Source organism: Neglectibacter sp. CSJ-5 (genome assembly GCF_032490475.1).
Lineage (GTDB): Bacteria > Bacillota > Clostridia > Oscillospirales > Acutalibacteraceae > Hominenteromicrobium > Hominenteromicrobium mulieris.
The window spans coordinates 1-115,343 of sequence record NZ_JAVYJC010000007.1; the positions used below are offsets into that span (position 1 = coordinate 1).

The following is a 115,343-nucleotide window of genomic DNA, read 5'->3' on the forward strand; positions in this document are numbered from 1 at the left end:
TATTGTCCGTGTCCACTTTTGAAAAAACAACTTCTGCAAAAATATTCCTCATGTCTACTTTTGAAAAAGCAAATCAAAAATAAATATTTTTCGTGTCTACTTTTCTTGACTACTACAACTTTTGCCTTTCCGAATTAAAAAATAGCAGTATCAGTATACAACTTTCGGTAAATTTTGTAAATGGAAAGCCTTAAAAAATCACAGACAAAACGACCCCTTCGGTGGGCAAATTGCCGCGAAAGGGTCGTTTGCATTTACTTTATTACAGCTTGAGTTCTACCGCAACCGGGCGGGTACCAAGCAGCTCCGCGCTGCGGTCATCCGGCTGCGAGGTACCGACGAAGAACGTGAAGCTGCGGCTGTCTACGCGGCGCGTGCCGGTGTCGTCCACAATTTCAAGCGCGGCCTTCGGCACGGTGATCTCGACGTCACACGTCTCATTTGCACCGAGTGAAACCGCCTTAAACGCGCAAAGGCTGTGGTTGCGCACCGCGAATTTCGATTCATTGTCACGCACATAGACCTGCAAAATTTCATGCACGGCACAGCCCTCATTTTTGACCGTCGCCGTAATCGTATAGTGCTCGCCGTCGTCGCGCATTTCGGCTTTCGTCACTTCCGTCTTACCGTAAGTGAGGCCATAGCCGAACGGATACAGCACGCCGCCCGTAAAGTAGCGGTACGTGCGGTTTTCCATCGCGTAATCCGTAAACGCGGGCAGCTCGTCGGAGTCGTTATAAAACGTCACGGGCAGCTTGCCGCTGAAGGAATACTTGCCGAACAAAAGCTCCGCAATTGCCTTGCCGCCGCGTGCACCCGGGTACCAGCCCTGCACTACGGCGGAGAAGCTTTCCTCCGCAAAGCGCAAATCCATGGCGCTGCCGGTCATATTGATGAGAATGACGGGCTTGCCGGTCTTCGCGACAATCTCCATCAGCTTTCTCTGCGGCGCGGGCAGCAGCAAATTCGCCTTGTCGCCGGAGCCGACAGAATTGCTCTGGTCCATCTCCTCGCCCTCAAGATTTTCATTGAGGCCCGTCACCAGCACCACAACGTCGCTGTGCTCCGCCACGGTCTCGGCTTCGGAAAGGCGGTCGCCGGGCAGGCCCAGCCCCTCCACGCGGTCTTTGTAAAGGTGGCAACCCTCGGCGTACAGCACACGCACGTCGTCGCCTACATAGTCCTGAATGCCCTCCAGCACCGTGATATATCTTGACGCCGTGCCGTGGTAGTTGCCGATGAGCGCCATGCGGTCGTTCGCATTCGGGCCGATGACGCCGATCGTCTTGATTTTCGCTTTATCAAGCGGCAAAATGCCGTCGTTTTTCAGCAGCACAACGCTTCTGCGCGCGGCTTCCTCGCTGAGCGCCAAATGCTCCGGGCACTCCACGACCTCATAGGGAATGGAGTTGTATTCGCAGTTCTCGTCAAACTCGCCGAGCATAAAACGCGTGGTAAAGAGCCGCTCCGCCGCCGTCGTGATGTCGTCCTCGGTGATGAGCCCGTCTTCGAGCGCGCGCAGCAAATGCAGATATGTGTTGCCGCAGTTTACGTCACAGCCCATCTTAATGGCGAGCGCAGCGGATTCCGGCGCGGTGGTCGTGATGTGGTGATGCAGGTGGAAGTCGGAAATCGCCCAGCAGTCGGAGACAAAGTGTCCCTGAAAGCCCCACTTGCCGCGCAGAATTTTGCGGATGAGCAGGTCACTGCCGCAGCACGGCTCGCCGAGCGTGCGGTTGTATGCGCCCATCACGGCCTCCACTTCGCCCTCTTTCACAGCGGCTTCAAACGCGGGCAGATACGTCTCCCACAAATCCTTCCGGCTCACCTCGGCGTCAAATTCGTGGCGAACGGCCTCCGGGCCGCTGTGCACAGCATAGTGCTTCGCGCACGCCGCGACCTTCAAATATTTCCCGTCACCCTGCAATCCCTTGATGTACGCCACGCCGAGCCGCGCCGTGAGGTACGGGTCTTCGCTGTACGTCTCCTGCCCTCTGCCCCAGCGCGGGTCGCGGAACAGGTTGATATTCGGCGACCAGAACGTGAGGCCCTTATAAATATCGCGGTCGCCGTGCTTAGAAGCTTCGTTATACTTCGCGCGGGCCTCCGTCGCAACGACATCGCCGATTTTTCGGATCATCTCCGGGTCAAACATGCTCGCCATGGCAACGGGCTGCGGGAACATTGTCGCCGTACCGGCGCGCGCCACGCCGTGCAGCGCTTCGTTCCACCAGTTGTACGCCGGAACGCCCAGCCGTTCAATGGGCGGCGCATCAAATTTCAGCTGTGAAGCGCGTTCCTCTATCGTCATTTTGGAAACAAGCTCGTGCGCCAAAGCCTGTGCCTTTTTTCTGTCTCTCATAGTAACTCCCCCAAAAAGTTGTTGAAAAAAGTATAGCACGGTTTTGTTCTAAAAAAAAGATGAAGATTTAATCTTCCGGATAAATTGACAACAAAAAAGCGGCAAGCCGAAGCCTGCCGCCAAAAATTTATAATTTAGAGATTCAAAAAGCCCGCGTTCAACATGGACTGTGCCGCCAAAATCGCACCGAGGCGGCCGCTGTTGAAGTTCACACCGCCCTGCATCCATGCCGCAAACGGCTCGCGCAGCGGCGCATCCGCAGAAAGCTCAATGGACGAGCCAAACGTGAACGAGCCGGACGCCATGATGACGTCGCAGTCGTAGCCCGGCATGGGACTCGGCTCCGGCACAACGAAGGAATCGACCGGCGCGCCCTGCTGAATGCCGCGGATAAACGCGCACAGCGCCTCGCGCTCGCGCAGCTGCACCGCCTGAATAATATCCGCGCGCGGCTCATCGTAGCGCGGGGTTACGTCAAAGCCGAAGCCCTCAAACAGCGCTGCCGTGAACACAGCGGTCTTTAAGGCTTCACCCGTGACGTTCGGCGCGTGGAACGTGCCCATGAAAAGCTCGCGGTTGTTGCCGAGCGTGCAGCCGATCTCACGACCCGTACCCGGGGTCGTCAGGCGATACGCGCAGCTTTCAATAAGGTCGCGGCGGCCCGCAATGTAGCCGCCCGTCGGCGCAATGCCGCCGCCCGGATTTTTGATGAGCGAACCCGCCATAAGGTCTGCGCCCACAGCCGTCGGCTCTGTTTTCTGCACATACTCGCCGTAGCAGTTATCCACCATGACAATGCAGTCCGGCGCACGGCGCTTTGCGATCTTTACAATGCGCTCGATCTCCTCCACCGTCAGGGACGGGCGCAGGCTGTACCCGCGGGAGCGCTGAATGTACACCATGCGGTGCTTCGGCGTGATGGCCGTCTCCATGCCGTCATAGTCGGGCGTGCCGTCCGGCAGCAGGTCAAGCTGCTCGTAGTTTATGCCAAACTCCTTTAATGAGCCGTTGCCGTCGCCCGTAATGCCAATCACGCCGCGCAGCGTATCATACGGCATGCCGGTAACGCTCAGCATCGTGTCGCCCGGGCGCAAAACGCCAAAAAGCGCTACGGTAAGCGTATGCGTGCCGCTGACAAAATTATAGCGGCACAGCGCGTCCTCCGCACCGAGGGCACGCGCGTACACTTCGTCCAGCACGTCGCGGCCGCGGTCGCCATAGCCGTAGCCTGTCGTTGCCACAAAGTGGCTCTCGCTGACGCCTGCCTGCATGAACGCAGCCTGCATCTTCTCCTGATTATACCGCTGTGTTTCGGAAATTTTCGCAAGGTACGGCGCAGCCTTCTGCTCCGCTTCCTCCGCCGCCTTCAGCACGCGGTCATCAATTTTAAAAAACTCGTACATAGTAAACCCGCTTTCGCAAACGCAAAAGCCTTCCTTTATCTGAATTATTTTAATTGCATAATTTTCCCTGCGCCCATGCGCCGCACGGTTTATAGCCCAAAGCGTCATAAAACGCCTCGTTTTTGCTTTCTTCGCGCAGGATATACACCGTGCCGCTCGGCAGCATTCGCTCCATTTTTCGGACAACCGCCGTGCCAAGCCCCCTGCGGTGAAATTTCGGCAGCACCGCCACAGCAGAAATGAGGCTCGCGTTTTCGCCGAGCACTGCTGCAGCCACGGCGACGGTCTTTCCATCTGCCGAAACACCCGCGCAGCGCACCGTGCCGTGCCGCATGCGGTGGGATAAATCGAGGTAAAACGGCTCGAACTCCCCCACCATGCCGTTTGCTTTCAGCACAGCATAAATCTCTCTCGGAGAAATTTCCTCCGCAGGATGCACAGTCTCATTTCGCAGCACCTTTTGCAAAATCGCGCCGCTTTCGGTGATGTTTAGCCCCAGCTTTTCGGCATTCTCCGCGCTGCACACGACTTCATTTGTACCCACCGCACTCAAAAACGCATGCGCCTCGTCCGCGTCGGTAATCTCCCCCGCAATGCAGACGGAGCCGTCCGTTTTTCCGTAGGCGGCTTCCCCGTCCGTCCAAAACTGCGCGAACGACTGATGGAAGCCATACGCCTGCGCTTTAGACCAGATTTGGCAGCCAAACGGAGAACTCACGCACGGCATAGAGAGCACTTCTAAATTTTCCGCAAGACGGATCATTACAGCTTTCCGCCGGAAATTTCCGCCATCATCAGCACCATCAGGTCAATGACCGCCTCTATGTCCTTTTCGGTCGTCATCGCGATCGCGCTGTGGATATAGCGGCACGGGTGCGAGATCGTCAACGTCTTCACGCCGCCGCGGGAAACGTGAATGGTGCCCGCGTCTGTGCCGCCGGCGCGCACGGTCTTCGGCTGCACCGGAATATTGTTTTCTTTACCGAGCGCCATCGCGCGGCGGAAATAATCCTTCGGGTAAACGGTGCGCATATCCGTAAGGGAAATGACTGCGCCGCCGCCCATTTTGCACGCTGCGTCCGTCGGGCTCACGCCGGGAATATCGCCCGCCGTCGTGCCCTCCAGCACAAGCGCCGCATCGGGCTCCAGAATATACGCCGCCGTGCCCGCGCCGCGCAGGCCAATCTCCTCCTGCGTGGAGAAGACGAAATACGTGTCGTATTCGAGCGGGCGCTGCATCAGCGTGATGAGCGCAAAGCAGCCCACGCGGTCATCGAGCGCCTTCGCCTTCACCGTACCGTGCACGTGCTCAAAGAACGGCACAAAGCACGCGTTGTCGCCAATCTGCACCAATGTCTCGGCTTGCTCACGTGTATCTGCGCCGATGTCGATGGCGAGTTCGTTCACGGGTACGGGCTTTTCAAATTCGTCGCCCTTGAGCAAATGCACCGGCTTTGCGCAGATGACACCCGGCGTTTTGCCGCCCACCAGCACATCGCGGCCGGAGAGCACCTCCGGGCGGATATTGCCGACCGTCGTGAACTTCAAAAGGCCGTTTTCCGTAATGTTTGTGATGACAAAGCCCACTTCGTCCATGTGAGCGCAGAGCATCAGCTTCTTCTCGGGACGCTTTTCTCCCCTTTTAAACGCCAGAATGTTGCCGAGCGGCGAAATGTGAATCTCGTCCGCATACGGCTCAATTTCACTTAAGATCACGCTGCGCACATCGTCTTCCTCGCCGGAAACACCGATGGTGCGGGTAAGCTTTTCCAGAATTTCATAGTTAAGCATTCGGCTGCGCCTCCTTATCCGTGATATACGCCGCGATGAGCTTTGCAATATTCTCCATATCCTCAAAATCGCAGACCTCCGCCGGGGTGTGCATATTGCGCTGCGGCACGGAGATGAGCCCCGTGCGCACGCCGCCGCGGGTGGTGCCGATCTCATCGCAGTTCGTACCCGTTCTGCCGCCCATGGCTTCCAGCTGATACGGGATATTTTCGCGCTTTGCGAGCTCGACAAGCTTTTTGCTGATTTTTCTGTCCAGCGCCGCGGAGAAGCCGATCATCGGCCCTTTGCCGAGCTCCGCGGTAAGCATGCTCTCCGCGTCCGGCTGCTTTGCGAACGAAACGTCCACGGCAATGGCCTCGGTGGGCTCAAGTGCATACGCAGAGACCTGCGCGCCCTGCCCGCCGACCTCCTCCTTTGTGGAGCACAGCACCATAACGCAGCAATCGGGGTTCTGTTCATTTGCAAGCTGTGCGGCACGGATGACGCACGCGCAGCCCGCACGGTCGTCGAGCGCCGTGCCCGTGATGCGGTTGCCCATGAGCTTTTTCAGCGGGCGCGTCAGTGCGGCGCGGTCGCCGACAGCGACAAGCTTCTCCACTTCCTCTTTCGGAAGCCCTAAGTCAATGCACTGCTCCGCAACGGGCTTTATCTTATCATCGCCCTTTGCAAGGTGCGGCGGCAGCGTGCAGCCGATGCCTGTGACGGTCTCCGTGCCGAACACGGTAACAGGGCTGCCCGGCAGCGTGCGGCGGTCCACACCGCCCACATTCGTCACATGCAGAAAGCCGTTTTCGTCAATGTCCGTCACGATCATCCCGATCTGGTCAATGTGCGCGTCCAGCAAAATGCGGCGCTTAGAACTCAAATCGCCGAAAATGCCCACAACGCCGCCAAGCTCGTTCTCATACACCTCTTTGCAGAAGCCGAGCTCCTTTTTCGCAACTTTGAACACGTCGCCCTCACAGCCGGATGTGCCGTGCTCTGCGCACAGCGCGCGGGTGAGGCGTTCAATCTCTTCAAACATGATATTCCCTCCTAAAGCCTGATTTATAAAAACAAAAGCCCCGCATTCCGAATGGAGACCCATCGAAAAGCGAGGCGCATTTCCGCAAGTATTTACTTACTTTGTGAAATACATAATGATGTTGATCACGAGGACCAGCACAAAGAAGCCGATCGCAATGAACTTTGTCCAACGAGCAAGGAACGCATCCATGGAACGCGCCTTATTCTTGGAAAGGAACGTATCCGCGCCGCCGGTAATCGCGCCGAGGCTCTGCTGATGGCCTTCCTGCAACAGTACGACAATGATGATCGCCAGTGCGAAAAGAAGCAGAACGATACCGAAAATAATTTCAACAGCACCCATATATTTTACCTCCTCTTCAAGAGACTTAACGCTAATTTTATTCGTAGCTTAATTATGATACCATACAAAGCGGGATTTTGCAACAGGATTTTTTGCTTTTTTCCTGCATATTCCGCCGCCCTGCGTCCATACTGATACCAAGGCAGTCACAGTCAGGCGTTTGTGCGCGCCAAAACGGACCGTGCGGCAAAACCGCACTTTCGCGTCACACGAGCGGGGTCTTTCCCGGGCGGGCGGCGCAGTCCATGGCGCGGACTGTATGCTGCCCGCCCTTCAGTAGGACTGAACGCTCCGCCGCGCAGGCCACACGCCTGCACAAACGGAATGCCAAACGGTCTTGCCGGAGGGCTGATTTTTTTACAGCGAAATCTGCTCGCCGCCCTCCTCTCCGTTCGGCAGTGCGCCGAGCGCCGGAATCTTCTTTCTGTACCGCGACGGGTTCTGCAGCTCGTCTTCTTGGTAGATATGCGCGTCCGTAATGCGTTGACCTTTTTTCAGGTTCATCACCGCCACGCCCTGCGTGCTCTTTGTCGTCTTCGGGGCGATGAGCGCCGTGTTCATGAGCAGTCGTCTGCCGCTTGAGGACGTCAGCAGCACATCGCAGTCTTCCAAAATTTGCAGCGCCGCCGCAAGCGGGGCCTTGTCGGAATACGCGTTAATGAGCTTTCTGCGGTTCGTCTTCGTGTAATAGGCGGAAAGCTCCACCTTGGCGACCTTGCCGTTATCGAAAACAAACAGCATGTAGCCCTTAAAGTCGGTCGTTACAGCCATGTACGCAGCGCTTTCGCCCTCGTCCATCTGCACGCGCGCAGGCACATATTCGCCCATCACGCTCGCTTTGGTGTCGGCAAAATCCGCCGCTTTCAGCTTATAGACCTGCGCTTTGTCGGAGAAGAACAAAAGCTCCGCCGCGTTTGTCGATTCCATCTGTTGGGCGATCTCGTCGCCCTCTTTCAGCTTTTGGTCGCCGCCCATGCGCAGGGAAAGCGGGGTGATCTTCTTAAAGTAGCCTTCTTTCGTGAAAAACAGGTTCACCGGGTAATCCGGCACAGTCTCCACGGGCTCCTCTTCGGCAATTTCCTCCGCGTACAAAATATGGCTGCGGCGCGGCTGGCCGTACTTCTGCGCGATTTCATTCAGCTCGCGCACAATAATCGTCTTAATGCGCGTTTTTGAGGCCAAAATTGCCTCAAGGTCACGAATTTCTTCCTCTAAGCTGTTCACCTCTTCGGTGCGCTTTAAGATGAACTCGCGGTTTAAATGGCGCAAACGGATTTCCGCTACATATTCGGCCTGAATTTCGTCAATGCCAAAGCCGATCATGAGGTTCGGCACAACTTCGCTTTCTTCCTCGGTTTCACGCACAATGCGCACGGCTTTATCGATGTCGAGTAAGATTGCCTTGAGGCCGTAGAGCAGATGCAACTTCTCTTTCTTCTTCGTGAGGTCGTAGTGCGTTCTGCGGCGGACGCATTCAATTCTGAACGCCGTCCACTCCTCAAAGAGCTCACGCACACCCAGCACACGCGGAATGCCCGCGATGAGCACGTTAAAATTGCAGGAGAAGCTGTCCTCCAGCGTCGTCATGCGGAACAACCGCTGCATCAGCTTATCGGGGTCTGCGCCGCGCTTCAAGTCGATCGTGATCTTGAGTCCGTCCAGACCCGTCTCGTCTCGAATGTCGGTGATTTCCTTCACCTTGCCCTGTTTCACAAGGTCGATGACCTTTTCCACAATAGCTTCAATGGTCGTCGTCGGCGGGATCTGGGTAATATCGATGCAGTTTGCGGATTTATCATACGTGTAGCGCGAACGCACCTTGATGCTGCCGCGGCCTGTTTTGTAGATTTGCTCCATCGCCGCGCGGTCGAAAATGATCTGCCCGCCGCCCGGGAAGTCCGGCGCCTGCATCGTCGTAAAAATGTCGTGCTTCGGGTCACGGATGAGCTCTGCCGCCGTGGTGCACACTTCGGCGAGATTAAATGGGCAAATGGACGACGCCATGCCGACCGCAATGCCTGTGTTTGCGTTGACGAGCACCGAGGGGAACGCCGCCGGCAGCAGCGTTGGCTCTTTCATCGTACTGTCATAATTGTCGACAAAATCCACGGTGTCCTTGTCGATATCGCGGAACAGCTCGCGGCAGATGGGGTCAAGGCGCGCTTCCGTGTAACGGGAAGCCGCCCACGCCATGTCACGGGAATAAAACTTACCGAAGTTGCCCTTAGAGTCTACATAGGGGTGCAAAAGTGCCTCGTAGCCGCGGGAAAGGCGCACCATCGTGTCGTAAATCGCACTGTCGCCATGCGGGTTCAGCTTCATCGTCTGACCGACGATGTTCGCGCTTTTCGTGCGCGCCGAGCCGAGCAGGTTCATTTTGTACATCGTATAGAGAAGCTTTCTGTGCGAGGGCTTAAAGCCGTCAATCTCCGGGATGGCACGGGACATAATAACGCTCATCGCATACGGCATGTAGTTCTGCCGCAGCGTGTCGTTGATGTCCTGCGCCTGAATTTCACCCGCGCCCGCAATAAAGCCCTGCATCTTCGGCGTATTTTCTCTTTTCGGCTGTTTTTTTCTTGCCATGCTTTACGCTTCCTTTCGTCAGAGCTTTAAGAAATATCGAGGTCATCGAGGTACTCGCTGCCGTGGGTCGCAATGTAGTCCTTACGGCCCGTAAGATTATCGCCCAGCAGGATATCAAACATCTGCGCCGTCATTTCGGCATCGCCGGGCTTCACCTGAATCAGCCTGCGCGTTTTCGGGTTCATCGTCGTCAGGTTCATCATGTCCGGGTCGTTTTCACCCAGACCTTTCGAGCGCTGAATCGTAAACTTCTGGCCCTCAAGCTGCGTCAAAAACTCGTCCTTTTCGCGCTCGTTGTACGCAAAATACGTCTTGTCCTTCGCCGTAATTTCATAAAGCGGCGATTCCGCAATGAACACCTTGTGCTCTTCGATAAGCTGCGGTGTCAAACGGTACAGCATTGTCAAAAGCAGCGTGCGGATCTGGAAACCGTCCACGTCGGCATCGGTGCACAGGATGATCTTACTCCAGCGCAGCGCGTTGATGTCGAACGACGCAATGGACTTGTTCGCCTTCGACTTTACCTGCACGCCGCAGCCGAGCACCTTAATGAGATCGGTGATGATCTCACTTTTGAAAATCTTGTCGTAATCCGCTTTCAGGCAGTTCAGAATTTTGCCGCGGATCGGCATCACGGCCTGATAGTTCGGGTCGCGCGCCTGCTTGACCGCACCGAGAGCGGAATCGCCCTCCACGATAAAAATCTCGCGCTCGGAAACATCCTTGCTGCGGCAGTCCACAAACTTCGCCACGCGCCCCGTGATATCCATTTTGGCCGTCAGCTTGCCCTTTAAATTGAGGCGCGTTTTTTCGGCGTCCTCGCGGGAGCGCTTGTTGATAAGCACCTGTGCGCCGATTTTCTCCGCCTCAATGGGGTTTTCGATGAAATAAATTTCGAGATTATGGCGGAGCATCTCCACCATCGCTTCCTGAATACCCTTGTTGTTGATGGCCTTCTTTGTCTGGTTCTCATAGGAGGTCATCGTGGAGAACGAGGATATGACGATAACAAGGCAATCCTCCACGTCCTGAAATTTAATTTTGCTTTCGGATTTATTATACTTGCCGTTCTGCTTTAAATACGCGTCGATCTGGTACACGAACGCGTTCTGCACGGCCTTGTCCGGCGCGCCGCCGTATTCCAGCCAGCTCGAGTTGTGGTAGTATTCCGTCAAATGCACGCGGTTGGAAAATGCTACCGCGGCGTTGATCTTCACATTGTAAAGCGGCAGGTCTTCGCGGTCGCGCACGCGCTTTTCGGACTGCCAGAACTGCACGGAGGTCAGCGCATCTTCGCCCACCAGCTCGCGCACATGATCTAAAATTCCGTTTTCGTAGCAGAATTCCGTCGTCTCGAATTTGCGCGGCGAAACTTCATTTTTGAAAATAAACTTCACGCCCGCATTGACGATGGCCTGGCGCTTGATGATGTCCGTGTAATAGTCCGCCGGCACGTCAATGTCCGTAAACACCTTGATATCCGGCTTCCAGCGGATGCGCGAGCCCGTGGCCTTCTTGCCGTAAGGCTCTTTATTGAGTCCGCCTACGTTCTCGCCGTGCTCAAAGTGCAGCGTATAGCGGAAGCCGTCGTAGCGAATATCCGCGTCCATGTATTCGGAGGCATACTGCGTGGCGCACAGACCGAGACCATTCAGGCCCAGCGCGTAATCGTAGTTGCCGCCGTCATTGTTGTTATACTTGCCGCCCGCATACATCTCGCAGAACACAAGCTCCCAATTGTAGCGCTCTTCGCGCTTGTTGTAATCCACCGGGATGCCGCGGCCGTGGTCTTCCACCTCAACGGAATGGTCGGCATAGCGCGTGACGGTGATCTCCTTGCCGTAGCCCTGGCGCGCCTCGTCAATAGAGTTCGAGAGGATCTCGAAAATCGCGTGCTCGCAGCCGTCGAGACCGTCTGAGCCGAATATGACCGCCGGACGCAGACGCACACGGTCCGCGCCCTTCAGACTTTTGATGCTGTCGTTGCCGTAGGTTTGCTTTTTAGCCATTCACCATGTTCCTTTCCTCAAGCGGGCAAAATAATACCCGCACGGGATTGCCCATAAACAAACGTAAAGGGAATGCAAATGAGCACATTCCCTTTCGTCAAAAATTTATTCGTTCGTGTTCGCTTCCGGTTCCGTCTGCGCTTCGGTCGGCAGCTCTGTCGTTTCCGGCGCTGCCGCTTCTGCCGGGATGATGCCCGCAGCGGCAGTCTGTGTGCTCGGCAGCAGCTTGCCGTTCATCACGTCAAGGAACTCGTCGGCGTCCAGCTTTTCGCGCTCAAACAGCACACCCGCCAAACGGTGCAGCAGGTCGATGTGGTCGGAGAGCACCTTCTTCGTCTTATCATACGCGTCGCAGATGATGGACTTAATCTCCTCGTCAATCTCCGCGGCGGTCTCCTCGGAATAGTTCGAGACATGGCCCATTTCCTTGCCGAGGAACGGATTGCTGCTGTCCGCACCGTACGTGATCGGACCAAGACGGTCGCTCATGCCGTACTTTGTGACCATCGCGCGGACGATCTTCGTGGCGCGCTCAATGTCGTTCGATGCGCCCGTGGAAATATCGTCAAGCACCAAGGCTTCCGCCACACGGCCGCCCAGCAGCACGATGAGCTCCTCGCGCATCTCGTTGCGGCTCTGGTAGGACTTATCCTCCGTCGGCAGGTGCATCGTGTAGCCGCCTGCCATGCCGCGCGGGATGATGGAAATCTGGTGCACCGGGTCCTGCGAATCGCAGAAGTACGTCGCAACGGCGTGTCCTGCCTCGTGGTACGCGGTCAGCTTCTTCTCTTTGTTCGTCATCACGCGGCTCTTCTTTTCGGTGCCGACAACGACCTTGATCGTCGCTTCCTCGATTTCCTCCATCGTGATGGACTTGTGGTCCTTGCGGGCTGCAAGCAGCGCCGCTTCGTTTAAGAGGTTCTCAAGGTCTGCACCGGTAAAGCCGGCGGTGGATTTTGCAATGGTGGAAAGGTCAACATCCGGTGCAAGCGGCTTGCCCTTTGCATGTACGCGCAGAATATCCTCTCTGCCGCGCACATCCGGGTAGCCCACCATCACCTGGCGGTCGAAACGGCCGGGACGCATCAAAGCCGGGTCCAGAATATCCGGGCGGTTCGTTGCCGCGATCATGATGACACCCTCGTTCGCGCCGAAGCCGTCCATCTCAACGAGCAGCTGGTTCAGCGTCTGCTCACGTTCATCGTGGCCGCCGCCGAGACCCGCGCCGCGCTGGCGGCCCACGGCATCGATTTCATCGATGAAGATGATGCACGGGTGGTTTTTCTTGGCTTTGTCGAACAGGTCACGCACACGCGATGCACCGACGCCGACGAACATCTCCACGAAGTCGGAACCCGAAATGGAGAAGAACGGAACGCCGGCCTCGCCTGCAACGGCGCGCGCCAAAAGCGTTTTACCGGTGCCCGGAGGGCCAACGAGCAGCACGCCCTTCGGAATGCGCGCACCGAGCTCGTTATACTTATTCGGACGTTTTAAGAACTCCACAATTTCGCGCAGCTCTTCCTTTTCTTCGTCTGCGCCCGCCACGTCCGCAAACGTCGTGCGGCGCTTTTCGTCGTTTATTTGCTTGACTTTCGCTTTGCCGAAATTCATCTGGTTTCCGGCTCCGCCGCCGCCCATGCGCTTCATCATGAATACCCAGAACGCCACAAGCAGCGCGATCATCAGCAGCGTCGGAATGAGGCTGACAAGCCAGCTCGTCTCCGCCGGGCGGATGACATCCTGCGTCATGCGGTTATTCGGATGTTCCTCGTTATACGACTTGATGTAGTCCGAAACGTCGTTGTAGAACAGGTTCACGTTCGGCACCGTGTAGCGCACAACGGATTCCTTTTTGCTGCTGTCCTCTGTCACGGTCAGCTTCATCTCGCCCGTGCCCAGGTTCAGCGAGTATGCGCTCACCTTGCCGTCTTCAAAGTAAGACAGCACATCGGAGTATTTCAGCCCCGTCTGGTCTGCCCCGCGGTCAAACAGAAGCAAAAGCAGCACGACGAGCAAAATCGGAATGCCGAGGTAGATCAAAAGATTGCGAATGATTTTTTTGTTGTTGCTGTTCAAGTTCCGACCTCCCGGAAATCAAATTGGATACAAAGTGTATCCTTAAATAGAAACAGAAACTTTTTTATCAAAACGGAAGCTTAGACTTCACCGTAGACTTCAGGTTTCAAAACGCCGACAAACGGCAGGTTTCTGTACTTCTCATCAAAATCGAGACCGTAGCCCACGATGAACGCATCGGGAATATCGCAGCCCTTGTATTTTGCGTAGACCTCCACCTCGCGGCGCTCCGGCTTATCGAACAGCGTGCAGATCTCAATGCTGTTCGGCTCGCGGCTTTTCAAAAGGTTTACAAGGTAGTGCAGCGTCTTGCCGCTGTCGAGAATATCCTCAACAATCACGATATCATAGCCCTTCAGGTTGATGTCGAGGTCCTTGATGATCTTGACAACGCCGGAGGTCTTCGTGCCGGAGCCGTAGCTCGAAACGCACATGAAATCGATGCGGGCCGGAATCGTAATGGCGCGCATAAGGTCTGCCATAAAGACGACAGAACCCTTCAAAACGCTGACAAGCAGCAGGTTTTTATCGGCGTAATCGCGGGAAATTTCCGCGCCCACGCGCTTGACCATGCTGTCGATGTACGCTTCGCTGTACAAAACTTCCTTGATATCGTTTAACATTGTGTTTTCCATTCGGATGACCCTTTCCTCAAAATTCTTTCCGCTTTATATGCGGGTTATGCCTGCCGTGTCCGTCACCGTAAGCTCCAGTGCCGGGAAATTCGGCTTTGCCGCATAGCCCTCCGCCGCGCCGACCGCTTCGATCCAGATGATCTCACCGTCTTTTTCAAGCAGCAGCAAACGGTTGCGCGCCGCCGCCGGAATGCGCAGTTCATTCAGGATTTTTTTGACCGATTTCGTCACGCCGCGCCCTGCGGGTCTGAAAACATCGCCCGCGCGCCGCGTCCGTACTCTCGGAACATTCGTAATTTTATCACAATCCGAAAAGTTTTGGAATAACAAATTATGAACTTTCCGGTCGATTTCTTCTTTTTCGGGAATTTTTTTCTTCACAAACAGCGTTTTTCCGTTCGGAAGCACGTTTTCGCCCGCTCTCAGCGGAACAGAAAACACATTCCGGTCTTTTATCTCCCGGTTTTTTCGTACCGTGAGCGTGTCCTGCTTCGCCTCCAGCACGATGTCCCCCGGCAAAGAGAGGCTGCCGCCCATGAAAACGCAGCTCGCCGCCCTGCAAATGTGCTCATAAGAGAGCCGCCCGTAAGACGATAACAGCAGTTCCAGTGCCGCGCGCAGCACCGCCTCGTGCGCACTCCGCAAAATTTTCAAGTCATACCCGTAAGGCGTTTTCGCTTTACAGAGCAATTCATTCGCGCACGAAAACACAAATTCATTCTGCAACCGCATGCTCTCTGCAAAGCGGGACGTCGCCTGCGTCATCTGCGGGTTTACGTCCTTCAGCACCGGCAGCACGCTGTGGCGCAGCTTATTGCGCGTGTAGTCCACCGTCAAATTCGTGGAGTCCGTCACATAGTCAAGTTGATATACTTTACAGAGATGTTCCACCTCTGCGCGGGAAATGTTCAAAATCGGGCGATAAATTCTGCCGCGCCGCGGCGGAATGCCCCCCGCGCCGTGCGGCCCCATGCCGCGCGTCAGGTTCAAAAGCAGCGTTTCGGCATTATCGTCGGCGTTGTGCGCCGTGGCGATGCACCCGTTTCCCCCTGCTTCCTCCGCAAAGCACGCGTAGCGCACGCGCCGCGCGCATTCCTCCACGCCCTCGCCGCTTACGGCCGCAAGCGCGGGAATATCCTTATAGATCACCTGGCAGTGAAGTTTAAGTGCTTTACAGTAGTCCTGCACAAATTCCGCGTCGCGGTCGGCTTCCGCCCCCCGAATCCCATGGTGCACATGCACCGCAAGCAAACGCTCCGCGCCGTACTTCTGTACAAGCAAATACGTCAGCAGCACGGAATCCGCCCCGCCGGAAAGCCCCACGACAATTTTTCCCGTCTCCGGCAGATCATACCGCACGCGGGCGAGGATGTCCTCAGTTTTCATGACGCACAACTTCCTGCGATGTAAAGCGCATGAACTCACCCTGCCAGTGCAGCGGCACGCTACGCAGATCGCCGTGACGGTTTTTCGCCACGATGACCTCGGCGCTGTTTTTGTCCACGTCTTCGGGCGAAGCCGATTCGTTCGCATAGTACGCGTCTCGGTACAGGAACAGCACGATGTCGGCATCCTGCTCGATGGAGCCGGAATCTCGAAGGTCAGAAAGCACAGGGCGGTGCTCCTGCCGCTTTTCGCCTGCACGGGCAAGCTGCGCCAATGTCACAACCGGAATATTCAGCTCTTTCGCCATGATCTTGAGGCTTCGCGTGATCTCGGAAATTTCCTGCACGCGGTTATCAATGCGCTTTGCACTGTTCATCAGCTGTAAGTAGTCGATGATGACAAGATCAACATTTTTTAAACGACGCACTTTTGCTTTCATCTCCGGCACCGTAATGCCCGGGGAATCATCGAGGTACAAATCAGCCTTAGAGAGAATATCGCCCGCCTCCACAAGGCGCGTCCATTCGCCCTCCGTCAAATCGCCCGTGCGCAGCTTTGTGCCGCCGACGAGTGCCTCCGTGGAAATGATACGGGAAGCGAGCTGCTCCTTGCTCATTTCCAGCGAGAAAAACGCCACGCGCTTGCCCGCCGTGATGGCGGCATGGCGCGCAATGTTCAGCGCAAAGCTCGTTTTGCCCATGCCGGGTCGCGCGCCGATGATGACAAGGTCGGAGCGGTTCAGGCCCGTGATCGTGTTATCCAGTTCGCGGATACCCGTAGGGATGCCGCGGTACAGGTCTTTGTCCGGCGAATTCAAGCGGTCAAGGCGTTCAAACGTCTCAAACAGCACTTCGTTCAGGCGCTCAAGCCCCTTTAACGCCTTGCCCTGGCGGATGTCAAAAATGCGCTGCTCGGCGGAATCCAAGAGGAGCGAGGTTTCGCCGGTGTCCTCCATGGCGTCATCCAAAATGCCGCGCGCCGCCTGAATGAGCATACGCAAATCGTAACGGTCACGCACAATGGTGCAGTAACGCTCCACATTCGAGACGCTCGGCACAAGCTGCGCAAGCTGCATCAGATACACCTTTCCGCTGCCCTCATCGAAGTTTTCCTCTTCGCGCAGGTGCTCCAGCAGCGTAACGAGGTCCACCGGCTGGCCTGCCGTGAACATATCGAGCATCGCGCTGTAAATCGTGCGGTTATTGACCTGATAAAAATAGTCCGCGCGCGGCAGCATTTCCGCCACGGTCGAGAGACAGTCGGGCTCCAGCAACACCGCGCCCAGCACCGCCTGCTCGGCCTCTGCGCTGAACGGCATCACCGTTCCGGGCAGTGCCGGCGTATTCAGTTGAAAATTATCTTCCGGCATTTTTACCACCCTTTTTTGAGTGAAATTACTTCAAAGTGAAAACGATTTCCCAATCGTAAACGACTTTTAGTCATTGCAAAATTTAATGCTGCGCATCAAGTGCATCGGGCTTTTACTGTGCTTCGGTCACCGATACCGCCAGCTTCGCGGTGATGCCGTTATAGAGCTTCACCTCAATGTGATAGCCGCCGAACGCCTTGATGTCGGTGTCGAGGTGGATCTTGCGCTTGTCGATGTCGAAGCCGTACTGCTTTTTAATCTCCTGCGCAATCTCCTTTGCGGTGACGGAGCCGAACAGTCTGCCGCCCTGGCCCGCCTTTGCGGTGATGCGGACGGTCTTGTCCTTCAAAGCTTCCGCAATACGCTGTGCTTCTTCGGTCTCGGTTTTCACTTTATATGCCTTGGAGGCCTCGGCGTTTTTCAGCTCGTTCATCACCTGTGCGTTCGCTTCCTTTGCAAGCTTGCGCGGCAGCAGGAAATTGCGTGCGTAGCCTTCTGCTGCATTGATGAGCTCGCCTTTTTTGCCTACACCTTTTACATCTGCTAAAAGTACAACTTTCATGGTCGTATCTCCTATCGTTTAAATCTATCGCTAAAGCAGTCAAACGGCTTCGCGCCGCTTTGCCGCATTAGTTATTCTTTTTCGTCGCTTCGGAAAGCTTTTCGTCCAGCACGCGGATGAGCGCCTTGCGCACATCGTTCGTGGTGCTGTTTTTAATCTGCGCGCCTGCCATGTTGAGGTGACCGCCGCCGCCGAATTCCTCCAGCAAAATCTGCACGTTCACGTCGCCGAGGCTTCGTGCCGAAATGGCAATCTCATTGCCCACGCGGAAAATGACGAACGACGCGCGCACGCCCTGAATGGACAGCAGCTCGTCCGCCGCCTGCGCCGCCGCAATGCGCACATTCGGGAATTCCCAGTTGGAGCACGCAATGGCGCAGCCCTTGTAGACCTCCGCACCCGCCACAAGCTGAGAGCGCTCTTTATAGGTATCGAGCGAATTTGCAAACATCTTCTTCACTTCCACCGTGTCGGCGCCGCGGCGCTTTAAGTAGGCGGAAGCTTCAAATGTGCGCACGCCCGTCTTCAAAACGAAGTTTTTTGTGTCCAGCATAATGCCGGAAAGCAGTGCCGTCGCTTCTTTTTTATTGAGCGCGGAGCTGTTGATATACTGCACGAGCTCCGCCACCATTTCGGAAGCCGAGCTGGCGTACGGCTCATGGTAAAAGATGATCGCGTTTTCAATGTGCGTCACCATCATGCGGTGGTGGTCGATGACGACCACGCGCGGAATGGCCTTTAAAACTTCTTGGCTCTCCACAAACGAGGTGGAATGTGTGTCCACCACAATGAGAAGCGAGCGCTGCGTGCAGCGGTCGAGCGCCTCCTGCGGGGTGATGAACATGTTTTCATACTCCGGCTGATGCTCAAACGCGTTGATAAGCGTCGTCGCCATAGAGCGGCCCTTGTCGATCACAATGCTTGCACGGCGGTCAAGGCCTTTCGTCACGGCCGCCCACATGCCGACCGCCGCGCCCACGGCGTCAAGGTCTGAGTTCGTGTGCCCCATGATGAAAATATGGTCGCTCGATTTAATGTGGTCGGAAAGCGTCGCGGCAATAACGCGCGTGCGCACCTTGTCGCGCTTTTCAACACCCTTGGAGAGGCCGCCGAAGAACTCGTATGTACCGTCCTGCTGGTAGATGGCCACCTGGTCGCCGCCGCGGCCGAGCGCCATTTCCAGTGCCTGACGGGCATGCAGTTCGCTTTCCGTCGCCGTTACGCCCGCGCGGCCGATGCCGATGGAGATCGTGGCAGACATGTTATTCTCACCCTTCACGGCGCGCACGCTGTCCAAAACGGCAAAGCGCTTCGTTTTGGCTTCTTCAATGTGCTGGTCGTCCGTGATGAGCATATAACGCCCGTTCGTCATGCGGCGCAGAAAGCCCTCCATGGTGTCGATCGCCCAGCTGCGCAGGACGGATTCCACCTCGGACGTGATGCGGGAATCCTCACTGCCGGAGGCATCGCGCGTCAGCTCCTCGCGGTTATCAAACGAGATAACCGCAATGACCGTGCGCTTTTCGCGGTAGTCGCGCTGAATCTGCTTATAATACGTGTCGTCCACAAAGTAAAGCACACTGCCGCTTTCGGTGCGCAGGCCGTAGGCCGTAAACTCGCGGTCGCCGTAGGAAACGGAGGTTCCGTTTTCGGATAAAATCTGACGCAAAGTCTTCGGGTAAATGTACGCCGCAATGTTATCGCCGCAGCCTTCGCCGTTTTCGGTGAATAAATCCTGAAAGCGCTCGTTCGTCCAGACGATGTCGCCCGCCGAGCCCAGCACCGCAAGGGGCAGCGCAAACTGCCCGAGGTTGCGCTGTTCATCGGCGGAAAGCACCTTTCTCGCAGCTCTGAGCGCCGTGTACACATGCACGCGGTAATGCAGGTCGGTCATGATAACCGCTGCCAAACACAGGCCGGAAACCGTGATCTCCACCGCAAACAGAATCTTATTCTGCGCATAGCTAAAGCACGCCATAATGAACATGACCGCTGCCATAACATAATAAACCGGCGAGGTCGCCCAGATGCGCCGCTTGTTCATTTCCCGTCTCTCCTTCTGAGGGGAACCCCCAAGAAACTAATCTAACTTAAACTGAATTTAAACTTCCATGATGATCGGCAGGATCATCGGGCTGCGCTTTGTGCGGTTATATAACAGTCTGGAAAGGTTGTCGCGCACGCGCAGCTTAATGGCGCTCCACTCGCGCACGTTTTCGTCCGCGCACTGCTCAATCGTGCTGTTGACAAGCCGTCTCGCCTCGTCCATCAGCGCCTCGCTCTCGCGCACATACACAAATCCACGGGATACAATATCCGGACCGGAAACAACTCTGCCGGAGCCTGCCTCAATCGTGCACACCGCAATGATGAGACCGTCCTCCGCAAGGTGCTTTCTGTCGCGCAGCACAATGCTGCCGACGTCGCCCACGCCGAGGCCGTCCACCATAACCGCGCCCGCCTGTACATCGGGCAGCTGTTTCATGTAGTCTTCATTAATCTCCACCACGCTGCCGACATCGCCGATGAAAATGTTCTCCGGCGGCATGCCCATGCTGACGGCCACGCCCGCATGCTTGCGCAGGTGCTTCTGCTCGCCGTGCACCGGGATGAAGTACTTCGGCTTCGTCAGCGCCTGAATAAGCTTCAGTTCTTCCTGACACGCGTGGCCGGAAACGTGCACTTCGTACATGGATTCGTACACCACATCGCAGCCGCGCTTCAAAAGCTCGTCTACAACGGTGCCGACCATCTTTTCGTTGCCCGGAATGGGGCGCGCGGAAATGATAATCATGTCGTCCTCACCGACCGCGACCTGACGATGGTCGGCAAACGCCATGCGGGTAAGCGCAGACATCGGCTCGCCTTGACTGCCCGTTGTGATGAGCACAATCTGCTCCTTCGTATAACGGGAGATCATGTTGAGGTCGATGAGCAGACCGTCCGGCACTTTGAGATAACCGAGCTCGCTCGCAATGGACATGACGTTCACCATGCTTCTGCCGGAAAGCGCCACTTTTCTGCCGTACTTTTCCGCGCAGTTGATAATCTGCTGCACGCGGCTGATGTTCGACGCAAACGTCGCGATGATGAGTCGCTTTTTATTCGCTTCCGCGCGGGCAAAGAGTGCGTCAAACGTCGCGTTCACCTTTTGCTCCGTCTGTGTGTAGCCGGGGCGCTCTGCGTTCGTAGAGTCCGCCATAAGCAGCAAAACGCCCTCCTGACCGAGCTGCGCAAAGCGCGCAAGGTCGATCATGCCGCCCTGCGTGGGGGTGAAATCGATCTTAAAGTCGCCCGTGTGGACAATGACGCCCGCAGGGGTGTGCAGCGCAAGACCCACAGCGTCGGAAATGGAGTGGTTTACATGGATAAGCTCCACGTCGAAGCAGCCGAGCTGAATGTGCGAGCCCGCCGTTGTGACGTTCAGCTTCACATAGCCGAGGTTGTGCTCCTTGAGCTTATTCGCAATCAGCGCCACTGTCAGCGCCGTGCCATACACCGGCACATTGATCTTTTTGAGCAAATACGGCAGGGAACCGATGTGGTCCTCATGACCGTGCGTGATGACAATACCGCGGATGCGGTCCTTGTTCTTCTCAACAAATGTGAAATCCGGAATAACCGCGTCGATGCCGGGCATTTCCTCGTCCGGGAAGGCAAGGCCGCAGTCCACGATAACCATGTCGTTTTCGCACTCAAACAGCGTGAAGTTCTTGCCGATCTCATTTAAGCCGCCGAGGAAATACGCGCGCACAGAGGGCTTCTGCTTTGTGCGCCTGCCCCTGCCCTTGTTATTTTTCGTCTGCGTGCTTTTTGTTGTCTTAGCGGGTGCTTTTTCACCGTTTGGGGCCGATTTTACCGTTTTCGTCGTCTTTTTGTGTGCGTCCGTGTTTTGCGCGGTACGCGTGCGCTTCGGCTTCGTCTCTTTTGTTTCGCTCACGGTTTGCTGTGCCGCTCCTTCTTTTACCTGCGCGTTTTCCGTTCTGCGCGTTTTCTGGCGTCTCACCGGCTTTTCGATGGGGCCGGAGATCTTGCCGATGAAGCTTTCCCCTGCACCGCTGAGGGGCTGGTCCTGCTGCTTTGCAGGCGCGTCGCCGAGCGACGTTAATTTCGTCATTTTTCTGATTCTTTTTTCTGCCAAATTGACCTTCCTTTCAAATAACACAGGCGCACTGTCGCAATTCACGCAAGAATAAGGTATACAAAAGCACCAACCGATGCTCTGCGCAGTGTCGCCTTTCGGCATGAGCAGAATAAAACGCACGCAAGTCCGCGCCGCCTTCTGCTTTTCTTTCTTCTGTTTTTTCCGTTCAACACATGTAAATCAAAACACCGCAGCGTTTTTTTCATTATCCGTTACACGTACCGTTTACGTGCAAAGTGTCAGCCGTTCACGCATGCGAAAAATACCCGCACACAAAAAGATAATTCTATTTTACGCTATTCTCCCCGTGCTGTCAAGCCGCGTGCCGTTTCGCTCTGTACGGAGTTTGGGCACACCGCAGAGGTTCTATTCCCATATTCTCCCGATTTTTTGTGTTCTGTACGCCGGTTTTCAAAAAACGGCCGCCGTTTTCTTCCATTTTGTACGGAAAACTCTCGTTCGGGGTCTTTATTTCCTGCTTTTTCAGAAAAATTTTGACTTTCTGAAATTTCCCTATTGAAAAGTATACCAATTTGGTGTATATTTATCTCGCTGAGGAAAGAATATGCGTATCCCGACCGATCGACCCCAAATGCGTTTTCTGTTCCCTCACAAAAAACACTATCCGAAAGGTACTGATAAAGCTATGGAAAACAACGGCAAGAAGATCATCTATGCGGACAACGCCGCTACCACTGCCGTCTCCCCTGCGGTGCTTGAGGCTATGCTGCCGTACTACACCGAATGCTACGGCAACCCGTCAAGCCTGTATGCGCTCGGCACGGCTGCAAAAAAGCCGCTTGAGGAAGCACGTGCAAAAGTAGCAAAATGTCTCGGTGCAGAGCCGAATGAGATCTACTTCACAAGCTGCGGCAGCGAAAGTGACAACTGGGCCATTAAGGGCGCAGCGCACAAGATGCTGAAAAAGGGCAAAAACCACATCATCACAAGCAAGTTTGAGCACCACGCGGTGCTGCACACCTGCGCAGCGCTCGAAAAAGAGGGCTTTGAGGTCACGTACCTCGACGTGCATGAAAACGGCATCGTCGTCCCGGAAGAGCTCGAGGCCGCCATCACCGATAAGACCGGCCTTGTCACCATCATGTATGCCAATAACGAGATCGGCACCATCCAGCCCATCCCGGAGATTGGTGAAATCTGCAAAAAGCATGGCGTTTGGTTCCACACCGACGCCGTACAGGCTGTCGGCAATGTGCCGATCAACGTAAAAGAGCAGAACATTGACATGCTGTCCCTCAGCGGCCACAAGTTCCACGGCCCGAAGGGTGTCGGCGTGCTGTATATCAAGAAGGGCATCATCCTGCCGAACCTCATCGATGGCGGTGCACAGGAGCGCGGCCGCCGCGCCGGCACCGAAAACGTTGCAAGCATTGTCGGCCTCAGCGTTGCGCTCGAGAACGCCATCAATACGATGGACGAAAAGAACGCAAAGCTGCGCCGCATGCAGGATAAGCTCATCACGGAGCTTTCAAAGATTGACCGCAGTCATTTGAACGGCGACCGCTACCACCGTCTGCCGGGCAACGTGAACTTCTCCTTCGAAGGCGTTGAGGGCGAATCCATGCTGCTGATGCTCGACCTTAAGGGTGTCTGCGCTTCTTCCGGCAGCGCCTGCACCAGCGGTTCTCTCGACCCGAGCCATGTGCTGCTTTCCATCGGCCTTAAGCACGAGGTAGCCCACGGTTCCCTGCGTCTCAGCTTCAGCGACGTAAACGACGAGAGCGACGCCGATTACATCATCGAGGTGCTCCCGAAGATCATCGACCGTCTGCGCGCCATGAGTCCGCTGTGGGATGCGATCATCCACGGCCGCACGATCTCTTAATTTTAAAATAATCCGGTACGAATGTACGAAAGGAAATGAAACGATATGGCATACAGTGCAAAAGTAATGGAACACTTCGCCAACCCGCACAATGTTGGCGAAATCAAAGATGCAGACGGTGTCGGTGAAGTCGGCAACCCGAAGTGCGGCGACATCATGCGCATGTACATCAAGGTCGATAACGACGTCATCACGGACGTAAAGTTCATGACCTTCGGCTGCGGCGCAGCCATCGCGACAAGCAGCATGGCGACCGATCTTGTAAAAGGCAAGACGATCCCGGAAGCTCTGAAACTGACGAACAAGGCAGTCATGGAAGCGCTGGACGGTCTTCCGGCCATCAAGATTCACTGCTCCGTTCTGGCCGAGCAGGCCATTAAGGCTGCGGTCTCCGATTACTACCGCCGCCGCGGCATCGACCCCACCCCCATCGTGGGCGAGATCAAGGATGCCGACGAAGCGCACGAGCACGGCGTCTCCGAAGAAGACGAATAAGTTAAGATAACGAAATCTCCTGCCTCTTTCGGGAAGCAGGAGATTTTTTATGCTCTGTTCTTTTTATGCTTTGTTTTTCTGTTCCGGCTTTGCGCAAGAGCCGGCGCAGTGGGTGCAATCCCCGCCGCAGCCGCCGGTCTTTCCTTTTTGAATGGCCCGCACAGCCAAAAACACCGCTATGACGAGCAAAAGGAACACAAGAACCGTGCCTATGTTCAGCTTATCCATCATATAAACAGCGACCCCATGCCGTACACAAGCCCCGCCATCAGCCACGCGATGACGCACTGACCGATGACGACGCCTGCCGCCCACTTACCGCCAAGCTCGCGCTTTACGGACGCAATGGCCGCCACACACGGCGTGTACAGCAGGCAGAACACAAGCAGGCTTACGGCGGAAAGCGGTGTCAGCAGCGTTGTAAGCGCCGTGGAGGAGCCGAACAGCACCGTCAAGGTAGACACCACGCTTTCCTTTGCCATAAAGCCCGTGATGAGCGCCGTAGAGATGCGCCAGTCGCCAAAGCCGAGCGGCGCAAAAATCGGTGCAATCCACCCGGCGACGACCGCCAAAATGCTGTCTTTGGAATCGGAAACGATGTTAAAGCGCAGGTCAAACGTTTGCAGGAACCAAATGATGATGGTCGCAACAAAAATGACCGTAAAAGCGCGCTGTAAAAAGTCCTTCGCCTTTTCCCACAAAAGCTGTGCCACGTTTTTCGCGCCCGGCATGCGGTAGTTCGGCAGCTCCATCACAAACGGTACGGCCTCACCCTTAAACATCGTGCCGCGCATGAGCAAAGCCATCAAAATCCCGACCAAAATGCCGGTGAAATACAAAATGACCATCACAAGTGCACCCTTGCCCGGGAAAAACGCCGCCGCAAAAAAGCTGTAAATCGGCAGCTTTGCGGAGCAACTCATAAACGGCGTGAGCAGAATCGTCATTTTGCGGTCGCGCTCGGAAGGCAGCGTGCGGCTCGCCATCACACCCGGAACGGTGCAGCCGAAGCCGATGAGCATCGGCACCACACTGCGGCCGGAAAGTCCGATTTTGCGCAATAACTTATCCATCACAAACGCCACGCGCGCCATGTATCCGCTGTCCTCCAGCATGGAGAGGAAGAAAAACAGCGTCACAATGACCGGCAGAAAGCTCAAAACGCTGCCGACGCCGGTGAAAATACCATCGATGACAAGCGAGTGCAGCACAGGGTTCACGTTCGCTGCCGCCATGCCGCGGTCGACAATATCCGTCAGCGCGCCGATGCCCATGTCCAGTAAATTCGATAAAAACGCGCCGATGACGTTAAACGTCAGCCAGAATACAAGACCCATAATGCCGATAAACGCCGGTATTGCCGTGTATTTGCCGGTCAAAACGCGGTCTATCGCCACGCTTCTTGCGTGCTCGCGGCTTTCCTTCGGCTTTACGACCGTAGCGCCGCACACTTTTTGAATGAAGCTGAAGCGCATGTCGGCAATGGCGGCGGCGCGGTCGAGCCCGCGTTCCTTTTCCATCTGCGTGATGATGTGCTCCAGTGTCTCCTTTTCGTTCTGGTCGAGGTTCAGCCGGTCCAAAACAAGCTGATCGCCCTCGGCGAGCTTGCTCGCCGCAAAGCGTACCGGGATGCCCGCATCGTGGGCATGGTCTTCAATGAGGCTCATAATGCCGTGCAAACAGCGGTGTACCGCGCCGTTGTGGTCGTTCACATCGCAGAAGTCCTGCCGCCCCGGCGCTTCCCGGTACTTTGCCACGTGCACGGCGTGGTCGATAAGCTCCTCAATACCCTCGTTTTTCGCGGCGGAGATCGGCACCACGGGGATGCCGAGCATCTCCTCCATCTCGTTCACGCGCACAGAGCCGCCGTTTTGACGCACCTCATCCATCATATTGAGCGCCAGCACCATCGGCACATCCAGCTCCATCAGCTGCATCGTCAGGTACAAATTGCGTTCTATGTTCGTCGCGTCCACAATGTTGATGATGCCGCGCGGATGCTCATCCAAAACGAAGCGCCGCGTGACGAGCTCCTCGCTCGAGTACGGCGACATGGAGTAAATGCCCGGCAGGTCGGTGACGAGCGTGTTTTCCACGCCGCGTATCGCACCGTCTTTGCGATCTACCGTCACGCCCGGAAAGTTGCCCACGTGCTGGTTAGAGCCCGTCAGCTGATTAAACAGCGTCGTTTTGCCGCAGTTCTGATTGCCCGCAAGTGCAAAGGTCAGCGTTTCTCCGGGCGGCAGCGGCTCGCCGGTCTGCACGTGGTACTTGCCGCCCTCGCCGAGACCCGGGTGAAAAATCGGGCGCGCGTCCTGCGGCCGCATCGGCTCCGTTATCGTGTCGCGAATTTTATCGATCTCTATTTTTTCCGCATCGGCAAGGCGCAGCGTCAGCTCGTAGCCATGTATGCGCACCTCAACGGGGTCGCCCATAGGTGCGAATTTCACCATGGTGACGTCCGCCTTCGGAATGAGTCCCATATCCAGAAAATGCTGGCGCAGCGCGCCCTCGCCGCCAACGCTTGCCACCGTTGCCGTTTTGCCGATCGGCAGGTCTTTCAGTGTCATGTTCTTGCCCCTTTTCTATCCCGATTAGACGTTTTAAGTCTATTATGTTGCTCGGAATTTGTCAAGGGCATTTCTACGCAAAAGCACGCTTATATCTGCGTTTAGCCCCAAATAAAGCGTGCTTTTACACTCTGTTTCGCTGTTATTCGCCCAATTTTGCGCTATGGATCGTTGCGGTCATTTCTTTGTGCCACACACCTACGCGGAACGCTGTGAAAAGATACGCGCAAAGCACGAGCAATGTCATGATTGCGCACACAGCTACGCAGATTTTCCGGTGGTTTTTCCAAAGTTTACGCACACTATCTCCCCCTTTTCGCTCTCAGTATGGCATGGCACAAAACGAGGCGTCAAGACGGCTGTGAAACGTTTGCGCTCATACAAAGTATTGCGTCTGCGCCGCACAGTGATGTTCAGATTTTTGTGCTTCCTACTAATAGAGAAAATCCCGCAAAGGTTTACCTCTTTAGGGAAACTTCACGGGAATGTTTACAAATTGTTCACACTTGAGATGCATAGGCGCAATAGTAATGATTATTTAGTGATATATTCGACTGTGCCGAATATAAAAGATTGCTGACGCATTGTGATATTTTTCCGTTTACGCGAAGCGTATACTATCTGTTCTCTCAGAGAACGGATAGTATTGAAAAAAGAGTTTTGTCTTTTGACAAAACTCTTTTTTGGTGGGCCATCAGGGACTCGAACCTTGGACCAACCGGTTATGAGCCGGTAGCTCTAACCAACTGAGCTAATGGCCCGACTATATATCGGAACTTAAAAAGTATAGCACAAACAGCATATAATTGCAAGACCTAAATTCACCCGTGCGAAAAGAAAAAGGAGAGCCGCAAAACGACTCTCCCGTTCTTTACAGGTTTATATGACCCGAAAATTATTCCTTATTGCAGTCGCAGTTTTCGCCGCAATCGCAGGAATCGTCTTCTTCGAGGTCGAACTCCAGCGTTTCGCCGCAGTTCGGGCAATCAATGGAGCCCTCATCGAGCATTTCTTCGTTGAGCTCGATGGTATCGCCGCACTTCGGGCAGGTGACTTCGTAATAGCATTCGTCTTCGTCGTCTTCCCATGCGTCGTCATCGTAATCGTCTTCGTCCTCGTCCTCGTCGATGTCGTAGAACTCTTCTTCCAGCTCGCCGAGGTCTTCGTCGATCTCGTCTACCTGGCCGCTGAGCTCATCGTATGCGTCTTCCATTTCCTCAACGGAAAGGGAGAGGTCATCGAGCAGGTCAACAATCGCGTTGAAGAGCTTCGTCTCCTTCGCATTCGGGTCCAGATCCATGCCTTCCATCAAACCGCGGATGTATGCCGCTTTCTCGGAATTTGTCATGCTTGCACCTATCTTTCCGGCAGGCAAACGCGCTGCCTAACGTAGGGCTTTCGCCCCGGGTGTTTCGGCGTATGGAACAAGGAAAACGCTTATGCGCGCTCCATGTACTCGCCGGTTCTGGTATCGACGCGGATCATTTCGCCTTCGTTGATGAAGATCGGAACCTTGATCTCTGCGCCGGTCTCCAGCGTAGCGGGCTTCGTGACGTTCGTAGCGGTATCGCCCTTCACGCCCGGCTCGGTCTCTGTGACCTGAAGCTCAACAAAGTTCGGCGGCTCAATGCCGAAAACGTTGCCCTTGTAGGAGAGCACCTTGCAAACCATGTTTTCCTTCACAAACCGGAAGTTATCGCCGAGGACATTCGGGCTGATCGGCAGCTGCTCGTAGGTCTCGCTGTCCATGAAATAGTACAGGTCGCCGTCATTGTAGAGATACTCCATGTCCTTTCTCTCAATGAAAGCGGTCGGATACTTATCGTTCGGGTTGAACGTCTTTTCCGTCACGGCACCGGAAATCACGTTGCGGATCTTGGTGCGGACGAACGCCGCGCCCTTACCGGGCTTGACGTGCTGGAATTCAATGATCGAGTAAACGTTGCCGTCCATTTCAAAGGTGACGCCGTTTCTGAAATCGCCTGCGGTTACCATATAGATAATACCTCCAAATTTTTCTTAGGTCTATTGTATAACAGAAAGTGGCTTTTTTCAAGAAAAAACCGTTCTGTTTCTCCGTTTTTTCGGAAATTTTACAGGATGATGAGCTCCTTCGGGGAATGCGTGAGGCTGCGGCAGCCGTCATCTGTGATGAGCAGCATGTCTTCAATGCGCACGCCGCACTTGCCCGGGATGTAGATGCCCGGCTCGTCGGTGATGACCATGCCCGGCTCACAGATGGTCTCATCGGTCTTATTGAAGCGCGGCCACTCGTGAATCTCGAAGCCTACGCCGTGGCCGAGGCCGTGACCGAACGTGTTCGGGTACGGGGTCTCGATGATGTCGCGCGCGATCTTATCCACATCGCAGCAGCGCATGCCCGGGTGTGCGCCGTCGATAACGGCGAGCTGTGCTTTTAAAACCGTGTTGTAGATGGCTCTCTGCTCATCGTTTACATAGCCGAGCGCGACGGTACGGGTCATATCGGAATGATAGCCCGCGAGCATAGCGCCGGTATCCATGGTGATGAGATCGCCTTTTTTGATCTGTGTGTTGCCCGGAATGCCGTGGCACTGCGAGCCGTTTGCGCCGGTGACAACGATGGGGTTGAACGCATTGCCGTCTGCACCCTCTTTGCGCATGAAGAACTCAATCTCCAGCGCGATTTCGCGCTCCGTTACGCCTTCCTTGATATAGGGGAGGATATGCTCAAACGTAGCGTCTGTGATGGCCTGTGCGTCACAGATCCTCTTCACTTCCTCATCGCTCTTGACGATGCGCTGCTTGCGGATGGCATCGTCCAAGGTCGTATCCAAAATCGCCTTAGCGCCGCACTCTTCGGAGAGCTGCTCAAAACGCTTCGCATGACCGTAGGGCAGAGCGGCGTATTCCATGTACACCTCGGTGATGCCGTGCTTTTTCAGAAGCGTCTTATAGGTTTCGTTAAGCGAGGTGAACTCCACAACCTCCACATTTTGCGCCTTGGCGCGTGCGGCCTCGGTGTAACGGAAATCGAGGAGATAATAAGCCTGCTCGGAAGTGAGCAGCAGTGCGCCGTCTGTGGATGGGAACGCCGTGAGGTAATAGAGGTTCGTTTCGGAAACGATCAGCGCCGCTTTTTTGCTATCGCCGCCGATGACAGAATTGGTAAGACGTTCGATCGGATTGCTCATTGATAATTCCCCTTTCTAATGTGTACCCAAAGGTGCCCTTTATGCTTTGCTTTTTACCGTTTCTTCCCCGGCCGTGAGCCGCGTATAGTGCGGGCGCAAAAAGCCTTCCAGACTGCGCTTGAAGCGCACCGTGGCGGAAGGATCCGGCGACAGGGGGTCAAGTAAAACCGACCGCATTCCGCAAAGGTTTGCGCCGAGGATATCGGTGAAGATCTGGTCGCCCACGACAAGGCATTCCCTGCGGGGCGTGCCGGCCATTTTCTTTGCGCGCAGGTAGCCGACCGGAAACGGCTTGCACGCGAAAGAAACGAACGGCAGATTGAACTGCGCGGCAAAGGGCGCCACACGTTTTTTGTAATTGTTGGAAACAACGATCAGCTTGACGCCGCTTGCCGTTACGCTTTGTGCCCACGCCCGCACGCCGGGAAACGGCGTCTGCGAGCCGTGCGGCGACATGGTATTATCCACATCGAGCACGATCATGTGCACATTGAGCGCTTTTAAAAGCTCGGGCGTAAGCTCCGTCACGCAGTGGAGCGTGCCGGTCGGTTTAAATACCGCCATAGCTTCGGTCTTTGCCTCCTGTGTTGCTCGGGAAAAACCCGTTTACACAAAAAAGCGGGCAAAAAGCCCGCTTCTTCACGTTTGATTATTTGTACTTGCGCTTGCGAGCTGCTTCGGACTTCTTCTTGCGCTTAACGGAAGGCTTTTCGTAAGCCTCTCTCTTGCGAACTTCCTGAATAACGCCCGCTCTTGCGCACTGCTTCTTAAAGCGTCTGAGTGCGCTCTCCAAAGATTCGTTGTCTTTGATTCTGATTTCAGCCATCTATATCCCTCCCATCCGCCATCAGGCAGGGGTTTGTATTTGTTACTTAGCACGAAATAACACAAATAATTATAGTGGCAGGGGGCAAAAAAGTCAAGGCTTTTTTCCCGAAAAATAGAAGAAATCCGTTTCTCTTTGCAAAAAAATCCGTTTAGGGCCGTTTATTTGCCTTTTAAAGCGGTGCTGCACGAGTTTTTGGGGCTTCTCTTCCCCTGCTTTGCGATTTTTATGATTAGGCGGAAAACGCAGCGCGGCTTTGCGGCTTTGTCATAGGTTTTTTCTTGTTTTTGCTTTTCGACAATCTGCAAAAGTGCTGATAGGAAAATTTTTCAACTGAATTTTGCCCAAAACATTGACAAGCGCGAGCGTTATATTATATAATACCTCCATAAAACCCTGCGTAAATTCCTACTAAAGCGAGGTTACGGATTTATATGAAAAAGACGGCGCTTACAAAAAGCGAAAGCGAAGTCATGTATCTTTTGTGGCACACGGACCGTGCGCTTTCCGCGGCAGAAATGGTCGCGCTTTCCCCACAGAAGACCTGGAAAGACAGCTACATTCACCTGATGGTGAACTCTCTTTTAAAAAAAGGGATGATCATCCCGGCCGGCTTTGTGAAGACGTTTCGCAATTATGCGCGCACCTTTGCACCGTGCATGACAGAGGAGGAGTATGCCCAGTTACAGCTGCGCGACACGACGATTCAGGATCCCGCGCTCGTGGCGCCGTTCCTCTCTGCAATGATCGACACGGCGGATGACCCGGCTTCGATGATTGACGAGCTCATTGCAATGCTGCAAAAGAAGCGTGAAAAATTGGCCGCGAAAAAACAAACATGACGGACAAAACGGAAGGCAGAGCACATCATCGCTCTGCCTTCTGTTTTGTAATGATATAGCAAGCTTCACTTGCATTGTCCGAAGGGCAATATCACCCGCCGCAGGCGAATACAATTTATAATTGGTCTTTGCCTACAGGGGTGCAGAAGAGCTTTTCAAATTCCTCGCGGGTCTCGGAATAGGCCAGTGCCCACATCATTTTGGCGATGACGGCTTCCGTTGTCATGTTGGAAGCTTCGAGCACGCGGTATTTTTCCTTGATGATATGGCCCACGCGGTAGACGGAAAGGTTGCTGCCCTCGTGCGGAACCTGTGTGGTGATGACGACGCGCACACCGTTTTCCATTAACGCAGCAATCTTTTCCTCAAACGCGTTGTCGCCGTAGTACGGGATGCCGCCGACGCCGAAGCTTTCGATGACAACGCCGCGGCAGTGCGCGGTGATGTAATCGAACACGGACGGGTCCATGCCCGGGATGACGCGGATAGAGAGAATCTCCGGTACTAATTTATCGTAGAACACCGCGCCGGGGCACTCCGGGCGCTCATCAATATAGCACAGGAGCTTTTTATCGTAGAACACGCCGATGTCCGGGAAATCAATGCTGGAAAAGGCGTCAAAGCTCTTTGTATGCGTTTTTCTGGCGCGGGTGCCTGCAATGACGTGCCCGTTAAAAACGACGTGTGTGCCGCACGCACGGGCATCTGTGGCGTATACAAACGCTTCAAACAAATTGCGCCGCGCGTCGCCGTCCGGCACCTCGATGGATTTCTGCGCACCCGTTAAAACAACGGGCTTTTCGTTTTTCTGGATGAGATACGAGAGCGTGGCCGCCGCGTAGGACAACGTATCCGTGCCGTGGGCGATGACAAAGCCGTCGTACTTTGCATAGTTATCGCGGATGATCTCCGCCACGTGGATCCACTGCTTCCAACACATGTTAGTACTGTCTAAGCTATACGGCTGCACGGTATCCACCGCGCACAGGTTTTTCACCTGCGGTACGGCATTTAAAAGTTCCTCCGATGTAATCGCCGGCGTGAGGCCGTTTTCCGTTTTCGCCGAAGCGATGGTTCCGCCGGTCGCAATGAACAGAATTTTTTTCATTCTGTATTTTCCCCTATTCTTCGTGAAATTGCGGAAATATCATACCACATTTTCCTGCATAAATGCAAGCCGCAGAACCGACAAAAAGAGACGAGCCGCAGCCCGCCTCTTTGCTTTTGCGAAATTATTTGAGTGAGATGTTGGACGCAAGGGATAAAAGCGCGTCGCCCGTCAGGCGGTACGTTGTCCACTCCTCCATGCGCACGGCGCCGAGGGAATCATAGAACTTGCGGCTTGGGGTGTTCCAATCGAGGCACGCCCACTCCAGTCTGCCGCAGCCGCGCTGCAAAGTGAGCCGCGCAAGGCGCTTTAACAGCAGCTTGCCGTAGCCCTTGCCGCGATATTCCGGCAGCACGAAAAGATCCTCAAGATAAATGCCCGCGCGGCCAAGCCACGTGGAGAAATTGTGGAAGAAAAGCGCAAAGCCCACGGGCTTTTCGTCCTCCGAAACAAGGAAAACCTCTGCTTTTTTCTTTTGGAAGACCCACTCTTTTAAAAGCTCCGGCGTTACAATGACCTGATCTTCCATATTTTCATACGCGGCGAGCGCATGGATAAACTCTAAAATGACCGGAATGTCTGCTTCGGTTGCAAAGCGAATGTTGGCTGCCATGGTTTCCTCCTTATTCTTTCGGCTTTCTGTTGCGGACAATGAGCATGAAGCGGTGCTGCACGCTTGGGATATAACCTTGCTTTTCACACAGCGCGTCGAGCGCATCGAGCTGCGGCAGGCAGCTTTCTACTGTGAAATTGCCGAACTCCCACGGCAGAACCTTTGCGTACCACACGAGTGCGCCGACATCCAAATAGCGGTCGGTTAAATAGGCCTGGTCGCAGAAATTCACCGTAAAGCCGGCGTTTTTGAAGCGCAGCAGCTCGTTTTCGAGGTTAAAGCTCGGTATGGCGGTTTTGTTATTGCCGAGCAAAGTGCGCAGGCGCAAGTCGTTGCTGCCGCCTACCTGCTGCGTGATAAAATATCCGCCGGGCTTTAGGACACGGCGCACTTCGTTTACGTCATAAAAATCGTGACGATTTAAAACGAGGTCAAAACTGTTATCCGCAAACGGCAGAGGTTTGTCCTCTTCGGTTTTGCGCACGGTGATGCCGAGCGGCGCTAACTTTTTTTCGCACAGTTCAAAATTCGGCTGCCAGCTTTCCGTGACGCTTGTCTGCGAAAACGGGTGGCGCAGGGACAAAAGGAACTCTCCGCCGCCCGTACCCATATCCAAAATGACGGACTGCGGCTTTAAAAAATCGAGCACTTTTTGCTTATAATGCCACGGCAGCGGGGCTTCCACTACACGCCCGCGGATGTGCGAAAAATCCCAGCCGTGCATTTCGGCGCTTTGTTCTTCCTGCGCCCAAAGTGCGTGTTTTTCAGTTTGTGTCATGTATTGTGGTCCACCTTGTGGAAAGTTTTGAGGTTACCCGTTTTGCCGTGACGACGGTTAAGCTCCGCGCGCACATCGTCAAGCGGGATGTTCTCGTTCACCATCATGACGGTGAGGTGATAGAGCAGGTCGCTGATTTCGCCCACGGTGTCCTCTTTTTTGCCGTTTTTCGCGGCGATGATGACTTCGCTGCACTCTTCGCCGCACTTTTTGAGGATTTTATCCAGTCCCTGTTCAAACAGGTAGCAGGTGTAAGACCCCTCCTGCTTTTCGCCCTTGCGCTCCAAAACGGTATCATAAAGCTGCTGCAAAATGTCCATAGTGTTCCCTCCGTCAGTTTCTTGCAATCTCTTTGTAGAAGCAGCTGTGGCTGCCGGTGTGGCATGCCGCGCCCGTCTGCACAACCTTTACGAGCAGTGTATCGTCGTCGCAATCGGCATGCATGCTGATGACCTTCTGCGTATGGCCGCTCGTTGCGCCCTTGTTCCACAGCGTTTGGCGGCTGCGGCTGTAAAACCACGTGTAGCCCGTCTCCAGCGTTTTCGCCATGGATTCGCGGTTCATGTATGCCAGCATGAGCACTTCGTTTGTGGAGGCCTCCTGCACGATGCACGGGATGAGCTCCGATTTTTTAAAGTAGCGCTCAAGATGGTCTTCCACTTCTTCGCTGCACTTGAACGCTTTACCGGAAAGGCGCTGACTGGCGGTGATGGCCGCCGTTAAGTCCAGCGCTTTCGTATAAATGGATTTGCCCGCAATGGCACCGTACACGCCGAGGGCGTTGAGGTCTACGATGTCCTTTAAGTTGCTGACGCCGCCGCTTGCGATGATGTTGCAGCTGACGGCGCGGTTGACCTTATCGAGCATGACGAGGTTCGGGCCGTTCATGGTGCCGTCCTTATAAATATCGGTCACGATGAGGTAGCGCACGCCGATGTCTTCCATGCGCTTTGCCATTTCGAGGTAGTCCACTTCGCTTTGAGCCGTCCAGCCCTCTGCCGCCACCTTGCCCTTTAACGCATCAATGCCGACGGCGATCTTTTTGCCGTATTTTTTCACGGCCTCGCGCACGAACTCCGGGCTGTGCAGCGCCGCAGAGCCCAGAATGATGCGATTGATGCCGTGCGAAAGATAATATTCCACGGTGTCCATATCGCGGATACCGCCGCCGACTTCTATATTCATCGAGACATTATCGCGAATGGAGAAAATGGTGCTGTCGTTTACGGGACGGCGTGCCTTTGCGCCATCGAGATCGACAAGGTGCACCCAACGCGCGCCCTGCTCCTCAAACGATTGCGCGGTCTTGACGGGATCCTCCGCCACCTGCTCCGCCGTGGCGTAATCGCCCTGAAACAGGCGGACGCATTTGCCGTCCTTGAGGTCGATCGCCGGTAAAATAATCATGTTATATCCCTTCCTTATTCATTCCAAATTATCGTGTATGCAAAAAAGTTAAAATTTCAAATTATTCCGAAAGCGTGCCCTTGGTGGAAAGCACCGCGCCGGTGCTGTTTTCTGCTGTGGCATCGCACAGAGCGTGCGCGCAGGCTTTGAACAGCGCTTCGATCATATGGTGAGAATTTTTGCCGTAGGGGCAGCGCAGGTGCAGCGTGAAGCCGGCGTTATCGCTAAGCGCGCGGAAGAACTCCTCCGTCATGCAGGTGTCAAAATCGCCGACGCGCTCCTGCGGGAACGCAGCGTCGAACACAAGGTACGGGCGGCCGCTGACATCTACGGCGCAGAAGCCGAGCGCTTCATCCATAGGGATCATGGCATGGCCGTAGCGCACGATGCCGCTGCGGTCGCCGAGCGCCTGCTTAAACGCACGGCCGAGCACGATGCCGGTATCTTCCACCGTGTGGTGGCAATCGACATTCCAGTCGCCCTCGGCTTTTAACTGAAGGCCGAAGCCGCCGTGCACGGCAAGCGCCGTGAGCATGTGGTCGAAAAAGCCCACGCCGGTATCGACGACAACCTCGCCGCCGTCAAGCCCCAAGGTCAGCTCAATGTTCGTTTCTTTTGTTTGGCGCACAACTGTTGCCGCACGTTCCATATCGTTTCCCCCTAAAAGGGCCTAAAGCCCGATTTACGCTTGCTCTTTTTCTTCAAAGAACCGCTGAATGTGCTCTGTGACCACTGCGTTTTCGCCCGTGGAGCCTGCCGTGATGCGCAGGGCGGACATGTTTTTAAAGTACCGCACCGCGATGGATTCGGACAAAAGGCGCTCATAGAGCTCCTTTGCGTACGGTGTGCGCAGAACGACGAAGTTCGTAACGCTCTTTACCGTTTGGAGCTTTTCCGGGAAGCGCTGCGCCATGCGGTCGAATTTCTGCTGCAATTCGTCTCGCGAAAGCAGCAATCTGCGGATGGCAGCATCGGCTTCCGCGCGGTTTTTCAGCACGGCTTCCGCCATTTTCTGCGAGCAGGTGTTGACGTTATACGGCGACTTTACAGCCTTGATGGCGCGGACAAGCTTTTCGTTGCCCACGGCAAAGCCTACGCGCAGCGCGGCGAGACCGAATGCTTTGGAGCACGTTTTCAATATGAGCAAATTATCGTAGTTTTCAAATTCGCCGAGCATAGATTCGTTCCAGAAGTCCATATAGGCTTCGTCGAGCACGACGAGCGCGGAGACGCCCCTGATGATTTTGCGCACGGCTTCGCGCGTGAGGCCGACGGACGTCGGATTGCACGGGTTGCTGAAAATGAGCAGCTTTACGTTCTCATTGTTGCAGGTTTCGATCACCTTGTCAATATCGATTGTGAAATTTTCGTCTTTTTTGATTTCGATGCCGCGGCATTCCGAAACGTAGCCGTAAAAATCATACATGGAAAAATCCGGCGTGAGCGTTGCGTAGATCTCGCCTTTCATCAGAAAGCTCTGGAAAATGACGCTGATGAGCTCATCGCTGCCGTTGCCCGCCGCAACGCACGCCGGCTTTACCTTATAGCTTTTGGCAAAGGCGGCGCACAGGTCTTTTGCGGTGGGATCCGGATAGCGGTTGAGCTCCACTCTCATCATGGCGTGCAAAGCGGACGCCATAACGGATTCCGGCAGGCACAGGAACGATTCGTTTGCGTCCAGACGAATTTTATACTCGCCCGCAATGGGTTCATACGGCTCTAAATCGCGGATTTTTTCATTCAGCGTATACATAAACTACCTCCGGGGTCACTTTTTCTTGCGGACGGCGATGGAATTCGCGTGCGCGGTCAGCTCTTCGGTCTCGGCAATGCGGATGATGTCGTCGGCAGCTTTCAGAAGTTCCGCTTCCGTATAGTAGATAAAGCTCGATTTTTTGATAAAATCATCGACGGAAAGCGGCGAGAAGAAACGCGCCGTGCCGCTGGTGGGCAGCACGTGGTTCGGACCCGCGAAGTAATCGCCGAGCGGCTCCGGAGAATAGTTTCCGAGGAACACGGAACCGGCGTTATCGAGCTTGCCGATGTATTCGAGCGGATTTTCGCAGCAGACTTCAAGGTGCTCCGGGGCGAGCTCGTTTGCGAAATCGACGGCTTCCGCCATGTTTTCGCAGACAATAATTGCACCGAAATTTTCGATGGATTCTTTAATAATGTCTTTTCTTGAAAGCGTCTGCATTTGGCGCTCAATCTCCGCAGCGGTCGCCTTTGCAAGGTCTTCCTCCGGGGTAATGAGAATGGCGGACGCCATGCGGTCGTGCTCCGCCTGGCTCATGAGGTCGGCGGCCAAGAACTCCGGCTTTGCGGTTTTATCCGCAATGACAAGAATTTCACTCGGACCGGCAATCATGTCAATATCGATGGTGCCGTACAGTAATTTCTTTGCCGTGGCGACGAAAATGTTGCCGGGGCCGACGACTTTATCAACCTTCGGGACGGTCTCGGTGCCGTAGGCGAGCGCCGCGACGGCCTGCGCGCCGCCGATGAGGAACACGCGATCTACGCCGGCAATCCTTGCGGCGGCCAAAATGTTTTTATCCGGCTTGCCGGTACGTCCCGGCGGCGTGACCATGACGATCTCGCCGACTTCGGCAATTTTCGCCGGGATGACGTTCATCAAAACGGAGGACGGGTACGCTGCCGTACCGCCCGGCACATACACGCCGACCCTGTGCAGGCCGCGCACGCGCTGACCCATCAGAACACCCGTGGGCGAGGGGTCGATGCGGCTTTGCTGCTTTTGTCTGGCGTGGAACGCGCGGATATTTTCTGCGGCGCGCTCCATCGAAGCGATGAACGCCGGGTCGCAGTCTGCGGTGAGCGCATCGATTTCCTCTTTTGTAATCTCCGCTTTCTCCGGCGCCCAGCCGTCGAACTTCATCGTATAGCGGCGCACGGCTTCGTCGCCGTTATCGCGCACGTCCTTCAAAATTTCGGCCACTTTATCCTCTACGCTGCGGTCGTTTTCGCTGACGCGGGCTTTAAGGCTTTGAATAAACGCTTCACAGTAGGCTCTATCGCCTTTGGCAATACGGATCATACGGATTTCTCCTCCCTGTTCTTTTCAATCTGCGCTTCCATGCGGGCGGCAAGCGCTTCAATCTCCTGCTTTCTCATTTTAAGGCTGGCGGTGTTTGCGATGAGACGCGCCGAGATACCGGCGATGGTCTCCGTGACCTCCAGACCGTTTTCTTTTAAGGTGGTGCCGGTCTCGACGATATCGACGATGCCGTCTGCAAGGCCGAGCAGCGGGGCGAGCTCTACGGAGCCCTCGATTTTGATGATGCGCACGTCCATGGCGCGGCTTTCAAAGAACTGCCGCGCGACGTTCGGGTATTTGGACGCGACGGTCTTCGCTTTGTAGCCGCCGAAGAAATCCGTACCCTTGCGGCAAGCGAGCGCAAAGCGGCAGCGGCCGAAGCCAAGATCTAAAATTTCGTAAAAATGACTGCCGTTTTCCATGATGGTATCTTTGCCGACAACACCGAGGTCGCACACGCCGTTTTCGACGTAAGTGATGACATCGGCAGCTTTGGCTAAAACGACTTCGATCTCGCCGTTTCCAATGGGAAGAATCAGTCTTCTGCCTTTTTCGCGCACTTGCGTGCAATCAAGGCCGATCTGCTCCAAAAGGTTCACGGTGTCTTTTTCGAGGCGCCCTTTTGTGAGGGCAATTCTTAATGGCTTCATGCATTTTCCTCCCCTCTAAGGACGATGACTTCCGGGATGCCGCGGCGCTTTGCGTAGCGCTCGGCTTCGTCTGCCGTATCGAACACGGAGCTTTCGCAGATTTTGCCGTTTGCGGTCAGCTCACGAATTTTCATCTGGGCTTCGATCTCCGCGCCGCTTTCCGCGTGGACGAGCACGTCCGGCGTGGGCACGCTTTCAATCCGGCCGTCGTCGAGCAAGACAGAAGCCAGTGCATCAACGTTTGCGGCAAAGCCGATGGCGGGCATGGGGGCATCAAATTGCTTTAAAAGCGTATCGTAGCGGCCACCCATCAGAACGGCGTCACCGTAGTTTTCCACATAAGCGCTGAAGACAACACCTGTGTAGTAATCATTGCGCTGCACAAGGCCAAAATCGACCATCAGGCGATCATCGAGGCCGAGCGACGACAGCGCAGTATATAGCGTGCGCATATAATCGAGCGTTTCGGAAAGCACGGGATGGCCTTTGCAGAACCGCTCCGCTTCCGCGAAGACCTCTGCCCCGCCGAACAGGCGCGGCAGCTTTTTGATGGCTTCGGTATACACGGATTTCGGGAGTGCGTCGAGCATATCGCCGAGGGCGGCGTAGTTTTTCGATTCGATCGTCTGGCGGATATCCTCTTTTTTATCGGCGGAGACGGGCAGCTCATCGGCGAGCGCACCGAAGAACTTTGCGCTGCCGATCTCCAAGCGGAAGTTTTCCGTGCACGCGGAAAGCGCCTCAACGGCGGCGGCGATGACCTCGATATCCGCTTTCAGCCCCGATGCACCCAAAAGCTCGATGCCCGCCTGCGTTGTTTCGTCGCTGCGGCCGGAAAGGTCCTTGCGGTTGCGATAGATCGGCTGGTTATAGTAAAGCCGAATGGGCTTTTCCATCGCCTGCAGCCGCGTTGCGGTAAGGCGTGCGATGGGCAGCGTTAAATCGGGACGGAACACGATGAGCCTGCCTTTGTTATCCGTGGATTTATACATCTCATACTGAGGAATGGCGGCGTTTGGGGCATCGAACACGTCGTAGTATTCCATGCCGGGCGTGATGACCTCATTATAGCCGCGCATTTTGAATATATGCGTGAGCCGCTCGCTCACGGTACGCTGCGAAAGGCACTCTTCAAACAGAATATCCTTGGTGCCCTCCGGCGTGATCTTGTTGAACTTCTTCATAACGACCGTCCTTCTGCTTTAATGTAATGATGTGTTACAATAATACCATGCAACTGTGCGCTTGTCAAGACTTTTCCTGTTTTGTGTATACATGTATATACGCATAGATATGCAGAAAGGCGGAAGCAACTTCTTGCGTCCGCCTAATGGCATTAAAACAGTGATGTCTGGCTGCTGTCCGGCAGACCCTGCAGTGCGCCGGCGCTTTTTAAAACATCGATAACAGCGCTGGAGACCTTGGCGCGGGACTGCACTTCGTCGATGGAGATGAACTCCTCGCCGCCCGTGCACGCTTCATACAAGCTGTGCGCCGCCGCCTCGCCCACACCGGGCAGGGACGAGAACGGCAGACGGATCTTGCCGTCTTCGACAAGGAACTTTTTCGCATCGGATTTATACAGGTCAACCGGCAAAAGCTCGATGCCGCGGCACAGCATTTCATTGATGATCTGAAATGTGGAATACGCCGCGTCCTCCTTGACAGTAGACTGGTGCTCCTTTTGCTTCTGCTCCAGCTCGCGCATACGGCGCTGCACGGCGGCACGCCCCTGCACGGCGGTGGCACCGTCGAAATCTTCACTGCGCACGGTGAAGTACGCCGCGTAGTATTCCACAGGATAATGCACCTTGTACCAGCCGAGGCGCAGCGTCGCGATCATGTAGGCGGCAGCGTGCGCTTTCGGGAACATGTACTTAATCTTATAGCAGGACTCGATGTACCAATCCGGCACGTTGTGCTCCTTCATGGCGGCGATGTGCTCCTGCGTGAAGAGCTTTTTCGCGTTGCCCTTACGGGTGATTTCCATAATCTTAAACGCCATTTTCGGCTCAAGGCCCTTTAAGAGCAGGTAGGTCATGATGCTGTCTCGCGTACCGATGACGGTGGCAATGGTGCAGGTGCCGTCTTTGATGAGGTCCTGCGCGTTGCCGATCCAAACATCCGTGCCGTGGGACAGACCCGAGACCTGCAGAAGGTCGGAGAATGTCTTCGGCTGGGCATCGATGAGCATTTGGCGCACGAACGGCGTGCCGCACTCCGGCAGAGAGAATGTGCCCGTCAACGAGCCGATGTCCTCCGGCGTGACGCCGAGCGCTTCCGTGGACGTAAACAGCGACATGACCGCCGGGTCGCTCATGGAGACCTTCATGACGGGGATACCCGTGTAATCTTCGAGATAGCGGTAGATGGTCGGCACATCGTGGCCGAGCTCGTCCAGTTTACAAATGGTATCGTGAATGGAATGGAAGTCGAAGTGCGTGGTGATGTTATCGGAATTCTGGTCGTTTGCGGGGTGCTGCACCGGACAGAAATCATAGACCTCTTTGCCCTTTGGCACGACGACCATGCCGCCCGGGTGCTGGCCCGTGGTGCGCTTGATGCCCGTGCAGGAAATGGAGAGGCGTTTTTCCTCCGCGCGGGAAAGCACGCGGGAACGTTCTTCGGCATATTTTTTCACGTAGCCGAACGCGGTTTTATCCGCGACGGTTGCGATGGTGCCGGCCTTGAAGACGTTTTCGCGGCCGAACAGCGTCTCCGTATAGCGGTGCGCACCGCTTTGGTATTCGCCGGAGAAGTTGAGGTCGATATCCGGCGTTTTGTCGCCGTCAAAGCCGAGGAATGTCTCAAACGGGATGGTGTGGCCGTCGCGGTCGAGATCTTCGCCGCAGCGCGGGCACTTTTTCGGCGGCAGATCAAAGCCGGAAAGGTAGCTGCCGTCCGTGATGAACTCGCTGTATTTGCACTTGGGGCAAATGTAGTGCGGCTCCAAGGGGTTGACCTCCGAGATGCCGGACATGGTCGCGACGAACGACGAGCCGACGGAGCCACGCGAGCCGACGAGATAGCCGTGCGCTTCGCTGTCTGCCACGAGCTTTTGCGCCGTCATGTACAAAACGGAGAAGCCGTGCTTGTTGATGGAGCCGAGCTCGCGCTTTAATCGCTTTTCGACGATCTCCGGCAGCGGGTCACCGTACTTTTCCTTGGTGCGCGCCCACGTGATGGAGTTCAGCTGCTCCTCTGCGCCGTCGATGAACGGTGGGAAAACACCCTCCGGGATAGGGCGGATTTCCTCGATCATATCGGCGATCTTGTTCGTATTGGTGACGACAACCTCATACGCTTTTTCTTTGCCGAGGTAGTCGAATTCTTTCAGCATTTCGTCTGTGGTGCGCATGTAGAGCGGCGCCTGCTCATCGGCATCCGTGAAGCCCTGACCCGCCATCAAAATGGCGCGGCCTGCGGCGTCTTTCGGGTCTTTGAAGTGCACGTCTCCCGTTGCGACAACAGGCTTTTTCAGCTTTTCGCCGAGCTTTACGATGGTGCGGTTGTACTCTTTTAACTGCTCGATATCGCACGAGCCGTTGCGCACCATGAACATGTTATTGCCAAGCGGCTGGATTTCGAGGTAATCGTAGTAGGAAGCAATCTCGAGCAATTTTTCCCACGGCTCACCGCGCGTAATGGCGCGGAACAGCTCGCCCGCTTCGCACGCGGAGCCGATGATGAGGCCCTCGCGGTACCGGTTCAAAACGCTTTTCGGCGTGCGGGGACGCTTATAGAAGTAATTCAGGTGGCCGAACGAGATGAGCTTATAGAGATTCTTTAAACCCACCAGGTTCTTAACGAGAATGATCTGGTGGTAGGTCGGCAGCTTTTTCGGGTCGCCGCCCGCGAGTGCGGTGTTGATCTGTTTGACATCTGTCAGCTTGAAATCATCGACGAGGCGCTGGATGAGGTTGATAAAAATCTCGCCGAGCACGGCGGCATCGTCGCACGCGCGATGGTGATTAAAGGGCTTTAGCTTTAAATACTTCGCGACCGTATCGAGCTTGCAGTTTTTGATGTCCGTCAGCATGGAGCGACACATGGCGACCGTATCGATATACACATACGGGAACGTCATGTCGTGGCGGCTGCACACGGCGCGCAGGAACGAGGTATCAAAATTTGCGTTGTGCGCGACAAGAATCACGTCTTCGCCGCAAAACTCGAAGAATTTGCGCACGGCTTCTTCCTCTTTCGGTGCGCCCGCGACCATTTCATCCGTGATACCGGTGAGCTCCGTAATCTTTGCGGGAATGGGCTTTTCGGGGTCGACGAATGTATTGAAAGATTCGGTGATTTCGCCGTTATGCACGCGTACCGCGCCGATCTCCGTGATGCGTTCTTTGCTCGAAGAAAGGCCGGTGGTCTCGAGGTCAAAGCAGATGTAGTCCGTATTGAGCGGCTTATCGGTCTCGCCGGTGACGGCGGGCACGAGGTCGTTTACAAAGTAGCTTTCCACGCCGTAGATGACCTTGAATTCGCCGCCGCCCTTCTTGATCTTGAGCCACGCGTTCATGGCATCCGGAAACGCCTGCGCGACGCCGTGGTCGGTGATGGCGAGAGCCTTTTGCCCCCATTTATAGGCGCGGTCGATGAGCTCGCCTGCGGGGGTCATGCCGTCCATGGCGGACATGTTCGTATGCAGGTGCAGCTCTACGCGCTTTTCTTTGGCGGTATCGACGACCTCCACCATTTCCGCGCGGGCAATGGCATTCGGGCGCATAACGTTTTCGCGGTCGTATTTATCGTACTCCACGGAGCCCGTCACGAGCAGCGCCGTACCCTTTTTGATGTCATCAATCTTTTCGCAGTCGTTCGCCTGCTGGATAAGCTTCAGCGTGATGGAATTTGTGTAATCGGTAATGTCGATGGAATAAATTTTGCGGGAGCCGTCACGCGTTTCGCGGGATTCAATGTCGAACACCTCGCCCCAAACGGTGATACGTCCGGCTTCGATGGTCGCTTCGGAAATCGGCACCGGCTCCTTTTTCGGCAGCTTGCCGAGAATGGGGCGCGCGGTCTCCAGAACGATCTGCGGCATGAGCGATTTGCCCTCGCGCACGCTGACGCGGCGCTTCGCGGCTATCTCTTTCATGGCGGCTTCGTAACGGTTCATTTCTTCGATGGCGGCGGCGCGCGCACGCTTTTCTTCCTCGACGTGCAATCGCTCGATGACGGATTCATCGCCGTTTTGCAGTTCTGTTTTGCCCGTGAACGTCACCGTAACGGGCACGCTGAACCACTCCTGCACCGTTTCGCTGATGGCGCGGTCGGTATGGCGCTTTTCGAGCAGATTGAGTCCGCCGTGCAGCAGCTCTATTGTAAGGGTATTTTCGTTTATGGTGCAGTCTGCGTCTTTAAATGTGCCGTTCAAGCTTGCGTCGAGCTCGCGCACGCGCTCCAAAACGGAGGTAACGCAGCTTTCCTGCCACGCCTGAGCGGGGAATGCGGGGGCAAGCTCCACGCGCATATCGGGCAGAATGCGCTCGTGCAGCATACCGTTTACCTCGCGCAGGTCGCTGTACGGCACGAAGGCTTCAAACTTCGTTTTCAGGCGCACCAAACGGTTTTCCCTGTGTATCTCTATTTTTTCGATCTGACCGGCAGCGACGCCGTCTTTCGGCGTATAGCCGGCGCTTTTCAGCAGATCGCCTAATGTTTTCAAGTGCATCTCTCCTATGTAGAATGGTCTGTGTTTTTATGGTGTGAGATGATGCAAAAAGGCCGTACCGCCCGGCACAGCCTGTTTTATTGCAAATTAAAGCTTGTCGATTTCTTCCATCAGGGCGTCCAGAAGCTCAGCTTCCGGCACCTTGCGGATGATCTGACCTTTTTTGAAAATGAGACCCTCTCCCTTGCCGCCGGTGACGCCGAGGTCAGCCTCGCGCGCTTCGCCGGGGCCGTTGACAACACAGCCCATGACGGCAACGGTGATGTCCTTATCAACGTATTCGAGTGCCTTTTCGACCTTATTGGCAAGGCCGATGAGGTCGATACGTGTTCTGCCGCAGGTGGGGCAGGAAACAAGCTTTACGCCGCCGCGCAGACCGAGCGCGCTTAAAATATCGCGGCCGGTGCGAATCTCCTCTGCGGGGTCGGCCGTCAGGGAAACACGCAGTGTATCGCCGATGCCGCGCTGCAAAAGGCTGCCGATGCCGATGGCGGACTTGACGATCCCCATGCGCAGCGTGCCGGTTTCCGTCACGCCGAGGTGCAGCGGGTAATCGCAGCGCTCCGCAATCCTTTCATACGCCTTGATATTCGTATCGACCGAGGAGGATTTCAGGGAGATGACGATGTCCGTGAAATCGAACTTTTCGAGCAAAGACGCGTGGTAAAGTGCGCTTTCGCACAGCGCTTCCGCTGTGGGCGCACCGTACTTTGCGAGGATACTCTTTTCGACCGAACCGGAATTGACGCCGATGCGGATCGGAATTTTCTTTTCGCGGCACACGGTCGCGACGGCTTTTACGCGGTCATCGCCGCCGATGTTGCCAGGATTGATGCGGATTTTATCCACGCCCGCCGCTGCAGCCTCAAGCGCAAGCTTATAATCGAAATGAATATCCGCCACGAGCGGAATGGAAATTTTCTCTTTGATAGCGGGGATCAGCCGCACGGCATCCATATCGGGGATGGCGGCGCGGAGAATCTGGCAGCCGGCTTTTTCCAGTGCGACCGCCTGCCGCACGCTGCCTTCTATATCGGTGGAGGGCACGTTCAGCATGGACTGCACGGTGACGGGCGCGCCGCCGCCGATTTTCACATTGCCCGCCATGACCTGTTTTGAAATGCGTTTCATTGTATCGTCCTTTCCCTTATCCGCCTGTTACGATGCGCATGATGTCCTGGAACGTGACGGCGAGCACCAGGCAGATAAGCAGTGCAAAGCCGCCTGCGTGCACCCAGCGTTCGTACTTTGCCGGAACCGGCCTGCGGAAGATCGCTTCGATGATGAGGAACACAAGCCGTCCGCCGTCGAGCGCCGGCAGCGGCAGTAAATTCACGATGCCGAGGTTCACGGAGATCACAAGCATGATGTACACGATGTTGTTGACCGCCGCACCGAAGCTCTGCTTGAGTCCCGCGCTTGCGGCCTGCGTGACTGCCTGCGCCGTACCGACCGGACCCGCAAGCCCGCTAAATCCAAATCGGCCTGTCACCATGCCGATGAGGCTGTTGAAGATCATACGCACGGTGGAGTACATATCCGCAAACGCGTTTTTGATGAGCGTCCACGGCGTTCTTTCTTCGCCCAACACGTAGAAATCCAGCACGGCGCGGTACTGCTTGCCGTCCGTAGATGTTGTGTTGATGGTCATATCGTTAAAGGTGACGGTCTCTTCGCCGCGCTTTACGGTAAGGTCGAGCGCCGCGGTACCGTCTGTGGAATCAAGCGCCGCCATACTTAAAGCAAAGGAAAGATCCTGCCCTGTGCGAACGGCATAGCCGTCGATGGAGGTGATGACGTCGCCCACCTCCACGCCGGCGGCTTCAAACGCGGAATTTTCCGCAAAGCCGGCGATCCGCATGGTGGCGTAGCGGTCTTCCTGCCCGCAGATGACCATCATCAGCAAAACGGCGAGCAGGATATTCATAATGCCGCCCGCCGCAACCACGATCATGCGCTGCCAAACGGGACGGTTGCCAAACGCGCGGGGATCGTCGCTTTTTTCGTCCTCACCCTCCATGGCGCAGTAGCCGCCGATGGGCAAAAGCCGCAGGGAATACTGCGTTTCACCGCGGGTGAACGAGAAAAGCTTTGGCCCCATGCCGATGGAGAATTCGTTGACGCACACGTGGCTCAGCTTCGCTGTGAAAAAGTGGCCGAACTCGTGGATGAAAATGATGAGCCCGAAGAGCAATACGCCGATAACGGCGAGCAGGATGCCCTGCACCACCGTGCTCATCTTGCGCTCTCCCCGCAGCGCTCCAGCACATAGGCGCGCGCTTTGCGGTCGGCTTCCAAAACGTCCTCCACACTTGTAACGGGCGCGGTTTCAAATGTATCGGCCACATGGCACACGAGCTCGCCGATGTCCTGCCAGCCGATCTTTTCTTTTAAAAACAGCGCAACAGCGGCTTCGTTTGCACCGTTGACCGCCGCGGGCAATGTACCGCCGCGGCGAATGGCACGCTTGCACGCGCCGAAGCACGTAAAGGTTTCTTCGTCCGGCGCATAGAACGTCAACTTCTGCCAATCGGCCAAATTCAACTGCTTTACAGGCGACGGGAAGCGGCGCGGGTAGGTAAGCGCATACTGGATGGGAATGCGCATATCCGGCACGCCGAGCTGCGCGATGACGGAGTGGTCTTTATACTCAATGAGCGAGTGCACGATGCTTTCGCGGTGCACAACGACGTCGATGTCGTCCGGCTCCATATCGAACAGCCACTTGGCTTCGATGAATTCGAGGCCCTTATTCATGAGCGTGGAGCTGTCTATGGTGACCTTCGCGCCCATGTCCCAGTTCGGGTGTTTTAAGGCGTCTGCGGGGCGGATATGCTGAAGCTCCCCGGCTTTTTTGCCGAAGAACGGACCGCCGGACGCCGTTAAGATGATTTTATTTAAGTCGCACTTTTTGTACATACCCTGCAAACACTGGAAAATGGCAGAATGCTCGCTGTCTACGGGCAGAATTTCGATGCCGTTTTCCTTGGCGGTCTTCATGACGAGCGAACCGCCTGCGACGAGCGTTTCCTTATTCGCAAGCGCCATCTGCTTTTGGGCTTTGAGTGCCGTTAAGGTCGGCTTGAGGCCCACCATGCCCACGACGGAGTTTAAGACGATATCAACGCTTTCCAGCTCCGTCAGAGCACAAAGGCCCTCCATGCCGCTGTACACCTTCACATCGAGGTCGCGGACGGCAGCACGAAGCTTAGAAGCCGCTTCCAAATCAAAAACCGCAACTGCTTGCGGTTTAAATTCCCGGATCTGCTCTTCCAGAAGCCGAATATTGGAATGGGCAGCGAGCGCCTCCACTTTAACGGCGTGCTCCCCTTCCTTTTGTATACAGCGCACAACGTCGAGCGCCTGTGTACCGATGGACCCGGTAGAGCCGAGCAAAGCTAACTTTTTCATGCAGACCCATCCTTTCTTACGACACGATCGGCAGCAGCATCGTTACCATGTAGACAAACGGTGCGGTGAAAATCACGCTGTCGAAACGGTCCAAAATGCCGCCGTGGCCCGGAATGACGCTGCCGAAATCTTTGATGTGGCAGCTTCTTTTAATGAGCGAAAAGCTGAGGTCGCCGAGCACGGACACAAACGCGCCGAAAAAGCCGATGATAAAGAGCGAGAGCCAGTTTGCCTGACGTTCGCCGCCGTAAATACCGTAGGTGAAAATGAGACCCACGAGCTGCAAAATGATGACGCTGGACAACACGCCGCCGATGAGACCCTCCACAGTCTTTTTGGGGCTGATCTCCGGGCACAGCTTGTGCTTACCGAAGAGCTTGCCGGCGAAAAACGCGCCTGCGTCCGGAATCCATGCGGAGAATACGCACACGAGCGCGTAGAACATGCCGTGCTGGTCGCTCAACGTGCGCACCAGAACGATAGTCTGCAGCGCGAGCGGGATCAAAACGACCATGCTGTACACAACGGCCATTTCTTTAAAAGTGATCTCGCGGTGGTGGCGCAGCAGCGCGCAGAAAATGCACGCCGTGAACGCGGAATAAATAAAGATATTTGCCTGCTGAAATTCACAGAACTGCACCAGCACGGCAGCTGTCATGCTGGGAACCGTGATATACCAGCGGTCGGAAAGCCCCAGCGCCTTGATGACTTCAAAAACAGCGAGCGCGGAGATAAACGCAATGGCAATATTGAGTGCCAGCGGAAAAGAGCGGTTGAACACGACGATTGCCATGAAAAATGCGACCAGCGTGACACCGGATAAAACTCTGTCCTTCATATACCTATGGTTTCCTTTCACCGTTCGGAATGTAATAGAAACGCGGTACAGGGCGGCATGTGCCGCCCGCACTGCAAAAAATCATACACCGCCGAAACGGCGTTGTCTGCTGTTGAACTTTTCAATGGCTTCGTCCAAGTGCTTCGGCTTGAAATCTGGCCAGAGAATATCAAGATATTCAAATTCGGTATAGGCGCTCTGCCACAAAAGGAAGTTTGAGATGCGCTCTTCGCCGCTTGGACGGATGATGAGATCCGGGTCAGGCTGGCCGGCGGTGTACATAGCGCCGGAAAGCGTTTCCTCCGTGATGTCCTCGGGCGAAAGCTCGCCGTTTTTGACGCGCTCTGCCAAAATGCGTGCCGCGCGGGTGATCTCTGCACGGCCGCCGTAGTTCATGGCGAGGTTCAGCACCATGCCGGTCTTCACGCTGCTCGCTTCCTCCACGCGATGAATGAGCGCCTGTAAGTCGGGCGCAAAAGCGGAAATATCGCCGATAAAGCGCACCCGGATATTCTCATTCATAAAGTCGCGCAGCGCTTCCTCGAGGTACTGGTGGAAAAGCTTCATCAGCGCAGAGACTTCCTCAGCGGGGCGGCTCCAGTTTTCCGTGGAAAACGCGTAGAGCGTGAGATATTTTACACCGATAGACGATGCATACCGCGTGATGGTGCGGAAATTCTGCGCGCCCGCCGTGTGGCCCGCCGTACGCGGCAGACCACGCTTTTTAGCCCAACGACCGTTGCCGTCCATGATGATGCCGATATGTGCCGGCACCTGCACGGGCGTTTTGTTTTCTTTACTTCCAAATGCCATTTCGGAGCCTTCCTTTTGCTTACAGGGTGAGAACTTCCTTCTGCTTTGCGGCAGAGCGTTCGTCTGCCTGCTTTACGTACTTATCCGTCAGCTCCTGCGTTTTCTTTTCCGCCTGCTTCAGGTCGTCCTCGGTCAGTTCGCCGTCTTTCTTCATCGCCTTCAGCTTTTCCATAGCGTCGCGGCGGATGGAACGCAGGGCGATTTTTGCTTCTTCTGCCATGTGGCTGACGTCCTTCACGATATCCTTACGCTTCTCTTCGGTGAGCGGCGGGAAAATGAGGCGGATGGTCTTGCCGTCGGACTGCGGGTTGATGCCGATGTCCGAGGTCTGGATGGCGCGCTCAATGGCGCGGCAGACGGAACCGTCCCACGGCTGAATGGTCAGCACGCGTGCCTCCGCAACGGAAACGGCTGCAAGCTGGTTGACCGGCGTGGGTGCGCCGTAGTAATCGACCATGACCTTATCGAGCACAGCCGGGTTTGCGCGGCCTGCGCGGATGGCGGCGTAGTCGCTTTCGAGTCTCGCGATGGTTTTGCCCATTTTGCTTTCTGCTTTTGCCAATACTTCCTTCATAAGTATATTCTCCTATCTGTTATTTCATTATACGTTTTGTGTGCTCTTTATCAGGGCGCACAAGGCTTCTCCCCTAAAAAGCTTTAGTCCTTCGTGATGACCGTGCCGACGTTTTCGCCGCAGACGGCGCGGACGATGTTCTCCGGGTCCTCAATGCTGAACACAAGGAACGGGATGCCGCGGTCGTTACAGAAGGAAGCGGCCGTCATATCCATGACCTGCAGGTTCTGATTGAGAATTTCCATATACGTGAGATGATCGTACTTCTTTGCGTTCGGGTTCTTCTTCGGGTCACTGTCGTAAACGCCGTCGACCATGGTCGCCTTTAAGATGACTTCGGCGTCGATTTCTGCACCGCGCAGCGCTGCGCCGGTATCGGTGGAGAAGTACGGGTTACCCGTGCCGCAGCCAAACACGACAACGCGGCCTTTTTCAAGGTGACGCACCGCACGGTTGCGGATGTACGGCTCTGCGACCTCCTGCATGGCGATGGCTGTCTGTACGCGCACATCAAGGCCGACCTGCTCGAGGCCGTCCGCCACGCCGAGCGCATTGATGACCGTAGCCAGCATGCCCATGTGGTCTGCACGGGTGCGGTCCATGCTGCCGCTGCTTCTGCCGCGCCAGAAGTTGCCGCCGCCCACAACAATGGCGACCTCGCAGCCCATATCCACGATCTTCTTGATGGGCTCGCAGATCTTGACAACGGTGTCAAAATCGATGCCGTGACCGATCTTGCCGGAAAGCGATTCGCCGCTGAGCTTTAAGAGAACTCTTTTGTACTTGAGATTCATACGTTCATCCTCGATTCTTTAGTATTCCATATCCTGTGACGCACACCCGCAATTTTTTCAATTTGCAAATGCACAGATTTATACTTATACTTATTTTACATGACAGACCCCGATTTGTAAAGCGTATTTCCGAAATGTTCACGGAAATGAAAAATTTCTGCACAATGCACGAAATTCAAACGGCGTTCACAGTTTTGTGCTAAAAGTGTCTTATACTTAAAAAACGGCTGAAAGGAGTGAAAACCACATGCAGCTTAGAAAAACGATTTTAGCATCCGTGCTTTCTGCGGCGCTTGCGCTCTCTGCGGCCGCCTGCGGCACAGCGGAACACGCACAAAGTGTGAGCAGCGCGGCGGCTTCAGAGCACGTAGCGGAAACGCCGACACCTTCCCCCGAAGCGACCGCAACGGCATCGCCTACCGCCGAGCCGACGGTAAAATCCACCGCATCTCCCGCACCGGAAAGCAACGAGGTAAGCGAAAACGCAGAGATCACCGCGGAGATTGAAGCGATGGCGCCGCTTTTGGAAGCACATATTCTGGCGCAGATGAACGGCATGGCGTTTGACGCGAATGATCCCGTTTACTTTTGGCAGACCGCGGCCTTTGCGGTGGACAACTGCGGCATGACGTTTTACAGCGCAGAGACGACCGGCAGCGCGCTGGTGCTCTCCCGCGGGGTGATGGAAGAAATTGTGAGCGGACTATTCGAAAGCGCCGCAAATGAAGACCTGCCGGATATTCCCGACTCGCTTTCGGGTGAGATTTCGTACGATGCGGACAGCGACACCTATGCGCGGCCTATAAGCGGCGGCGGCTTTTCCGTGGACATACAAGACTGTGTGAAAAGCGGAGATGTGTACACCGTGACGGCAGCGCTCATCCGCGACGAGAACGAGGCGGAACCGCAGGCAATCTTCACGGCGGAGCTTGTGCCGAATCCGCGCGAGGACAATACCGTATTTACATATAGTATACGCACCGTGAAACAAATTTCATAAGCAAATTAAAAATGTCGCGCAGAATGTGTATTTTTTCTGCGTGACATTTTATTATCAAACTCTCTGTGAAACACAACAAAATAGTTTCCTAACACTCCGTTCATTTTTAGTACATGTATATCGATATAGAAATATCAATATGCAGATTTAGCACTTAACAAATCAAAAATTTTGATATACAATACAGTCGTAAAAAGAAGTTAGGTGGTGCAAACCACCGAGCTTTGCGATAAATTGCTTCACATAGAAAGGGCGATAGACTTATGGCAAGATTTACACTTCCCCGCGATTTGTATCATGGTAAGGGTGCTTTGGAAGAACTGAAGCATTTTGAAGGCAAGAAGGCTGTTATTTGTGTAGGCGGCGGCTCCATGAAGCGTTTCGGCTTTTTGGACCGTGCAGTCGGCTATCTGAAGGAAGCCGGCATGGAGGTCGAGCTGATTGAAGGCATTGAGTCCGACCCGTCTGTTGAGACCGTTATGAAGGGTGCGCAGAAGATGATCGAGTTCCAGCCGGATTGGATCATCGCGATGGGCGGCGGCTCTCCGATCGATGCCGCAAAAGCTATGTGGATCAAATACGAATACCCGGACGTTACGTTTGAGGATATGTGCAAGGTCTTCGGCCTGCCGAAGCTGCGCCAGAAGGCACACTTCTGCGCCATTTCCTCTACTTCCGGCACCGCAACGGAAGTGACCGCGTTCTCCATCATCACCGATTATCAGAAGGGCATCAAGTACCCGATCGCTGACTTCGAGATTACCCCGGATGTCGCCATCGTTGACCCGGACCTTGCCGAGACGATGCCGAAGAAACTCGTTGCGCACACCGGTATGGATGCTATGACCCATGCGATTGAAGCGTATGTTTCCACCGCAAACTGCGATTTCACCGACCCGCTCGCCATCCACGCAATCGAGATGATCATGAAGGACCTTATCCCGTCCTATAACGGCGATATGACCGCCCGCGACAACATGCACAACGCACAGTGCCTGGCCGGTATGGCGTTCTCCAACGCTCTGCTCGGCATCGTACACTCCATGGCACATAAGACCGGCGCTGCGTTTGCCGATTACGGCGCACACATCATCCACGGCGCTGCAAACGCTATGTACCTGCCGAAGGTCATCGCGTTCAACGCAAAGGACGAGACCGCAAAGAAGCGTTACGGTGTCATTGCCGACTATATGCACCTCGGCGGCAGCAACGACGACGAGAAGGTACAGCTGCTCATCCAATACCTGCGCAACATGAACGATGAGCTGAACATTCCGCACTGCATCAAGCACTACGGCCCGGACAGCTTCCCGACCGAGAACGGCTTTGTGCCGGAGAACGTCTTCCTTGAGAGACTGCCGGAGATTGCAAAGAACGCTATCGCCGATGCCTGCACCGGTTCCAACCCGCGTCAGCCCAGCCAGGAGGAGATGGAAAAGCTGCTTAAGTGCTGCTACTACGACACGGAAGTTGACTTCTAAGTCTATAAAGACAATCTATAACGCATCCCGGGCATCTGTCCGGTAAAAGGACATTTTATCCCTGCCGCCCGGTATTTCTTCGGAAATCGCCGCACGGCAGGGATTTCCTGTCTTTTCCCGTTGTAATTTTGATATTTCTCTGATATAATAGTATCGTTTGCAGGTTTTAAAGGCAAAAATTGCAAAACCGGCATCCGACACAGACAAAACTTAGGCAAAACCGCACAAACTGCGCACATGCCTGAAGGGAAAGGTTTTGAAGTATGTATAAGATCGTAAAAAAACAGCCGCTGAACCCCACGGTGACGCGGATGGAGATCGAGGCGCCGCTCATTGCGAAAAAAGCAAAGCCCGGCCAGTTTATCATTCTGCGCGTAGACGAAAACGGCGAGCGTATCCCGCTGACCGTTGCCGGCTATGACCGCGAAAAGGGCACCGTTACAATCATTTTTCAGATTGTCGGCGCAACGACCGAAAAGCTCAACCACTTAAACGAAGGTGAATGTCTGCACGACTTCGTAGGCCCGCTCGGCGTACCAACGCATGTAGACGGCCTTAAGAAGGTCTGCGTTATCGGCGGCGGCGTAGGCTGCGCCATCGCACTGCCCATTGCCGAAGAGCTGCACGCCATGGGCGCGGAAGTCACCTCTATCATCGGCTTCCGCAATCAGGATCTCGTAATTCTGGAAGACGAATTCAAGGCTTGCTCCGACCACTTCACGCTGATGACGGACGACGGCTCCTACGGTGAAAAGGGCAATGTCACCGCCCCGCTGAAGACACTGCTTGAAAATGGCGAGCGTTTTGACGAGGTCATCGCCATCGGCCCGCTGATCATGATGAAGTTCGTCTGCCTCACCACAAAGGAATACGACCAGAAGACCGTTGTTTCCATGAATCCGATCATGGTAGACGGCACGGGCATGTGCGGCGGCTGCCGCCTGACCGTTGGCGGCAAAACGAAGTTCGCCTGCGTAGACGGCCCGGACTTTGACGGCCACGAGGTCGATTTTGACGAGGCGATGAGCCGCTCCCGCAGCTACACTCCTTTTGAGCGCCACGCTTATGAGGAAGCCTGCAACCTGTTCAAGAAGGAGGTTGAGTGATCATGCCTAACATGAGAATGACAAAGAACCCCATGCCCTCGCAGGACCCGAACGTTCGCAACAAGAACTTTAAAGAGGTCACGTTGGGCTATACCGAAGAAATGGCACTGGACGAAGCACAGCGCTGCCTGAATTGTAAGAACATGCCGTGCGTTTCCGGTTGCCCGGTCAATATTCATATTCCGGAGTTCATCAAGAAGGTCGCCGAGCACGACTTTGAGGGCGCGTATCAGGTTATTGCGCAGTCCTCTTCCCTGCCGGCTGTCTGCGGCCGTGTCTGCCCGCAGGAGACGCAGTGCGAAGGCAAGTGCGTGCGCGGCATTAAGGGCGAACCGGTCGGTATCGGCCGTCTGGAGCGTTTTGTTGCCGACTGGCACAACGCACACGCTACCGTTGCCACCATCACCGCGCCGAAGAACGGCCACAAGGTTGCCATCATCGGTTCCGGCCCTGCGGGTCTTACCTGCGCGGGCGACCTCGCAAAGCTGGGCTACGACGTGACGATTTACGAAGCGCTGCACCTTGCAGGCGGCGTGCTCGTGTACGGCATCCCGGAGTTCCGTCTGCCGAAGTCCATCGTGCAGAAGGAAGTCGATAACCTCAAGGCGCTCGGCGTCAAGGTGGAGACCAATATGGTTATCGGTCGTATCCTGACGATTGAAGAGCTGAAGGACGAGTACGGCTACGAGGCCGTGTTTGTCGGCACGGGTGCAGGTCTTCCCCGCTTTATGAACATCCCGGGCGAAAACCTGAAGGGTGTGTACTCCGCAAACGAATTCCTCACCCGCAGCAACCTGATGAAGGCTTACCGCGATGATTCCACTACGCCGATCCAGCACGCGAAAAACGTGGCAGTCGTCGGCGGCGGTAACGTGGCCATGGACGCCGCGAGAACCGCAAAGCGTCTCGGCGCGGAGAACGTGTACATCATCTACCGCCGCGGCATGGCAGAACTGCCGGCACGTAAGGAGGAAGTGGAGCACGCAGAGGAAGAGGGCATCATCTTCCATACGCTGACGAACCCGGTAGAGATTTTACCGACGGACGTCACCGACCCGCGTGACCCGAACTACGGCTGGGTCGCCGGTATTCGCTGCGTAAAAATGGAGCTTGGCGAGCCGGACGCTTCCGGCAGACGCAGCCCGATCGTCATTGAGGGCAGCGAATTCGATATTCCGATGGATTGCGTTATCATGTCCCTCGGTACTTCCCCGAACCCGCTGCTGAAAGCCACCACCCCGGGTCTTGAGACCCAGAAGCGCGGCCAGATCATCGCGGACGAACACGGTCTCACCTCCATCGAGGGTGTGTACGCAGGCGGCGACGCCGTAACGGGCGCCGCAACGGTTATCCTCGCCATGGGCGCAGGCAAGACCGCCGCAGCTGCAATCGACAAGTACATTCAGGAAAAGAAGTAAGTCAGCTTTTCCCCTAACCTAAAAACGAACGGCACCGGTGACAGATTTCATCGGTGCCGTTTTGCTGTGTTTGGCGGGTTTAATTTTCAAATGCTTTCCGCACCCACTGCATCGTGTAGGCGTCTGCCGGGCGGTCTTTCCGCACGCCGGAACTGACCTGCACGCCCATCAAAATGCGCGGCTCACGCTCGGCAAATGCCATAAAACGCACCAAAATTTCATCGTATCTGCCCATTTTTCACAGCTCCTTTTTTCGATCCTTTTAGAAAAACAAGCAGAGTATACCACGTTTTTCAGAGAAACGCAACGTCCTTTTGTATACTGCCGAAAGCATCTTGAATTTTCACGATTTTGGCAGTATAATTCTATTGGCAAATCTACCCGAAAAGAGGTTTTCTGAATGAAAAAAGTGCTTTTGCTCGGCGATTCCATTCGCATGGGCTATGACGATTATGTAAAAGAGGAGTTAGACGGCAAGTGTGAGGTCGTTTACGACGCCGAGGACAACGGCCGCTTCGCTGCGTACACGCTGTGGCAGGCGAACCAGATGTTCAAGCATCACGGTCATTTTGACGTGGTACACTGGAACAACGGCTACTGGGATATGAACATTGAGGCTCCGATGACAGAGGCCATGCACCCCGTTGAGGAATATGTGCACTTCTTAAAGCGCATCATCAAGCTGTGCAGAGAAAACGGCGCGAAAATCATCTTCGCGACCACCACGCCGATTTTGGAGCCCGGCATGGCGGCAGACAACACCGGCACGCAGGCGGACAGCATCAACTACAATAACGAGTGGGTGGAGCTGTATAACGACGCCGCCAAAAAGCTGATGGCAGAGGAAAACATTCCGGTGAACGACCTTTACGCGCTGTGCAAGGAAGGCGAGCACTATTATAAGTGCCCGGATATGCTGCACCTGACCGAGGAAGGCTACCGCAAGTGCGCAAAGCAGGCGGCCAACATGATCTTGAAGGAGCTCGGTGAAGCATGAGCTCCGGCGTAAAAAAGACGAACGCCATGCGCATGCTGGACGGCGCGAAGATTCCCTATGAGGTGCGCACATACGAATTTGAGGAGACCGATCTCGCGGGCGTACACGCGGCAGACGCCGTGGGCATGCCGTATGAGACGGTGTTCAAAACGCTCGTTGCGCGCGGCGATAAGACCGGGTTTGTCGTGTTTTGCATCCCCGTAGCGGAGGAATTAGACCTCAAAAAAGCTGCCAGAGCCAGCAAAAATAAATCCGTGGAGCTTCTGCACGTGAAAGACTTGCTGCCGACGACCGGCTATATCCGCGGCGGCTGCTCGCCCGTGGGCATGAAGAAGGCGTTCCCGACGTATATCGACGAGACCGCCATGCTGTTTGATGCAATCGCCGTCAGCGGCGGTATGCGCGGCGTGCAGCTCATCGTAAACCCGGATCAGCTTTTGGGCTTCGTCAAAGGCGAGTATGTCGATTTGACGGCGTAACACATAGCGAACTGTAACGGCGATAAAAACCTTTTGATCTAACTTTTCTCAAAAAAATTCACGCTCCCCTGCTTACTTCTTTAAAGTATATGCAGCGGGAGCGTGTTTTATATCTGCTATTTTTATAAATAACTTTTCGCGAAAGCGTATAATCAGTGGTTCATGAGCGCTTCGGCATTTTCGTTTTCGTTTACAAGGCCGAGGTCGTGCTTGATCTTCGTGGTGGAGATGCCCGGCGTGCGCGGCAGGAAGACGAGCTCGCAGTAATCCTTGAGGTAGTCAAAGCGATCGCTGTTTTCCCAGTCACTGCCCATAACGACTACGTCCACATGGTAGTCCTTCACGTCGCTGATCTTTTGATCCCAGCTTTCCTCCGGAATGACGAGGTCAACGTAGCGAATGGCTTCGAGCATCATTTTGCGCGTTTCATAATCGTGAAACGCTTTTTTGCCCTTGCCGGCGTTGAACTCATCCGTGGAAAGCGCCACGATAAGATAATCGCCCAGTGCCTTTGCGCGCTTTAAAAGGTTGATGTGGCCGTAATGCAGCAGGTCAAATGTTCCGTAGGTCAATACTCGTTTCATGTTTTAGCCTTTCCTTTCGTTTTTTACAGCTTGCTCAATGCTCCGGTTTCTGTAAGAGTCATCGCCTGCCGTTACACTTTGAATATTCAGATGCGGCAAAATACGGAATACTTCCCGCGCGAAAACAGCATCGCAATTATACTTATTACGCTCTCTGCTGAAAAACAGCTTGATGTTTTCCGGCAAAGAAAGGAACATCTGCGTATCGATCACGGTGTAATCCAGCCAATCGTTATATTTATCGGTCAGCTCCTTGAGGGTGAGCTCGTTGAAATCCCTGCGCAGGAAAACCGCTACGGGCGCTTCCATGGAACAGAGCTGCTGTTCCAGCTCTTTCGCCCAACCCTTATGGTCGTTCTTTCCGACAAGATAAACATTTCGCGGCTGCTTTTTGTTTTCGGCATAATCGATCACTTCAAACTTCGGCGCTTTTCCGTAGAACAGCATATCGTTCAGGTTTCGGATATTATCCGGCGCATCGTAATTTGTAAACATCTTATAATACGCGTCATACGCCGCACTGTTCACGTCTGCCTGTTTATCGTTTTCGTGCAGGTATGCGAGCATTTCGTTCATGGTATAAATTTTGCGGAACGGGAGGTCGCGCACATCCATATACATGCCACGCTCTGCCATGTACGCATCATAGTCGTACATAAAGAGCACGATTGGCTTGCGCGTGATGGAAAAATCGAAAAAAACGCTGGAATAGTCCGTAATCAGCACGTCCACAGCATTCAAAAAGCTGTAACTGTCCACGTCATCCGGGAATTTTACAATGTGCTTATAGCCTTCGATCGGCACTTTGTCTTTTACAAGCGGATGCAGGTTCACGTACATGATCTGCTTATCCGTCAGCGCGCTGTCGAACTTTGTCAGCAGGTCGCGCACTTCCGCTTCGTACCCGCCTTTGTTTGCGCCGGAGCTCATCGCGCCGCGCCAAGTCGGCATGTAGGCAAAGGTTTCCTTGCCGTCCATTCCGTATTGCTTCCGCACCGCCGCTGCCGCGTCTTTATCCCAGAATATCGCGTTGCGCGGGTACCCGCTCAGGATCACCTTTCCCGTATAGAGGTGGTTCAGGTTGTAATCTTCCATCATGTGATCCATCGTATAGCGGTTCGGGTGCAGAAGATAGCTGCTGTGCAGGAAATTGCGCTGCATGTTGCTCATATCCTGAATGCCCATCGCCATTTTTTTGCCGAGGGTCTTCAGCGGCGTTCCGTGCCATGTATTCAAATAGACCTGCCCTTCACGGCGGATAAAATACGTTGGGAAGCTCACGTTATTTACAAGATATCGGCTCGTTGCCAAAATCTTCTGGTATTTTCTCGAGCCGAGCGGGATAAGCTGCACACGGTTCAGCCCATACGCATCTAATATCTTCCGGTGCTCGCCCATCAACTCTTTTTTCGACGTGTAATAGATGGTAAACGTCGGGTCCTTTGCCAGCTCGCGCATCATTGCGAACGGCGAATCATTTAAGTTCGTACCGTGGAAGGATTCAAAAAGCACCTGCTTGTCGCAAAGCGGCTTCTTTTTACACGTGCGCACGTAGTAGTATTTATTCAAATAACTGCGCTTTGAGAAAACCGTCAAAGCCTTGCGCATCGTTTTTGCCGCTTTGCCCAAAAGGCGCAGCACGGAATTCGGCATCATGCTGTAAAGATACCACGTGAACTCATGCTTGGCCAAAGCGCCCATCAGCCGTTTTTTGGAGAAGAAAAAGTCAAAAAACGCCTTGTTTCTGCGCCAGTCATCAAAATAGTGATCCAGATGCTGAAAGCCCTTATGGACGACTTTAAACTGCAGGTCTTTATCTTTATACGCCGTAAAATCGCGGAAGCGCAGGATCGTGTGCTTCAAATTGATGAAGCCGAGCACCTCTTTAAACTCCTCGAATGCGCCTTCCCGAATATAGTACTCGTTCATGATTGCGAGCGAATCATACATCTGCAGGATGTTCTCGGAGAATGTCGCCGTGATCGCGCCCTCACGCTTTAGAATATAGTAGTACAGCGGCTCGTTTACTTTGGAAATCCGGTTGGCATGCAGCATCAGCGGGTAGATGGTCGCAATGTCCTCATAAATTTTCCCTTTCGGGAAGCGTATCCCCGTGCGCTCAAATAAGGCGCGGCGGTAAATTTTATTCCAGGCATACGGTGCATTTGTGTACAGAAGCTTCGGGTTTTCATGCAGGCTCACACCGAACTCCAGCGTGCTGCCGCGCTGGAAAAAGCGCCGCGTTTCGGTATTTTCGTCTATGCCGTAATAGCCGCAAACCACAATATCCGAATCCGTTTCAGCGGCGCGGTCGTACAGCTTTTGGTACATGGTCACGTTTAAATAGTCATCGCTGTCCACAAAGCCGATGTATTCACCGTGCGCATACGGAATACCGTAGTTGCGCGCATCGGATAATCCGCCGTTTTCTTTGATGAGGCTTATCACCTTCTGCGGATATGCTGCGGCATAACGGTCTATGATCGCCTGCGAATTATCCTTTGTGCCGTCGTTGACAACAATGATCTCCATTTCTTCCAGCGTTTGCTTCACTAAGGAATCAAGGCAACGCTCCAAATACGCTTCAACGTTGTATACAGGAACGATAACGCTGACTTTTATCGAATCAAAATTACGTTCTGACTTCATTTTATCTATCATTTATCCCTTCTGTAAGGAAAGTCATTATAAGATCCACACAGCGCTGCGTGTTGTTCGTGTCATCCGTCTCCACGAATTCTTTTCTGAAGGCGGTGAGCTTTTCGTAATCGTAGGGCGTGTGGAGGATACAGTCGACCAGAGGCTCGGCCTTTGTGAATGCGCAGTGCGGCATCTCTGCAAGCGGGTCAAAGTTGAGGCCGCGCGTTTCCTTGTAGCGCTCTAAATCGTAAACGTAGAAATACACCGGCTTTTTGATGAGGCTCGCCTCAATGGAAATAGCGGAATAGTCCGTGATGACGGCGTCTGCTACTGCCATTAGCGTGAAGGTGCCGAACTCCGGACACTCGCGGAATTTCGGCAGCACACAGCGGCGCTCCAAGCGCTCACGGTCGAGTGGGTGCAGCCGCACGATGAGCAGCATACCCATTTTTTCCGCCGCCGTGATGAGCGGCTCAATCTCGGGCATTTGCTCGCCGTCGCGGAATGTGGGAGCGTATAGGACGATCTTCTGCCCGCGCAGCTCCGGGTAGGCCGCGAAAAAGCGGCGGCGGCAACGCGCGCGATTCATTTTCAAAATGGCATCTACGCGCGGCACACCGGTCACGCGCATTTTATCGGCAGAAACGCCGAACGCCTCCTCATAGGCTTTTGCTGTACGGTGACTCGCACAGAGCACGGCATCGTAGTGCTTATGCATCCCCATGCGCTCCGCAAGCTCTTTATCGCGCCCGCCGGGCACGGAAAGCGCCTGCCTGCCAAACTTCTTAATGGCGCCAAGCGCGTGCCAGACCTGCACCACGCGCAGCTCTTTACGGTGATGCAGCACGCTGACCGGGATGCAATAGCCGTCTATGATGCACACATGCGCGGTGGAAAGCTCCGCGGCGCAGTGCAGCAAATGGAAACAATAGCGCAGAAGCTCTAACGGCGTATCGCCCATTTCGCGGCAGAGATACACAAGGCGCACCCCGGGATCACGCGCTTCGATCTCTGCGCCGAGCTGTTCAAAATCCGGCCGCTGGCTGTTCGACTGGCGGCTGATCATAACGACTTCTTTCTGCATGGGGCGCAGCTTCATGACGGCGTACACGGCGTTATACAACGCTTTGAAAACGGAGATCAGCCCGAGCAATATTCTTTTTTTCACAGAGGCTTCGCCCCTTTCTGTGCAGCGCCGTTCCATTTTTTGCGCATAGCGTGCGGCCTTTGCCCGCACCCCAAACACACGCTGCCAAATTTTGCCGTTGCGGAAAGCCGCACTTTTCCGCATTAAACAGAGTTAGTATACCACACTGTGCAGAAAATCGCCAGTGTTTTACCGCAAAGTTCGCCGTTTCGTTGAATCTTTGTAATACTACGGAAAAATTTGCGCCCGAACCCCCGCGAATTTGTCGCATTCGCAGGAAAATTCAGGGTATTTTGCCTCCTAATCCTGCGTCAAAATCGTCTAAAAAGTCACAAACTCGCCGTAAAGCCATAGGAAAAACGGGCAAGCACCGAAAAAGTGCCGCCCGTTTTTGTTTAGTCGAACGAAGGGTTAAACGCGTAGAAGTTTTTGGAATCAAGCCGATCGGTCGCGATGCGCAAACCCTCGCCGAAGCGCTGGTAATGCACAATCTCGCGCTCGCGCAGAAACTTGATGGGGTCGCGCACATCGGGGTCATCCGCAAAGCGCAGAATGTTGTCATACGTTACGCGGGCCTTCTGCTCGGCGGCGAGGTCTTCGTTGATGTCTGCCAGCGTGTCGCCCGTTACGGCGATGCTCGCCGCACTGAACGGCGCGCCGGAGGCCGCTACCGGGTAAACGCCCGTCGTGTGGTCGATGAAATACGCATCAAAGCCTTGCTTTTGAATCTCCTCCTGCGTCAAATTCCGCGTCAGCTGGTACACGATTGTCCCCACCATCTCGAGATGAGCGAGTTCTTCGGTGCCTACATACGTGACAGAAATGCTCCGGTGTCCTCGTTCGAAGGACAAGCAGTTGAGTTTTGGACTTAAAATACATAGTCTTACCGAATTTAAGTCTGTAAAAAAGCGCTGCGATCCCGATAATACAGAGCACTCAAAAAAACCTGATTTCATCGAAGAAATGAAGCCAAAACGAATTGTAAATCTATATGCAGTTGCTTCTGTATGAGCGTTAACTGCGTAAGGATCGCCGTTAAATATGTTTCTGCTGTTTGCGGACAAGCAGATTTGCACTTTTCAACCGACTGCTTCAAGAAAAGTCGAAAATCACTCGATTTACCGCAGTTGATTTTAAGCTGAAAATTGGATATTTGCCCGATTACATAGCCGTCTGCTGCGCCGCAGGCGGCTAAATTTATGTGAAGGAGGAAACCCATATGGCGAATTGCAAAGTGATCGCGGTGACGAACCAAAAGGGCGGTGTGGGCAAGACCACAACCACCGCTAACCTCGGCATCGGACTTGCCCAGCAAAACAAGCGAGTGCTGCTCATTGACGCAGATGCGCAAGGCTCTTTGACCCTCTCCCTCGGCTATCCGAAGCAACTGAATAACACCACGGAAGCACTTCAGTAATGGCATAGATACATTTAGAAGCCCTCTTTTGAATGTTATATTAAAGCCGCAAATTCGACTCAAAACGTCAAGTTTCATACCAATCGTATTGTTCTTTTTATCTTGATATCCACGTCAATTTCTGCTATAATGTTGTTATGATTAGTAGGAACGGAGGGATCTTTTGTGCGCTATATGGATGTTAAGACTGCAGCTGACCGTTGGGAATTGACCGAAAGAAGAATTACCACGCTTTGCAGAGACGGACGCATCGCGGGAGCGAAAAAGGAAGGAGGCTTATGGCTTATTCCTGATGACGCTGAAAAACCAGCGGATGGCCGCAGAAATAAGTCTTCACGAGCTATGAAAACAACCGCCAAATTGCCTTTACCCATTGGTGTGTCCGATTTCAAGGAATTGGTTTCGGGATACTATTATGTGGACAAGACCCTGATGCTCAAGGAGTTTATCGATTTCAAGCCTAAGGTTTCTCTTTTTACCCGTCCAAGACGTTTCGGAAAAACATTGGCAATGGATATGCTGAAAACCTTCTTCGAGGTTAGCAGCACGGATACCTCCAAGTATTTCAAGAATAAAAAGATTTGGAGCTGCGGCGAGGAGTACCGCCGTGAGCAAGGAAAATACCCGGTCATCTTCGTTACCTTTAAAGATATTAAGTTTGCAACATGGGAACAGACCTATACGGCGATCCGTGAGATCATTGCAAATGAGTATCTGCGCCACGATACTTTGCTGACGAGTGACAAATGCAATGAATTTGAGAAGAACTACTTCCGTAAAGTTGTTGACGGGACGATAACAGAAGTTAGTATGGCAAGAGCTTTCCTGGAGCTTTCGCACATGCTCAATAAGCATTATGGCCGCCCCGCTGTCATTATCATTGATGAATATGATACACCTATCCAGCAGGGCTACACGGAGGGATACTACGAACAGATCACCGGCTTTATGCGTAATCTTCTGTCCGGCGCTTTCAAAGATAATTCGAACCTCTCCTATGGATTTCTGACCGGCATTCTTCGTGTGGCAAAGGAAAGCATTTTCAGCGGCCTAAACAATTTGAAGGTAAACTCCATTCTCGAAGATCGCTACAGCGAATATTTCGGGTTCACCAAAGACGAGATCCGGGGCATTACGGAGTATTACGGCCGAACGGATAAGTACGAGGAGATTTGTGAATGGTATGACGGCTATCAATTTGGCGATACGGATATTTTCAACCCTTGGTCTGTTCTCAATTATATGGATGAGAATTGCTCGGCAAAAGCCTATTGGCAATCCACGGGAGATAACAGCATCATCCGACAGATCGTTGCAGAGGCAGACGATGAGACTGCAGACAATCTCCGCAAATTGATGCAGGGACAAATGGTTTCCTCTTATGTGGACACCTCTGTTATTTATCCCGAAATCAGGAATAATCCGACAACGATCTATAGCTTCCTGCTTTCTGCCGGCTATCTGAAGGTCGTAAAAAAGGATGAGCTGCACGACGGAAATGCTATCTGCGACATTGCCATACCGAATAAAGAGATTTTCTATGTCTATGAAAAAGAAATCCTTTCTGCACTGACGAATGTGATCTCCCAATCAACCGCTATTGCGATCCAACAGGCCATTATAAAGCAGGATGTTCCGAAATTGCAGGATAATCTGCAGAAGCTGCTGCTGAATTCCATCAGCTCCTTTGACTATGCCCATGAGAATTTCTATCACGGGCTTATCCTCGGGATCTGCGCGATCATGAATAACCTCTATCATGTGGACTCCAACAGGGAATCCGGCCACGGCAGATACGACATTCAGCTAAGGCCCTACAACAATAAAATGCCGGGTATTATCATAGAGCTCAAGGTATTAAAGGACGGCGTTACCGAATCTCGCATTGACACTGAGCTTGAGGCTTCTGCCAAGGAAGCTCTGGCACAGATTGAAAAACAGCAATATGTCACGACGATGAAGCAACAAGGCATTACCCACTTCTTCAAGGTTGGTGTTTCTTTCTACAAGAAGCATGTCAAACTGCTGAGCGACACCGAATAAGCTATGCGATTGACTTCCATGGTCGATATGCTTGGAGATGGTTTTATTAGCATAAGTCATCTGGCGCTCACTGGCAAAGGTATTTGCAATCTTTGAAGGGTTGATCGGTGCGCCGATTGCAGATGCAAGCACATCAACCAGAATCCCAATCTCATCCACGTTCTGAATCTTATTTCTTTCGATAACATCCTTCAGATAGACATTTGCAAAGATGTTCTTCAGACAGTCCGCTTTCTGTCGTTCGCTCTGGAAACTTACGATCTGCGGCAATCCTCCGTAGATCATGAGGCCAAAATGTATTTAACGCTTCTGATATTCCACACACAGGGCAACAAATATCCCCGCTTAGTTCATCATTCAAATAAGTTCAATCCATTTTGAATCTGCTTTTACACCTATCGCATTGAAGCGTAACCAAACCGTTTTCGTCTGACTGCAGCGTGGCTTTACCAATGGTGCTCGTATTTTCTATTCCTCCCTAATTCGTAATTTCTATATACCTGATTAGCCTTTCTTCTACATACTCGGCAATCAATTGAACCATGGCCCCCGCATCGTTATCACGATAATAACTATCAAATGCTTCATAATACCGTTTACGGTCTGCAAATTTCACATTGATAGGTGGATAGCCATTCTGCATAAGAAACAGGTTCAGTATCAAACGCCCTGTGCGGCCGTTGCCGTCCACAAAGGGGTGAATACCCTCAAATTTCAAATGAAACAGCGCTGCACTCTCAATCGGGTGCAGTTTTTTCTTTGAAAACTCTTTTACGAGCTTTTCCATCTGTTCCGGAACAACAACCGGCTCCGGCGGCGTATGATATGCGCCCATAATTTTAACAGGAATCCGTCGATAAACGCCGCGGTCCTCCGGTCGATCCATCAAAACCAGCGTGTGAATCTGTTTGATAATGCTCCCCGAAAAAGGAGCTTTTTCTTTCACCAAGTCTTGAACATAAAGGAATGCGTCCTTATGTCCGACGGCTTCTAAATGATCTTTCAGCGGCTTTCGATCGATCGTAATTCCCTCTAAAACAAGCGCAGTTTCCTGTAAGGTCAGCGTATTTCCCTCGATTGCATTTGAGTTGTAGGTATATTCAACCAAAAATTCTTCCTGCAATCGCTGTAATTCACCTGTCGTAAGTGGGCGACGCTGGTCAAACTGTTCCTTTATACTGTCGATACGGGAGAGCATCGGCAAATATTGTTCCGATACCGTTTTATGACGGAGGGTGCGCCCGTCAATCGGCTTTACCGCATTGCACGGTATGAGATAGGAGCGCCCTTTTTGAATAACGCCCTCAATTTTTCCCTGCTGGCACAGAATACGAATCCTACGGTCAGAAATCCCCCATTGTTCCGCAGCCTGTGTGACTTTCATATATTCCATTGCGTTCACCGCCTACATAACATTTTCTTTTCGCTTATGCTTATAGTATAACATCTTATCGGAATAATATCAATTCGTTTTTACAACCATTTGAATTTATATCGTTCCTAATATTACATAGCCGTCTGCTTCATCGCAGGCGGCTAAATTTATGTGAAGGAGGAAACCCATATGGCGAATTGCAAAGTGATCGCGGTGACGAACCAAAAGGGCGGCGTGGGCAAGACCACAACCACCGCCAACCTCGGCATCGGGCTTGCCCAGCAAAACAAGCGGGTGCTGCTCATTGACGCAGATGCGCAAGGCTCTTTGACCCTCTCCCTCGGCTACCCGAAGCCGGATGAGCTGCCCGTTACGCTGGCAGACATCATGCAGAATGTGATCGACGATACCCCCATCCCGGACAGCTGCGGTATTCTGCATCACGGTGAGGGCGTTGACCTGCTCCCGGCGAACATTGAACTGTCCGGCATGGAGCTCCGGCTGATCAACACCATGAGCCGGGAAAGCGTGCTGCGGACATATATCAATGCGGTCAAGCCCCATTACGACTATATCCTCATTGACTGTATGCCGTCGCCCGGTATGATGCCGATCAACGCACTGGCCGCAGCGGACAGCGTAATCAACCCGTCCCAGCCATCGTATCTCTCGGCAAAGGGGCTTGACCTGCTGATGCAGTCCATCGCAAAGGTTAAAAGGCAGATCAACCCAAAGTTGAAAATCGACGGCATCCTGTTCACAATGGTGGACAGCCGCACCAACGAGGCCAAGGAGATCATCGCCTCTCTGCGTGCCCACTACGGCGAAAAGATCCGTGTGTTCGGGACGGAAATTCCCTTTTCCGTTCGAGCCGCGGAAACCAGCGGCCGAGGCAAGAGCATTTTTGCTCACGACAAGAACGGCAAGGTTGCCGCCGCATACCGATCGCTGACGAAGGAGGTGTCAGAGCTTGAGCGCAAAACCGAGAGATTTAGGGATGACGCCGCTCGATGACCTGTTCTCCACCGACGAAAGCCGTGCGGAAGCGCAGCTTGAAAAGGTCGTTACGCTGAATCCCGCCGACATCTCCGATTTCCCCAGCCATCCGTTCAAGGTCAAGCAGGACGAAGCTATGGCGGAGATGGTAGACAGCGTAAAGCAGTACGGTGTGCTGGTGCCTGCCCTTGTCCGCCCCAAGGCGGACGGCGGCTATGAGATGGTTGCCGGTCATAGGCGAAAGTGTGCGGCAACGCTGGCAGGAATCACCGAGATGCCCTGCATCGTCCGAAACCTCACCGATGATGAAGCGACGATCATCATGGTGGACAGCAATTTACAGCGGGAAACGATCTTACCGTCCGAAAAGGCATTTGCCTACAAGATGAAGTTGGAAGCCATAAAACGGCAGGGTCAGCGGTCGGATTTAACTTCGACCCCACTGGAGCCGAAGTTAAAGGATAGCCGTTCTAATGAGGAACTGGCTGCAAGCAGCCCGGACAGCAGATCACAAATTCAGCGGTATATTCGCCTGACTGAACTGATTCCGCCGGTGCTTGATATGGTGGACAGCGGCAAGATTGCTTTCCGCCCCGCCGTGGAGCTTTCCTACCTCTCCAAAGAACAGCAGCAGAGCCTATATGACACGATGGAGTGCGAGGACTGCACGCCGTCGCTTGCACAGGCCATCAAAATGAAAGAGTTCAGTCGGGACGGAAAGCTGACGGAGGAAGTCATCCTTTCCATTATGCAGGAGGAAAAACCAAACCAGCGCGAAAAGCAGGCTTTTCGCGACGAGCGAATAACGAGGCTCATTCCGAAATCGATTCCGCGAGGGCAGGAAACTGATTTTGTGATTCGAGCACTGGAATTTTACAATCGGCATTTGCAGCGCCGACGCGATCAGGAAAGGTAACGGGACGCCTTGGGGAAAGTCTGCCCTTTTGCGGAGGTGAAACGGCTGCGCAAACTTTCTCCCCCTCTCCACACCTCACCCCCTGTTACTCCCTGTACTACCCGAAAAAGAAAGATCACAGCTATAGGTGGTCTGTATAGAAATTTTCCGAAAGGCGGCTGAAAAGCCGCTTTTGTTTTTCAGAACGAACGGAGGAAAAAATTATGGTTCATTTCTTTGATGCGGACATAGCGAAAAAATACGGAGTTAATGCGGCGGTGCTGGCCTGCTTCCTTTGGAAGTGTATCGAGCAGAAAAGTGCCGAATCGCCGCAGCTCCATGAGGGCAAGGTCTGGGTGCGCTGTTCGGTGCAGATGATGACCGGCTTTTTCCCGTTCCTGTCCTACGACGAGATCCGCTACGCCCTGAAACAACTGGTCAAGGGGCGGGTACTCACAAAAGGGCAATTCAACGAGAGCCGCTTTGACCGCACGAACTGGTACGCCTTTACCGAGTTCGGACAATTCCTGATGGCAGAAAGCGAGGGACGGACGCAATGATGCACGTAGCAGATACAAGGGACTGTGCCTTTGAAGCCTTTATCACCAACCTCGGCAAATACAACGAGGGCTTTTTGGTGGGCGAATGGGTGAAGTTTCCTGTGACAAATGAAGAAATGCAGGCGGTTTTCAAGCGCATCGGCATCGGGCGGCGCTATGAGGAATGGTTCATCACCGACTATGACTGCCCGGATGCGGCCATCGGCAAGGTGCTCGGAGAATACGAGAGTCTGAGCGAATTGAACTACCTTGCCGGGCAGATCATGGAACTGCGGGAGAGCGACGATTTCTGGCAGGCGGTTTTGGACTTGGGCGAGAACACCGGCAGCATGCAGGAGCTGATCAACCTGACCGAGAATTTGGACTGCTTTGATTACCTGCCCGGTGTGCAGAATGACTACGACCTCGGCTATTACTGGATCGAGGAAAGCGGATGCTACGACACAAGCAACCTCGGCGCACTGGCAAATTATATCGACTATGAAAGTTTTGGGCGCGATATTCGGTACGAAGAAGGCGGCGTGTTCGGGGATAACGGCTATGTACGGTCAAACGGCGGCCACTTTGTGGACATCTACGACGGCGACATCGAGAGCATCCCCGAAGAACATCGGATCAGCTCGCCTGTTGTGATGGAGCGTGCCGAAGTCAAACGGCAAACGGAGCAGCCGGAACGATAGAATATGTGCCTTTAATATTAAACGACGCAAGCGGTGCAGAGAGATTTGCGCCGCTTTTATGTTAGAAGAAATGCGAAGCAGATCGAAAAAGATATGCATAGCATGAAGTTTTTCTGGAATTTCAGCAAAAACTATTGATTAAAACGGCGTTTTTGGCTATACTAATAGCAAGGAGGCGATACCATGATCGTTAGGCCCTACTATTTGGATATACTGAAAACCTATCGGGATGTTCCGCTGGTGAAAATACTTGCCGGAATTCGCCGCTGCGGAAAATCGACCATTTTGGATATGTTAAAAGACGACCTGTTCGGTAACGGCATTGCAGCAGACCATGTGATCCATCTGCGCTATACTTCGGAGGAACTGGACGAGGGCATGACCGCCAAGCAGATGTACCGTGACATCAAAGAGAAAATAACCGACAGCGAGCGTTACTATCTTCTGCTGGACGAAGTACAGGAAGTGGACGGCTGGGAAAAGGCAGTCAACAGTCTGCTGGAGGATTTCAACACCGACATCTATGTGACCGGTTCCAACTCTAAGCTGATGTCCAGCGAAATCTCCACCTATCTGACGGGACGCTATATCTCCATCCCTGTCTTTACGCTGTCCTTTGCCGAATATCTGGAGTTCAAGAAAGACAGCGGCCGCACACCGAAAGAGCTTTTGAACGAATATATCCGTATGGGCGGCTTTCCCATCGTTGCGCTCGGAAACTTTGACGAGCGTTCGTCCTATCAGATCGTCGAGGGTATCTACAATTCCGTTATCACCAGCGACATCACCAAGCGGCACAATATCACGAACTTTGACCTGTTCAACCGTGTGGTGAAGTATGTCGTAGAGAATGTCGGCAAGACTTTTTCCGCCAATGCTATCGTGAAATTCATGAAAGGCGAAGGACGCTCCCTCTCGGTGGAAGCAGTCTATAATTATCTGGAATGGCTGGAAAAGGCTTTCGTGATTTACCGATGCCAGCGGTACGATATGCAGGGCAAGACCGTCCTGAAAACGCAGGAGAAGTTCTACCTTGCGGATGCTTCCCTCAAATACTGCATGATGGGCTTTAATCTGAAATCCGTTGCCGCTATGCTGGAGAACATCGTGTACTTTGAGCTTCGGCGGAAGGGCTATGATGTGTATATCGGCAAAAACGCCACCAAGGAGATCGACTTCGTGGCCGTGCGGCGGGACGAGCGGATCTATGTGCAGGTATGCCGCAATCTGCCGGAGGAATCCGACCGGGAGGTTGCCAACTTGCTGGAGATCAAAGACCATTACCCGAAATATGTAGTAACGCTGGACGAACTGGCCGCAGGCAACATCAACGGTGTCAAGATCGTGCATCTGGCGGATTTTCTGCTGAGCAAGGACTATTAAACGCTTTCTGCATATAAAACGGTCGAGATATATGCAGATAATCGCATAGCCGGACGGCTTTCATCCATGTGAGAGCCATCCGGCGTATTTTTTATAATGGGGTGTTATAGCAGGCCGCTGTCCTCACCGTTCGGAAAAATGTGCGAATTTGCAATAGAAAAGGCCGGAAAAATGTGTGTTCATCTTCTGAAAGGTCGGAGGTTGCTATGAAACGGCAGCATATTGTCGTGGCCTACCTCAAAAAATCAAAGCGATCTAACGCAGACGGCACGGAAACCTGTGCCGTTTTCTGCATATACAGTTCTGTTATCTGCATATAAAAGGTCAAAGTATATGCAGATAACTACATAGCCGAGAGGTTTTCAGTCTGAAAACCCCTCGGCTATTTTTATGTCAGAACGGAGGTGAAACATATGCCATATATCCCGCCAGAGGTGGTGGCGAGAGCTCGTGAGATGGACTTGCTGACCTATCTTCGGACTTACGAGCCGCAGGAGCTGGTGCATTTCGGGGGTGACACCTACTGCACCCGTGAGCACGACAGTCTGAAAATCTCCAACGGCAAATGGTGCTGGTTTTCCCGTGGGATCGGCGGCTACTCGGCACTGGACTATCTCATCAAGGTCAAAGAGATGCCCTTTACGCAGGCGGTCGAAACCATCATGGGAAATCTGTCAGCGGCGCCGCCCGCCTTTACCCCGGCTCCGAAAGCGCCGAAAGAAAAGGTACTTCTTTTGCCGCAGGTCAACCGCAGCGCCACCCACGCCGTCGAATATCTGCACCGCAGAGGGATCGACTACGAGTTGATCGACTTCTGCATCCAAACCGGTCGCCTTTATGAAAGCTATCCCTATCACAATGTGGTGTTCGTCGGCATGGATGCAGACGGAAAACCCCGCTATGCAAACCAGCGAGGAATCGGCTCGGACTTCATCGGGGACGCCAACGGCAGCGACAAGCATTATTCCTTTGGGATTCCTGCGGCGGCCGCAAGCGATACGCTCCACCTTTTTGAGTCGGCGGTGGATCTGCTGTCCTATGGGACACTGCAAAAGCTGGACGGCAAGGGCTGGCGCAGTGAAAACCTGCTCTCCCTCGCCGGGGTCTACAAGCCAAGGGCGAAAATCGAGGAAAGCAGCCTGCCCGCCGCGCTGGTGCGGTATCTTGCCGAGCATTCCCATATCCGCCGTGTGGTGCTGCGGCTTGATAACGACGCCACGGGACGGATCGCCGCAGAAACCATCAAGGCGCTGCTGCCGGGGAAGTATGCGGTCACGGTGGACATCCAGCCGCCCCTGCAGGGCAAGGATTACAACGACTGCCTTTGTATGCGGCTGGGGTTGCCCATCACTAAGCGCAGAGAAAGGAACAAAGAACGGTGAGCGACTTTATGAGTCCGGGACGGCGCATCCGGCACTATCGTATGCTGCGGGGCATGACACAAAAGGCGCTGGGCGTCGCGGTCGGTTTCCCGGAAAGCAGCGCCGATGTGCGGATCGCACAGTATGAATCCGGCGCAAGGACACCGAAGCGAGAACTGCTGTGCCAACTGGCAGCGCCGCTCGGCGTTTCTCCCTCCCAGCTTACCGTTCCCCGCATCAAAAACAGCGAGGAGCTGTGCAGCCTATTGGCCGCATTGGAGGACGAATGCGGCATCGAATTATCTCCACGATCCGAGAATGCCAAAGCAATTTATCAGTCTTACTGGAAAGGAGCAACGGACATTGAAAACCTATGAGGTCACGATTACCGAAACGCTGCAAAAAACGGTTACGGTCGAAGCTGATTCCCGTGAAGAAGCAGAACGACAGGTCGAGGAAAGCTGGAATAACAGCGAATATATCCTTGATGCCGATTCCTTTGTCGGAGTGGATTTCTCCGCAAGGACAAACGAGCGCAGCCGTGAATATGAGCGATGAAAGGAGTTTCTAACGATGAATGAGGAAAAGAAAATCAAAGTGGTGCTGCTGGAGCCGGGCAAGCTCGCCCGCACAGCCGAGATCGATGCGTCACTTGCCGGGATGCAGAAAGTGGTGGGCGGTCTGATCGAGCCGTTCTACCCCTTTGAGGAACAGGTCTGCATCGTATGCAATGAGGAAAGCAAGATCAACGGAATGCGCCCAAACCGCAGCGTGAAGAACGACGACGGCGTGATGGTGGATTTCATCTTCGGCCCCGCCTTTATCTGCGATTGCCGCGGCGAAAATCTGGACAGCCTTTCCGACGAGCAAATCGACCGCTACGGCAAGATGTTTCGCTATCCCGAACACCTTGCGAGGGTGAACGACACGCTGTTCGGCATCCCATACCGTCCGCAGCCGGAGCAGGAGCGGTGATGTTATTTCGGTCGGTGGCAAAATGTTCGGCCTATGGAACGAACGCTATGCACTGTACCAGCAAGCATCGCCGTTGTGATACCACAACGGCACTTGCCAGGGAAATCCCTGAAACCCTTTTCGTCCCCGCCTATGCGGAGGACGATAATTTTATACCCGAAAGGAGAAAAGCCGGTGCATGAACCCATGACCTTTTTGGACTTTTTCAGCGGTGTCGGCGGTTTCCGCAAGGGCTTTGAGCTTTGCGGTATGGTCTGCAAAGGCCACTGCGAGATCGACAAATTCGCAGACCGCAGCTACCGCGCGATCTACGATGTAAAGGAGGATGAATGGTATGGCGAGGACATCACCAAAACCGAGCCCGCCGACTTGCCGAGAGTCAACCTCTGGGCAGGCGGATTCCCGTGTCAGGACATTTCTGTATCTGGCCGGCAACGAGGGCTTGCCGGAAAGCGAAGCTCTCTCTTTTTTGAAATTGTTAGACTCCTCAAAGGCACGCCTGCCGAAGATCGACCCGAATGGCTTGTCCTTGAAAATGTTAAAAATCTGCTCTCCGTTAATCGAGGATGGGACTTTGCGACCGTTCTCCATTCGTTGGCCGAAATCGGCTATCATATCGAATACGGACTGCTTAATTCACGCTTCCACGGCGTTCCGCAAAACCGGGAACGCATCTACCTTGTCGCTTATCGACATTTTAGAGCCGATGGTGGACGAAAAGTATTTCCTGTCACCGCAGGCGACGGCAAGGCTCTTATACAGTTGATCGGCGGCACGCAGGGCAAGCGGGTCTATGACCCCGCAGGCGTGAGCTGTACGCTGATGAGCGAGGGCGGCGGCTTTGGCGGGCGCACGGGCATGTACTTCATCGACCTGTGCAAAGGTGAACCGAGGCTGACCGAGCACGCCCGCTGTATCAAAGCAAGGTATGACAGCGGCATCACCAACCACAGCGGTGACAAAAGCGGCGTTCTCTGCATGAGCGGCAAGTGCCCGGACCGCACCGAAGAAACGGCACTCATTCAACTAAAACGGGGTGATCCGAAAATTCTGGAGCAGGAGCACACCAAATGCCTGATCGCAGGCTATGACAAGAGCGGGATCAGCAACCGGGGCGAAAGCTCCGGTATTTTTTATGGCTGCCGTGCCGTCCTCACTCCCGACCGGGAGAACAAACGGCAAAACGGTCGGCGCTTCAAGGCGTGCGGCGAACCTGCCTTTTGCCTGAATACGCAGGACAAGCACGGCGTTTATCTTTGCGCCTGCGATTCCTGCGAATACGCTTTGCCCGTCAAGCGAGCAAAAGAGGCAAATCAGAGCAAACCTGAAAACGGCTCCGCACTTCCGCTCGGCTGCGGGCGCATCCGCAAGCTGACGCCCCGTGAGTGCTGGCGGCTGCAAGGATTTTCGGACGATATGTTTGACCGGGCCGCTGCCGTCAATTCCGATGCCCAGCTTTACAAGCAGGCTGGCAACGGCGTGACGATCCCCGTCGTGTATGCGGTCGGCAAGCGGATCGCCGAAATACAAAACGAATTAGATAAGGAGAGCCTATGAGAAAACGCAATGTTCACATTCAATTCTGGCTGGATAAAAAGGAAGCTGAGGCGTTTCAGAAGAAGGTCAAGAAAAGCGGACTTTCCCGTGAAGCGTATCTCCGGCACTTGGTAAACGGCCTTGAACCGCAGGACGCACCGCCGCCCGACTATTACGCCATGATGCGGGAACTGCATGGGATCGGCAACAACCTCAATCAGATCGCCGCAAAAGCCCATACCCTGAACGCACTGGATGTGCAGCGGTACGACGAGAACTGCCGCAAGCTGGACGAGGCCATCAAGACGATCACCGCAGCGGTCATTCTGCCCCGTCCGATGAAGTGACGCTTATGGCGACGACATCAATTTGGCGGGTAAAAGGCTGGCTCGGCAAGGTGGTGATCTATGCGGAAAATCCCGAAAAGACGGCAAATCCCAAATTCTACGCCGACCGGGAACTGAACGAGCAGGACGGGCAGCAGCTTTCCGATGTGATCCGCTATGCCATAAATTCGGAGAAAACGCAGGAAATGGGCAGCGAGGACGGCGCACCGCTCCACCGCTTTGTGTCGGGCATCAACTGCTCTCCCGCCACCGCCCGTGACGAGATGCTGGCGGTGAAGAAACGGTTCGGCAAGGAGGACGGCACGGTGGCCTATCACGGTTATCAGTCCTTTGCTCCCGGCGAGGCCACGCCAGAACTGGCGCATGAGATCGGCGTAAAGCTGGCGACCCGGTTATGGGGCGACCGCTATCAGGTGATCGTCGCCACCCACCTTGACAAAGAAAATCATCTGCACAATCACTTTGTCGTCAACACCGTATCCTTTGCGGACGGCATCAAATACCACCGCACCCGAAAGGACTACCACGAGATGCAGACGGTTTCCGATGAGCTTTGCCGGGAATACGGACTGTCGGTGATCGAGCAACCGCAGCAAGGCCGGGGCAAGCAATACGGCGAATGGCGTGCCGAGCAGGAACAGCGTCCCACTCGGCGTGGGCTGATCCGTGCAGACATTGACGAGGCGATACGGCAAGCCATGACCGAGCGGCAGTTTTTTGACGCTTTGCGGAAAAAGGGCTATGCGGTAAAGGTCGGCAAGGATATTTCGGTCAGACCGCCGGGCAAGGAACGATTTGTGCGCCTGATGCGCAATTTCGGTGAGGACTACTCTCTGGACAGCATCCGCAGACGCATTTTATCCCAGAGCCGCCCCGAACGGAAAAAGCCCGAACAAAAGCCGGAGATCCTGCGGGTCAGACTGATCGGCAATCTGAAAGCCGCCCGAAAACTGACCGGCTTTCGGGCGCTGTATGTTCACTACTGCTATCTGCTGGGCATCTTCCCGAAGAACCGCCCGCAGCAAAGCAGAAAACGGCTGCACTTTCTCTTGCGGGAGGATCTGTTGAAGCTGGACGCCATCACCGCCGAAACAAGGCTGCTTATAGGACATCGGATCGATACCGCCGAGCAGCTTTTTTGCTACCGGGATAAGGTAAGCGGAAAAATCACCGCTCTGACCGAGAAGCGCAAACAGCTTTATAAAGCACAGCGGACGGCAGCGGTGAAGTCTGACCCTGAAAAGACGGCGGAGGTCAAAGCGCAGATCACCGCACTTTCCAAAGAGCTTGCCGTACTGCGGAAGGAGGTGGTTCTATGTAACAGCATTGCTGAGCGTTCCGGCGTAATCCAAGAGAAAATCAAAGCCGTCCGTGAGGACGAGCAACCCGAAAGAAAGGAGAAAACCGACCATGTACAATTCCGGTGACGCAGCGGAGCAAGTCGTGCGGATCAGCTTGGAGGGTACGGAAGTTGCCTTGAAGCTGACCGGCTCGGCGGCGAAGAACATTGCCGCTATGCTCTACGCTGTCTGGAAAAACCGAGATAAGAACAAAACCAAAGGCCACCAGCGGCTCTCTGCCATGCTCAAAAGCGGCAAGGAACTGAAAGTGTTCACCGTCAGCGAGGAACATCTGAAGCAGTTTGCGACTGAGGCCAAGCGGTACGGTGTTGTCTACTGCGCCCTGCGGGGCAAAGAACGCTCCGCCGACGGTATGGTAGACATTATGGTGCGTGCCGAGGATGCGTCCAAGATCAACCGCATCGTGGAGCGCTTCAAGCTGGCGACGGTCGATACCGTTTCCATCAAGCGGGACATTGAACAGTCCAAGGCGGACAAAACCGCCTCGTCTGCCCCTGAGCAGGAGAAGCCCGACAAGGCGGAGGACGACCGCCTGCTGGATGACCTGCTGGGCGCACCCGTTCAAAAGGAGGAACACGCATCCCCAAACCCTGCGGCGGCAAAGACGGAGAAATCCCGTCCGTCCGCGCCTACCTCCGAGAAGCAAAGCAGAACCGCCGAGGGTACTGCTAAATCTCCCGAAGAACGCCCCTCTGTCCGTGAGGAGCTGCGGGAAATTCGGGAGAGCAGGCAGAAAGAGGCGGCAGAGCCGGGCATTTCCGAACCCACCCCGGCAAAAGAACCGAAAAAGCAGCAGACCACCACCCACAAGCAGCCTTCCCGAAAGAAACCGAAGAAAGCAAAGGAGCGATAACCGATGAGCAATTTTGACGATATTTTTGAATCTGCCCCGCAGACCGACGAATTTGACAAGGAGGCGTGGGCGGCAAAGAAAAAGGCGGAGCGTGACGAGGTTTACGCTCTTGCCGATGCCACCGCCGAGGCCGTCTGCGCAGACGGCGGTAAGTTCCGTGACTATCTGGATGTGCAGGCGGCTTTCCGCAACTACTCTGCCACCAACGCCCTGCTGATCCTTGCCACGAAGCCGGATGCCCGCAGACTGGGCGACAAAGATTTCTGGCGGGATCAGGGCGTGTATATCAAGCGGCAGGAGTTCGGACGCCCCATCAAGATCGTCGAGTCCAACGGCGAATACACCCGTGACGACGGCAGTATCGGCGTGTCGTATAACATCAAGCGCGTATATGACATTTCACAGACCACCGCCCGAACGAGAGCACCGCAGGCGGTTTCCCATGATGCACGGGCGCTGCTGAACGCCCTGATCTACAAGCGCCCCGCACCGGTGCAGTCCGTGGATGAGCTGCCGAACGGCATGAATGCCGTGTACGACCGCAAGCAGAACGCCGTTTTTGTCCGCCGGGGTCTGTCGGCAATCGATCTGTTCTGCGGTCTGTCCAAGGCGTTGGCGCAGGCGGAACTTGCCCGGACCGGCGAGGAATACACCAAAGAAAACGCCGATTTCAAGGCACAGTGCGTTTCCTATATTCTCGGCAAAGAGTTCGGTGTAGATGTGAGCGGCTATGCCTTTGAAGCGCCTGCCGACTTTCTGCGCACCGATGACCCGCAGACGATCCGCGCCGAACTGACCGACATCCGGGACACCGCCTATGACATTTCCGCAAGAATGATGCGGTCGCTGGAACAGAACAAAGCGCCCCGCCAGAGTGAACAGGAGCGATGACGATGGGAAAACAGGAAAAACGGGTATTGACTCTTGACCGCTATGAGCACGGCGTTGTGGTTAATGCCCTCAATGAAATGCGGAACGATCTGCTGGAGGAAGAACGCCCCACCGATATTGTTGACGAAGTTCTTTTGAAGGTGATCGATGCCCCTCGTCGTCGCGGACTGCGTTCACTCGTTTCGCCCGCAAGCGAGCGAAAGCTCGACTACTCCGTCGCTCCTCCTCTCCCCACATATAAATATGAAAGGGGTCGAGATGAAGAACGATAAAAACACTTCCCTTATCCTCTGTCTGTTCGGTATTCTCCCCGTGGTGTGGCTGGGGCTGCTGATCGCCCCTGCCGCCCACGGCGGTCTGCCGGAGATCGTCGTCCGGTTTCCTGCGGTGATGAACGACCCGTTTCATATCGAACTTTGCGAGGACAGCCTGAAAACTGTCCTCATTCTGCTCTGCGCTTACGGGCTTGCGGTGGGTGTGATCCTATCTTCCCGCCGCAATTACCGTCGAGGCGAGGAACACGGTTCGGCCAAGTGGGGCTCTGCCCGAACCGTCAACCGAAAATACCGGGCGGCTGTACCGGAGGACAACAAGATCTTCACGCAGAATGTCCGGATGGGACTGGACGGACGAAAGCACCGCCGCAATCTCAACACGGTCGTGGTCGGCGGCAGCGGCGCAGGCAAAACAAGATTTTACGCCAAACCGAATTTGTGCCAAGCCAACACGAGCTTTACCGTGCTGGACCCGAAAGGCGAACTGCTGCGCAGCACGGGACACCTGCTGCGGCAAAAGGGCTATGAGGTGCGTGTGCTGGATCTGCTGAATATGGAGAAAAGCCACTGCTACAACCCGTTTGTCTACCTGCGGGACGACAACGATGTGCAGCGGCTTGTGACCAACCTGTTCAAAAGCACCACGCCGAAAGGCAGCCAGTCCAACGATCCTTTTTGGGACACGGCCGCATCTATGCTCCTGCTGGCTCTTATTTTCTATCTGAAATACGAAGCGCCGCCCGACGAGCAGAATTTTCCGATGGTCATGGAAATGCTGCGTGCGGCGGATGTGCGGGAGGACTGCGACGAATACACCTCGCCCCTTGACGAACTGTTTGAAAGGCTGGAAATGCGGGAACCCGACCACATCGCCGTGAAGTATTACAAGGACTATCATTCCGGCAGCGCAAAAACGCTGAAATCCATTCAGATCACTTTGGCGGCGAGGCTTGAAAAATTCAACCTGTCCTCTCTGGCGGCGCTGACCGCTACGGACGAATTGGATTTACCCAGCTTAGGCGAAAAGAAAATTGCGTTGTTTGCCCTGATCCCCGACAATGACACCAGCTTTAACTTTTTGGTCAGCATCCTGTACACCCAGCTTTTTCAGCAGCTATTCTATCTGGCCGACCACAAATACGGCGGCAGTCTGCCCGTTCCCGTCCACTTCTTGATGGACGAGTTCAGCAATGTTTCGCTACCCGATGACTTTTCAAAGATTCTGGCGGTTATGCGTTCAAGGCAGGTATTCGTTTCGATTATCCTGCAAAATGTGGCGGCGCTCAAGGCACTGTTTGAAAAGGAATGGGAGTCGATTCTCGGCAACTGCGATGAGTTCCTTTACCTCGGCGGCAACGAAACTTCGACCCACAAGCTGATCTCGGAATCCTATCTCGGCAAATCCACCATCGACACCAACACCTACGGCAAATCATCCGGGCGAAACGGCAATTACAGCACGAATTATCAGATCAGCGGCAGAGAGCTTCTGACGCCGGACGAGGTGCGTATGCTGGACAACCGTTACGCCCTTTTGTTTATCCGTGGCGAGCGGCCGGTGATGGATGAAAAATACGACATTCTGAAACACCCGAACATTGCGCTGACCGAGGACGGCGGCGCAGCGCCCTATGAACACGGCGGGACGGAAAATGCCGTTGCAACGCTCTCGTTTGCAGGCGCTGCCGCCGAAACCGTATCCGCACCCAATGAACCCACACTCGATTATGAACTTCTTTCCGACGAGGATATAGAGGCTCTTTTTTAATTCAATTCAAGGAGGATAAACCCATGAAAAACACAAAAAAGACCGCAAACAAACTGCCTGTGCCCGGCAAGGTCAGAAAGGGCTTTCGTTTCTACTGCGCCGCCGTGCTGTCGGTTGCGCTTGTGCTCGGCTGTTCCGTGACGGCCTTTGCCGCCAATGACCCGATCGCCGTTGTGAACAACCTGAGCGATTTCATTTTCGGTCTGATCCGTGCGGTCGGTCTGATCCTGCTCGGCTGGGGCATCGTGCAGGTGGGACTTTCGTTCCAGTCCCACGACCCCAGCCAGCGCAGCAACGGCTTTCTCACCCTTGCGGGCGGCATCGTCATCACCTTTGCCAAAGAGATTCTGAACCTGATCACGGGCTGAAAGGAGATAAATGACACGGCGCATGGGGCAGGTCACTTCGGCCTGCCCCATTTGCCGGAAAGGAGAAATGAATGTGAGTGATAACTGGATCGTGCAGAATTTGGAGAATGCACTCAAAACTTGGAATGAAAAGCTGGCGGAGATCTGGCAGCTCATTACGCAGTCGCCGGAGCAGTTCAAGGGCGGCACGATCTGGAATGTGATCGTCGGCATCCACGGTGCGGTGCAGGCCATCGGCCTTGCGCTGCTCGTTTTGTTCTTTGTAGTGGGCGTGATGAAAACCTGCGGCTCTTTTGCGGAACTGAAGCGGCCGGAGCACGCCCTGAAAGTGTTCATCCGTTTTGCCCTCGCCAAAGCCGCCGTCACATACGGCTTGGAGCTGATGATTGCCCTGTTCAACATCGTGCAGGGGCTGATCTCTACCATCATGAACGCCGCAGGCTTCGGTGCAGCGCAGGAAACCGTGCTGCCTGCCGAAATCGTGACCGCCGTGGAGAACTGCAGTTTTTTTGAAAGCATCCCATTGTGGGCAGTGACCTTGATCGGCGGGCTGTTCATCACGGTCTTGTCGTTTATCATGATCATGACCGTGTACGGCAGATTTTTCAAACTTTATCTCTACACGGCCATTGCGCCGGTTCCGCTCTCGGCCTTTGCCGGAGAGCCGTCGCAGAACATCGGCAAGAGCTTTATCAAGAGTTATGCCGCCGTTTGCTTGGAAGGCGCGATCATCGTACTGGCCTGCATCATTTTCTCCCTGTTTGCATCCAGCCCGCCCGTCGTCGATCCCGACGCTGCGGCGGTGACGCAGGTGTGGTCGTATGTGGGCGAGCTGATCTTCAATATGCTGGTACTCGTCGGCGCTGTCAAGATGGCCGACCGTGTTGTGCGTGAAATGATGGGACTGTAAGTATAATTGCATAAATCGACAGTAAAAAATCAAAACATTTGATTTTATCGCTTGTATTTATCACGATTTGTGCTATACTGAATATGAATATTCATGGAGGTGATTTTAATGCTGATTGAATTTCGCTTCAAAAATTACCGTTCTTTTCGTGATGAAGCGGTGCTTTCTATGGAAGCAACTGGGCTAAGCTCGTTTAAAAACTGTTTGATTCCGTTATCCTCAAAATCCAAGCTGCTTCCCGCTATTGCGATTTACGGCAAAAACGGTGGAGGTAAAAGTAATGTGATCCGCGCTTTTTGGCTGGCCGTTCAGTTTATCCGAAATGCGCAGAGAACGCAGCACGAGCGCGCCGCGATTCCTGTCAATCCGTTTGCACTGAATGACTATTCCAAAGAAGAACCTACTGAGTTTTCTTTTGAATATACTTTCGGCGGAGTAAAATATTGGTATGGTTTTGCCGCTACGCGAGAAAAGGTTTATTCGGAATATCTATATCACGCGCCTAAGGGGCAGAAAGCTCTGATCTTTAATCGTACAAACCAGCAGTTCTCCTTTACAGAAGATAAAAACAAACGATCCTTAATCGGTGAAATGGTCGCTGAAAATCAGCTGTTTTTCTCGGTAGCGTGCACCATGAATGATGTAGCCTGTGTTGCAGCGATGCGCTGGTTTCGAGATCAGGTTTTCTTCTCTCGGGATTATTCCGATATTCCCCGTCAACTGATTGAGTATTCAGAAGATAAAAATATGCTGAAAGCGATTTCCGACTATGCCAAAGCGGCAGATCTGGGCATTCAAGATATGCAGTTTGAGGTCAACAGCAATGAGATTCAGGATAATGAATCCTTGCCGGATAATATCCCGGAGGAAATCAAGGCTGCTCTGGTTCAGTTTATGCACACCCTCGCCGAAACCTCCAACAACAGTGAAATACGTCTGAAAATGGGTGAAGTTTCTGCTAAGGCCAATCACCAAGGTGAAAATCGCAACGGGCAGAAAGCGACTTACGCGCTGGAACTTTCCGATGAGTCAGACGGTACACGTAAATTGATGGCACTGGCTCCTGCAATCGAATCTGCCCTGCGCATCGGCGGTATCTTATTGGTAGATGAACTGGAGCGTGAGCTTCACCCTATGCTGGTAAATTATATCGTTGCGAAATTTCAGAGCAAGGCTTCTAATCCTAACGGCGCACAGATCGTCTTTACGACCCACAATACAGAATTGATGAATCTGGAACTTCTCCGAAAAGATCAGCTGTACTTTGTGGATAAACGTGATAAGGACGGAATCTCTGAGCTGTATACCATCAGCGAATTTTCCACTCGGACAACAGAGAATATTCGGAAAGGTTACCTTGTCGGAAAATACGGTGCCACGCCGGATATTGAGATTGAGGAGGTGGAATAAATGCCACGTCCCACCAGACGAAGAAAGCCATATATTGTGGTGTTCTGTGAAGGAGAAAGCGAACAGGCTTATACGGATTTTTTGAAGAAAGAATTCAAAGATGTTGCGTCCATCAAACGGCCAAGCGCTACCGGACTTTTTGAGGAAGCAGACGGGAAATTCAAAAAGGACAAAGCCTACCGAGACTATGCCGAAGTCACAGACGAGATTTGGTTTTTCTTCGATGTAGAAACAAAAGATATTGGCTTATGGGATGCCCGCATGAAGATCATCAAGCGTCTTCGCGCGCTACGTAAAAAGCCCGGAATCAAAGTTCGGCTTCTGATGACGACCGGCTGCATTGAGTATTGGCTGATGCTGCATTATGAAATGTATACGCCACCGATCCAAACCGTCGCTGAAAAGCAGCGAGTAATAGAACGTTTGCTTTCTAAAGAGCCGAATTACCAAAAAGGTGATACCGCGACAACAGCAAGAATCGCACAAAATTATCCGAAGGCCGTTATTCATTCAAAGCAAACCGTTCTGAATTTATTGTCACAAGGACTCCCCGGTTTAGAGGATACAGATGAGCGAAATCGTTGGCTTTGTCAGAAATGCCTGACTTTTTCAAACGTCTATGAAGCCATTGAATTTTTAACCAGCTTACAATAAACAACAGTTAAACGCCTTCCGTACGGGAGGCGTTTTTCTTATGCCCAAATCACAAGGAGGTATTATTTTGGAAGTGAAAATCAATCGGGAGATCCGCAATTATACGGAATCCATGTTTTTCGGACTGTCCATGCGGCAGTTCGTTTTTTCTGTCTTGGCGATCCTCGTCGCCGTGGGACTGTACTTTCTGCTGAAACCACACTTCGGGACGGAAACCGTCAGTTGGATGTGTATTCTTGGTGCCGCACCCTTTGCGGCGCTGGGCTTTATCACTTATCACGGCATGACCGCCGAGCAGTTTCTCTGGGCGTGGCTGCGCTCAGAGCTGTTAGAGCCGAAAGAGCTTCGCTTTGAATCATCGAACCTCTACTACGAAGCGCTCAAAGACAAATTGGAGGGAGGAAAATCATGATCAAGACGCTGAAAAACCTGTTAAAACAGGACAAGGAGCGATACACCGTGCCCCGCAAGGTGCAGGATGTGATCCCTATCCGCCGCATCTGGAAGGATGGTATTTTTCAAGTGGGCGGTCGCTTTTCCAAGACCTATCAGTTTACCGACATCAACTACCTTGCGGCAAGCCGTGAGGACAAGGAGCAGATGTTTCTTTCCTATTCGGAGCTGCTGAACAGTTTGGATTCCGGGGCAACGACGAAGATCACCATCAACAACCGCAGGCTGAACCGGGCAAATTTTGAGCAGTCGATCTTGATGCCCATGCAGGGCGACGCCTGCGATGTGTACCGCCGGGAATACAATCAAATGCTGTTTCATAAGGCCACCGGCGCCAACGGCATCATTCAGGAGAAGTATATCACGGTGTCAGTCTGCAAGAAAAACATCGAAGAAGCCCGCACTTACTTTGCCCGGATCGGCGCCGACCTGATCGCTCATTTCGCCGCCCTCGGCTCCAAGTGTACCGAGCAGGACGCCGCCGAAAAGCTGCGGGTGCTCCACGACTTCTACCGTCAGGGCGAGGAAGCGGCGTTTCACTTCGACCCGCAGGACATGATGCGCAAGGGGCACGACTTTAAGGATTATATCTGCCCCGACTCTTTGGAGAAAAGCAGCGACTGTCTGAAGCTGGGCGAGAAATACTGCCGGGTCTTGTTTCTGAAAGACTACGCTTCATATATCAAAGACAGCATGGTTACGGAGCTGACCGATTTCAACCGAAATATGATGCTGTCGATCGATGTTGTGCCGATCCCCACCGACGAGGCCGTGCGGGAGGTGGAAAACCGTCTGCTCGGCATCGAAACCAACATCACCAACTGGCAGCGCAGGCAGAACGCCAACAACAATTTCTCCGCTGTTGTGCCCTATGATATGGAGCTCCAGCGCAAAGAGAGCAAGGAATTTCTGGACGACCTGACCACGAGAGATCAGCGGATGATGCTGGCGGTCATTACGATGGTGATTACCGCCGACGACAAAAAGCAGCTCGACAGCGACACCGAAACGGTGCTTGCCGTGGCGCGAAAGCATATGTGTCAGCTTGCCGTGCTGAAATTCCAGCAGTTCGACGGGCTGAACACCGTTCTCCCCATCGGCACACGGAGAATCAATGCGTTCCGTACCCTCACCACCGAGAGCCTTGCAGTGTTCATGCCCTTTAAGGTGCAGGAAGTGCAGGACAAGGGCGGCATTTACTTCGGAGAGAACGCCATCTCCCACAACCTCATCATGTGCAACAAGGCAAATCTTCTGAACCAATCGGCGTTCCTGTTGGGCGTGCCCGGTTCGGGCAAATCGTTCAGCGCTAAGGAACTGATCGCTTTTCTCATTCTCAACACTGCCGATGATGTGCTGGTCTGCGATCCGGAAAACGAATTTGGTGCGCTGGCGGCGACTCTGGGCAAGGAAACGGCGACTGTCATTCATATGGCGGCAGGCGGCAAAGACCGCTTGAACGCCATGTATATGGTGGACGGTTACGGTGAGAACAATCCCATCGTGGAGAAATCGCAGTTCATCATGTCCCTTGTGGAGCAGATCGACAAGGCCGGTGTCGGCCCGCAACAGAAATCCATCATCGACCGCTGCACGGCGCTGGTGTATCAGGACGCCGAGCGAACGGGCAAACCCGCCACGCTCTGCGATCTGCGAAACAAGCTGCTGGAGCAGCCCGAAGAAAAGGCAAAAGAAATCGCCTTGTCGCTGGAGCTGTTCACCACCGGTTCGCTGGACATTTTCGGTCACGAAAGCACTGTTGACCTCGACAAGCGCATCGTCGTATTTGATATTCACGGCCTTGGCGAGCAGTTGAAGCCTACGGGACTGCTGGTGATCACCGACACCATCCTCAACCGTGTCACCCTCAACTGGAAAAAGGGCAAACGTACCCACATCTTTATCGACGAATTTCATGTCGTTTTTGAAAATGAGCAGAGCGGAATTTTCTTCAACTCTGCATGGCGGCAGTTCCGTAAGCGCAACGGTTATCCCACCGCCATCACGCAAAATGTCGAATACCTGCTGGACTCCGTGCAGGCGAGCACGATGCTCTCCAATTCGGAGTTCATTATCATGCTCAATCAGGCGTTCTCCGACCGTGCCAAGCTCTCGAAGCTCCTGAACATTTCCGACGAGCAGATGAGCTATGTCACCAATGCCGACGCTGGCTGCGGGCTGATCAAGTACGGCTCGGCGCTGGTGCCGTTTATCAACCGTTTCCCCAAAGATACCGAGCTTTACCGCTTGATGACGACGCGCCCCGGTGAGGGCGTGTTCGGCAATGCGCAGAGGTAAAGCCGTGTCTGACATCAAAACGAGAGATGCGGTCAAGAAAACGGTAAAGGTGATCGACAAGTCGGCGGTGGCTGCCGAGCGGATGAAGAATGCCTATATCCGCACCAAAGACAAAGCGGAGCACAGCGTTTTTGCGGCGGAATCCTCTCCCGAAGAATACGCCGCCGACCGCACTTTGACCGGGACGGAAACGACGGTGCACGAAACCGCCCACGGATTAGATAAGGCCGGCCGCAAGGGTGTAAAAACCGCCAAGGAGAATATCTCCAAGGCAAAGGACTATTTTCAGCAAAGAAAAACCGACTTACCGAAAAAGCAGGCGCAAGACGCCATGCGGCGGGTGCGCTGCTCTGCCGATGCCACGCAAAAGACGATCAAGACGGTGGACCGCAGCGGCAAGGCCATCAAACAGACGGCAAAATCTACGGGTAAAGCAGCGGTCAAGACCACGCAGAAAACCATCAAGACCGCCCGGACGGCCATAAAAACGACACAGGCTGCGGCTAAAACAGCACAGAAAACCGCACAGGCTACGGCAAAAGCCGCCAAAACTGCGGCGCAGACTGCCCGTGCAGCAACAAAAGCGACTGCGGCAGGCATCAAGGCGGCGGTCAAGGCTACCGCTGCCGCCGTCAAAGCCATCATTGCCGGAACAAAGGCGCTGATCGCCGCTATTGCTGCAGGCGGGTGGGTTGCGGTAGTTATCATCCTTGTGATTTGCGTGATCGGGCTGATCGTCGGCTCTTGCTTTGGCATCTTTTTCTCCGGTGAGGACAGCGGCACGGGACAGACCATGCGGCAGGCCGTGCAGGAGATCAACGCCGACTATCAGTCGCAGATCGACATCACAAGGGCAAATCTCACCTACGATGAGCTGGAAATGTCCGGCTCCCGTGCAGTGTGGCCGGAGGTGCTGGCGGTGTATGCCGTAAAAACCACCACCGACCCCGATGATTCGCAGGAGGTCGCCACGGTGGACGACAGCAAGAAAGCCATTCTCAAAGATATTTTTTGGCAGATGAACGAGCTATCTTCCCGCACCGAGAGCAAGACCGAGAAAGTCATCACCGAAACCGACGACGGTCATGGGAACATCGTGGAAACCACTACGACGGTCACGCGCACCTATCTCTATATCACGGTCAGCCACAAAACAGCCGAGGAAATGGCAGAGCATTTTAACTTCACCGCCGACCAGCGACAGCAGCTTTCCGAACTGCTTGCCGAGGAAAACCGCAGGTTGTGGTCTGCTGTTCTCTATGGTATTTATTCCGGGGATGATGCCATCGTCATGGCGGCGCTGTCGCAGGTCGGCAATGTGGGCGGTGAGCCCTATTGGTCGTGGTACGGATTTAACTCCCGTGTGGAATGGTGCGCCTGCTTTGTTTCGTGGTGTTTTAACGAGTGCGGCTATCTTGATACGGGAACCGCCCTGAAATTTGCCGGGTGCGTCGGCGGCGTTGAATGGTTCCGCAGCCACGGGCAATGGGCGGATAACTCGGTTAATCCCTCTCCCGGCATGATCGTTTTCTTCGACTGGAACGACCCGAACGGCGCATCCGGCCCGCAGGACGGCGAAGCCGATCACGTCGGCATCGTGGAAAAATGCGAAAACGGCATCGTCTACACCATCGAGGGCAACTCCGGCGACGCCTGCCGCCAGAACCAATATCCCGTGGGGTATTATGAGATCCTTGGATATGGGATCTTGAACCCATAGGAAACCAGCCGTCTGAGTTAGGCGGCTGGTACATAATTTAGCAATGTTCCTTCGCAATACAAGTAGGTATACAGTGCAGTGAAATCTTCAAACATAATTTTTGCTCAATTCAGACAATATTTCGGCATAAGTGTCAACTATATGCTATTGTATAGACAGAAAATTCAGGTTTCGGCTATATATAACTTGAAACTTGATTTTGCAAGCAGTGGTGGCCACCACAGACAAAAATATTTTTTAGCGAAAGGGTGACAAACTCAATGAAACCAAAAAGACTGTTAGCGTTGTTGATGGCTGTTGTAACGGTGGTATCCGTATTTACGATTTCCGCCAGTGCGGCTAATACCGAGGACACTTATTACACGTATTCTTGGAAAAGCAATTCCCGGTATGACTACACGCCCACCCGAAAAAAGACGAACGCGACTCCGGTTTATCTCAAAACTCAGGAGTACACACTGCCTTATAACGGATATTATGCCAAAACATTATATGGCATAAGCTCACAGAGCGCGAATCTCTCCGCTTCGGCTTCGGAGTATTGGATTAACAACTATACCGCTTATGTAATTCGAGCAAACGGTACTTCGGTTTCTCAAATAGGAAAATACGTACGTATCCGGGGTCATTATTCTGACACAACCTATTCGTGGGGTGACTGCAAGATTGCTTGGAGCCCAGATACAACCAATGCTTCCAATTACACCTATCTCAACTAAATAGTCAGATGTTGCTGTGTGCTGAAAAGTACACAGCAACATGCTATTTATACGTTACATAAACTTAGAATTCTGAATCTATTTGAATGTAGATTTTTATATAATCTTGTAAATCAACTCAATTCAGGAGTTAATATCATGAACAAAAAAGCTATAATTTTCACTGTTGCAATTCTTATTCTGCTGGTCGGTGCATCGGTTATTTATTTTACCATGGATCGATCAAGTGAAGCAGAAACGGCAAATTCATCATCTATGTCAAACATTGAACCCGAAAGCTCAAATTCTCAATCAGCGATGCCAAGTGATTCACAGGCGGAAAATGAATCGCAAGAAAGTAAATCCGAAACAACTTCATCGGAAATAAGCTCACCGGAAGCCGATGCCCTTATACGGACTTTTGCGGAAATAGGTGAACCCTATACGCTGCACAGTCGGTACTATAATCAAGGCGAAGCAAAAACAGAAGATGCACCGGGGCTCGGTTGGGATGGTGACTTGGAGCTTTGTGTATCCGATGCTGAAATTAAAGAATACTCCGAAAGCAACATCAAATATGATAATAAATCGCTCTGGGAGTTTTATGCGTCCGAATTTGAAGACCCGTGCATACTGCATGTAGAATTATCCCTTAAGAATGTTGATGCAGAAAACAAAAACGGCGTAAAATATAAATTCAACGCCAATATGTTTGTACTTAGCGCGTATGAAGATCTCCTTCCCGAGAATCAGAACAACCCGGAGGGGTATACAACCGTCGGAAATTATTATTCTGCATACGAGACCTATTTTGATCCACACGGTCCCGGAGACGATTACTGGAGCTTTGAATTACAGCCGGGCGAAACACAAAATTTCACAATAGAGTTTTTGATCGACCGCGTATATTTATCGCAAAAAGATCCGTTCTTAGCCATCACCCCCGGCAGAGAAATCTTTTACGGCGTTATGCTGCGTGATTTAGCAAAATGAAAGGATAGCCCACATGAAAAGTCTTAGGCACTTTCTGCAAAATGAGCTCTACAATTTATTTCACAGCAAATCATTTCTATTTGTGCTGCTGATTTTACTTTTAATCGTAACAGCAGATGATATTTTGGCTTATAAATCATATAAAGATAATTTACAGCTTACTCTTACAACTGTAGACTTGCAGGCAGACGGCACTTTTGCCGAATACCCTTTCCTGCAAATCTACACTCTTTATAATTCGTGGATCGGCGGTCGAGCCAATGAAACGCTGCCGATGGTTTTCTTTTATACGATGCCGGTTTTTGTCGTTATCCCGTACAGCTGGTCTTATCTTGCGGAAGAAAAGAACGGATACGACCGCATTATGGCATCGCAGCTTGGAAAAGCTTCTTACTTTTTAGGAAAATATGTCTCCACGTTCCTTTCAGGGGCTTTAACGGTTTTGCTGCCGATGCTTTTTAGCTTTTTGCTTGCGTCATGCCTTGTGCCGGCTTATCGCCCGGATATAAACTTTGCCTTATATTATCAAGTAAGCGCAACTAAGCTGCTCGGAAACCTCTACTACGCTCACCCGTTATGCACAGCTTTCCTGAATATGCTGATGATCGGTATATTCGCCGGTGCATGGGCGACGATTCCGTTTGCACTTTCATTCTTTGAAAAAAATAAATTTGTGGTTCTTTTTGCACCATATCTTGTACTGCTGTATATCATCGCATCTTTGCAAAAAGCATCCGTATACCGCTCATTTACCGAAACCTCTGTTCTAAACTACATTTGGATGACCAGTTCATCATCCAATCAATCTATCGTAGTCTATGCGATTATGATGGCATTACTCATTCTTCTGCCGCTCGCTATTGTTTTGGAAAGGGGAAAAGACGCAGATGTTTATTAAATTTTTGGATCACGATCTGCGCTACGGCATAGGGCACGCTAAAAAGCGCTTGATTGTTACATTTATTATGTTCTTCTTCCTTTCAATTTACCATTTCTGGACGCTGCGCATTTTCGAGCTCACAGATCCGCAATATTTGGAATCTCCTGTTACAACGGCAGACTATTTCTTGGCATTGATTGGCGGCTGCGGCAAGGTGAACCTGATCTCCGGTGCAGAAAACGATTTCGTAATGCCGACGATGTGGTTCGTATTCGTTTTGTGGATGCAGTTTACTTCTCTGTATTATCCGTTTGCAGAATTAAACGGCATAGGCAAACAGCTAATGGTGCTCTCCGGCAGCAGAGGAAACTGGTGGCTTTCAAAATGTGTTTGGACGGTCATCAATACCGCTGTTAACTACCTGATCGTTTTTGCGGCCAGCACGGCTGCCGGATTATGCTTTGGAGCAAAGCCGAGTATGCAGGCAAATTGGTATGTTTCGAGAGAGCTCTACATGAAAGTAGACGACCTAACGAGCAGCACCACTTGGAATATTTGGTCGGTATTTTTAATGACCGGCTTCACCATGATCGTACTCGCATTGGTACAGTTGATCTTATCTCTCATTTTGAAACCGGTGCAAAGCTACTTCGTACTTGCCGGCTATTTATTCGCAGGCGCCTATATTCAAAGCCCGGTGTTTTTTGGTAACTATGCCATGGGTGCAAGAAACGCACTGCTTGTGTCAACCGGTCTGACCATGCCGTTCGGTATATTATTGGGAATATGGCTCGCTGTGCTTAGTATCGGTATAGGGTATTTTGTGTTCCAATATCGAGACATTCTCGGCTCAGACCTATCGTAGTCATGAAAAGGAGTAAGCCTATATGGAAATCGCAATAAATCATGTTACAAAAACGATCAAGAATATTACCGTCATTGAAGACGTCTCGCTCACCCTTACAAGCGGTACGATCTACGGTCTGCGCGGTGTGAACGGCTCCGGTAAAACTATGCTTATGCGGTTAATCGCCGGACTGATCCGCCCGACGGAAGGCACGATCGCGATTGACGGCAAGATACTCGGAAAAGATATTTCTTTTCCACCGGACATTGGCATGCTGATTGAAAACCCGGCATTTATCGATCATTATACGGCGGCACAGAACTTAAAGCTGATTGCAAATATTCACCGAAAAGTCGGGGAGGAACGTATCCGCGAAGTGTTGGAGCAGGTTGGACTCGGCGCGGATGATCCGCGAAAATACAAGCAGTTTTCACTCGGTATGAAGCAGAGATTAGGCATTGCCGGAGCAATTTTGGAATATCCTGCGCTGCTTCTGATTGATGAGCCGACAAACGCACTGGATACAGACGGCATAGAAATGGTGAGAGATCTGCTTCTTGAGCAAAAACAGCGGGGCGCATTGGTTATTCTGGCATGCCATGATTTTTCTGTTCTGCGTGAGCTGTCCGATGAAATTTACCTTGTACGGGAAGGACGTGTAACGCCGTATGAAACGCAAGATAAGAGTGAGTAAAACGCTTTCGGTCATTCTTTTGTCCGTTGCATTGGTGCTTTGTGCATGGCGCATCTGGTACGTTAATGCAACAGCCTATTCATTTGAAACGCAGGAATACGGCATCGGCGAATGGATTCCCCTAAACGGTGATTTTTTCTACTCAAAAGAAGAAAATACCAATGGGTATTCTGTTCGTGTTCGCGAAGCGGAAGTAGTGCGTTACGAAGATTTTATGCAGCGATTCGGCAAGCCTGTCGATTATCTTGCAGAAAACACACAGCATGACGTGGTTCTGCTGACCGTTGATTTCAAAAATGAAAACAATACGGACGGCGGCGTTTTTATCCGCGATTTTAACCTTTTGAATGAAGCGCAGTCCGCTTACTTCAATAAGAGTGAAATCTATATGAAAATCGCAAACCCGGATCTTAACTCAAAAGCAGATGGCATCTCTGTGATGCCCGGAACGGAAGCTTCTCTTTATATGGTCTACCCAACATCCGGCCGTGCAGATGGCGTGACTTACCTTGAGGAACAAGCCGGAAAAGAGCAAATCGTTATGTACCTAAATGTCAGCTTGTACCCAGTGAAAAAATGCGTGCGTATGGTTCTTCCGATGCCGTAAAAATAAAAACCGCCTGCTCATGTATCAAAATTAGATACATAGCGGGCGGTTTTATATGGAATATGAAATAAGAAGTTTATCCTACGTGTTGATGTATTTATTAGGCATTTTAATATAGTAATACGCTTCTAATGGCAGTAAAGTTTGAGTGACTGATCGGTAGGCTCTCTTGATTATCCAACTTAACTTCTGCATCAGCAAAGCAAGTCACATGATCTATATTTACAAAGCAGCTTCTGTCTATAAATAAAAATCTACTGTCATTTATTTCTTTATAAATCTCTTTTAACGGTAATTGAAGATGAAAATTGCCGTTCTTTGCTTTGATCATGGTTATACGATTAACTCGCTTTACGTATAAGACATTATCTAATGGAATTCGGATAATTTCCGAATAATGAGAAAACGTGTAGTATCCTTTTTGCTTTTTAGAGGAAATTTCCAGTGCAGTGCAAAGTGCTTCCGGCAGATCCGAAAACAAATTGTGTGTGGATAGATACCGAAATGCGCCTACCTGATACCCCAGCCGAGTAAAATCATAGTCGAGAAACTTTGAAAAGAGAATGACGATAGTGTCCGTAGCGGTTTTTCGTATTTCCGAAAGTAAACGAAAATCTTCATGTGGATGAGCATCAATTTCGACCATAAGAATATCGAAGTGAATTCCATCTACCATATCATCACGAAGCGATGCTAATTGCTTATACTGTTCAATCGAAATACACTTGGTTTCATTTTTATATGTTTCTACAAAGCTTTGAATATGAGATTTTATTTTTTCCAATAGTTCGCAGTTTTTTCCGCAAAGTGCTAAACGAAACATGATTATACCTCCCGTCCGCACCGATCGTATTGTAAATTTAAATGAAAGTTGAGAACCACTCAGACCTTCTGGCATAATGGTTTCACCACAAAACACATATCTCCCAAAAAGGAAAAGGGTTCTCATGATGAAATCATATCACATTCAGTGTCCAAAATGCAACAACGATCATTCATTTTATCGTTACGGCAAAGATCCCGATGGGTATCAGAAGTATCTCTGCAAGAGGGGCGGCTTTTAGCTTCATATTATCATTCTTCTTTGAGTTTGTACGTATTTTTGCGCGAATTGATTATTTTGTTGATTTAGTCCATAATTAGCAAATCCAAATCAAGCTTTTTTGTAGGCCAAGCGTTTTTAATACTTTTAGAGAAAAACAACCATCATTAACGCAGGCTCATCCAATATTGTAATACGGCTTAAAAGCAGCGGAGGTCCACTTGGTTTCGGCGAGCTTTCCGGGCGTAGTGTCTCCATCGGCTCCGGAGAGGCCACCGGGTTTGGAGTTTCCGTTGGCTCCGGTGTAAAACTCGGTTCTGCCGTCGGCATTTCTGATGACGCAGACTCGTCTGTGAATTCCGTCTCGGATGATTCAATTTTGTCGGTGTCTGTTTCTGTTACAGCAGTTGCTTCATCATCCGCAGCATTTATCGTCTGTTGATCCTCAAGTAAAGGATCCGCAGTAGTTTCTTCGTCTGTATCAGCCGGTTCCTCCTCGTCGGACGGCTGATCAGACGCGCTATTCTCCGCATCATTTTCCGTCGGCATTTCGGATTCAGGTTCTTCCGTAGGCTCAGGAGTAGGAACAGAAGTAGGAGTTGGCGTAACTTCATCAGTTGCCCCTACATATTTCCAATCCAATTTATATTCGCCTTGCTGAATCGAAATAAATTCATCCTGAAGCGTTTGTTCCGCAAAACGAACCTGAAAATCATTTGCCGCATTTGTATATCCCGCCGCATCTTCAAAGGCTTTACCTTCATATTGCAGCGAATTGTCGATATCTTTCCATTCTCCGTTTTCCAAATAATGAACAGGCTGGGCATATATGACTGCCTGAACGCTATGATCACTTAAGAGGAATTGTTTTATCTATAATTGCCACTTCTACCCCACGATTTTCACCTCCATGCCCCCATACGGCATTTCATTTTCAGATAAATGTATCTCAAACGCCACGGGGTTCGTTTCTCGGCGCAATGCACCGATGAGCACTTTGCCTTCCTGCTCGGTCGAAAAGATCTTTTCCGATTCCACAACATGCAAAAAATACGCCTTGCCGAACGCGCCGTCCTCCTGCTTTACGGTGTAAACGCGGTAGCCTCTCTGCCGATTACCATAAACGGCTTCGCGCGGCACAACGCCGTCTTCCACACGCATCAGCGTTACGGTAGGTAATGCGTTTATGTGCGTGGTCTGTGCGTAGACCGTCATGCACAGCACAAACAGAAAATATACCGCGCCGAGCGCGCAAAAGATTTTCACGCGCAACTTCACTTTTCGCTTCATTTTGCACCTACACTTTCAGCTCAGAGAGCACAACGCCCTCGATCAAATGATCCTGCCCGAGGAAAAACACCAGCAGCGCCGGTATAAGATAAAACACAGAGACCGCAAAGAATATGCCCGGCGCTTCCGACACCACGTTCGCAAGGTACACGGAAAGCGGGTTTTCATACGTTTTGCGAATAAACACCACCGCTTGGTCGACGATATTCCAGTTATCCGCAAAGAGCAAAACGGTCAACGCCGCCACGACCGAGGACAAATTTGGCCACACGATCAGTCTGTACGTTTGGTACGCCCCCGCGCCGTCCAGCGCTGCAGCTTCTATGCAGGAGGTCGGAAAATTTTTTAACTGCTGCCGAATGAGCACCACGCCAAGCGGGTGAAACACCGCCGGTAATATAATCGCGAGCACATTGTCCCGAATATGCAGCCAACCCGCCACCACGAAGTTCGGCACAAGCAAAAGCTGCGCCGGCATCAGCATGATGACGATGTACACAAGAAACAGTGCTTCCTTGTGCTTCCACATGACACGCTCAAAACCATACGCCGTCAGCGGCGCCAAAATCGTTTGCCCAAGCAAAACCGGGATCACGATTGCAACGGAATTCCAGAACATTCTCAGGTACCCCGGACTTTTCAAAAACAGCTCGCGGTACTGCCCTAAATCGAACCGTTCGGGGAGAAGTCCCACACGCACAAAATGCACACCACGCGAAGCGAAATCCGCTTCGTTTGCGGGCAAAATCTCCGCCGAATACCGACTGATGATCTCCGCACTGCTCATAAATGAGTTGGAAATGACAAACAGCACCGGAAATATCGCTACACCTGCGAGTAAAGCCAAAAACATGTAGGAAGGAATAGAATATTTTTTCATGCTCGCCCCCTATTCCAGCGCGTCCGAAACGCGCTTTTGCAAACGGAACACCACGAGCAGCACTGCGCCGATGCACACGAATAGAATGTACGCAATGCTCGAAAGCCGCGGCAGGTTGAGCGCCGCGAACAGATTGTTCATGTAGTGCTGGAGCATGTAAATATCCGGTCCCGGGTATGCGCCGAACAGCATGTAAATTTCTTTGAACACCTTAAACGCGTTGACGACCGACATCAAAAACACCACGAACGTCGTCGGCGCAAGGTATATCCACGTCACCTGCCGAAACTGTGCCAAGTGTCCGCCGCCCTCCAGCGCCATCTGCTCGTAATACGTCTTCGGGATCCAGTTGAGTCCCGACCAAAACAGAATTGTGTTGTAACTCACGGTCTTCCACAAAAACACGAATACCAAAATCGCCATGCGCCCGTTTAATTGTATCAGCGATTCATGCGGCACGCCAAACAGCACCAGCGTGCGGATCAAAAGCCCGTTTTGGTCGAATAAGATCTTCCAAAAATACGCGCCCGTGCCGCTCGGCACCACAAGCGGTAATAATAGGCACAGCGATAAAAGCTGCCGCCCGCGGCTGATCTTCCGCAAGCAAAGCGCCGTCAAAAGCGCCAAAGCCATGCCGAGCGGCACCGTCAGCGCCATGAAGATCAGCGTATTTTTCGCCGCCGTGCGGAAAAGCTCGTTTTGCAGCACGTCGATAAAATTTTGCAGCCCCACAAATTGCCCGGAGCCGATGTTGTCGATCACCGCATAATACGCCGCATAGAGAAACGGAACGCAGTAAAACACCGCAACACCGAGCAAACTCGGCGCCAAAAACAACCAGTAGATTTTTCGATTCTTCTTCATGTTCTCTCCCCTTTCGGGCTGTGTCACTCCGCAAAATACTGCTCTGCACTCGCCTGTAATTTCGCCGCCGTTTCCTCCGCGGGCGCTTTGTCCGCTGTTAGGTACGCATTCACCGTTTCGTACAAGGACGCATACAAGCGGTCATCGATCGTCGGGATTGCATTATATTTTTCCATAATCGCATCAAAGTTTTCGAGCGCGCTCTCGGCTTCTTCCTCTGTGAAATTAAACTGCCGCTGCAGCATCAATACCGTCAAATTGCGGTCATAGGCGCGATTGATGCTATACGACCACGCCGTGACGTTATCGATATACTCCGTGAGGTCGCCCGTTACAAAATCGATATACGTCCACGCGTTTTCAGCGTTTTTACTTTCCGTCGGGATCGCAAGCGTGCAGAATTTTTCCAATAACACGTCGCCATTTTCGAGTGCAAACGGTTTTGGGTCGTTCACCGTCTCTTTCGGGTACCCCACCGGGAACGCGAGAGACGGTCTCGGCACGCTGTTATACACCGCAAAATAATCGCTGAAATTGTCCGAACCCGAAGTCGTGTAGTCGCTGTCCGGCGCAAACGCAAAATCGTACATATTTTCTAAAAGCTGCACACATTCCGGTGTGTCGAAGCGCGCCGTTTTCTCATCAAAATCCAAGAACGCGGAAAGCTCGTTCATGACCGCAGAAGCCTTGGGATACTCTTTGATCATGTAGTATTCCGAGCCTTTTTCTGCTTGCTGCGTCCAGTCATTCAGCGTGGAAAAGCTCAACGTTTCCGGCAACTCTACACCGAGCGACTCTGTCATTTTCTTGTCCGTCCACACCGCCATCGGCAACACCGTGACCGGCATTTCATAAAGTTTTCCGTCCACGCGGTATGTGTCCACCATGTTTACATAATCTTCTTGCGCATTATTGTCGTAAAACACGCCGAGGTCACGCACCAGCCCGCTGTTTGCAAGGTCGCGCACAGATAAAAGCTGTGTGTCCAGCAAATCGATCTCCTCGCCGCCCACCAGCGCAAGCTGCACCTTTTCGCGGTAGCCGTTCTCTGGGTACGTCACCGTCTCCACCGTCACGCCGGGAATTTCCTCCGCGAACAGCCCGCTGAACCGCTCGTAATGCACGGCGGAATACTGCGGGCACACCAGCGTCCATGTGCCGGAAAGTGTATTCGCGTCTTCACTTTCCGTGCTTTCTGCAGAAACGCTCGGCTCCGGCGTCGCCGCCATATTTTCGCTGTAAATATCATCCGCATTTGAAGCACAGCCCGCAAGGCAAAGCAAATTAATAGCTACTAGTATGCTTATAATCTTATTTTTCATTTATATTGTCTCCATAAAGTCACAAATTTGTGGCGCTAAAAATTCATATGATAAACTGGCTATCCGCGGTTCGATAGCCAGTTTATATGCTATATTTTAAGCAATTAGATGTTTTAGAATGCATTTTATGATTTCACTCCCCTTTCCCGCTCAAAAGCAGGATGGGCTCCGTTTTCAAATTTCGGTTCACAAGTACCAGCGAAAGCAAAAAGATGAACACAAGCAAGCACACTGGGATGAATACATACACCGCGACCGGCACCGTCGCGTCCGTTTCCGGCTCCATGACTTCCGTCTGGCCCTTCGCCCAAATGCTGAACGTGGTGTCGATCTCCTCCGTCTCCGACTGTGCCGTATCCGTCAGCACATCGCTTTGCAGCAGAACTGCACCGATGCCGACGCCGATGACAGACGCTACCAACGCCAAAACCAAAATCCCCGCCATCAGCGATACGCGGCACTGCGCCTTGCTCATGCCCAAACTCCGCTCGATCGCCGTGCGCTTTTTCTGCTTGACGATAAAGAAGTAGAGCAACAAAACCACAATGCCCACGACCGCGATCAAGCCGCCCGCAAACAGCAGCACCGCAGACATCCGCGCGTTATTTAAGCTCGTCATAAGGTCTCCGTAGCCGTTATCGTCATAGGTGATCGTGAGCTCGCTTGTCTCCGGCACGGCCACACGCAGCGCCGCGTCGAACGACTCGATCGTGCCGTTTGGCAGCATGAATGAAGTCGTCACGCTGTTCATCGGGCTGTAATACGCGATGTTGTCTTCGTCGCTCGCGTCAATCGAATTTTTCGGCAGAATGAGCATCCAGGAGGCGATGTCCGGGCGCTCCGCGATGCGGTCTTTCATCGGCTTATACAGCCCGACGATTTCATATTCCGCCTGCCAAAACGATGCATACGGCTCGCCCTCGGCGTTCAAGGGACTGAACACATTGCAGTACGTCGTCCATTCGGAGTAGCTCGGCGGCGTGCCGTACAGCGCCATGTTGAGCGGCACCGTGACGGTATCGCCGACATTCAGCAAATTTTTCTGCGCAAGGTCCTGCGGCAGCATGCACACCCGCGCGCCGCTTTTAAATTCTTCTTCCGTAATCTCTCGCCCATTCGTGATGGTCACCTGCTGCTCATGGAACGTCGTCAAAAGCTCAAGATCTTCCACCGGCAGCACCGGGAACAGGTGCTCCGCCTGCTCGTTCACGGCGACCCAATTCAGCCAGATCTTCCCGCGCGGGCTATCGTAGAACCCGTCCGTCACTTCTTCTGCACCGACGGGCACGTGATACCCGGGGTAATAATACGTTGCGGGCACAACGCTTTTCCACACGCCGTCTTCTTCATAGACCGCGTGCGCCCCGGCGAGCGCATCGCTCTGCATCGGCATGCCGTCCGCACTGTACTGCGTCGTGTACGGCATGGAGAGAAACGCGTATTCCGTTTTTTCGCCTTGCGCGCTCACCACGATATTCTCGACGACCGTTGCAATGTATGTTTTTCCGAGTTCAAATGTCGGCTTTTCCTCCGCAAAATGCGCGCAGATCTCAATTTCGTTGCCGACCTGCATCGGTGGAAAATACGGCGTGGTTTCGTGCTTATAGAGCACATTCGTCACGCGCACGGTCGTCTTGCCGTCGTTCACCGCAAGCGGCGTGAACTCCAAAATGTACACCTCGTCGCGGTAGCCGTAACGACTGTTCGTGTTGTTCAGCTCCGGCATCACGGAGAGATAATACGCGCGGTTCCGCGGCGCGATTTTGTACTCCGCACCGTCAAAGTTCAAAATGTCCGGCGACAAAATTTCTTTAAACGTCTGCACCGTGTAGGTGTTCAGGTAGTCGGAGCACGTGTTCGTGACCGGCATGGTCGCTTCACTTATCGGCTTCTGCGTCACGGTGCCGACCGTCTTAAATTCGCCCTCCGCCGCATCGATGCGCGCGTTCGTCCGGATCAGCAGTCCCGCGCCGAGCACGAGCAAAACCGTGCTCGCGGCGAGCAACAGCAGGAACAAGAGGGCTTTTACAGGCGTGCGAAGGAGTTGTTTGAGGCTCTTTAACATTCTACCGCCAGCCTTCCGTCCTGCATTTTGTAGACGACGTCCGCCTGCGCCGCGATGCCCGGGTCGTGCGTGACGACGATCACGCAGTAATTTTCATCCTGCACGAGTTTTTTGAGCAAGTCAATGACGACCTTGCCGTTCTCCGTATCGAGGTTGCCCGTCGGTTCATCCGCGAGGATGACTTTCGCGTCGGACGCCAGCGCCCGCGCGATGGCAACGCGCTGCTGCTGACCGCCCGAGAGCATCGCCGGCAGCTTTCGCGGGTCAACGTCTCCAAGGCCGACCGAATTTAAAAGCTCCTTTGCGCGCACTTTCGCCTCTTTCGTCGGCTTCTTTGAAATTTGCATCGGGTACATGACGTTCTCTAAAATGTTCAATGTTGGGAATAAGTTGAAAGATTGGTAGATCACCGTCACATTTTCGCGCCGGTGCCGTTCGCTGCCGATTTCTTTCAGCGTCTTTCCGTTCGCGATGATCTCGCCATCGCTCGGCGTACCGAGGCCCGCCAGCATGGAAAGCAGCGTCGTTTTGCCGCTGCCAGACTGCCCGACGATGGCATAAAATTTTCCCGCCTCAAACGTGCAGGAGACATTTTTTAACGCCTGCACCTTCTGGTATTTGCTCTGGTAGGTATAGCTCACATTTTCCGCTGCCAATACGTTCATACATGCTCCCCCTTAATCAACCTGTGTCAATAGCGTCAGTGTGTCGAACCGCAGCAGGCACAGCAAGGCCGCAGCCGTGCCCAGCGCCGCACAAAGCGTGAACAGCCCGAAGATCGCGTGCGCGGAAAGTGCCGGAATGTGCAAAGCCGCGCTCAAAATCGGCAAAATCACCGCGCAGCCAAGCATATCCAAGAGCACTGTGCTGATGAAATTCGGCGCGGCGCACCGCCATTTTGATACGCCGAGCGAGCGCGCAATGGCCATATCCCGCCGTGTGCTGCGCATGGTCAGGAATGTCGTCAGCACCACAAGCCCAATGATAAGCGCAAAAAACGGCACGAGCATGCTTTGGAACAGCGCGATGTTCTGCCGCAGGCGGCTCGCCGTTTTCACAAATAGCTCGTCCTCCACGGAGAGCGCGTCGCCCGCGTTCGGGTCCTCCGCACTCGGGTTAATGTCCATAAAATATTTCTGCATTTCGGCTTTAAAGTCCTTCAAATGCGTGCTGTCGACTACAAGCGCGCTGCACGAATCGTACAAAAACGATACGCCCGCAGTTTCTGCTTCTGTGCGCAGGAAATTGACTGGCAAAATCACGTCCGCACCGCCGGGCGCGCTGTGCGTGCCGATGATCTCAAGTGCCGCGTTGCCGATCATCTGGTAGATCGTGCCGTTCATGGACTGCCGCACCGTGTAAATCTCAAGCGAAAGCGTATCGCCCGGGTGCAATCCCGTTCGCTCCGCGTAATCCTCGCCGATGACGCACTGCGCGCTGTCGCCGCTCAAAAACGCCGCGCTTTGGCCGTCCGCAAAATGCAGATTGTCTGCCGAAAGCTCCAGCGCCTCAAGCGAATTCCCCGCGCGCACGATCGTGTCGCCGCCGAGGAACATCTCCTGCGCGCGCACCTCCGGGCTGAACGCCCCGGCCGCCACGGCGGTGCATCGCACATCGTGCACGCCCGCCTCTGTCAAGTGGTCAAACGGCTTCGCCTCAATGTTCAGCCCCGCGGTTTTCGCGCCGTTTCGGCTCGTGATGCGCACTGTCACCGGCACGGAGTCCGAAAGGCTTTGCAGCGCTGCCTTGTTCACGCCGATATTCCCCACGTAAAACGCCATGCAGGCCGCAAGCAGCGCCGCAATGCACAAAACCAGCACGCTCCGCCCGCGACTGCGCAGTTGATACTTCACTTGTACAAACATCAGCATATATCCTCCACAAAAATTAGCCACATATCCGTTATAATCTATGACTTAATTATATAATGAATTCATATTAAGTCAATATCTAATACACAAAATGACAAAAACAAAACATGAAATTACGTATTGATGAATATTTGCACCCAAACTCACAGCTTCAATTTTTGCTTATATATCTAATAGTGACTTAAAGCAGAAAAACAGCTCAAGAATCCGACATTTCAATCAGATTCTTGAGCTGTTCATTAAATACTATGAGTTTTATTTGGTCAAATGAATCACACTGTGAAATCTATTTTCCTCATTGCTATAATACATTCTCGATACTCCGTGATAACGCTGTACCGCTTGTTTGACACTTTTTAGACCTACACCGTGGTGTTCTTTATCTTTTTTCTTCGTTTTTATATTTCCATCTTCATCCATATCCGGAGCAGAATTACAAGAATTAATAACCGTAATCAACACTCCAGTTTCCCCTTGCTGCGTAGCAGAAAGTTTAATATATTTCTCACTGGTATTTTTTGCTGCCTCCTCAGCATTAGTAAGCAGGTTATCAAAAATTGCTGTAATATCATAAGCTGATATAAAATCTACTGAATGCTGTCGAATATCAAAACTAATATCAATTCCTAATGACTTGCAAATAGCAGCATGATGAATTAAAATCACATTTAAAACAGAGTTATCACTCCATCGAACAATTTTTTGTAATGCTGGATCCTGTTCCATGCCTGAAAGATAATCTTCAAGTTCACTGTAATTTTTTGATTCAAGAAGACCTTTCATTACCTGCATATGGCCGCGTATATCATGTATTAAAACACGCTGATGATCGTAATGCTCTTCCAGTATTTTATAGTTTTTTGTATTTATTTCAGCTTTCTGAGCAATTAATTCCAACTTCAAACGATCATTATATATTTTTTGTATATGATTATAAACAACAGTTACCGAAATGTTAACTAGCAATAAAGCAAGAACGCTAACAATCATTAAAACACCAGTGACCGGCTCTATCTTCGTTGTCATTCCGATATAAACAATTGTTGTAACAATAATCGCTGACACAATTGGTAGTATGGCAAGTAAAAGAACCATGCTTCCATCAATAATACTTCTGGTTGGCTTAGTAATATGCACACCTATTTGCATCGCAAAGAAATATAAAAGTCTTCCCAAGACCGCAAAAGCAATCATTACCGGAAGATCATAACGATATGCACCAAAATCATGAGAAATTAGTGATAACAATACTGCAGCTAAAATCTCAGTCCCCCCCATAACAGATGTTAAATATCCAATTTGGAGAAACCCTATCCATTTTTTGCAAGTAAAATTCAAAAAAAGTAAAACACAATTTATAACAAAAAAAGAAAGCAAATTGATAAGCACATCTTCTATCTGAGATATTACGAATAACGCGAAGTATCCTATTAAAAATGAAACAAGCAATATTCTAAGTTTGCTTTTACGCTTGAATACTTGTTCAAAATATATCCAAGCTGTAAAACCTTCAGAAATAAAAACAAATGCATAACAGATTAAAGCCCACATCACTGCATGCCCTCCATATACACAAGATACTTGTTTTTAAATTCGGAATATCGCCGACTTGCTAAATATGCATTAATTTCCATATCCTTATATTTCAATTTAATTATATCTTTACTAAATGATGCTACATACTTCATATTGACAATATAATTTCGATATGAAGCATAAAAGCTAGGAATTTTGAGTTCTTCTTGCCAGGATTGGATTCCTTTTACTGAAATCACCTCACCGTCTACCGTACAAATTTTCGTTACCCTCTTTTGCCCTTCAAAACAAATAATATCTTCTGATGAAAGTGTTACCACTCCATCCTTTGTTTCAACTGGGATACGAATACTTTCGATATTATATTGATATATAGCATCCTTTAAATTCTCAAAAAGTCGATTTTTATTAATTGGTTTAGAAAGGTAACGAAAAACACGGAAACGCATAGCTTCGTCTAAATAATCCGGATAGGACGTCACAATAACGATTTTTGTTCTAGGGTTTCTTTTCATTAATTCTGCCCCAACATAAATTCCGCTTCGTCCCGGCATTTCAACATCCAAAAACGCAATATCTGCCTTTTGTTCTGCTTTGAGTAGTTCTTCGCCGCTTACATACACTTTCATCTCCGGACGTTTCAGCTTTCCCTTTTCAAAATATTCGCAAACGTATTTCTGAAGTTGAGCTAAAATTTTCGAATCATCATCACAAAAAAGAATTCGCAAAGCTACATACCTTCCTCCTACATGATATTTGATTATATCATGACTTGGAGATTTTGTCACTTTCTACTTTCTGTTCTCTCAACTCTACAAAATGTTGCACAAGCTGCATAATCATCTCTATTTCTTGATCTGAGCACTTTTGCAACAAGTCAGAAGCATCCTTTGAAACTCGATTTGAATGCATACTCCCCAGCAGCAAAAAATCAGGTGTCACATTAAGTTCATCGCAAATTTTCACAAATAGCGCGACACTGGGAGTTGCCTTTCCGTTTTCAATTCCAGACATATGATTGTTTGAAATATCCAGTTTTTCTGCCAAAATATTTTGCTTTATCCCTAACTTCTTTCGTCTGTCAGATATTCTTTTCCCAATTTCTTTCATATTTAAATTCATAATATCTCGACTGCAAATAATACAGCCTGGTTTCTGCATCATAGTAGTAGCCGCGGTAGCGGATGGGGTTGATGTTTGCGATGTGGTTTGCATCAGTAATGGCTTTGCCGCTTGCATCGGTAACGGAGAGCGTATTGCCCCATGTGTCGTAGATGTACCGCGCAAGCAGGTTGCCCTTGGTGTCGTAAATCTGATCCACGTCGCCGGAAAGGGTGCAGCGGACGATGTAGTTTGTTGTAACGCCTGCCGCGTTTTTATACTGGATGCCGCTCAGCACACCGAGTGCATCGTAAGTATACCGCAAAATCACGCCGTTCGAGCGTTTTTCGCCCAACAGCTGCCCGTTCACATACTGATACTGTGTTGTCACGCCGCCCGCCGTTTTTTCAAGGCGCAGACCGTCAACGTCGTATTTATATGTGTTCTGCTTGCCGTTCTGCGTCAGGCTTGTCAGCTGCCGCCCCGTCCACGTCATCGTCATGCCGTCGCGGTAGGTCAGCGGATTGCCGATCTCATCATACGTAATGCTCTGACCGTTGTAGGACGTCATCAGATCTTTCCAACCGGTCTGCGCATACCCGTACTGAATCGTTCTCGCCGCTAGAACTACAAAATTACTTAGCAACTGTGTAACCACGCGTGTTAATTAACGATCAAATCCTCACAAACTACTATTATAAGCACCTGACAAAACTTGCCTAAACGGATATTACGACACTTTTCAGAAACTTTCTGAAACCTCTTTTAATTCTTGTGCTTTTTGATTTAATTCTAAATTGTCACATAAATTTCATTTGGACCAATATACTCATTCACAACTCTCCAACGAACTTTTGATGCACATATTGTAGTACCCGTATAGCTTTCTATTTCCTTTAATGATAACCCACCACAATCGCACCAATAAATACAATCTTCTTTAAAAATCATAGTTGCATCAAGTATTTCACATGTATAGTTTTCGTCATTTGGAAATAAGTTTAAATACTTTAGTCCTATAAATTGCATTTCAATCACAGATAAGTTTTCAAACTGTCGTTGAATAATCATACTCAATATTCTTTGCTTATTAACTGGGAACATACTCAATTTTTCGTTTACATACGCACCGCTAATATACTTAAGTTCTTTTAAGCAACTATCGTGAAACCCATATATCATATTCATAAAGTTACCTAAATCTTTTTCGTTTGCAATTTCATTCCACATATGTTCTCTCCTTTGGTTATCCAAGAATCATAATTAGCCCTTCGCCCACACCAGCACTAAGTGGTCCAAAAAGGAAATCATCCGCAACCCCTATGCCTGTAACATCATCAGCAGCAACAGCTATTATACTCACGGCGCATATGACAACCAATCCTACTCCAATTACTGGTTCCCAATTCATTTTGTAAGAAGGATCAGGTGGAAGATGTTCTTTCTCTCTTCCATTTTCTCCCCATTTGTGATCGTGTGGAAAAGGCATATTCCCTGGATGATTATAGTCCCTATCCCTTTCGGGATTTCCATCTGGTCCATACCATCGCTTCTGTTTTGGTGTTCCATCTGGATTTGGCAAAGTTTGACTTGAACCGGGTTTTCCTTTTGGAGGCAAGCTATTAGAGCTTGCTTTTATTATATTTGCAACCAATGATAGCGCAGTCTTGACTGCACTCACAGTTTTTTTTAGTCGTTGCGGCCAATGACCAGTGTGATCTCTCATATTCACCGGATTATTCATGCAATAAGAGAAAAGGTTATAACCACGAACATCTCCACCAACACCGGCAATCACATTATCCGCATTAATCCATCGATATGTTTTCGAATCGTAATAACGGCTGGATACATAATACAGTCCCGTCTCCGCATCGAAGTAATACCCTCGGTAGCGGATAGGGTTGATGCTGGCTATGTGGAGCGGGTCGGTTATGGCTTTGCCGCTTGCATCGGTAACGGAGAGTGTGTTGCCCCATGTGTCGTAGATGTACCGCGCAAGCAGGTTGCCCTTGGTGTCGTAAATCTGATCCACGACGCCGGAAAGGGTGCAGCGGACGATGTAGTTTGTTGTAACGCCTGCCGCGTTTTTATACTGGATGCCGCTCAGCACACCGAGTGCATCGTAAGTATACCGCAAAATCACGCCGTTCGAGCGTTTTTCGCCTAACAGCTGCCCGTTCACATACTGATACTGCGTTGTCACGCCGCCCGCCGTTTTTTCAAGGCGCAGACCGTCACGTCGTATTTATATGTGTTTGACAGCTTTGCTGTCCGCCTGCGCACAGGCGGACAGTCCCAAAACCAGCAGCAGAACCGATAAACATATCATTATGGTTCGGTTCATTTAGCAACTCCTTATGTTTGCTTGATTTCTTTGATCGTTGTCTTTGAGTTTTCTTTTTTTATAGAAATACAAGCTTACGTAAATAACAATTAAAACTACTAATCCCACAATCTGATAGGGCGCAATAAATACCGTAAATACTCCCGGATATAATGTATCCGACATATAAATTTCACAGGTAAAGTACAGATACATATACCACGAAGCATATAGCAAAGTGCCTACTCCAGTGTGTACAATTTTAACTACATAATGCCCTTTTCTATAAATAAGATAGCTTAAAATTGCTGGAACTGCTCCTGCATAAATTACAGTCCGAAAATACACCGTGCTTTGAGCAACAGATTTAATTTGAGAATTAAACGGTAATGACAAAGCACCAGTAAACATCGTATCTATGAAATTCACACCGACAAGTAATTGTTCTACTAAGAATACAATCACAAATCCAAGATATTTACATATTTCGCGCTTTCTCATCTCGTTCCTCCGTAAATCCATTGTGGAATGTCATACGCTATTCTGTATACGATTGAAGCCACCGTATAGGGAATTAAACGCACCCGATCATCTTCATTCAAATCTACAGTTCCTGTTCTTTCCTTTAAATTGCGCCATTCTATATTATAGCGATCCGCTGCATTATATAGCAAATTATAGGCTACCCATTCCGAAATTCCCCCGGAGTCACCCCATGTATTTTCTTGAACACCTTCACAAAGTAGCTCTGGGAGGAATATCCCAGATATTCCGCAATCTCTACCGCGGATTTCTTCGTGACCGCCAGCAGCCGCTTGGCCTCATCCATCTTAACGGCGGTGACAAAGGCGTTGACCGTCATACCGGTCTCCCGGACAAAGCGCTCACACAGGTGGGTACGGTTCATGCCCAGGGCTTTCGCCAGAACCGCGGTAGTGATGGGCTCGCTGAGGTTGGTCAAGATGTACTCCCTGGCGCGTCGGATGAACACGGAGCCGCTCGTGCCGCAGCGAACATCCTCCACGCGGCGGGCAAACTCCAGCACCATACGGGCATTCAGCCTGGTCAGAGCCTCAAAGTTGTCCAGAAGCTCGGCCTTCTGTATGAAATCGTCACTGAGGGAAAAGGCCGTTTCCGCGTCCAGCCCGCCCCTGATAGCGGCCCGGGAAACCAAAGTCGCCGTGCAGATGATCAGGTTCTTCTCCTGCCGCAGGGCGCTGTCGGCCATGCTTCCGGCCCGGCCCTCCGCCGGGCGCTGAAACAGCTTTTCGATCTCATCCGCCCGGCCATGCTCCACGTTGGACAGCAGCCGCTCCTCCAGCTCCAGGGTGTTGTGCATGAAATGCTCCGGCGCGGGCATATCCGGGGCATAAAAGGCCGGGAGTTTCGGCGGGTTCTCCTCGTCCAGCAGGAAGCTGGACACGCTTACCTTCTCCCCGTTAATGAAATATTGGATGGTGCATAGGATCTGCAAAAAGTTCCGCAGAGGGTAGGCGGGCATAACCGAAAAGTAGTCCAGCACCTCCTGGGTGCGGCTCACCGGCTCGCCCATGCGGGCCAGAATTTTCCGGGCAAGTTTCCTGCTTACCGGGGACGGGGACACCGGACCGATGACCAGAGCAATATCCTCCCCTCTTATGCGGAACAGCCCGTAGTACAGGAAGTTCGGATCCATATAATAGCCCACGTCGCCGGCGATTTTGAAGATATTTTCCTCCTCGGTTATGGCGAAGTCCGGCTTGAATCGGGTGTGGTGCAGGCTCAGAAAGCGGCCGTCTCGGTAGATACGCACCGGCACCCCGGCCAGAGCGGCAAGAGACTCCGCAAGATAGTTGTAGTCCATAACTGCCTCCTGAAAAATCTGTTACAATTTTACCTTAAAACCGACAAAATTACAAGACAATTTCCGGCGTTTCCTGTATGATAAATGACAGAAGGAGGCGCTTGATATGGAATCCGCCAAAGAAAAATGGGGCTGGCTGCCTAAAAGCAAAATCACAGGCGATGCCGTGAGCCCAAAGGAGAAATGGCTGGGCTACCTGGTGGGGCCGGCGGGGGCGCTGCTGCTCAACGCGGTGCTGGGTTCCTACCTGAACGTGTACTACACCGATGTGCTGAACCTTACCGGCGTATGGGGCGGATCGTTCCTGGCCCTGTTCCCCATCATCAGCAAGGCTATCGACGCGGTGACGAACCTCATTATGGGGCAGATCATCGACCGTACCCGCACCAAAGGCGGCAAGGCCCGGCCCTGGCTGTTACTGTCCGCGCCGCTGGTAGCCGTGACCGGCGTACTGCTGTTCACGGTGCCCCGGGCGGGGACCACAGTCCAGGTGGTGTGGGTCATGCTGTCCTATAATCTGTTCTATTCCTTTGCTTTCACCATCTACAGCATGAGCCACGGCCTGATGGTGCCCCTGTCCACCCGGAACCTGGAGCAGAGAGGGAGCCTTTCCGTATTCAACAATGTGGCCTCGGTGATGATCTCCGGCATTATCGTAGCGCTGGTATTCCCCATGGTGGTGCTCCCGGCGCTGGGGGTAGACCAGGCCAGGTGGATCGCCGTGATGAGCGTGATCTCCCTGCTGGCGCTGCCGCTGATCCTGGTGGAATATTTCTTCACCCGGGAACGCATATCCGAGGAGGCCGCCAACCGGGCAGAGCAGAAGGTGCCGGTGCGGTCGCAGCTGAAGGCCGTGCTCACCGACCGGAACTGGGTGGTGATCGTGCTCTACTTTTTCGTCTATACCTTCGGCAGCAACATCAAGAACATCTCGCTGATCTACTACTGCAACTATGTGCTGGGCAGTTATAACGACGGCGTCACCCAGACCATGGTGTCTGTCATTGGAGGCATCCCCATGGGTATCGGCATTTTCGCCGTGTGGCCCCTGGCCAAGCGCTTTGGAAAGCGGAACACCACCTTGGCGGGTTTTGTGCTGTACATCCTGGGAGGGATCATCTGCATCCTGTCCCCGCAGAACATGGCCGTGGTCCTGGTGGGACAGTTCATTAAGAACATAGGCGGCCTGCCCTGCGCCTATGTGTTCGCGGCGCTGATGGCCGACGTGCTGGACCACATGGAGTGGAAGTGCGGCCACCGGGTGGACGGTTTCTCGGCCTCCATCCAGTCGGTGATCCTCACCCTGTGCTTTGGGCTTTCCAGCGGGGTATTCAATCTGCTGCTGTCAGCAAGCGGCTATGTTGCCCCGGTGCTCGCAGGTGGAGAGACCATAGCGGCCACGCAAAACGCCGCAACCCAGAACGTCATTACCGGTTGCTTTTTTGGTGTAGAGATTGTTACAGGCATCATCGTAATCGGGCTGCTCCTGTTCCTCAATGTGGAAAAAATCATTGCAAAGGAACAGGCGGAAATCAAGGCGCGGAATAAAAAATAAAGGAGAGGGAACCATGGAAAAGCTTACACTAAAAGGTACACGTTTTATAAACGAGAGCGGTAAGGAGGTCATCCTCCACGGCCTGAATGTTTTGCAAAGGCAAAGGGAGAACAACCACTTCTATCCGGGATTTGAGAAAGTTTTCGGCTACTTCAGGCGTTCCGGCTTCAACCTGCTGCGCTTCGGCATCTTCTGGGACGGCGCGGAGCCGGAGCCGGGGCAGGTGGATATGGAGTATCTCCGGAAAGTGAAGGATATTGTGAACCTAGCGGAGGAAAATGGCATCTACATTCTGCTTGACATGCACCAGGACCTGTTTGCCCAGAAGTTCATCGACGGCGCGCCTGACTGGGCATGCCTGGACGAGGGCCTGCCCCACCCGGAGCACTGTAAGCTCTGGTACGAGGCCTACCTGCAAAGCGACGCTATCATCCGGGCGGCGGACAATTTCTGGGCAAACAAACCGGCTTCGGACGGCGTGGGCCTGCTGGACCACTATGCCGCTATGTGGGGGAAAATCGCGGAGGCCCTGGATGGCTGCGGAAACATCATCGGCTTTGAGCCCATGAACGAGCCTTTTATGGGCAGCCTCGCCCGGGAATCCTTCGGCGCGGCCACCATGAAAATGATGGAGAAGTACCCGGCCTTTGACATGAACCACCCGGAAACCATCCCGCCCGAGCAGGCCGGGGAGTTTATGGCGCTGGTGTCGGAGCGCTTTCTGGAATTTGACCGCACCGTGCTGATGGATTTCTACCGCCGCATGAAGAAGGCCATCCGTCCCCACAGCGGGAAGGCCATCGTCACCGGGGGGAACATCTATTGCAGTACCGACGTGCCCACCGGCATCGGGCGCCTGACAAACGGCCCGCAGATCTACGCCCCCCACGGCTATGACTCGGTGGTGGATTCCGACCGCTACGAGGCATTCAGTAAGGAAAACGTGGAGCGGCTCTACGCCGGCAAGCGCCAGACCCAGGAGCGGCTTGGCCTGCCGACCATCGCGGCGGAATGGGGCGCGTTCCCATCCAGAGAGTTCACCAACGACCTCATCGACCATATGAACAGTATTATTGAGCGCAACCTGTGGGGCAGCGCCTACTGCGAGTACCACCCCGGCATGGAGGAGGACCCCAACTTCTCTGCCCTGTGCCGGGCCTATCCCATGGAGACCGCCGGAACGCTCCGGAAGTACCATTACGACAGACGGGCCAGAGAATACGCCATGGACTTCGACAGCGATGGCGGCGAGAGCAGACTCTACCTGCCTTTTGAGCCCAGGGAATTTGTCTGCCCGCAGGAGCTGTCCACCAGCCTGGAGCCGCTGGGCGACGGCAGGTATATTTGCCGGATCCAGGCACCCGCCGGTCCGGTGAGCCTGGCCATCCGCTGAGGTATAGGGTATGAAAGCCATCAGACTGAAAACCGAATTTCTCTTTGAGCCGGTGGGCATTGACATCGACCGTCCCAGGCTCTTTTGGAACTGCCAGGGCGGTGCCCGCCAAATCGCCTATGAAATAGCGGCCACAGCGGAGGATGGCCGCACCCTGTGGGAGAGCGGCCGTGTGGAAAGCCCATCCATGCGGGCGCACTGGGGAGGAAAGCCGGTCCCTCCCCGCACCCGGGTTACGTGGAGCGTGCGCCTATGGGATGAAAACAACGTTCCGGGCGAGTGGAGCAGCGCCACCTTTGAGACAGGCCTGCCGAAGGGGGAGCCCTGGCGGGCCCGGTGGATCGCGGGGGACTATGATGTGGATAAGCGCCGCCGTTACCCGGTGGACTGCTTTTGCAAGCGCTTTCCCGTTTCCGGCGCGGGAAGGGCGAGGCTCTATATCACCGCCTGTGGGCTGTACGAGGCACGGCTGAACGGCAGCCGGGTGGGGGATTTTGTGCTGGCCCCCGGCCACACCGATTACCGCAAAAGAATGCAGTACCAGACCTACGACGTGACCGCCCTGCTGAAGGAGGGGGAGAACCGCCTGGAGGTCCAGCTGGCAGACGGCTGGTACCGGGGCAGCTGCGGGGCCTGGGGGCTGCTTAATCAGTACGGCACCCAGACCAAGCTGCTGGCTCAGCTGGAGTATGCGGATGAAAGCGGTAATATCCATACCATTTGTAGCGACGGCTCCTGGGCCTGGAGCAATGACGGCCCTATCCGCTTTGCCGACAACAAGGACGGTGAAGTTGTAGACGGGAGGATGTTACCAAGCTACAGCGGAAAGGTTCGGGAAACGTCTTGTCCGGTGGTGCCCTCCGCGTCCAACAATGTGCCGGTTACGGAGCATGAACGGTTCCGGCCGCAGGTCATCCATACCCCCGGCGGCAAAACCGTGCTGGACTTCGGGCAGAATATCGCGGGCTATGTTGAGTTTTCATTAAAGGCTAAGGCTGGCCAGCGGGTAAAGCTGCAATTTGGGGAGATGCTGGACAAGGACGGAGAGTTCACCCAAAGGAACATCCAGTGCGTCAACAAAAAGCGCACCACCCCCTTGCAGCAGGTGGAGTATATCTGCCGGGAGGGGCGCAACGATTACAAAACGGCCTTCGCTATCTTTGGTTTCCGGTATGTGCTGGCAGAGGGTGACTTCCCCATGGAGCAGGCGAAATTCACCGCCATAGCCGTGTACTCCAATATGGAGCGTACCGGGTGGTTCGAGAGCTCCGACCCACTGCTGAACCGCCTGTTCGACTGCACCCTATGGAGCGCCCGGAACAACCACGCCGATCTGCCCACCGACTGCCCCACCCGGGAGCGTCACGGCTGGACAGGGGACGCGCAGATATTCTGTACCACCGCCTGCTACCTGTTCGACTACGCGGCCATGGCCAGGAAATACCAGCGCGACCTCACCGACGCACAGCACAAGAACGGCTGTTTTCCGCAAATCGTGCCGGGCGGCGGGGTTGACGGCTATATGCGCCCCATGGACGGATCCGCCGGGTGGTCGGACGCGGGGGTGTTCATTCCCTTTGACATCGCCCGGATGTACGGTGACCGGAGCATCCTTGAGGAAAATTATGGGGCCATGTGCCGCTACGCCCGGTACAAAGCCGGCACCCTGGGTAAGCGCTACCTGACAGCCTTGCCCACCGGGCTCAGCCGGAAAGACCGTAAGAAAATCTGCAATTACGGCCAGTCCTACGGAGAGTGGGCGGAGCCTGCCGATGTGCACCCATTCCGCACAGCAGACTTTGTAAGCCCCCACCCGGAGGAATCCACCGCTTATATCGTCCTTCTGATGGAGCGCATGGCAGAGATTGCCCGGGAGCTGGACCGATCCCAGGACGCTGAGGAGTTCTCCCGCTGTGCCGGGGCTGCCCGGGAAGGCTACCAAGCGTTGGTACGCACGCAGAAGCACAGCCTGGACACAGACCGCCAAGCCAAACTGGTACGGCCGCTCTTTATGAAGCTTTTGGATGAGGAGCAGACCGGTTATGCCCGTAAGCGTCTGCTGCAGGCGCTGGAAAATTATGGCTGGCGGCTGGGGACTGGGTTCTTATCAACCCCGCTCATTCTCTATGTTCTGGCAGACATGGACATTGAGTACGCCTACCGGCTGCTGGAAAATCAGGAGCTGCCCGGGTGGCTCTGTATGCCCAAGCTGGGCGCTACCACCATCTGGGAAAACTGGGAGGGCACTGAAAGCGACGCTCCGGCCTCGCTGAACCATTACTCCAAGGGCGCGGTGATCCAGTGGGTGTTCGACACCATGTGCGGTATCCGGCTAGGCGGTGAAAATGAGTTTATCATCGCGCCTCGCCCCGGCGGGCATTTCACCAGCGCAAAAGCGGAGTACGCCAGCGTGTATGGAAAGGTCTCCTGCGGGTGGAAGCGCAGCAGTGAAGGCCTGGAATTTGAGGTCGCCATACCGGCCAACTGCCGGGCTCTTGTACGGCTGCCGGACGGAAGCGAGCAGGAACAGGCAGCGGGAGAGCGACAGTATTTTATCGCTCAGTAAAAAGGCGTGAGCCCAAATCATATTGACAAAAAGCACGCAAGGTCAAACCCTCGCGTGCTTTTACGGTATTTTCGGGAAACAGGACAATTTGCGTTGAACCCAAATAAATTTTGCTCCTCAAGCCATGTCCAGCTTTCCATTCTTCAAAACCAAGTCAATCATTCGGGGATCAAGCCGCATCCTTTCCAAGCTCTTGGCATCTGCATAGCAACCCTCCGGCGTGACCTCCATGCCCAGCAGCGTGCGCCCGATAACCGCTGCTGCCAGGGACGCGCCCAGCACAGAGCTGTGTTCTCCATCGGCAAAATAGAGTTCTTCATCCGGGTGGGCCGCCGCGGTCTGCCACCAGATACGTCCCACAGGACAGATCGTCGCGTCGATCTTTTCTGCCAAAGCTTCATAAGCCGCGCTCATGGCC

Annotated in this window: 106 protein-coding genes, 1 tRNA gene and 3 pseudogenes (1 of these 110 running past the window's edge); 45 read left to right on the forward strand and 65 right to left on the reverse strand. The window is 52.9% G+C overall.

All coding sequences use genetic code 11. The annotated features are described in order from the left end of the window. Nucleotides 1-262: 262 nt before the first annotated feature. The 15 genes from R2K26_RS12690 to R2K26_RS12760 form a co-directional block, all read right to left on the reverse strand. Complete coding sequence (locus tag R2K26_RS12690; RefSeq protein ID WP_316522096.1) at nucleotides 263-2,362, reverse strand: glycoside hydrolase family 3 C-terminal domain-containing protein; 2,100 nt, start codon at nucleotides 2,360-2,362, stop codon at nucleotides 263-265. A 134-nt stretch (nucleotides 2,363-2,496) separates the two neighbouring features. Beyond that, on the reverse strand, nucleotides 2,497-3,765 hold the full coding sequence (locus tag R2K26_RS12695; protein ID WP_316522098.1) for a methionine gamma-lyase family protein: 1,269 nt from the start codon (nucleotides 3,763-3,765) through the stop codon (nucleotides 2,497-2,499). A 49-nt stretch (nucleotides 3,766-3,814) separates the two neighbouring features. Then, nucleotides 3,815-4,528 (reverse strand): GNAT family N-acetyltransferase, encoded by a 714-nt coding sequence (locus R2K26_RS12700; RefSeq protein WP_316522103.1) that lies wholly within the window; start codon nucleotides 4,526-4,528, stop codon nucleotides 3,815-3,817. After that, nucleotides 4,528-5,556 (reverse strand): M42 family peptidase, encoded by a 1,029-nt coding sequence (locus R2K26_RS12705; protein ID WP_316522106.1) that lies wholly within the window; start codon nucleotides 5,554-5,556, stop codon nucleotides 4,528-4,530. Before R2K26_RS12705 ends, R2K26_RS12700 begins: the two co-directional genes overlap by 1 nt. After that, nucleotides 5,549-6,580 (reverse strand): M20/M25/M40 family metallo-hydrolase, encoded by a 1,032-nt coding sequence (locus R2K26_RS12710; protein WP_316522110.1) that lies wholly within the window; start codon nucleotides 6,578-6,580, stop codon nucleotides 5,549-5,551. The genes R2K26_RS12705 and R2K26_RS12710 overlap by 8 nt, the downstream gene beginning before the upstream one ends. Nucleotides 6,581-6,676: 96 nt before the next feature. Beyond that, nucleotides 6,677-6,925, reverse strand: coding sequence for a preprotein translocase subunit SecG (gene secG / locus R2K26_RS12715; RefSeq protein ID WP_176821445.1), 249 nt, complete (start codon nucleotides 6,923-6,925; stop codon nucleotides 6,677-6,679). Between the two features lie 357 nt (nucleotides 6,926-7,282). After that, entirely contained in the window at nucleotides 7,283-9,511 is a 2,229-nt protein-coding gene (locus R2K26_RS12720) for a DNA topoisomerase (ATP-hydrolyzing) subunit A (RefSeq protein ID WP_316522116.1), read from the reverse strand. Nucleotides 9,512-9,537: 26 nt separating this feature from the next. Next, nucleotides 9,538-11,520 carry a toprim domain-containing protein gene (locus tag R2K26_RS12725; RefSeq protein WP_316522121.1) on the reverse strand — a complete coding sequence of 661 codons (1,983 nt, stop codon included), beginning with the start codon at nucleotides 11,518-11,520 and terminating at the stop codon, nucleotides 9,538-9,540. 105 nt (nucleotides 11,521-11,625) lie between these two features. Next, nucleotides 11,626-13,599 (reverse strand): ATP-dependent zinc metalloprotease FtsH, encoded by a 1,974-nt coding sequence (gene ftsH / locus R2K26_RS12730; RefSeq protein ID WP_316522125.1) that lies wholly within the window; start codon nucleotides 13,597-13,599, stop codon nucleotides 11,626-11,628. A gap of 80 nt (nucleotides 13,600-13,679) precedes the next feature. Then, nucleotides 13,680-14,222 (reverse strand): hypoxanthine phosphoribosyltransferase, encoded by a 543-nt coding sequence (hpt, locus tag R2K26_RS12735; RefSeq protein WP_176821475.1) that lies wholly within the window; start codon nucleotides 14,220-14,222, stop codon nucleotides 13,680-13,682. Nucleotides 14,223-14,267: 45 nt separating this feature from the next. Further along, nucleotides 14,268-15,620, reverse strand: coding sequence for a tRNA lysidine(34) synthetase TilS (tilS, locus tag R2K26_RS12740; protein ID WP_316522128.1), 1,353 nt, complete (start codon nucleotides 15,618-15,620; stop codon nucleotides 14,268-14,270). After that, entirely contained in the window at nucleotides 15,610-16,989 is a 1,380-nt protein-coding gene (dnaB, locus tag R2K26_RS12745) for a replicative DNA helicase (RefSeq protein WP_316522131.1), read from the reverse strand. Before dnaB ends, tilS begins: the two co-directional genes overlap by 11 nt. A gap of 112 nt (nucleotides 16,990-17,101) precedes the next feature. Further along, a complete protein-coding gene (rplI, locus tag R2K26_RS12750; RefSeq protein WP_176821439.1) occupies nucleotides 17,102-17,551 on the reverse strand; it encodes a 50S ribosomal protein L9 in 450 nt (149 codons plus the stop codon). Nucleotides 17,552-17,618: 67 nt separating this feature from the next. Further along, entirely contained in the window at nucleotides 17,619-19,595 is a 1,977-nt protein-coding gene (locus tag R2K26_RS12755) for a DHH family phosphoesterase (RefSeq protein ID WP_316522134.1), read from the reverse strand. A 57-nt stretch (nucleotides 19,596-19,652) separates the two neighbouring features. Then, on the reverse strand, nucleotides 19,653-21,692 hold the full coding sequence (locus tag R2K26_RS12760) for a ribonuclease J (RefSeq protein WP_396897253.1): 2,040 nt from the start codon (nucleotides 21,690-21,692) through the stop codon (nucleotides 19,653-19,655). A 649-nt stretch (nucleotides 21,693-22,341) separates the two neighbouring features. On the opposite strand from R2K26_RS12760, the gene nifS reads away from it, so the two are divergent. Together nifS and nifU are read left to right on the forward strand one after the other, a co-directional pair. After that, entirely contained in the window at nucleotides 22,342-23,541 is a 1,200-nt protein-coding gene (nifS, locus tag R2K26_RS12765) for a cysteine desulfurase NifS (protein WP_316522138.1), read from the forward strand. A gap of 45 nt (nucleotides 23,542-23,586) precedes the next feature. Then, entirely contained in the window at nucleotides 23,587-24,036 is a 450-nt protein-coding gene (nifU, locus tag R2K26_RS12770) for a Fe-S cluster assembly scaffold protein NifU (protein WP_316522141.1), read from the forward strand. A 63-nt stretch (nucleotides 24,037-24,099) separates the two neighbouring features. Here the strand turns inward: nifU and R2K26_RS12775 are convergent, their stop codons facing one another. From R2K26_RS12775 to rpsU, 8 genes are all read right to left on the reverse strand, one after another. Continuing rightward, on the reverse strand, nucleotides 24,100-24,267 hold the full coding sequence (locus tag R2K26_RS12775) for a FeoB-associated Cys-rich membrane protein (protein WP_316522143.1): 168 nt from the start codon (nucleotides 24,265-24,267) through the stop codon (nucleotides 24,100-24,102). Next, nucleotides 24,264-26,606: a ferrous iron transport protein B gene (gene feoB / locus R2K26_RS12780; RefSeq protein WP_316522146.1), complete on the reverse strand. Its 2,343-nt coding sequence runs from the start codon at nucleotides 26,604-26,606 to the stop codon at nucleotides 24,264-24,266. Before feoB ends, R2K26_RS12775 begins: the two co-directional genes overlap by 4 nt. A gap of 684 nt (nucleotides 26,607-27,290) precedes the next feature. Then, nucleotides 27,291-27,367: transfer RNA gene (locus tag R2K26_RS12785), tRNA-Ile, on the reverse strand. A 134-nt stretch (nucleotides 27,368-27,501) separates the two neighbouring features. After that, nucleotides 27,502-27,954, reverse strand: coding sequence for a CD1247 N-terminal domain-containing protein (locus tag R2K26_RS12790; protein ID WP_316522150.1), 453 nt, complete (start codon nucleotides 27,952-27,954; stop codon nucleotides 27,502-27,504). An 89-nt stretch (nucleotides 27,955-28,043) separates the two neighbouring features. Beyond that, nucleotides 28,044-28,601, reverse strand: a complete 558-nt coding sequence (gene efp, locus R2K26_RS12795) for an elongation factor P (RefSeq protein ID WP_176821432.1) — start codon at nucleotides 28,599-28,601, stop codon at nucleotides 28,044-28,046. A gap of 98 nt (nucleotides 28,602-28,699) precedes the next feature. Then, entirely contained in the window at nucleotides 28,700-29,779 is a 1,080-nt protein-coding gene (locus R2K26_RS12800; RefSeq protein ID WP_316522159.1) for an aminopeptidase P family protein, read from the reverse strand. A 39-nt stretch (nucleotides 29,780-29,818) separates the two neighbouring features. Continuing rightward, the gene (locus R2K26_RS12805) at nucleotides 29,819-30,343 is read right to left on the reverse strand and encodes a YqeG family HAD IIIA-type phosphatase (RefSeq protein WP_176821430.1); all 525 of its coding nucleotides are present in this window, start codon (nucleotides 30,341-30,343) and stop codon (nucleotides 29,819-29,821) included. 85 nt (nucleotides 30,344-30,428) lie between these two features. Next, entirely contained in the window at nucleotides 30,429-30,605 is a 177-nt protein-coding gene (rpsU, locus tag R2K26_RS12810; protein WP_176821429.1) for a 30S ribosomal protein S21, read from the reverse strand. A gap of 434 nt (nucleotides 30,606-31,039) precedes the next feature. Here rpsU and R2K26_RS12815 point away from each other — a divergent pair, with 434 nt between their 5' ends. After that, complete coding sequence (locus tag R2K26_RS12815; protein WP_316522164.1) at nucleotides 31,040-31,447, forward strand: BlaI/MecI/CopY family transcriptional regulator; 408 nt, start codon at nucleotides 31,040-31,042, stop codon at nucleotides 31,445-31,447. A gap of 115 nt (nucleotides 31,448-31,562) precedes the next feature. Here R2K26_RS12815 and R2K26_RS12820 read toward each other — a convergent pair whose 3' ends face one another. The 18 genes from R2K26_RS12820 to pyrH all read right to left on the reverse strand — a co-directional run bounded on the left by R2K26_RS12820 (nucleotide 31,563) and on the right by pyrH (nucleotide 51,171). Beyond that, nucleotides 31,563-32,555, reverse strand: coding sequence for an asparaginase (locus R2K26_RS12820; protein ID WP_316522168.1), 993 nt, complete (start codon nucleotides 32,553-32,555; stop codon nucleotides 31,563-31,565). 124 nt (nucleotides 32,556-32,679) lie between these two features. Next, complete coding sequence (locus tag R2K26_RS12825; protein WP_176821426.1) at nucleotides 32,680-33,168, reverse strand: GNAT family N-acetyltransferase; 489 nt, start codon at nucleotides 33,166-33,168, stop codon at nucleotides 32,680-32,682. Nucleotides 33,169-33,178: 10 nt separating this feature from the next. Then, a complete protein-coding gene (locus tag R2K26_RS12830) occupies nucleotides 33,179-33,946 on the reverse strand; it encodes a methyltransferase domain-containing protein (protein WP_316522172.1) in 768 nt (255 codons plus the stop codon). Further along, the gene (hisE, locus tag R2K26_RS12835) at nucleotides 33,943-34,266 is read right to left on the reverse strand and encodes a phosphoribosyl-ATP diphosphatase (RefSeq protein ID WP_176821424.1); all 324 of its coding nucleotides are present in this window, start codon (nucleotides 34,264-34,266) and stop codon (nucleotides 33,943-33,945) included. The genes R2K26_RS12830 and hisE overlap by 4 nt, the downstream gene beginning before the upstream one ends. 13 nt (nucleotides 34,267-34,279) lie before the next feature. After that, nucleotides 34,280-35,353 carry a 1-(5-phosphoribosyl)-5-[(5-phosphoribosylamino)methylideneamino]imidazole-4-carboxamide isomerase gene (hisA, locus tag R2K26_RS12840; protein WP_316522175.1) on the reverse strand — a complete coding sequence of 358 codons (1,074 nt, stop codon included), beginning with the start codon at nucleotides 35,351-35,353 and terminating at the stop codon, nucleotides 34,280-34,282. 61 nt (nucleotides 35,354-35,414) lie between these two features. Beyond that, complete coding sequence (gene hisB / locus R2K26_RS12845; protein ID WP_176821422.1) at nucleotides 35,415-36,002, reverse strand: imidazoleglycerol-phosphate dehydratase HisB; 588 nt, start codon at nucleotides 36,000-36,002, stop codon at nucleotides 35,415-35,417. A gap of 33 nt (nucleotides 36,003-36,035) precedes the next feature. Then, nucleotides 36,036-37,106, reverse strand: a complete 1,071-nt coding sequence (locus tag R2K26_RS12850; RefSeq protein ID WP_316522183.1) for a histidinol-phosphate transaminase — start codon at nucleotides 37,104-37,106, stop codon at nucleotides 36,036-36,038. A 15-nt stretch (nucleotides 37,107-37,121) separates the two neighbouring features. Next, nucleotides 37,122-38,411, reverse strand: a complete 1,290-nt coding sequence (gene hisD / locus R2K26_RS12855) for a histidinol dehydrogenase (protein WP_308448803.1) — start codon at nucleotides 38,409-38,411, stop codon at nucleotides 37,122-37,124. Next, nucleotides 38,408-39,061, reverse strand: a complete 654-nt coding sequence (gene hisG, locus R2K26_RS12860; RefSeq protein ID WP_316522189.1) for an ATP phosphoribosyltransferase — start codon at nucleotides 39,059-39,061, stop codon at nucleotides 38,408-38,410. Before hisG ends, hisD begins: the two co-directional genes overlap by 4 nt. After that, nucleotides 39,058-40,245: an ATP phosphoribosyltransferase regulatory subunit gene (hisZ, locus tag R2K26_RS12865; protein WP_316522192.1), complete on the reverse strand. Its 1,188-nt coding sequence runs from the start codon at nucleotides 40,243-40,245 to the stop codon at nucleotides 39,058-39,060. Before hisZ ends, hisG begins: the two co-directional genes overlap by 4 nt. Before the next feature lie 152 nt (nucleotides 40,246-40,397). Next, the gene (locus tag R2K26_RS12870; RefSeq protein WP_396897254.1) at nucleotides 40,398-44,735 is read right to left on the reverse strand and encodes a PolC-type DNA polymerase III; all 4,338 of its coding nucleotides are present in this window, start codon (nucleotides 44,733-44,735) and stop codon (nucleotides 40,398-40,400) included. A gap of 93 nt (nucleotides 44,736-44,828) precedes the next feature. Continuing rightward, nucleotides 44,829-45,872 carry a flavodoxin-dependent (E)-4-hydroxy-3-methylbut-2-enyl-diphosphate synthase gene (gene ispG / locus R2K26_RS12875; protein ID WP_176821416.1) on the reverse strand — a complete coding sequence of 348 codons (1,044 nt, stop codon included), beginning with the start codon at nucleotides 45,870-45,872 and terminating at the stop codon, nucleotides 44,829-44,831. Between the two features lie 16 nt (nucleotides 45,873-45,888). Continuing rightward, complete coding sequence (locus R2K26_RS12880; protein ID WP_316522195.1) at nucleotides 45,889-46,980, reverse strand: site-2 protease family protein; 1,092 nt, start codon at nucleotides 46,978-46,980, stop codon at nucleotides 45,889-45,891. After that, nucleotides 46,977-48,152, reverse strand: coding sequence for a 1-deoxy-D-xylulose-5-phosphate reductoisomerase (locus tag R2K26_RS12885; RefSeq protein WP_316522197.1), 1,176 nt, complete (start codon nucleotides 48,150-48,152; stop codon nucleotides 46,977-46,979). The genes R2K26_RS12880 and R2K26_RS12885 overlap by 4 nt, the downstream gene beginning before the upstream one ends. A gap of 16 nt (nucleotides 48,153-48,168) precedes the next feature. Continuing rightward, nucleotides 48,169-48,990, reverse strand: coding sequence for a CDP-archaeol synthase (locus R2K26_RS12890; protein WP_308448808.1), 822 nt, complete (start codon nucleotides 48,988-48,990; stop codon nucleotides 48,169-48,171). 81 nt (nucleotides 48,991-49,071) lie between these two features. Continuing rightward, complete coding sequence (locus R2K26_RS12895) at nucleotides 49,072-49,803, reverse strand: isoprenyl transferase (RefSeq protein WP_316522201.1); 732 nt, start codon at nucleotides 49,801-49,803, stop codon at nucleotides 49,072-49,074. A 19-nt stretch (nucleotides 49,804-49,822) separates the two neighbouring features. Further along, on the reverse strand, nucleotides 49,823-50,377 hold the full coding sequence (gene frr / locus R2K26_RS12900; RefSeq protein WP_176821412.1) for a ribosome recycling factor: 555 nt from the start codon (nucleotides 50,375-50,377) through the stop codon (nucleotides 49,823-49,825). An 83-nt stretch (nucleotides 50,378-50,460) separates the two neighbouring features. Continuing rightward, nucleotides 50,461-51,171 (reverse strand): UMP kinase, encoded by a 711-nt coding sequence (gene pyrH / locus R2K26_RS12905; protein ID WP_176821411.1) that lies wholly within the window; start codon nucleotides 51,169-51,171, stop codon nucleotides 50,461-50,463. A 247-nt stretch (nucleotides 51,172-51,418) separates the two neighbouring features. Between pyrH and R2K26_RS12910 the strand changes: the two genes are divergently transcribed. The 4 genes from R2K26_RS12910 (at nucleotide 51,419) to gltA (ending at nucleotide 56,176) form a co-directional block, all read left to right on the forward strand. After that, the gene (locus R2K26_RS12910; protein ID WP_316522205.1) at nucleotides 51,419-52,171 is read left to right on the forward strand and encodes a hypothetical protein; all 753 of its coding nucleotides are present in this window, start codon (nucleotides 51,419-51,421) and stop codon (nucleotides 52,169-52,171) included. Nucleotides 52,172-52,434: 263 nt separating this feature from the next. Beyond that, on the forward strand, nucleotides 52,435-53,652 hold the full coding sequence (locus R2K26_RS12915; protein ID WP_316522208.1) for an iron-containing alcohol dehydrogenase: 1,218 nt from the start codon (nucleotides 52,435-52,437) through the stop codon (nucleotides 53,650-53,652). 263 nt (nucleotides 53,653-53,915) lie between these two features. Further along, nucleotides 53,916-54,758, forward strand: a complete 843-nt coding sequence (locus R2K26_RS12920; RefSeq protein WP_316522211.1) for a sulfide/dihydroorotate dehydrogenase-like FAD/NAD-binding protein — start codon at nucleotides 53,916-53,918, stop codon at nucleotides 54,756-54,758. A 2-nt stretch (nucleotides 54,759-54,760) separates the two neighbouring features. Further along, nucleotides 54,761-56,176 carry an NADPH-dependent glutamate synthase gene (gltA, locus tag R2K26_RS12925; protein ID WP_316522214.1) on the forward strand — a complete coding sequence of 472 codons (1,416 nt, stop codon included), beginning with the start codon at nucleotides 54,761-54,763 and terminating at the stop codon, nucleotides 56,174-56,176. 79 nt (nucleotides 56,177-56,255) lie between these two features. Here the strand turns inward: gltA and R2K26_RS12930 are convergent, their stop codons facing one another. Further along, a complete protein-coding gene (locus R2K26_RS12930; protein ID WP_316522226.1) occupies nucleotides 56,256-56,411 on the reverse strand; it encodes a hypothetical protein in 156 nt (51 codons plus the stop codon). A gap of 165 nt (nucleotides 56,412-56,576) precedes the next feature. On the opposite strand from R2K26_RS12930, the gene R2K26_RS12935 reads away from it, so the two are divergent. Both R2K26_RS12935 and ybaK read left to right on the forward strand, forming a co-directional pair. Continuing rightward, nucleotides 56,577-57,173 carry an SGNH/GDSL hydrolase family protein gene (locus tag R2K26_RS12935; RefSeq protein WP_316522227.1) on the forward strand — a complete coding sequence of 199 codons (597 nt, stop codon included), beginning with the start codon at nucleotides 56,577-56,579 and terminating at the stop codon, nucleotides 57,171-57,173. Continuing rightward, complete coding sequence (ybaK, locus tag R2K26_RS12940) at nucleotides 57,170-57,652, forward strand: Cys-tRNA(Pro) deacylase (protein WP_316522228.1); 483 nt, start codon at nucleotides 57,170-57,172, stop codon at nucleotides 57,650-57,652. Before R2K26_RS12935 ends, ybaK begins: the two co-directional genes overlap by 4 nt. Nucleotides 57,653-57,804: 152 nt before the next feature. On the opposite strand, the gene tagD is transcribed toward ybaK, so the two are convergent. The 4 genes from tagD to R2K26_RS12960 form a co-directional block, all read right to left on the reverse strand. Further along, the gene (gene tagD / locus R2K26_RS12945; RefSeq protein WP_176821403.1) at nucleotides 57,805-58,236 is read right to left on the reverse strand and encodes a glycerol-3-phosphate cytidylyltransferase; all 432 of its coding nucleotides are present in this window, start codon (nucleotides 58,234-58,236) and stop codon (nucleotides 57,805-57,807) included. A gap of 3 nt (nucleotides 58,237-58,239) precedes the next feature. Beyond that, nucleotides 58,240-60,897: a CDP-glycerol glycerophosphotransferase family protein gene (locus tag R2K26_RS12950; protein ID WP_316522233.1), complete on the reverse strand. Its 2,658-nt coding sequence runs from the start codon at nucleotides 60,895-60,897 to the stop codon at nucleotides 58,240-58,242. Beyond that, the gene (locus tag R2K26_RS12955; RefSeq protein WP_316522240.1) at nucleotides 60,887-62,044 is read right to left on the reverse strand and encodes a CDP-glycerol glycerophosphotransferase family protein; all 1,158 of its coding nucleotides are present in this window, start codon (nucleotides 62,042-62,044) and stop codon (nucleotides 60,887-60,889) included. Before R2K26_RS12955 ends, R2K26_RS12950 begins: the two co-directional genes overlap by 11 nt. Before the next feature lie 374 nt (nucleotides 62,045-62,418). Next, entirely contained in the window at nucleotides 62,419-62,898 is a 480-nt protein-coding gene (locus tag R2K26_RS12960) for a manganese catalase family protein (RefSeq protein WP_316522515.1), read from the reverse strand. 344 nt (nucleotides 62,899-63,242) lie between these two features. On the opposite strand from R2K26_RS12960, the pseudogene R2K26_RS12965 reads away from it, so the two are divergent. After that, nucleotides 63,243-63,401, forward strand: a pseudogene (locus R2K26_RS12965) (ParA family protein); the annotation flags it as partial. Between the two features lie 213 nt (nucleotides 63,402-63,614). Then, a complete protein-coding gene (locus R2K26_RS12970; RefSeq protein WP_316522518.1) occupies nucleotides 63,615-65,483 on the forward strand; it encodes an AAA family ATPase in 1,869 nt (622 codons plus the stop codon). A 478-nt stretch (nucleotides 65,484-65,961) separates the two neighbouring features. Here R2K26_RS12970 and R2K26_RS12980 read toward each other — a convergent pair whose 3' ends face one another. After that, nucleotides 65,962-66,876, reverse strand: a complete 915-nt coding sequence (locus R2K26_RS12980) for a Fic family protein (RefSeq protein WP_316522243.1) — start codon at nucleotides 66,874-66,876, stop codon at nucleotides 65,962-65,964. A 171-nt stretch (nucleotides 66,877-67,047) separates the two neighbouring features. Between R2K26_RS12980 and R2K26_RS12985 the strand changes: the two genes are divergently transcribed. From R2K26_RS12985 to R2K26_RS13125, 29 genes are all read left to right on the forward strand, one after another. After that, nucleotides 67,048-67,872: a ParA family protein gene (locus tag R2K26_RS12985; RefSeq protein ID WP_316522248.1), complete on the forward strand. Its 825-nt coding sequence runs from the start codon at nucleotides 67,048-67,050 to the stop codon at nucleotides 67,870-67,872. Then, the gene (locus tag R2K26_RS12990; RefSeq protein WP_316522521.1) at nucleotides 67,856-68,770 is read left to right on the forward strand and encodes a ParB/RepB/Spo0J family partition protein; all 915 of its coding nucleotides are present in this window, start codon (nucleotides 67,856-67,858) and stop codon (nucleotides 68,768-68,770) included. Before R2K26_RS12985 ends, R2K26_RS12990 begins: the two co-directional genes overlap by 17 nt. A 203-nt stretch (nucleotides 68,771-68,973) precedes the next feature. Further along, entirely contained in the window at nucleotides 68,974-69,309 is a 336-nt protein-coding gene (locus R2K26_RS12995) for a hypothetical protein (protein ID WP_316522253.1), read from the forward strand. Further along, nucleotides 69,306-69,989, forward strand: a complete 684-nt coding sequence (locus tag R2K26_RS13000) for an antirestriction protein ArdA (RefSeq protein ID WP_316522255.1) — start codon at nucleotides 69,306-69,308, stop codon at nucleotides 69,987-69,989. The genes R2K26_RS12995 and R2K26_RS13000 overlap by 4 nt, the downstream gene beginning before the upstream one ends. Before the next feature lie 183 nt (nucleotides 69,990-70,172). After that, complete coding sequence (locus R2K26_RS13005) at nucleotides 70,173-71,372, forward strand: ATP-binding protein (protein ID WP_316522258.1); 1,200 nt, start codon at nucleotides 70,173-70,175, stop codon at nucleotides 71,370-71,372. 413 nt (nucleotides 71,373-71,785) lie between these two features. Next, nucleotides 71,786-72,754, forward strand: coding sequence for a DUF3991 and TOPRIM domain-containing protein (locus R2K26_RS13010; protein ID WP_316522260.1), 969 nt, complete (start codon nucleotides 71,786-71,788; stop codon nucleotides 72,752-72,754). Further along, complete coding sequence (locus tag R2K26_RS13015; protein ID WP_316522263.1) at nucleotides 72,751-73,110, forward strand: helix-turn-helix transcriptional regulator; 360 nt, start codon at nucleotides 72,751-72,753, stop codon at nucleotides 73,108-73,110. Before R2K26_RS13010 ends, R2K26_RS13015 begins: the two co-directional genes overlap by 4 nt. Further along, on the forward strand, nucleotides 73,097-73,291 hold the full coding sequence (locus tag R2K26_RS13020; RefSeq protein ID WP_316522265.1) for a DpnD/PcfM family protein: 195 nt from the start codon (nucleotides 73,097-73,099) through the stop codon (nucleotides 73,289-73,291). The genes R2K26_RS13015 and R2K26_RS13020 overlap by 14 nt, the downstream gene beginning before the upstream one ends. A gap of 15 nt (nucleotides 73,292-73,306) precedes the next feature. Continuing rightward, a complete protein-coding gene (locus R2K26_RS13025; protein ID WP_316522266.1) occupies nucleotides 73,307-73,708 on the forward strand; it encodes a DUF3846 domain-containing protein in 402 nt (133 codons plus the stop codon). A gap of 174 nt (nucleotides 73,709-73,882) precedes the next feature. Further along, a complete protein-coding gene (dcm, locus tag R2K26_RS13030; protein ID WP_316522267.1) occupies nucleotides 73,883-75,265 on the forward strand; it encodes a DNA (cytosine-5-)-methyltransferase in 1,383 nt (460 codons plus the stop codon). Then, the gene (locus R2K26_RS13035) at nucleotides 75,262-75,591 is read left to right on the forward strand and encodes a plasmid mobilization protein (RefSeq protein WP_316522269.1); all 330 of its coding nucleotides are present in this window, start codon (nucleotides 75,262-75,264) and stop codon (nucleotides 75,589-75,591) included. Before dcm ends, R2K26_RS13035 begins: the two co-directional genes overlap by 4 nt. A gap of 5 nt (nucleotides 75,592-75,596) precedes the next feature. Continuing rightward, nucleotides 75,597-77,018: a relaxase/mobilization nuclease domain-containing protein gene (locus R2K26_RS13040; protein ID WP_316522272.1), complete on the forward strand. Its 1,422-nt coding sequence runs from the start codon at nucleotides 75,597-75,599 to the stop codon at nucleotides 77,016-77,018. After that, complete coding sequence (locus R2K26_RS13045; protein WP_316522277.1) at nucleotides 77,002-77,805, forward strand: PcfB family protein; 804 nt, start codon at nucleotides 77,002-77,004, stop codon at nucleotides 77,803-77,805. Before R2K26_RS13040 ends, R2K26_RS13045 begins: the two co-directional genes overlap by 17 nt. 3 nt (nucleotides 77,806-77,808) lie before the next feature. Continuing rightward, nucleotides 77,809-78,696, forward strand: coding sequence for a hypothetical protein (locus tag R2K26_RS13050; protein ID WP_316522280.1), 888 nt, complete (start codon nucleotides 77,809-77,811; stop codon nucleotides 78,694-78,696). A 2-nt stretch (nucleotides 78,697-78,698) separates the two neighbouring features. Beyond that, nucleotides 78,699-78,968 (forward strand): hypothetical protein, encoded by a 270-nt coding sequence (locus R2K26_RS13055; protein ID WP_316522283.1) that lies wholly within the window; start codon nucleotides 78,699-78,701, stop codon nucleotides 78,966-78,968. After that, on the forward strand, nucleotides 78,955-80,739 hold the full coding sequence (locus tag R2K26_RS13060) for a VirD4-like conjugal transfer protein, CD1115 family (protein WP_316522285.1): 1,785 nt from the start codon (nucleotides 78,955-78,957) through the stop codon (nucleotides 80,737-80,739). The genes R2K26_RS13055 and R2K26_RS13060 overlap by 14 nt, the downstream gene beginning before the upstream one ends. 23 nt (nucleotides 80,740-80,762) lie before the next feature. Continuing rightward, nucleotides 80,763-81,107 (forward strand): glutamyl-tRNA amidotransferase, encoded by a 345-nt coding sequence (locus R2K26_RS13065; RefSeq protein ID WP_316522288.1) that lies wholly within the window; start codon nucleotides 80,763-80,765, stop codon nucleotides 81,105-81,107. Nucleotides 81,108-81,180: 73 nt separating this feature from the next. Then, nucleotides 81,181-82,017 (forward strand): hypothetical protein, encoded by an 837-nt coding sequence (locus R2K26_RS13070; RefSeq protein WP_316522525.1) that lies wholly within the window; start codon nucleotides 81,181-81,183, stop codon nucleotides 82,015-82,017. Between the two features lie 108 nt (nucleotides 82,018-82,125). After that, nucleotides 82,126-83,427, forward strand: coding sequence for an ATP-binding protein (locus tag R2K26_RS13075; RefSeq protein WP_316522291.1), 1,302 nt, complete (start codon nucleotides 82,126-82,128; stop codon nucleotides 83,425-83,427). Then, a complete protein-coding gene (locus tag R2K26_RS13080) occupies nucleotides 83,428-84,081 on the forward strand; it encodes an RloB family protein (protein ID WP_316522294.1) in 654 nt (217 codons plus the stop codon). It abuts the gene before it with no gap. Nucleotides 84,082-84,148: 67 nt separating this feature from the next. Continuing rightward, nucleotides 84,149-84,493: a PrgI family protein gene (locus R2K26_RS13085; protein ID WP_316522528.1), complete on the forward strand. Its 345-nt coding sequence runs from the start codon at nucleotides 84,149-84,151 to the stop codon at nucleotides 84,491-84,493. Next, a complete protein-coding gene (locus R2K26_RS13090) occupies nucleotides 84,490-86,832 on the forward strand; it encodes a VirB4-like conjugal transfer ATPase, CD1110 family (RefSeq protein WP_316522297.1) in 2,343 nt (780 codons plus the stop codon). The genes R2K26_RS13085 and R2K26_RS13090 overlap by 4 nt, the downstream gene beginning before the upstream one ends. 4 nt (nucleotides 86,833-86,836) lie before the next feature. Next, nucleotides 86,837-88,552 (forward strand): CHAP domain-containing protein, encoded by a 1,716-nt coding sequence (locus R2K26_RS13095; protein ID WP_316522299.1) that lies wholly within the window; start codon nucleotides 86,837-86,839, stop codon nucleotides 88,550-88,552. A gap of 260 nt (nucleotides 88,553-88,812) precedes the next feature. Beyond that, a complete protein-coding gene (locus tag R2K26_RS13100; protein WP_316522302.1) occupies nucleotides 88,813-89,271 on the forward strand; it encodes a hypothetical protein in 459 nt (152 codons plus the stop codon). 138 nt (nucleotides 89,272-89,409) lie between these two features. Continuing rightward, nucleotides 89,410-90,243, forward strand: a complete 834-nt coding sequence (locus R2K26_RS13105) for a hypothetical protein (RefSeq protein WP_316522307.1) — start codon at nucleotides 89,410-89,412, stop codon at nucleotides 90,241-90,243. A gap of 13 nt (nucleotides 90,244-90,256) precedes the next feature. Continuing rightward, nucleotides 90,257-91,141: a hypothetical protein gene (locus R2K26_RS13110; RefSeq protein WP_316522311.1), complete on the forward strand. Its 885-nt coding sequence runs from the start codon at nucleotides 90,257-90,259 to the stop codon at nucleotides 91,139-91,141. Next, nucleotides 91,131-91,988 (forward strand): hypothetical protein, encoded by an 858-nt coding sequence (locus R2K26_RS13115; protein ID WP_316522314.1) that lies wholly within the window; start codon nucleotides 91,131-91,133, stop codon nucleotides 91,986-91,988. Before R2K26_RS13110 ends, R2K26_RS13115 begins: the two co-directional genes overlap by 11 nt. A gap of 22 nt (nucleotides 91,989-92,010) precedes the next feature. Beyond that, entirely contained in the window at nucleotides 92,011-92,664 is a 654-nt protein-coding gene (locus tag R2K26_RS13120) for an ATP-binding cassette domain-containing protein (RefSeq protein ID WP_316522318.1), read from the forward strand. Further along, entirely contained in the window at nucleotides 92,639-93,271 is a 633-nt protein-coding gene (locus R2K26_RS13125) for a hypothetical protein (protein ID WP_177645584.1), read from the forward strand. Before R2K26_RS13120 ends, R2K26_RS13125 begins: the two co-directional genes overlap by 26 nt. A gap of 109 nt (nucleotides 93,272-93,380) precedes the next feature. Here R2K26_RS13125 and R2K26_RS13130 read toward each other — a convergent pair whose 3' ends face one another. Continuing rightward, nucleotides 93,381-94,094 (reverse strand): LytTR family transcriptional regulator DNA-binding domain-containing protein, encoded by a 714-nt coding sequence (locus R2K26_RS13130; RefSeq protein WP_316522322.1) that lies wholly within the window; start codon nucleotides 94,092-94,094, stop codon nucleotides 93,381-93,383. Between the two features lie 124 nt (nucleotides 94,095-94,218). On the opposite strand from R2K26_RS13130, the pseudogene R2K26_RS13135 reads away from it, so the two are divergent. After that, nucleotides 94,219-94,323, forward strand: a pseudogene (locus R2K26_RS13135) (IS1 family transposase); the annotation flags it as partial. 137 nt (nucleotides 94,324-94,460) lie between these two features. On the opposite strand, the gene R2K26_RS13140 reads toward R2K26_RS13135, so the two are convergent. The 16 genes from R2K26_RS13140 to R2K26_RS13215 all read right to left on the reverse strand — a co-directional run bounded on the left by R2K26_RS13140 (nucleotide 94,461) and on the right by R2K26_RS13215 (nucleotide 109,411). Beyond that, complete coding sequence (locus R2K26_RS13140) at nucleotides 94,461-95,120, reverse strand: hypothetical protein (protein WP_316522325.1); 660 nt, start codon at nucleotides 95,118-95,120, stop codon at nucleotides 94,461-94,463. Nucleotides 95,121-95,201: 81 nt separating this feature from the next. Further along, nucleotides 95,202-95,603: a hypothetical protein gene (locus R2K26_RS13145; protein WP_316522328.1), complete on the reverse strand. Its 402-nt coding sequence runs from the start codon at nucleotides 95,601-95,603 to the stop codon at nucleotides 95,202-95,204. 7 nt (nucleotides 95,604-95,610) lie between these two features. Further along, nucleotides 95,611-96,483: a carbohydrate ABC transporter permease gene (locus tag R2K26_RS13150; RefSeq protein WP_316522331.1), complete on the reverse strand. Its 873-nt coding sequence runs from the start codon at nucleotides 96,481-96,483 to the stop codon at nucleotides 95,611-95,613. Between the two features lie 9 nt (nucleotides 96,484-96,492). Then, entirely contained in the window at nucleotides 96,493-97,347 is an 855-nt protein-coding gene (locus R2K26_RS13155; protein ID WP_316522334.1) for a sugar ABC transporter permease, read from the reverse strand. A gap of 23 nt (nucleotides 97,348-97,370) precedes the next feature. Beyond that, the gene (locus R2K26_RS13160) at nucleotides 97,371-98,669 is read right to left on the reverse strand and encodes an extracellular solute-binding protein (protein WP_316522338.1); all 1,299 of its coding nucleotides are present in this window, start codon (nucleotides 98,667-98,669) and stop codon (nucleotides 97,371-97,373) included. Between the two features lie 133 nt (nucleotides 98,670-98,802). Continuing rightward, nucleotides 98,803-100,734 (reverse strand): FtsX-like permease family protein, encoded by a 1,932-nt coding sequence (locus R2K26_RS13165; protein ID WP_316522343.1) that lies wholly within the window; start codon nucleotides 100,732-100,734, stop codon nucleotides 98,803-98,805. Next, entirely contained in the window at nucleotides 100,728-101,399 is a 672-nt protein-coding gene (locus R2K26_RS13170) for an ABC transporter ATP-binding protein (RefSeq protein WP_316522349.1), read from the reverse strand. The genes R2K26_RS13165 and R2K26_RS13170 overlap by 7 nt, the downstream gene beginning before the upstream one ends. Nucleotides 101,400-101,411: 12 nt before the next feature. Next, complete coding sequence (locus R2K26_RS13175) at nucleotides 101,412-102,599, reverse strand: hypothetical protein (protein ID WP_316522351.1); 1,188 nt, start codon at nucleotides 102,597-102,599, stop codon at nucleotides 101,412-101,414. Nucleotides 102,600-102,860: 261 nt separating this feature from the next. Then, nucleotides 102,861-104,156 (reverse strand): GHKL domain-containing protein, encoded by a 1,296-nt coding sequence (locus R2K26_RS13180; protein WP_316522357.1) that lies wholly within the window; start codon nucleotides 104,154-104,156, stop codon nucleotides 102,861-102,863. Next, on the reverse strand, nucleotides 104,156-104,869 hold the full coding sequence (locus R2K26_RS13185; RefSeq protein ID WP_316522359.1) for a LytTR family DNA-binding domain-containing protein: 714 nt from the start codon (nucleotides 104,867-104,869) through the stop codon (nucleotides 104,156-104,158). The genes R2K26_RS13180 and R2K26_RS13185 overlap by 1 nt, the downstream gene beginning before the upstream one ends. A gap of 37 nt (nucleotides 104,870-104,906) precedes the next feature. Beyond that, nucleotides 104,907-105,305: a helix-turn-helix transcriptional regulator gene (locus R2K26_RS13190; RefSeq protein WP_316522362.1), complete on the reverse strand. Its 399-nt coding sequence runs from the start codon at nucleotides 105,303-105,305 to the stop codon at nucleotides 104,907-104,909. Beyond that, on the reverse strand, nucleotides 105,223-105,813 hold the full coding sequence (locus tag R2K26_RS13195; protein WP_316522365.1) for a hypothetical protein: 591 nt from the start codon (nucleotides 105,811-105,813) through the stop codon (nucleotides 105,223-105,225). The genes R2K26_RS13190 and R2K26_RS13195 overlap by 83 nt, the downstream gene beginning before the upstream one ends. A gap of 221 nt (nucleotides 105,814-106,034) precedes the next feature. Further along, nucleotides 106,035-106,472 carry a hypothetical protein gene (locus tag R2K26_RS13200; protein ID WP_316522367.1) on the reverse strand — a complete coding sequence of 146 codons (438 nt, stop codon included), beginning with the start codon at nucleotides 106,470-106,472 and terminating at the stop codon, nucleotides 106,035-106,037. A gap of 16 nt (nucleotides 106,473-106,488) precedes the next feature. Further along, the gene (locus R2K26_RS13205; RefSeq protein ID WP_316522373.1) at nucleotides 106,489-107,448 is read right to left on the reverse strand and encodes an RHS repeat-associated core domain-containing protein; all 960 of its coding nucleotides are present in this window, start codon (nucleotides 107,446-107,448) and stop codon (nucleotides 106,489-106,491) included. Nucleotides 107,449-107,589: 141 nt separating this feature from the next. Next, a complete protein-coding gene (locus R2K26_RS13210) occupies nucleotides 107,590-108,069 on the reverse strand; it encodes a hypothetical protein (RefSeq protein WP_316522378.1) in 480 nt (159 codons plus the stop codon). Between the two features lie 181 nt (nucleotides 108,070-108,250). Then, nucleotides 108,251-109,411 carry an AraC family transcriptional regulator gene (locus tag R2K26_RS13215; protein WP_316522381.1) on the reverse strand — a complete coding sequence of 387 codons (1,161 nt, stop codon included), beginning with the start codon at nucleotides 109,409-109,411 and terminating at the stop codon, nucleotides 108,251-108,253. Between the two features lie 106 nt (nucleotides 109,412-109,517). Between R2K26_RS13215 and R2K26_RS13220 the strand changes: the two genes are divergently transcribed. From R2K26_RS13220 to R2K26_RS13230, 4 genes and pseudogenes are all read left to right on the forward strand, one after another. After that, entirely contained in the window at nucleotides 109,518-110,966 is a 1,449-nt protein-coding gene (locus R2K26_RS13220; RefSeq protein WP_316522385.1) for an MFS transporter, read from the forward strand. Nucleotides 110,967-110,979: 13 nt separating this feature from the next. Beyond that, on the forward strand, nucleotides 110,980-112,359 hold the full coding sequence (locus R2K26_RS13225) for a cellulase family glycosylhydrolase (protein WP_316522389.1): 1,380 nt from the start codon (nucleotides 110,980-110,982) through the stop codon (nucleotides 112,357-112,359). A 187-nt stretch (nucleotides 112,360-112,546) separates the two neighbouring features. Next, nucleotides 112,547-113,161: pseudogene (locus R2K26_RS15505) on the forward strand (alpha-L-rhamnosidase N-terminal domain-containing protein); the annotation flags it as partial. A 3-nt stretch (nucleotides 113,162-113,164) separates the two neighbouring features. After that, the gene (locus R2K26_RS13230; RefSeq protein ID WP_316522392.1) at nucleotides 113,165-114,925 is read left to right on the forward strand and encodes a family 78 glycoside hydrolase catalytic domain; all 1,761 of its coding nucleotides are present in this window, start codon (nucleotides 113,165-113,167) and stop codon (nucleotides 114,923-114,925) included. A gap of 117 nt (nucleotides 114,926-115,042) precedes the next feature. Here the strand turns inward: R2K26_RS13230 and R2K26_RS13235 are convergent, their stop codons facing one another. Beyond that, on the reverse strand, nucleotides 115,043-115,343 hold the 3' end of the coding sequence (locus R2K26_RS13235; protein WP_316522395.1) for a hypothetical protein. Its footprint extends 335 nt past the window's final position; the window shows 301 of its 636 coding nt (coding positions 336-636); the start codon falls outside the window, past its right edge; its stop codon occupies nucleotides 115,043-115,045.

Bases quoted from the DNA above. Each gene is read 5' to 3' on its own strand.
- R2K26_RS13145 (WP_316522328.1), bottom strand. From the start codon at position 95,603: ATGAAGCGAAAAGTGAAGTTGCGCGTGAAAATCTTTTGCGCGCTCGGC.
- R2K26_RS13230 (WP_316522392.1), top strand. From the start codon at position 113,165: ATGTTACCAAGCTACAGCGGAAAGGTTCGGGAAACGTCTTGTCCGGTG.
- efp (WP_176821432.1), bottom strand. From the start codon at position 28,601: ATGGTAACCGCAGGCGATTTCAGAAACGGCGTCACCTTTGAAATGGAC.
- R2K26_RS13225 (WP_316522389.1), top strand. From the start codon at position 110,980: ATGGAAAAGCTTACACTAAAAGGTACACGTTTTATAAACGAGAGCGGT.
- R2K26_RS13060 (WP_316522285.1), top strand. From the start codon at position 78,955: ATGAAGAACGATAAAAACACTTCCCTTATCCTCTGTCTGTTCGGTATT.
- R2K26_RS13220 (WP_316522385.1), top strand. From the start codon at position 109,518: ATGGAATCCGCCAAAGAAAAATGGGGCTGGCTGCCTAAAAGCAAAATC.
- secG (WP_176821445.1), bottom strand. From the start codon at position 6,925: ATGGGTGCTGTTGAAATTATTTTCGGTATCGTTCTGCTTCTTTTCGCA.
- R2K26_RS13075 (WP_316522291.1), top strand. From the start codon at position 82,126: ATGCTGATTGAATTTCGCTTCAAAAATTACCGTTCTTTTCGTGATGAA.
- R2K26_RS12910 (WP_316522205.1), top strand. From the start codon at position 51,419: ATGCAGCTTAGAAAAACGATTTTAGCATCCGTGCTTTCTGCGGCGCTT.
- hpt (WP_176821475.1), bottom strand. From the start codon at position 14,222: ATGTTAAACGATATCAAGGAAGTTTTGTACAGCGAAGCGTACATCGAC.
- R2K26_RS13055 (WP_316522283.1), top strand. From the start codon at position 78,699: ATGGGAAAACAGGAAAAACGGGTATTGACTCTTGACCGCTATGAGCAC.
- tagD (WP_176821403.1), bottom strand. From the start codon at position 58,236: ATGAAACGAGTATTGACCTACGGAACATTTGACCTGCTGCATTACGGC.
- R2K26_RS12980 (WP_316522243.1), bottom strand. From the start codon at position 66,876: ATGGAATATATGAAAGTCACACAGGCTGCGGAACAATGGGGGATTTCT.
- R2K26_RS12790 (WP_316522150.1), bottom strand. From the start codon at position 27,954: ATGACAAATTCCGAGAAAGCGGCATACATCCGCGGTTTGATGGAAGGC.
- R2K26_RS13190 (WP_316522362.1), bottom strand. From the start codon at position 105,305: ATGATGCAGAAACCAGGCTGTATTATTTGCAGTCGAGATATTATGAAT.
- R2K26_RS12880 (WP_316522195.1), bottom strand. From the start codon at position 46,980: ATGAGCACGGTGGTGCAGGGCATCCTGCTCGCCGTTATCGGCGTATTG.
- R2K26_RS13025 (WP_316522266.1), top strand. From the start codon at position 73,307: ATGAATGAGGAAAAGAAAATCAAAGTGGTGCTGCTGGAGCCGGGCAAG.
- hisB (WP_176821422.1), bottom strand. From the start codon at position 36,002: ATGGAACGTGCGGCAACAGTTGTGCGCCAAACAAAAGAAACGAACATT.
- R2K26_RS13090 (WP_316522297.1), top strand. From the start codon at position 84,490: ATGATCAAGACGCTGAAAAACCTGTTAAAACAGGACAAGGAGCGATAC.
- R2K26_RS12800 (WP_316522159.1), bottom strand. From the start codon at position 29,779: ATGAGCAATCCGATCGAACGTCTTACCAATTCTGTCATCGGCGGCGAT.
- R2K26_RS13180 (WP_316522357.1), bottom strand. From the start codon at position 104,156: ATGTGGGCTTTAATCTGTTATGCATTTGTTTTTATTTCTGAAGGTTTT.
- hisD (WP_308448803.1), bottom strand. From the start codon at position 38,411: ATGATCCGTATTGCCAAAGGCGATAGAGCCTACTGTGAAGCGTTTATT.
- R2K26_RS12885 (WP_316522197.1), bottom strand. From the start codon at position 48,152: ATGAAAAAGTTAGCTTTGCTCGGCTCTACCGGGTCCATCGGTACACAG.
- nifS (WP_316522138.1), top strand. From the start codon at position 22,342: ATGGAAAACAACGGCAAGAAGATCATCTATGCGGACAACGCCGCTACC.
- tilS (WP_316522128.1), bottom strand. From the start codon at position 15,620: ATGAAAACTGAGGACATCCTCGCCCGCGTGCGGTATGATCTGCCGGAG.
- R2K26_RS13120 (WP_316522318.1), top strand. From the start codon at position 92,011: ATGGAAATCGCAATAAATCATGTTACAAAAACGATCAAGAATATTACC.
- R2K26_RS12895 (WP_316522201.1), bottom strand. From the start codon at position 49,803: ATGGCATTTGGAAGTAAAGAAAACAAAACGCCCGTGCAGGTGCCGGCA.
- R2K26_RS13000 (WP_316522255.1), top strand. From the start codon at position 69,306: ATGATGCACGTAGCAGATACAAGGGACTGTGCCTTTGAAGCCTTTATC.
- pyrH (WP_176821411.1), bottom strand. From the start codon at position 51,171: ATGAATCTCAAGTACAAAAGAGTTCTCTTAAAGCTCAGCGGCGAATCG.
- R2K26_RS12695 (WP_316522098.1), bottom strand. From the start codon at position 3,765: ATGTACGAGTTTTTTAAAATTGATGACCGCGTGCTGAAGGCGGCGGAG.
- R2K26_RS13080 (WP_316522294.1), top strand. From the start codon at position 83,428: ATGCCACGTCCCACCAGACGAAGAAAGCCATATATTGTGGTGTTCTGT.
- hisA (WP_316522175.1), bottom strand. From the start codon at position 35,353: ATGATTATTTTACCGGCGATCGACCTCAAGGACGGCAAATGCGTCCGC.
- R2K26_RS13215 (WP_316522381.1), bottom strand. From the start codon at position 109,411: ATGGACTACAACTATCTTGCGGAGTCTCTTGCCGCTCTGGCCGGGGTG.
- R2K26_RS12755 (WP_316522134.1), bottom strand. From the start codon at position 19,595: ATGAACAAGCGGCGCATCTGGGCGACCTCGCCGGTTTATTATGTTATG.
- R2K26_RS12930 (WP_316522226.1), bottom strand. From the start codon at position 56,411: ATGGGCAGATACGATGAAATTTTGGTGCGTTTTATGGCATTTGCCGAG.
- R2K26_RS13105 (WP_316522307.1), top strand. From the start codon at position 89,410: ATGAACAAAAAAGCTATAATTTTCACTGTTGCAATTCTTATTCTGCTG.
- R2K26_RS12705 (WP_316522106.1), bottom strand. From the start codon at position 5,556: ATGCTTAACTATGAAATTCTGGAAAAGCTTACCCGCACCATCGGTGTT.
- R2K26_RS13010 (WP_316522260.1), top strand. From the start codon at position 71,786: ATGCCATATATCCCGCCAGAGGTGGTGGCGAGAGCTCGTGAGATGGAC.
- R2K26_RS13195 (WP_316522365.1), bottom strand. From the start codon at position 105,813: ATGACGTCCTACAACGGTCAGAGCATTACGTATGATGAGATCGGCAAT.
- R2K26_RS12890 (WP_308448808.1), bottom strand. From the start codon at position 48,990: ATGAAGGACAGAGTTTTATCCGGTGTCACGCTGGTCGCATTTTTCATG.
- rplI (WP_176821439.1), bottom strand. From the start codon at position 17,551: ATGAAAGTTGTACTTTTAGCAGATGTAAAAGGTGTAGGCAAAAAAGGC.
- R2K26_RS13175 (WP_316522351.1), bottom strand. From the start codon at position 102,599: ATGTTTGTACAAGTGAAGTATCAACTGCGCAGTCGCGGGCGGAGCGTG.
- R2K26_RS13045 (WP_316522277.1), top strand. From the start codon at position 77,002: ATGTACAATTCCGGTGACGCAGCGGAGCAAGTCGTGCGGATCAGCTTG.
- hisG (WP_316522189.1), bottom strand. From the start codon at position 39,061: ATGAAGCCATTAAGAATTGCCCTCACAAAAGGGCGCCTCGAAAAAGAC.
- R2K26_RS12805 (WP_176821430.1), bottom strand. From the start codon at position 30,343: ATGGCGGTATTTAAACCGACCGGCACGCTCCACTGCGTGACGGAGCTT.
- R2K26_RS13130 (WP_316522322.1), bottom strand. From the start codon at position 94,094: ATGTTTCGTTTAGCACTTTGCGGAAAAAACTGCGAACTATTGGAAAAA.
- R2K26_RS13165 (WP_316522343.1), bottom strand. From the start codon at position 100,734: ATGTTAAAGAGCCTCAAACAACTCCTTCGCACGCCTGTAAAAGCCCTC.
- R2K26_RS12935 (WP_316522227.1), top strand. From the start codon at position 56,577: ATGAAAAAAGTGCTTTTGCTCGGCGATTCCATTCGCATGGGCTATGAC.
- R2K26_RS12990 (WP_316522521.1), top strand. From the start codon at position 67,856: ATGACGCCGCTCGATGACCTGTTCTCCACCGACGAAAGCCGTGCGGAA.
- R2K26_RS12915 (WP_316522208.1), top strand. From the start codon at position 52,435: ATGGCAAGATTTACACTTCCCCGCGATTTGTATCATGGTAAGGGTGCT.
- hisZ (WP_316522192.1), bottom strand. From the start codon at position 40,245: ATGAAGAAGTTCAACAAGATCACGCCGGAGGGCACCAAGGATATTCTG.
- R2K26_RS13125 (WP_177645584.1), top strand. From the start codon at position 92,639: ATGAAACGCAAGATAAGAGTGAGTAAAACGCTTTCGGTCATTCTTTTG.
- R2K26_RS13160 (WP_316522338.1), bottom strand. From the start codon at position 98,669: ATGAAAAATAAGATTATAAGCATACTAGTAGCTATTAATTTGCTTTGC.
- R2K26_RS13115 (WP_316522314.1), top strand. From the start codon at position 91,131: ATGTTTATTAAATTTTTGGATCACGATCTGCGCTACGGCATAGGGCAC.
- R2K26_RS13110 (WP_316522311.1), top strand. From the start codon at position 90,257: ATGAAAAGTCTTAGGCACTTTCTGCAAAATGAGCTCTACAATTTATTT.
- R2K26_RS13200 (WP_316522367.1), bottom strand. From the start codon at position 106,472: ATGTGGAATGAAATTGCAAACGAAAAAGATTTAGGTAACTTTATGAAT.
- rpsU (WP_176821429.1), bottom strand. From the start codon at position 30,605: ATGGCTGAAATCAGAATCAAAGACAACGAATCTTTGGAGAGCGCACTC.
- R2K26_RS12700 (WP_316522103.1), bottom strand. From the start codon at position 4,528: ATGATCCGTCTTGCGGAAAATTTAGAAGTGCTCTCTATGCCGTGCGTG.
- R2K26_RS13065 (WP_316522288.1), top strand. From the start codon at position 80,763: ATGAAAAACACAAAAAAGACCGCAAACAAACTGCCTGTGCCCGGCAAG.
- R2K26_RS13170 (WP_316522349.1), bottom strand. From the start codon at position 101,399: ATGAACGTATTGGCAGCGGAAAATGTGAGCTATACCTACCAGAGCAAA.
- ybaK (WP_316522228.1), top strand. From the start codon at position 57,170: ATGAGCTCCGGCGTAAAAAAGACGAACGCCATGCGCATGCTGGACGGC.
- R2K26_RS12970 (WP_316522518.1), top strand. From the start codon at position 63,615: ATGGATGTTAAGACTGCAGCTGACCGTTGGGAATTGACCGAAAGAAGA.
- R2K26_RS12820 (WP_316522168.1), bottom strand. From the start codon at position 32,555: ATGAAAAAAATTCTGTTCATTGCGACCGGCGGAACCATCGCTTCGGCG.
- R2K26_RS13035 (WP_316522269.1), top strand. From the start codon at position 75,262: ATGAGAAAACGCAATGTTCACATTCAATTCTGGCTGGATAAAAAGGAA.
- R2K26_RS12825 (WP_176821426.1), bottom strand. From the start codon at position 33,168: ATGGCAGCCAACATTCGCTTTGCAACCGAAGCAGACATTCCGGTCATT.
- R2K26_RS12725 (WP_316522121.1), bottom strand. From the start codon at position 11,520: ATGGCTAAAAAGCAAACCTACGGCAACGACAGCATCAAAAGTCTGAAG.
- R2K26_RS12690 (WP_316522096.1), bottom strand. From the start codon at position 2,362: ATGAGAGACAGAAAAAAGGCACAGGCTTTGGCGCACGAGCTTGTTTCC.
- R2K26_RS12775 (WP_316522143.1), bottom strand. From the start codon at position 24,267: ATGATGGATAAGCTGAACATAGGCACGGTTCTTGTGTTCCTTTTGCTC.
- R2K26_RS12985 (WP_316522248.1), top strand. From the start codon at position 67,048: ATGGCGAATTGCAAAGTGATCGCGGTGACGAACCAAAAGGGCGGCGTG.
- nifU (WP_316522141.1), top strand. From the start codon at position 23,587: ATGGCATACAGTGCAAAAGTAATGGAACACTTCGCCAACCCGCACAAT.
- R2K26_RS13150 (WP_316522331.1), bottom strand. From the start codon at position 96,483: ATGAAAAAATATTCTATTCCTTCCTACATGTTTTTGGCTTTACTCGCA.
- gltA (WP_316522214.1), top strand. From the start codon at position 54,761: ATGCCTAACATGAGAATGACAAAGAACCCCATGCCCTCGCAGGACCCG.
- R2K26_RS13155 (WP_316522334.1), bottom strand. From the start codon at position 97,347: ATGAAGAAGAATCGAAAAATCTACTGGTTGTTTTTGGCGCCGAGTTTG.
- frr (WP_176821412.1), bottom strand. From the start codon at position 50,377: ATGAAGGAAGTATTGGCAAAAGCAGAAAGCAAAATGGGCAAAACCATC.
- R2K26_RS12850 (WP_316522183.1), bottom strand. From the start codon at position 37,106: ATGTATACGCTGAATGAAAAAATCCGCGATTTAGAGCCGTATGAACCC.
- R2K26_RS12995 (WP_316522253.1), top strand. From the start codon at position 68,974: ATGGTTCATTTCTTTGATGCGGACATAGCGAAAAAATACGGAGTTAAT.
- dnaB (WP_316522131.1), bottom strand. From the start codon at position 16,989: ATGCCGGAAGATAATTTTCAACTGAATACGCCGGCACTGCCCGGAACG.
- R2K26_RS12830 (WP_316522172.1), bottom strand. From the start codon at position 33,946: ATGACACAAACTGAAAAACACGCACTTTGGGCGCAGGAAGAACAAAGC.
- R2K26_RS13100 (WP_316522302.1), top strand. From the start codon at position 88,813: ATGAAACCAAAAAGACTGTTAGCGTTGTTGATGGCTGTTGTAACGGTG.
- R2K26_RS12920 (WP_316522211.1), top strand. From the start codon at position 53,916: ATGTATAAGATCGTAAAAAAACAGCCGCTGAACCCCACGGTGACGCGG.
- feoB (WP_316522146.1), bottom strand. From the start codon at position 26,606: ATGACACTGAAAGACCTGCCGATCGGCAAAACGGCAACGGTGGCAAGC.
- R2K26_RS12815 (WP_316522164.1), top strand. From the start codon at position 31,040: ATGAAAAAGACGGCGCTTACAAAAAGCGAAAGCGAAGTCATGTATCTT.
- hisE (WP_176821424.1), bottom strand. From the start codon at position 34,266: ATGGACATTTTGCAGCAGCTTTATGATACCGTTTTGGAGCGCAAGGGC.
- R2K26_RS12950 (WP_316522233.1), bottom strand. From the start codon at position 60,897: ATGATAGATAAAATGAAGTCAGAACGTAATTTTGATTCGATAAAAGTC.
- R2K26_RS12710 (WP_316522110.1), bottom strand. From the start codon at position 6,580: ATGTTTGAAGAGATTGAACGCCTCACCCGCGCGCTGTGCGCAGAGCAC.
- R2K26_RS13050 (WP_316522280.1), top strand. From the start codon at position 77,809: ATGAGCAATTTTGACGATATTTTTGAATCTGCCCCGCAGACCGACGAA.
- R2K26_RS12720 (WP_316522116.1), bottom strand. From the start codon at position 9,511: ATGGCAAGAAAAAAACAGCCGAAAAGAGAAAATACGCCGAAGATGCAG.
- ispG (WP_176821416.1), bottom strand. From the start codon at position 45,872: ATGAAACGCATTTCAAAACAGGTCATGGCGGGCAATGTGAAAATCGGC.
- R2K26_RS13210 (WP_316522378.1), bottom strand. From the start codon at position 108,069: ATGAGAAAGCGCGAAATATGTAAATATCTTGGATTTGTGATTGTATTC.
- R2K26_RS13005 (WP_316522258.1), top strand. From the start codon at position 70,173: ATGATCGTTAGGCCCTACTATTTGGATATACTGAAAACCTATCGGGAT.
- R2K26_RS13040 (WP_316522272.1), top strand. From the start codon at position 75,597: ATGGCGACGACATCAATTTGGCGGGTAAAAGGCTGGCTCGGCAAGGTG.